Here is a 113,211-nt window from a genome sequence, read left to right as displayed (position 1 = left end):
GCACTCAGTCGGTGCCCCGGTCCAGCTCCCACAGGTGCAGGTCGGCGCTGGAGCCGACCGCCCATTCGACGCCGCCGAGGCCGTCCAGGGAGGCGACGTACTGCTTGCCCTGCCAGATCGGGAGGACGGGCACGTCCCGGGCGACGATGTCCTGGAGCCGCTCGAAGGCGGGCGCGACGGCGGTGCGGTCGGCCTGGCGGCGTGATTGCGCGATCAGCGTGCGGGCCTCGGCGGAGGTGTAGGACGAGCCGAGGAAGTTGTCCCGGCCGAGGAAGGGCGCCGTGTAGTTGTCGGGATCCGGGAAGTCGGGGAACCAGCCCATGCCGTAGACGGCGTAGTCGCCGCGGAGTTCGGCGGGGCGGTACCGGGCCCAGGGGGTGCCCTCGGTGGTGACGTCGAAGAGGCCGGTGTCGTTGAGCTGCTTCTTCAGTGCTTCGAACTCGGTGGCGGTGTCCCGGCCGTAGTGGTCGTTCGTGTAGTGCAGGGTGAAGCGTACGGGCGTGCGTATCCCGGCCTTCCTGAGGAGGGCGGCGGCCTTGCCGGCGCTGGGTTCGCCGTAGGTGCTGTAGAACGCGTTGACGTGGGCGGTGACCCCGGTCGGGATGAGGGAGTACAGCGGCTCGACGGTGGTGCCGTAGACCTGGCTCGCGATCCGGCCGCGGTCGACGATCTGGGCGATGGCCTGCCGGACGGCCTTCTTCCCCACGGCGGGGTCCTCGGTGTCGAAGCCGAGGTAGCTGATGGCGAGGCCGGGCATCTCGGTGAGCCGGACGCCGTCCTCGGGCTTCGCGAGCATCCGCTGGGCGCGGTCGGAGGACATGGTGCGGGCCATCATGTCGATCTTCTTCTCGTCGAACGCCCTGCCCAGGGCCGCGGCGTCGGGGAAGAGATCGAGTTCGACGGATTCGTTCCGCACCTCGTAGCTCCCCCGGTAACGGGGGTTCCTGGTGAAGGCGATTTTCACGACCCGGCCGGATTTCGCTTCCGCTTTCATGGTGTACGGACCCGAACCGTCCACCTGGAACCCGCTGCGGGCGGAATTCGCGGGGTAGTGGTCGCGCGGGACGATTCCGGCGGCCGGGGTGGCGAGCTTGTACGGGAAGGTGGCGTCGGGGGTCCGGAGGTGGAAGACGACCTCGCGGGCGCCGGTGGTCTCGACGGTGTCGAGGTTGCCGAGGAGGGCGGCGGGCCCGTTGGCGGACTTGATGCGCAGGACGCGGTCGATGGAGTACTTGACGTCGTCGGCGGTGACGGGGCTGCCGTCGGAGAAGGTGAGGCCGGCGCGCAGCCGGCAGCGGTAGCTCTCGCTCTCGCGGTCCGTGAAGGTGCAGCTCTCGGCCGCTTCGGGGACGGGCCGGCCGCCGCCGCGCGGGGTGGCCATCAGGGTCTGCACGGTCTGCCGCAGGACGTTCCAGACGCCCGCCTCGTAGCCGACGGCGGGGTCGAGCGGGGCGGGGGCGCTCGCGGAGGCGACGATCCGGTCCGTGGTGCCGACGACGACCGCGCCGGTTCCGGTGCCGGGGCCGACAGCTTCCGTCGCGCCGCAGCCGGCGAGCACGGGAGCCAGGAGGCCCGCGACGGCCGGCAGCACCAGGGTCTTGCGTTTCATGGTTGGCCGTTCTCCCTCATCGGTTCAAGGAGAAAGACATTAGCGGGCGCGTTACCGAATGCCGGACGGGGGTCGTGCGCGGAATTCTTCCGCACGGCCACCGTGAGAGCTTTTCCGTTCATTCACAGAAATACTCTCGGTGCGCGACCGGGAGCATTCAGTTGACGAGTTTCCGGAGGAATGCGAGGTCCACTTCCTCCAGCGAACCCACGACGACCCGGCCGGCGGCGGGGGCGATCGGGGAGACCGAGGGCACGGCGACCACCCGGCATCCGGCGGCCTCGGCCGCGGCCACCCCGGTCGCGGTGTCCTCGACGACGGCGCAGAGCCGCGGGTCGGCGCCGAAACCACGTGCGGCGGTGAGATAGGGCTCGGGGTGCGGCTTGGTGCGGGTGACCTCGTCCCCGGCGACGGTGAGCGCGAAGTGGTGGCGGCCCACGGAGTCGAGCACCCGGTCGATGATCCGGCGGTGCGAGGCCGAGACGAGGGCGGTGGGGATCTCGTGCCGGCGCAGTTCGGCGAGGAGGCGGGCGGCGCCGGGCATCAGCGGGACGCCCCGGCCGATGCGCTTCTCGAACCGGTCGTTGAGCAGCACGGTGAGTTCGTCGAGCGTGACGTCGGCACCGGTCACCTCCATGAGGTAGCCGGCGCTGCGGGTCATCGGCCCCCCGACGACCACCTCGCGCCACGCCTCGTCCAGCCGGTGCCCGAGGTCGGCGAAGACCTCCACCTCGACGTCCCACCAGAAGCCCTCGGTGTCGACCAGGGTGCCGTCCATGTCGAGGAAGACGGCCTGGAGGGCAGCGCCCTCCGCCGTGCGGGTCAGGGACGCGGGAACCGTACTGGTCATCCGGCACACCTTCCATGAGGGACGAGAAGGCCGGCCGCCCGTCCCGGAGGATGGGCGACCGGCCTGCGCTGGACCGACCAGTGTACGACGTGATCCGCTACGACGCGTCGAACGGAGTCCTACCGCGCGTTGAAGTACTTCGCCTCGGGGTGGTGGATGACGATCGCGTCGGTGGACTGCTCGGGGTGGAGCTGGAACTCCTCGGAGAGGTGGACGCCGATCCGCTCCGGCTGGAGCAGGTCCGCGATCTTGGCGCGGTCCTCCAGGTCCGGGCAGGCGCCGTAACCCAGCGAGAAGCGCGCGCCCCGGTACTTCAGGGCGAACATGTCCTCGACCTCCGCCGGGTCCTCCCCCGCGAAGCCCAGCTCCGAACGGACCCGGGCGTGCCAGTACTCGGCCAGGGCCTCGGCCAGCTGGACGGAGAGCCCGTGCAGCTCCAGGTAGTCGCGGTAGGAGTTGGCCTCGAAGAGCTTGGCGGTCTCGGCGCCGATCCTCGAGCCGACGGTGACGACCTGGAGGCCGACGACGTCCGTCTCGCCGGACTCCTCGGGGCGGAAGAAGTCCGCCAGGCACAGCCGGCGGCCGCGGCGCTGGCGCGGGAAGGTGAAGCGGGTGCGCTCGGAGCCGTCCTCGTGCAGCAGGATCAGGTCGTCGCCCTTGGAGACGCAGGGGTAGTAGCCGTAGACGACGGCCGCTTCCAGCAGGTTCTCCGTCTGGAGCTTGTCGAGCAGGCCGCGCAGGCGCGGGCGGCCCTCGCTCTCGGCGAGCTGTTCGTACGTGGGTCCGTCGCCGGCCCTGGTCTGCTTGAGGCCCCACTGGCCCTTGAACAGGGCGCCCTCGTCGAGCCAGGAGGCGTACTCCTTGAGCTGGATGCCCTTGACGACCCGGCTGCCCCAGAACGGCGGGGCGGGCACCGGGTTGGTGACGGAGACGTCGGAGCGGACGCCCTCCTCCGGCTCGTTCACCTCCAGGACGGCGGTGTCGCGCTTGGGGACGCGGCGCTGCTTCAGCTCGGGCAGGGTGGCGCCGGGGACGCCGCGTTTGACGGCGACGAGGGCGTCCATCAGGCGCAGCCCCTCGAAGGCGTCGCGGGCGTAGCGGACCTCGCCCTCGTAGATCTCGTGGAGGTCCTGCTCGACGTAGGCGCGGGTCAGGGCGGCGCCGCCGAGGATCACCGGGTAGTCGGCGGCCAGCTTGCGCTGGTTCAGCTCCTCCAGGTTCTCCTTCATGATCACGGTGGACTTGACGAGGAGGCCGGACATCCCGATGACGTCCGCCTTGTGCTCCTCGGCGGCCTCCAGGATCGCGGAGACGGGCTGCTTGATGCCGATGTTGACGACGTTGAACCCGTTGTTGGACAGGATGATGTCGACGAGGTTCTTGCCGATGTCGTGGACGTCGCCGCGGACGGTGGCCAGGACGATGGTGCCCTTGCCCTCGGCGTCCGACTTCTCCATGTGCGGTTCCAGGTAGGCCACCGCGGTCTTCATGACCTCGGCGGACTGGAGCACGAACGGCAGCTGCATCTGGCCGGAACCGAAGAGCTCGCCGACGACCTTCATGCCCTCCAGGAGGGTGTTGTTGACGATGTCGAGCGCCGGCGTGTCCTTCAGCGCCTCGGCGAGGTCGTCCTCCAGACCGTTCTTCTCGCCGTCGATGATGCGGCGCTGGAGGCGCTCGTCGAGCGGCAGGGCGAGCAGTTCCTCGGCCTTGCCCTCCTTCATCGACTTCATGTTGACGCCCTCGAAGAGCTCCATGAGCTTCTGCAGGGGGTCGTAGCCCTCGGCCCGCCGGTCGTAGATCAGGTCGAGCGCGACCTCGACCTGCTCCTCCTCCAGCCGGGCGATGGGCAGGATCTTCGAGGCGTGCACGATCGCGGAGTCGAGGCCGGCCTTGACGCACTCGTCGAGGAAGACGGAGTTGAGGACGACGCGGGCGGCCGGGTTGAGGCCGAAGGAGATGTTGGACAGGCCGAGCGTGGTCTGCACGGCGGGGTGGCGCTTCTTCAGCTCGCGGATCGCCTCGATGGTGGCGACGCCGTCCTTGCGGGACTCCTCCTGGCCGGTGCAGATGGTGAAGGTCAGGGTGTCGATCAGGATGTCCGACTCCTGGATGCCCCAGTTGCCGGTCAGATCGGCGATGAGCCGCTCGGCGACGGCGACCTTGTGCTCGGCGGTACGGGCCTGCCCCTCCTCGTCGATGGTCAGCGCGATCAGCGCGGCGCCGTGCTCGGCGGCGAGCCGGGTGACCTGGACGAAACGGGACTCGGGGCCGTCGCCGTCCTCGTAGTTGACGGAGTTGAGGACCGCGCGGCCGCCCAGCTTCTCCAGGCCGGCCCGCAGCACGGGCAGCTCCGTGGAGTCCAGGACGATCGGCAGGGTCGAGGCGGTGGCGAACCGGCCGGCCAGCTCCTCCATGTCGGCCACGCCGTCGCGGCCCACGTAGTCGACGCACAGGTCGAGCATGTGCGCGCCCTCGCGGATCTGGTCGCGGGCCATCTCCACGCAGTCGTCCCAGCGGCCCTCCAGCATGGCCTCGCGGAACTTCTTGGAACCGTTGGCGTTCGTCCGCTCGCCGATCGCCAGGTACGAGGTGTCCTGGCGGAAGGGGATGCTCTGGTAGAGGGAGGCGGCGCCGGGCTCGGGGCGCGGGTCGCGGGCGGCCGGGACCGTTCCGCGTACGCGCTCGACGACCTGGCGCAGGTGCTCCGGGGTCGTGCCGCAGCAGCCGCCGACCAGCGAGAGGCCGTACTCCCGGACGAACGTCTCCTGGGCGTCGGCCAGTCCCTCGGCGTCGAGCGGGAAGTGCGCGCCGTCCTTGGTGAGCACCGGCAGTCCGGCGTTCGGCATGCAGAGCAGCGGGATACGGGAGTGACGGGTGAGGTAGCGCAGGTGCTCGCTCATCTCGGCCGGACCGGTCGAGCAGTTCAGGCCGATCATGTCGATGCCGAGGGGTTCCAGGGCGGTCAGGGCCGCGCCGATCTCGGAGCCCAGGAGCATGGTGCCGGTCGTCTCGAAGGCCAGCGAGCACAGCAGCGGCAGATCGCTGCCCAGGGCGTCCAGGGCGCGGCGGGCGCCGAGGATCGCGGCCTTGGTCTGCAGGAGGTCCTGGGTCGTCTCGACGATCAGGGCGTCGGCGCCGCCGGCGACCAGTCCCTCGGCGTTCGCCTGGAAGCCGTCGCGGATGGTGGCGTAGGAGACGTGGCCGAGGGTCGGCAGCTTGGTGCCGGGGCCCATGGAGCCGAGCACCCAGCGCTGCTCCCCCGTGGAGGCGGTGAACTCGTCGGCGACCTCGCGGGCGATGCGCGCGCCGGCCTCGGACAGCTCCTGGACGCGCTCGGGGATGTCGTACTCGCCGAGGGCCGCCGTGTTGGCGCCGAAGGTGTTGGTCTCGACGCAGTCGACGCCCACGGCGAAGTACGCCTCGTGCACGGAGCGCACGATGTCCGGCCGGGTGACGTTGAGGATCTCGTTGCAGCCTTCGAGGTTCTCGAAGTCCGCGAGCGTGGGGTCCTGGGCCTGGAGCATGGTGCCCATGGCACCGTCGGCCACCACCACACGGGTGGCGAGCGCCTCGCGGAGGGCTGCGGCTCGGTTCCGGCTGTCGGCGGAAGGGGTCGGCGACGAGGCCATGGATGTACTCCCTGGGATGCGACGGCTGTCGGCTTTGCGTCTTCGGCGGAAGGCGCACCCGGCCAGGGTAGCCGGGCCGCGACCTGGGCCGTCACTCCGTCCCACGAGCCGGACGGCATCCTGTTCCCGGGGGTTCCGGCGTCGCGGGGTGCTGCGGACTTCTCCTGCGGTCGAGCACGGGTCGGCATCGACCGATAGTGTTCAGCATTGTCGAACAAAGTGGAGGAGTACGGCGCGATGGCCAAGAACATCCAGTCGCTGGAACGGGCGGCCGCGATGCTGCGCCTGCTGGCAGGCGGCGAGCGGCGGCTGGGGCTGTCCGACATCGCCTCCTCACTGGGCCTGGCCAAGGGCACCGCGCACGGCATCCTGCGCACGCTCCAGCACGAGGGCTTCGTCGAGCAGGACGCCGCCTCCGGCCGCTATCAGCTGGGCGCGGAGCTGCTGCGCCTGGGCAACAGCTATCTCGACGTCCACGAGCTGCGGGCCCGGGCCCTGGTCTGGACGGACGACCTGGCCCGCTCCAGCGGCGAGAGCGTCCACCTGGGCGTACTGCACCAGCAGGGCGTCCTCATCGTCCACCACGTCTTCCGGCCCGACGACAGTCGGCAGGTGCTGGAGGTGGGGGCCATGCAGCCGCTGCACTCCACGGCCCTGGGCAAGGTCCTGGCGGCGTACGACCCGGTGGCGCACACGGAGGCCGTGGAGGTCGAGCGGCAGGCGTTCACCCCCCGGACGGTCACCGGCCCGGAGGAGTTCGAGGCGGTGCTCGACACGGTCCGGGCCCGGGGCTGGGGGGCCGACGTGGAGGAGACCTGGGAGGGGGTGGCCGCGGTGGCCGCCCCGATCCACGACCGGCGCCGGATGCCGGTGGGGGCCATCGCCGTCACCGGTGCGGTGGAGCGGGTCTGCAAGGACGGGGAGCTGCGCCCGGAGCTGATCGCGGCGGTCCGCGACTGCGCCCGCGCGGTCTCGCGGGACCTGGGCGCCAGGCGCTTCTGAGCCGCCCGCCCGCGGGTGCGGCGCGCGACCGCGCACCCGGCCGGCTCCCCTCGTAACGATCGATTCACCGGCCCCACCCCTCTTGACGCTGCCTTCACCCGGGAGAAACACTGCCGTTCATCGGTCGGCATTGTCGAACACTTAACGGAAATTCGCGTTAGGTTGTGACCGCGCCAAGGGCCGGCCGAGCTCTCACCCGAGGGCGCGGACCACCGGAGGGACCCGGGGTTCGGCTTCCCTGGACGAAGGACAAAGGAGTCGCGGGTGTCCAGCTCCGACATCTTCATCGGCGAGACCATCGGTACCGCCGTACTCATCCTGCTCGGCGGCGGTGTCTGTGCCGCCGTCACGCTCAAGCACTCGAAGGCGCGGAACGCCGGCTGGCTCGCCATCACCTTCGGGTGGGGCTTCGCGGTGCTGACCGGCGCGTATCTGGCCGGCGGTGTGTCGGGGGCGCATCTCAACCCGGCCGTCACCATCGGCCTGGCGATCGAGGGCGGGACGGAGTGGAGCGACGTACCGCTCTACCTCGCCTCCGAACTCCTCGGCGCGATGATCGGCGCGGTGCTGGTCTGGCTGACGTACTACGGGCAGTTCCGGGCGCACCTCACCGATCCGGAGGTCCTGCGCGCCCATTCGGGTGAGGAGGGGATGGTCGACCAGGCCGCGGCCCCCGCGGCGGGACCGGTGCTCGGTGTCTTCTCGACGGGCCCCGAGATCCGCGACGCCGTGCAGAACGTCCTCACCGAGGTCATTGCCACGGTCGTGCTGGTGCTCGCCATCCTCACCCAGGGCCTCAACGCCGACGGCGACGGCCTCGGCACCCTGGGCGCGCTGATCACCGCCCTGGTCGTCGTCGGCATCGGCCTGTCGCTCGGCGGGCCGACGGGCTACGCGATCAACCCGGTCCGCGACCTCGGCCCGCGTATCGTGCACGCGCTGCTTCCGCTGCCGAACAAGGGCGGCTCCGACTGGGGCTACGCGTGGGTCCCCGTCGTCGGCCCGCTGATCGGCGGCGCGCTCGCGGGCGGGCTCTACAACCTCGCCTTCGCCTAGGCCGTCCCCACCCCACCCCACACAGACCTCCGGGAGCACACCGTGACCGACGCACACACCACCGGCAGCCACGGCACCGGGCCGTTCATCGCGGCCATCGACCAAGGCACGACCTCCAGCCGCTGCATCGTCTTCGACAAGGACGGACGGATCGTCTCCGTCGACCAGAAGGAGCACGAGCAGATCTTCCCCAAGCCGGGCTGGGTCGAACATGACGCGGCCGAGATCTGGGAGAACGTCCGGGAAGTCGTCGCCGGAGCGATCGGGAAGGCGGGCATCACCTCCGCCGACGTCAAGGCGATCGGCATCACCAACCAGCGCGAGACCACCCTCCTGTGGGACCGGCACACCGGTGAGCCCGTCCACAACGCCCTCGTCTGGCAGGACACCCGTACGGACGCCCTCTGCAAGGAGCTCGGCCGCAACGTCGGCCAGGACCGCTTCCGCCGCGAGACCGGGCTGCCGCTCGCCTCGTACTTCGCCGGGCCCAAGGTGCGCTGGCTGCTCGACAACGTGGAGGGGCTGCGCGAGCGGGCCGAGCGCGGCGACATCCTCTTCGGCACCATGGACTCCTGGGTCATCTGGAACCTGACCGGCGGCACCGACGGAGGCGTCCACGTCACCGACGTCACCAACGCCTCGCGCACGCTCCTGATGAACCTGCACACCATGCAGTGGGACGAGAAGATCTGCTCCTCCATCGGTGTGCCGACGGCCGTGCTGCCCGAGATCCGCTCCTCCGCCGAGGTGTACGGCACCACCAGGGGCGGTGTGCTCGACGGCGTGCCGGTGGCCTCCGCGCTGGGCGACCAGCAGGCGGCGCTGTTCGGCCAGACGTGTTTCGCCGAGGGCGAGGCCAAGTCCACGTACGGCACCGGCACCTTCATGCTGCTGAACACCGGCGAGACGCCCGTCAACTCCTACAACGGGCTGCTGACGACGGTCGGCTACCGGATCGGCGACCAGAAGGCGGTGTACGCCCTGGAGGGGTCGATCGCCGTCACCGGTTCGCTGGTGCAGTGGATGCGCGACCAGATGGGGCTGATCCAGTCCGCGGCCGAGATCGAGACCCTGGCCTCCTCGGTGGAGGACAACGGCGGCGCCTACTTCGTGCCGGCGTTCTCCGGGCTCTTCGCCCCGTACTGGCGCCCCGACGCCCGCGGCGTCATCGCCGGTCTCACCCGCTACGTCACCAAGGCGCACATCGCCCGTGCCGTGCTGGAGGCCACCGCCTGGCAGACGCGTGAGATCAGCGACGCCATGACCAAGGACTCCGGCGTCGAGCTGACCGCGCTCAAGGTCGACGGCGGCATGACCTCCAACAACCTGCTGATGCAGACGCTCGCCGACTTCCTGGACGCGCCCGTGGTGCGGCCGATGGTCGCCGAGACCACCTGCCTCGGCGCCGCCTACGCCGCCGGCCTGGCCGTCGGCTTCTGGCCGGACACCGAGGCGCTGCGCGCCAACTGGCGCCGCGCCGCCGAGTGGACCCCCCGCATGGACGCGGACACCCGCGCCCGCGAGTACAAGAGCTGGCTCAAGGCCGTGGAACGCACCATGGGCTGGCTCGAGGACGAGGAGTAACAGACATGACCACCCTGCAGAGCGTCCCGGCCCTCGGGACGCATCCGGCCTCCGGCTCCCTCCCGAGCCGTGCCGAGACCCGGGAGCAGCTCTCCAGGGCGACGTACGACCTCCTGGTGATCGGCGGCGGCATTCTGGGCATCTCCACCGCCTGGCATGCCGCGCAGTCCGGGCTGCGGGTGGCCCTGGTGGACGCCGGCGACTTCGCCGGCGCCACCTCCTCCGCCTCCTCCAAGCTGCTCCACGGCGGTCTGCGCTACCTGCAGACCGGTGCGGTGAGGCTGGTGGCGGAGAACCACTTCGAGCGCCGTGCGGTCTCCCGCCAGGTGGCCCCGCACCTGGCCAGTCCGCTCACCTTCTACCTCCCCGTGTACAAGGGCGGGCCGCACGGCGCGGCGAAGCTCGGGGCGGGCGTGTTCGCGTACTCGGCGCTGTCCGCCTTCGGTGACGGCGTCGGCCATGTGATCAGCCCGGCGCGGGCGGCACGCGACGTTCCGGAGCTGCGTACGGAGAACCTGCGGGCGGTCGCGGTCTACGGCGACGACCAGATGAACGACGCGCGGATGGCGCTGATGACGGTCCGCGCGGCCGTCGAGGCGGGCGCGGTGGTCCTGAACCACGCGGCGGTGACCGGGCTGCGGTTCACCCGGGGCCGGGTGACGGGCGCGGAGCTGCGGGACTCCCTGGACGGTACGGAGTTCGGGGTGACCGCCCGGCTGGTGCTCAACGCGACCGGGCCGTGGGTGGACCATCTGCGGAGGATGGAGGACCCGAACGCGGCGCCCTCCATACGGCTGTCCAAGGGCGCGCACCTGGTGCTCAGGCGGACCCGGCCGTGGAAGGCGGCGCTGGCCACGCCGATCGACAAGTACCGCATCACGTTCGCCCTGCCGTGGGAGGACATGCTGCTGCTCGGCACGACGGACGAGGAGTACGAGGGTGATCCCGCGGACGTCTCGGTGACCGGGAAGGACACCGCGCAGATCCTGGACGAGGCGGCGTTCTCGGTACGCGACCAGCAGCTGTCGCGCGATCTGATCACGTACTCCTTCGCGGGGCTGCGGGTGCTGCCGGGCGGGCCGGGCGACACCTCGAAGGCCAGGCGCGAGACGGTCGTGACGGAGGGCCGGGGCGGGATGCTGTCGGTGGCCGGCGGCAAGTGGACGACGTTCCGGCACATCGGCCGTACGGTGATGAACAAGCTGGCCGCGCTGCCCGGGCACTCGTTGGCAAAGGACATGGAGCCGATGGCCCGGCTGCCGAGGAAGCTGCCGCTGCCCGGGATCGCCAGCCCGAACGCGGTGGCGCACCGGCTGCTGGTGGACGGCGGGACTTCCGGCCCCCGGATGGCCCCCGACACCGCGCGGCACCTGGCCACGCACTACGGTTCGCTGTCCTTCGGCATCGCCCGGCTGGCCGGCGAGGACCCGGCGCTGGCCGAGCGCGTCCACCCGGACGCCCCGGAGATCTGGGCCCAGGTCGCCTATGCGCGGGACCACGAGTGGGCCGAGACGGCGGACGACGTGCTGCGGCGGCGGACGACGCTGACGGTCCGGGGCCTGGCGACCGACGAGATCCGGGCCGGGGTGGAGAAGATGCTCGGCGAGCGGCGCGGCTGAGGCGGGACGGCCGGGCGGCCGGGCGGTCCGTGAGGGGGGCCGACGGTCGTACCGGCCCTCGTCGGGACGCATAATGAGGCGATACATCGGATGTCTGGAGGTCGCCCATGGCTGTCACCGACGAGGCCATCGAGAAGATCAAGGGAATGATCGTCTCGGGTGCGCTACGGCCCGGCGATCGGCTCCCCAAGGAGAGCGAACTCGCCTCCGGGCTGGGGCTTTCCCGCAACTCGCTGCGGGAGGCGGTGCGCGCCCTGTCGCTGATCCGCATTCTCGACGTCCGCCAGGGCGACGGCACCTACGTGACGAGCCTCGCCCCGCAGCTGCTGCTCGAGGCGCTGAGCTTCGTCGTGGACTTCCACCGCGACGACACCGTGCTGGAGTTCCTGGCGGTGCGCCGGATTCTGGAGCCGGCCGCGACGGCGATGGCGGCGAGCCGGATCAGCGAGGAGCAGCTGGACGCGCTCGGCGCCCAGCTCGACGCGCTGGGCGAGCGCCCTTCGGTGGAGGAGCTGGTCGCCTGTGATCTGGACTTCCACCGGGACATCGTCCAGTCGTCCGGCAATTCGGTGCTCTGCTCGCTGCTCGACGGCCTCTCGGGGCCGACGACCCGGGCGCGGGTGTGGCGCGGGCTGACCCAGGAGGACGCGGTGAGCCGGACGCTGCACGAGCACCGGGCGATTCTCGCGGCGCTGCGGGACCGGGACGCGGAGGCCGCGCGGGCCTGGGCGACCGCGCATGTGGCGAGTGTGGAGCAGTGGTTGCGGTCCACGCTGTAGCCGTCCCGGGCCGCGGCCCGGAGCCCGGCCGGCAGGGGGCGGTGCGGGTTCAGCCGCCGGCGGGGCGCAGCCGCAGGCCCTGCATCCCGCCGTCGACGGCCAGGGCGGTGCCCGTCACGGAGGCCGCGGCGGGGCTCGCGAGGTAGACGATCGCGGCGGCCACCTCGTCGGCGGAGACCAGCCGGCCCAGCGGCTGCCGGGCGTCGAGGGCGGCGCGTTCGGCGGCCGGGTCGTCGGCCCGGTCGAGCAGGCGGCCGATCCACGGGGTGTCGGCGGTGCCGGGGTTGACGCAGTTGACGCGGACGCCCTCGCGGACGTGGTCGGCGGCCATGGCGAGGGTGAGCGAGAGGACCGCGCCCTTGCTCGCGCTGTACAGGGCGCGCTGGGGCAGCCCGGCGGTCGCGGCGATGGAGCAGGTGTGGGTGATGGATACGGCGCCGGGGCGCTCGGCGGCGGCCCGGCGCAGGTGGGGCAGGGCGTGCCGGGCGGCGCGGACCATGCCGAGGACGTTGATGTCGAGGACCCGGGCCCACTCGGTGTCGTCGTTGTCCTCGACGGTGCCGATGGCGCCGATGCCCGCGTTGGAGACGAGGGTGTGCAGGGAGCCCATGGCGGCGGCGGCCCGGTCCACCGCTTCGCGCACGGCCGCGTCGTCGGTGACGTCGGCCTCGACGGCGAGGGCTCCGCGGGGCGTGCCCGAGGTGTCCCGGTCGAGGACGGCGACCCGCGCCCCGCGCTCCAGGAGCAGGGTGGTGACGGCGGCCCCTATGCCGGAGGCGCCACCTGTCACCAGGGCGTTCATCCCCTCGAAGTCGCGTGTGCCGGTCATCGGCTCTCCTCCTTCTCCGTGCGGCGGGCCTGCCAGACGGGGCCCTGCGGGTAGCGGTGCGCGGCGATCGACTCGGGGCGCATCCTGGCCGAGAAGCCGGGGGACGCCGGGGCGGTGTAGCGGCCGCCCACGAGGACGGCGGGGTCGGTGAAGTGTTCGTGGAGGTGGTCGACGTACTCGATCACCCGGCCCTCCCAGGTGCCGGAGACGGCCACGTAGTCGAACATCGAGAGGTGCTGGACGAGTTCGCACAGTCCGACCCCGCCGGCGTGCGGGCAGACCGGGACGCCGTACTTGGCGGCCAGCAGCAGGACCGCCAGGTTCTCGTTGACGCCGGCGACGCGTGCGGCGTCGATCTGGACGAAGTCGACGGCCCCGGCCTGGAGCAGCTGCTTGAACACCACCCGGTTGGCGATGTGCTCCCCGGTGGCGACCTTGACCGGCTGCCCGGCGCGCACGGCGGCATGGCCGAGCACGTCGTCGGGGCTGGTCGGCTCCTCGATCCAGTGGGGGTCGTACGGAGCGAGCGCGGTCATCCACGCGACGGCTTCGGCGACGTCCCATCGCTGGTTGGCGTCGAGGGCGATGCGGACGCCGGGGCCGACGGCCTCGCGGGCGAGCGCCATCCGGCGGATGTCGTCGTCGAGCCGGCCGCCGACCTTGAGCTTGATCTGGGTGAAGCCGTCGGCGACGGCCTGCTTCGCGAGCCGGACGAGCTTGTCGTCGGAGTAGCCGAGCCAGCCGGGCGAGGTGGTGTACGCGGGGTAGCCCTCGGCGCGCAGCCGTGCGGCGCGTTCGGCGCGGCCCGGTTCGGCGGCGCGCAGGATGGCGAGCGCATCCTCGGGGGTGAGGGCGTCGGTGAGGTAGCGGAAGTCGACGAGGGAGACCAGCTCCTCGGGCGTCATCTCGGCCAGGAACTGCCAGACGGGTCGGCCCGCAAGCTTGGCCGCCAGGTCCCAGGCGGCGTTGATCACCGCGCCGGCCGCCATGTGCATCACGCCCTTCTCGGGCCCCAGCCAGCGCAGTTGGGAGTCGTGCGTGAGGTCCTGGTACAGGGTGGCGAGGTCGGCGGCCGTACGCGGCACGGAACGCCCGGTCAGCCAGGGGCGCAGTGCCTCGATGGCGGCGGCCATGACCTCGTTGCCCCGGCCGATGGTGAAGCAGAAGCCGTGCCCCTCGACCGGGCCGCCGTCCGGACCGGCGGCGTCGGTCCGCAGGACGACGTAGGCGGCCGAGTAGTCGGGGTCGGGATTCATGGCGTCCGAGCCGTCCAGTTGTTCCGAGGTCGGAAAACGGATGTCGTGGACCTCGAAATCCGTGACGGTCTGACTCATGCGCACCCCCAGGGAAATAACATCGGACCTCTGTTCTGATCATCCGATGTATATCCGCTCCGGATCCCGTAAGTCCAGAGCGGAATGCGAATTTTCCGCCCACAGCTCGGATGTATCGGCAAGGTGATGCCCGGCCGGGCGGGTTCCCGCACCTCGATGCGCCGGGTTCACCCGGCCGTGCACGGGGGCTGCGGTCCGGGAGGCCGCAAGCCGTAAGGTTGTTCCGTACGCAAGGGAACTTCGGAAGGAGGCCTGGGTGATCGAGCTCGAGGGGGTTCCCGAGCTGATCGACCCGGTCATGGTGGCCGCGTTCGAGGGGTGGAACGACGCAGGTGACGCCGCCTCCACGGCGGTCGCGCATCTGGACCGGGAGTGGAAGGGCGAGGTGTTCGCGGCGCTGGACGCCGAGGACTACTACGACTTCCAGGTCAACCGCCCGACGGTGTGGCTGGACGGCGGGGTGCGCAAGATCACCTGGCCGACGACCCGGCTCTCCGTGGTCCGCGTGGGCGGGGACAAGCCCCGCGATCTCGTCCTGGTCCGGGGCATCGAACCGTCCATGCGCTGGCGCTCGTTCTGCAACGAGATCCTGGGCTTCGCGCACGAACTGGGCGTCGAGATGGTCGTGGTGCTCGGTGCGTTGCTCGGCGACACCCCGCACACCCGCCCGGTCCCGGTCAGCGGAGTGACGTCCGACCCCGATCTGGCCCGCACCATGGACCTGGAGGAGACCAGGTACGAGGGCCCGACCGGCATCGTCGGCATCCTCCAGGAGGCGTGCACGCACGCGGGGGTACCGGCGGTGAGCCTGTGGGCGGCGGTGCCGCACTACGTGTCGCAACCGCCCAACCCCAAGGCGACGCTGGCCCTGCTGAACCGGCTCGAGGACCTGCTCGGGCTGCGCATCCCGCTCGGCGAACTGCCGGAGGACGCGCGCGCCTGGCAGGTCGGGGTCGACCAACTGGCCGCCGAGGACAGCGAGGTGGCCGAGTACGTGCAGACGCTCGAGGAGGCCCGGGACACCGCGGAGCTGCCCGAGGCCAGCGGCGAGGCGATCGCCCGGGAGTTCGAGCGCTATCTGCGGCGCCGCGACCCGGGTCCCGCGCAGCCACCGGGCGGGCACGCCACGGAGAGCGGGGACGCGACGTACCTCCGCGACACGTCGAGCGGCCGGACCAGACCGCCGAAGCCGGTCCGGCCGGAGGCCGGTCCCGGTCAGCCCGGTGGTCCGGCGACCGGCCGGCCCCCCGCCGACGGGCCCGGCGACCGCTCCCCGGACGCGGACGGCGGCCCGGCCGAGCCCTACGCCGACGGGACGGACAGTGACGGGACGGGCAACGGCCCGGCGGACGACGACGGGCCGGACGGCTCCCCGTCGCAGGGCTGAGAACGGCACGGAGCCGGGCGGGTGCGAACCCGCCCGGCTCCCGCGCTGTGCGACCGGCGTTCAGGAACAGCTGAAGCGCGCCGCGGCCCAGTCGCCGTGGTCACCGGTCTTGGACCCGTTGGCGTCCGTGACCTTCAGGCGCACATGGCGCGCGCCGCCGAGCGCCACGTCGACCGGCACGGTCTTCGACGCCCCCGTCACCTTCGGCGAGGTCCACAGCACCTTGCCGTCCGCCTCGACGGATAAGGCGACCTCGCCGTACCCGTTGATCTCGTCGTCGATGCCGGCGGCCGAGGTGAGCCGGGAGCACCGGCCACCGAGGTGGACCTCGATGTCGGAGTCGGCGTGGGTGCCGATCCCCTTCTCGTATGTCTTCCCGGCCGGCGTGAGCGGGTGTCCGTCGGTCGCGCCCGACTCGCCGTTGCTGCGGTCGCGCTCGGCGGGGCCGTATCCGTTGGTCGAGTTCAGCCACTCCAGGTCGCTCGCCCAGGCCTCGCCGGTGGGCGGCGCCGGCATGACGGAGACCGCCGGCCGCCCCGTGGCGGTGCGGGGCTCGCCCGCCGACCGGTAGCGCGTGAGGGCGGTCAGCCGCACCTCGCCGGCCTTCGCGTCCTTCGCCGGGGTGACCTGGACCTCGATGCGACGGGTGGTGCCCGCCGGTATCCACTGCACGGGTGCGGCGGGGGCGGCCCGCCAGCCCTCGGGGACGTCGAGCGTGAGGGACGCGTCCGTCACGTCCGCCTTGCCGGCGGTGATGTCGACGGCGACGGTGCCCGGGGCGCCCGCGGCGGTCTCCTGGCCGCGCGGGGCGGCTGCTCTGCTTGCCGTCGGACTCCCCCTTGAACGGCACCGGCCCCGAACTTCATGAAGAAGTCCGGGGCCGGTGAAGTCGACTGCTGGGAAGGAGAGTTACGGGAAAAGCTCTACAGCGCGACGCCGAGCAGGGCGTCCACGGTACGGGAGACGAGGCCGGGCGCCCCCTCGTCCGTACCGCCCTCGGCGCTCTGCCGTTCGGCCCAGCGGTCGACGGCGGCCAGGGCGGCCGGGGCGTCCAGGTCGTCGGCCAGGGCCGCGCGGACCTCCTCGACCAGGGCGTCGGCGGACAGCCCGTCGGGGCGGGAGACGGCGGCGCGCCAGCGGGTGAGCCGGGCCACGGCGTCGGCGAGCACCTGGTCGGTCCACTCCCAGTCGGACCGGTAGTGGTGGGCGAGCAGGGCCAGGCGGATCGCGGCCGGGTCCACCCCGTCGCGGCGCAGCGCCGAGACGAAGACGAGGTTGCCCTTGGACTTGGACATCTTCTCGCCGTCCAGGGCGACCATGCCGGCGTGCACGTACGCCTGGGCGAAGGGGTGCTCGCCGGTGAGCACCTGGGCGTGCGAGGCGCCCATCTCATGGTGCGGGAAGGCGAGGTCGGAGCCGCCTCCCTGGACGTCGAAGCCCATGCCGAGGTGGTCCAGGGCGATGGCCACGCACTCGATGTGCCAGCCGGGCCGGCCGGCGCCGAGCGAGCCGCCGTCCCAGCTCGGCTCGCCCTCGCGGGCGGCCATCCAGAGCATCGGGTCGAGCGGGTTCTTCTTGCCGGGGCGCTCGGGGTCTCCGCCGCGTTCGGCGGAGAGCAGCCGCATCGCCTCGGCGTCGAGGTTGGACACCTCGCCGAAGTGCGGGTCGGTGTCGACGGAGAAATACACGTCGCCGTCGAGTTCGTAGGCGGCACCCGCGTCGCGGAGCCGCTCGACGAGCGGCACGATGCCGGGTATCGCCTCGACGGCTCCGATGTAGTGGCGCGGCGGGAGCATGCGCAGCGCGGTCATGTCCTCCCGGAACAGGGCCGTCTCGCGCTCGGCGAGCTCGGTCCAGTCCTGTCCGTCGCGCACGGCCCGCTCCAGCAGCGGGTCGTCCACGTCCGTCACGTTCTGGACGTAGTGAACCTGCCGCTTGGTGTCGAGCCACACGCGCTGCACGAGGTCGAACGCGTTGTAGGTCGCCGCATGACCCATGTGGGTCGCGTCGTACGGCGTGATGCCGCAGACGTAGATGCGGGCGACGGGACCGGGGTCAAGGGTGATCCGTCCGCCGGTCGCGGTGTCGTGGATCCGAAGGTCGCGGCCCTTGCCGGGCAGGGCGGGGACCTCAGAAGCGGGCCAGGCATGCATGCCACGAGCGTAACCGGATGCGGCTTCCGGATACGAACCGGAGGGGTGATCCTGACCGAAGAGGCACTCTTGCGCCGTCGCGCCGGACGTGCGTCGGGGCGGCGCGGGCGTCAGACCGGCGGCCAGGGGATGGCCGGCCACTCGCCGCTCGGCTCCCGGTGCAGCCCGGTCGCCCGCAGGCCGCCCACGCGGGCCCGCAGGGCCTCGATCTCGGCCGCCGTGATGAGTTCGGCCAGCCGGGTGACCAGCGCGGTCCCGGGCTCCAGGTCCGCGGCCAGCCGGTCCAGGACCTCGACGGCCTCCGCGGTCAGGGGTTCGCCCGCCCAGCCCCACAGCAGGGTGCGCAGCTTGTCGTCCGCGTGGAAGGTCACACCGTGGTCGATGCCGTAGAGCCGGCCGCCGGGCGCGGGCAGCAGGTGCCCGCCCTTGCGGTCTCCGTTGTTGATCACCGCGTCCAGGACCGCGAGCCGCCGCAGCCGGGGGTCGTCCGCGTGCACCAGCAGGGCGGTCCGCCCCTCCCCCACCTCGGCGAACGCCACGGCCTTCCAGCCCTCGCCGGGCTCCTCCTCCTCGACGAGCGCGAGCAGCCCCGGCTCGTCCTCGCCCGGTTCCTCGGCCTCGATCCACAGCTGGCACATGCCCTGGCCGTACGGCCCCTCCCGCAGCACGGTCGGCGGCACCAGGCCCCACCCCATGGCCTCGGAGATCTCGTAGGCGGCCACCTCGCGCTGGGCGAGGGTGCCGTCGGGGAAGTCCCACAGCGGCTGCTCGCCGGCCACCGGCTTGTACACGCAGTACGCCTCCTCGCCCTCGTGGGCGACGGAGCAGTACAGCACCGCGTTGGACGCGCCGCGGACCTGCCCGAGGACGGTGAGCCGGCCCTCGGCCAGCAGGGTGGCCTGGCCGGTGCCGGTCAGGCGCCCCGGCGGTATCCGTTCTGGCGCGGGCATACGTGTCCTTCCGGGTCGAGCGGCAGGCTGCACAGGGGGCACGGGGGGCGGCCCGCGTTCACCACGTCCAGGGCGCGCTTGGCGAAGGCGCGGGCCTGGGCGCCGGTGAGCCGGACGCGGAGCATCGGCGGGCCGTTCTCCTCGTCCTGGAGCAGCCGCTCCTCGGCCTCGGCGAGGTCCTCGACGGAGTCCGCGTCCAGCTCGACCAGGGCCTGGGCCTCGACGATCATGCGCTGTTCCTCGCCGTCCCAGGCGAGCGCCATGGTGCCGACGCGGAACTCCTCCTCGACGGGGACGTCGAGGGGGGCGGTGTCGGTGACGTCCGTCGGGGCGACGGCGGGCACCGGGGAGTTCCCGCCGGTGCGCCGCACCACCTCGTCGAGCAGTTCGTCGACGCGCTCGGCGAGAGCGGCGACCTGGGTCTTCTCCAGGGCCACGCTGGTGACACGTCCGCCTGAGGATGCCTGCAGGAAGAACGTACGGCGTCCAGGCAGCCCGACCGTGCCGGCCACGAAACGGTCCGGGGGGTCGTAGAGGAACACCTGACGGGACACGTCCTGTCTCCCTTGAGAGTCGACGGCAGAAGAGGGTGGGCCGGAGGCTGGGAAAGCGTTCTACGGCGCGTCCACCCTACTGCGCGCGGCGATCACGGCGCCCCAGCGCCGCCCCCTACCGCCGCGTCCTGCGCGGCACCGGCGTCCGGGCCCGGTTCGCGGGGCGCGAGTCCGGCGAGGTCGCCCGTGTCGCCGAGGCGCAGCAGATAGGGGCGCAGCCGGGTGTAACGGATCGCGGTGACCGAGCACGGATCGGCCTGGACGCGCTGGAAGAGGTCCAGGTGCATGCCGAGCGCGTCGGCGACGAGGGACTTGATGATGTCACCGTGCGAGCACATGACGTAGACGGCGTGCTCGCCGTGCTCCGCCTCGATCCGTGTGTTCCACTCCCGTACCGCGTCGACGGCGCGGGCCTGCATGGCGCGCATCGACTCGCCGCCCGGGAACGCGGCGGCGGAGGGGTGCTGCTGGACCACGGTCATCAGCGGTTCGTCGGTGAGTTCGGCGAGTTTGCGGCCCGACCAGTCGCCGTAGTCGCACTCGCTGATCCGCTCCTCGATGTGCAGCGGCAGGTCCGGGCGGGCGTCCAGCAGGGGCGCCAGGGTCTCCCGGCAGCGTTGCAGGGGGCTGCTGACGGCGGCGGTCAGCGGCAGGGCGGCCAGCCGTCCGGGGAGCGCGGCGGCCTGTGCGGCGCCGCGCTCGTCGAGGGCGACACCGGGGGTCCGGCCCGCGAGGACCCCGGCCGTGTTGGCGGTGGAGCGTCCGTGGCGTACGAGGATCAGGGTGGGCATGCCGTCCAGCGTACGGGCGCGGCCCGGTTGCCCGGCCGGGCCGAAGGTGCGTACCGGGCCGGAAGCAGGGAAGAATGCGCGCCGTGATTGTCGACTGCGCCATCTACCGCGACGGACGCCGCACCGAGGGCCCCGCCGACTTCTCCGACGCCCTCGCCGAGGCGCGGGCGTCCGGCGACGCCTTCCTCTGGATCGGCCTGCACGAGCCGACGGAGAAGGAGTTCGACCTCGTCAGCAACGAGTTCGGGCTGCACCCGCTGGCCGTGGAGGACGCCCTGTCCGCCCACCAGCGGCCGAAGCTGGAGGTGTACGACGACTCGCTGTTCGCGGTGATCAAGCCGGTCCTGTACGACCACGACAGCGACACGGTCACCACGCACGAGCTGATGGCGTTCATGGGCGACTCGTTCGTCGTGACGGTGCGGCACGGCGAGGGCGCACCCCTGGCCGCTGTACGCCGCCGGCTGGAGGCGGAGCCCGAGGTGCTCAGGCACGGGCCGACGGCGGTCCTGTACGCGGTGAGCGACGCCATCGTGGACCACTACATAGACGTGGCGAGCGAGCTCCAGGTGGACCTGGAGGAGCTGGAGACGCAGGTCTTCGCGCCGAGCGGCACGGACGACTCCAAGAACACCGCGGCCCGCATCTACACCTTCAAGCGCCAGGTGCTGGAGTTCCGCCGGGCGACGGTGCCGCTGGCCGCGCCGATGGCCCGGCTGGCGAGCGCCGGCGTGCCGTTCGTCCAGGAACACGCGCAGCCGTTCTTCCGGGACGTGCAGGACCATCTGACCCGCGCCAACGAGCAGGTGGAGGGGCTGGACCGGCTGCTGTCCGACATCCTGTCCGCGCATCTCGCGCAGATGGGCGTGCGGCAGAACGACGACATGCGCAAGATCTCCGCCTGGGCGGCGATGGCCGCGGTGCCGACGATGGTCGCGGGGATCTACGGCATGAACTTCGACCACATGCCGGAGCTGCGGTGGGTCGGCTCGTACCCGATGGTGCTGCTGCTGATGGCGGGGGCGGTCGTGGGCCTGTACCGCCTGTTCAAACGGCGCGGCTGGCTCTGAGGGGCGGAGCTCAGGCGTACTCGGGCTCGGGCGTCGCGGGTCCGCCCAGGGCGTCGCGCCGGGTGGGGGGTGCCAGGCTGACCATGCGCCGCCAGCCGCCCAGGCGCTCGTACGCGTACATGGCGTGGATGCCCGCGGCGAGCACCCCGGCCTTCGGCCGGGACCAGCCGAGCACCCGGCCCATGTGGTCCATGACGGCGAGGCTGACGTCGCGGTAGACGCGGATCTCGGCGAGCGCGCACTCGCGCAGGATGCGCTGGATCGTCCGGCCGTGCCCGGCCCGGGCCAGGCGCAGCAGCTCCTCGTGGCAGTACGCCAGGTGGTTGTCCTCGTCGTTCGAGATCATCCGGACCGCGCGGCCGAGCTCGGGGTGGTCGGCGAAGTGCTTGTTCAGCAGCCGCATCTGCTCGGACGCGCGCTGTTCGGTCACCCGGCTGTGGGCCAGGTAGGTGATGACGTCGCGTTCGGTCAGGGGCGCGTCGCGGCCGAGCCGCTCGTGCGCGAGGCCGATGCCGCGCCGTTCGAGGAGCATCGTGTAGTCGGTGTCCGGCGGGACGGGGGCGGGGGTCAGGCCGCGCTTCCTGAGCAGGGCGTTGAAGATCCTGCCGTGCTTGTCCTCGTCGGCTCCGTGCCGGGCGATCTTGGGTGCCAGCGGGCGCTGGCTCGCGGGGACGAGGGCCGCGATCCGGCCGTTCTCCCAGCCGCCCTGGGACTCCCCGCTGGCCGCGATGGAGCAGAACAGCCGGAACGAATCGTCGTTGTCGAGGATCTCCTGGAACAGGTTCTTTGCCGAGAGCATCACTGCCACCTCCGTGCCGGCGTAGCCGAGCGCCAGTCAAATGCGCCCCGCCGCAGCGGGCAACAGGAGCGCTCGGCCACTGGGCCGAACGGGGCCGCCCACACGGGCGGCCATGGCGGGCGAACCGTTTTTGCGCGGACCCGTAACCAGGCCGCCCCGTCCGCGTTGTTCCGCGTGACGGCCGTGGCGGGGAGGACCCCCGAGCCCCCACCACGGCCGCGGACCCTCCCCGCGCTACGCGAGCCCGGCGCGCTCCAGCGCGCCCGTGCCGGTCCTGAGCGCGGCGATCCGCTCGTCGAGGGTGAAGCCGGCCGGCGCCAGGGTCAGCGTCGTGACCCCCACCTCCGCGTACGCCTGCATGCGCTCGGCGATGCGGTCCACGGAACCGAGCAGCGTGGTCTGGTCGATCAGCTGGTGCGGGACGGCGGCCGCGGCACCGCTCTTGTCGCCGGAGAGGTACTTCTCCTGGATCTCGGCGGCCGCCTTCTCGTACCCCATGCGCTGGGCGAGCCGGTTGTAGAAGTTCTGCCGCGCGCTGCCCATGCCGCCGACGTACAGCGCGGTGTACGGGCGGAACATGTCCGCGAGGCCCGGGATGTCGTCCCCGACGGCGAGGGGGACGGTCGGGCAGACGTCGAAGCCCTCCATCGTCTTCCCGGCCTTCTCCCGGCCGGCCCGCAGATGGCTGACCGCGGTCTCCTCCAGGTGCTCGGCGGACGGGAAGATCAGCAGCGCGCCGTCCGCGATCTCGCCGGTCTGCTCCAGGTTCTTCGGGCCGATCGCGGCGATGTAGAGCGGGATGTGCTCGCGCTGCGGGTGCACGGTCAGCTTGAGCGGCTTGCCGGGGCCGTCCGGCAGCGGGAGCGTCCAGTGCTCCCCCTCGTACGAGAGCCGCTCGCGGGTCATCGCCTTGCGGACGATGTCGACGTACTCCCGGGTGCGGGCCAGCGGCTTGTCGAACTTGACGCCGTACCAGCCCTCCGAGACCTGCGGCCCCGACACGCCGAGGCCGAGACGGAAGCGGCCGCCGGAGAGGGAGTCGAGGGTGGCCGCGGTCATGGCCGTCATGGCGGGCTGACGGGCCGGGATCTGCAGGATCGCGGAACCGACGTCGATGGATTCCGTCTGCGCGGCGACCCAGGCCAGCACGGTCGGCGCGTCGGAGCCGTACGCCTCGGCCGCCCAGCAGACGTCGTAGCCGAGCCGGTCGGCCTCCTGCGCGACGGCGAGGTTGTCGCCGTCCATCCCCGCGCCCCAGTAACCGAGATTGATGCCGAGCCGCATAACCGAACCCCTTACTGATCAGTAACGTCCCTGGGTTCCGGACTCTAGCGCGCGGGAGGGCGATCCGGCAGGGGGCCGCCCACACGCCGGTTGTCCACAGCCCTGCGACGCGTGGGGTCCCGGCCAGTAATCTCAGCGCCCATGGAGCAGAGGCATCTGGGCCGCACCGGCCTTCGAGTGTCCCGGATCGGGCTCGGCACCCTCACCTGGGGCCGGGACACCGACGAGCACGACGCTGCGGAGCAGCTGAAGGCGTTCTGGGAGGCGGGCGGAACCCTGGTCGACACGGCCGACGTGTACGGCGGCGGCGAGGCCGAGTACCTGCTCGGGCAGCTCGTGGACGGCCTGGTGCCCAGGCGCGACCTGGTCATCGCGACCAAGGCGGGCAGCGTCGCCGACCCGTACCGCAGGGTCGACGGCTCGCGCGGGCATCTGCTGGCGGCCCTCGACGCCTCGCTCGGCCGGCTCGGCACGGATTACGTGGACCTGTGGCAGCTCCACGCCTTCGATCCGGCGACCCCGCTGGAGGAGACGCTCCAGGCCCTGGATCTCGCCGTGTCCTCCGGGCGCGCCCGCTACGCCGGCGTGTCCGGCTTCTGCGGCTGGCAGCTGGCGAAGGCCGCGACCTGGCAGCTGGCGGCTCCGGGGGCGCGGACCCGGCTGGCCGCCACGCAGATGGAGTACTCGCTGCTCCAGCGCGGCGTGGAGCGCGAGGTGCTGCCCGCCGCGCTCGACCTCGGCGTGGGGCTGCTTCCCTCCTCGCCGCTGGGCCGGGGCGTGCTGACCGGCAAGTACCGCACCGGGACGCCGGCCGACTCGCGCGGCGCCTCCGAGCTGCTGGCCCGCTTCGTCGAGCCGTACCTCGACGAAGCGGCGGGCCGCATCGTCGACGCCGTGTCGACCGCCGCCGAGGGACTGGGCACCACCGCCGTCCAGGTCGCGCTGGCCTGGGTCAGGGACCGGCCGGGGGTGGTGGCGCCGATCGTCGGCGCGCGCAACGCGCAGCAGCTGACGGAGGCGTTGTCAGTGGAGACGCTTAGTCTTCCTGACGAGATCTGCCAGGCGCTCGACGATGTGTCGGCGCCCGTGCACCGCTATCCCGATCAGGACTGGAGCACGCTGTGACCGCGCTTCCCCGGGGGGAATCCCCCGGACCCCCGGCCACCGGTGACGACACCGCCACCACCCCGGACGAGCCCGCCACCGAGCCCGCGCCCGCCCCCACGGCGGGGACCGGGGCCGGAGTGCCGGAGGCGGACGGCACGGAGGCCGGCGACAGCGCGGCGGCCGACGCTACGGGCGGCGACCGGAGCGACGCGCAGGACGGCTCCGGCGCGGCGGGGGAGGCCGGCGGCCCCGAGGCGGACGGCCAGGGCGACGCCCCCGTGGTTTCCGAGGCCGAGGCCGAGCTCGCCGCCCAGCGCGAGTTGCGTGAGCAGATCGAGAGGCGCAAGGCCGAGAAGGACGGGCCGATCGACGCCGGGGCCAAGCTGAGCGGCACGGCGGCCGATCTGCTGGCGGCCGTCCGGGCGGTGGAGAGCGGCCAGAAGCCCGCCACGGCCTTCTTCGACTCCCCCGCCCCGCCGCCCGCCCGCCGGGCGGCTCCCGCCCCCGCGCCGGTACGGGAGCGGGCCCCCGAGCCCGCACCGGCGCCCCGGGCCGCCTCGCCCGGGGCCGTCACCTCGGTGGCGGCCGTGCTCTCGGCCGGCGGGGCCCCCGAGGCGCTGGCCCGGCCCGCCGCCGGTCTGCTCGGTGACCGGGCCGCCGAGATCCTGCGCGAGGACCCCTGGCAACTGCTGGCCCTGCCCGGCGTCGGACCCGATCAGGCGGACGGCTTCGCCCGGGCGCTGCTCGGCACGGCCTGCGGCCCGGACGACGAGCGGCGCACCGCCGCCCTGACCGGCTGGATCCTGGAGCAGGCCGCGCTCCGGGGCCACACCGCGCTGGACGCCGGCCAGGTGCGTACGGCCCTGGGCGGCCGGGGGGTCGGCGACCCCGACGCGGCCGTGCAGCACGCCGTCGCGGAGGGCGTCGTGCTGGTCTTCCAGGACGGGGCGGAGGACGCGGGCGACGACGAGGCGGAGGAGCCCGCCGAACCGGTCCAGGTCCTCCTCGGCCTCGACCGGTACGCACTGGCCGAGGAGAGCCTCGCCGACGGGCTGGCCCGCCTGGCCAACGGCGGCGACAAGGACGCGGACTGGTCGCAGGCGGCCGCCGACGCGCCCTCCCCGTCGGCGGCCGAGCTGATCCGCGCGGCCGGCGCCCACGGCCTCGTCGCGCACACGGGCGGCGAGGCGTCCCGCGCCGAGCCCGCCGCGCTGATCACCGCCGCCCGCGGGCTCGGCCTGCGGGCCCTGGGCGCCGCGCACAGCGTGGACGGCCGACGGCGGCTCGCCCGGGACACGGGCGATCCCGCGGCGGCCGTCACGCTCGCCGGCCTGCTGTCGGGCGCCGAGGGACCCGGCCGGGACGAGGAGGGGGCGCTCGCCCTCGACCTGCTCGTCGTGCTGGACGCGCCCCAACTGGACGTCGAGACCGGCGCGATGCTGGTGGAGTCCCTGGCCGACGGCGCCCGGCTGGTGCTCAGCGGCGACCCGGGCGTGCTGGGCTCGGCGGGTGCCGGGCAGGTGTTCGCCGATGTGCTGGCCGCCCGTGCCTGCCCCCGCGTCGTCTCCCGCACCCCGGACGCCGGCCCGATCGGCGAGCTGGTGTCGGGCATCGGCATCGGTGAGCTGAACCAGGTGGAGGCGCCGGGCAAGGAGGTCGTCATCGTCCCCGTGCGGGACGCCGGCGAGGCGGTGCACCGCACGGTGCAGCTCGTCGCCGACTCGGTGCCGCGTGCCCTCGGGGTGCCGTCCGGCGAGACCCAGGTCCTCACCGTCGGCCACGGCGGGGCGGCGGGCACCCGCGCGTTGAACGAGGCGCTGAAGCAGCGGCTCAACCCGGGCCCCGGCCGCTTCGGCGGCTTCGACCCGGGCGACCGGGTCGCCCATGTCCCGGCGCCGGGGCGGACGGTGCCCGGTGTCGTCGTGTCGGCGGACGCGGAGGGCCTGCACCTGGACTGTGCGGGGACCCCGGTCGTCGTACCGCAGGAGCGGGTGGCCGCGTCCGTGCGCCACGCGTGGGCGCTCAGTGCCCATCAGGCGGCCGGGATGCGGTGGCCGGCCGCGGTGGTGGTGCTGCCGGGCGACGCGGCCCGGGGGCTGAGCCGGCCGTGGGTCTACACCGCGTTCGGCCGGGCCGAGCGGCATCTGTCCGTGGTGCACGGCGTCGACCAGGCCCTGCCGCGCGCGGTGGCCGAGGTGCCCGCACAGGAGCGCACCACGCGCCTGCGGGCGCTCCTGGAGGCCTCGCAGGAGCGGTGAAGCGGCCGGAAGGCCCCGAGGGCGGCGGAGGGGCCCCGCGGACGTCCGGCGCGTCCGCGGGGCCCCTCCGGCCGTTTCCGGTACGGGCGGTCAGCCGAGGCCGTGTGCCGGTCCCTCCGGGTCGTCGTCGAGATCGTCCTCGTCGAAGACCGCGCTGACGTCGAAGCGGCAGACCACCAGTTCCGGGTCCGCGTCGTCGAACGGGGCGGCCAGCCACTCCCCCGGTTCCGGGAGCTCGTCCGCCGCCGCGACCCAGAGCGTGGAGTCGCCCTCCTCCAGGCCGAACTCCGTGTGCCGGGAGGCGATCTCGTCCGCCTCGTACTCCCCGAAGAGCACCCCCAGCGCGGCGTGGACACTGCCGCCGACGACCGCGTCGCCCCCGCCGTCCCGGTCGTCCGGGTCCGCGTCGGCGAGGCGCTGGGCCTGCGCCAGCAGCCGCTGGGGCTCCACCACCGCGTAGTCGCGGCGGATCAGCACGCTGAGCGCGTGCGGCTCGTCGGGGCCGTTGTAGGGCGGCAGGGAGTCCTGCTCCCCCGGGATCTCGAAGGGGGTGACCTCGTCGTGGCGGTCGTAGAGGAGTTCGTCGTAGGCCTCGGCCGCGGCGGCCAATGCGTTGAACGCGTCGTAGACAGCGGGATCATCGTCCCCCGACCGGCGTTCGACCGCCGCGAGGTGGTGGTCGATCGCGGCTTTGACCGCATCGGCGGCGGCGCGTACCTCGGCAGCGGTGGGCTGCGCAGCATCAGACATGGGGCAGACGCTATCCGTACCGGGCCCTTGCCCGCACAATGGATTCGATGCCGGAATACGAATTTGTCGATGTGTACGTACCACGCGGGGTGTCCCGGAAGGACACGGCCCGCCTGTTGACCGACCATGCCGAGTACGGGCACTGGGAGCTGGACCGACTGACGCTGCGCCGGGACGGCAGCCGCCGCGTGCGGCTGCGCCGCCGGATCATCCGTCAGCTGCGGGCCACGTGGTGAGCCGGACGGACCGGCCGCAGCCCGTCTGAGCACGCGGAACGGGCCCCGCCGTCCCGCGCGGGGCCCGTTCTCCTCGTCTCGTCGTGCTCGCTGCCGTCAGGCGGCGGCCTTGGCGCGGCGGTAGAGCACCGTGCCCGCACCGGCCAGCAGCAGGCCCGCGCTCGCCGGGATGAGCAGGTCGAGCCCGCCCGCTCCGGTGTGGGCGAGCTGCGGCGTCTCCGGCACGGTCTCCGGCACGGTCTGCGGCTCGGGCGCGTTCGGGACGTGCGGCTCGGGAGCCGGCGGGGTGATGTGGCGGACCGGGGGTTCCGGAACGTCGACCGGCGGCGTGCTCTCGTTCTCGCACGTGTTGCCGATCGCGGGGTTCAGCAGGCCGACGACGTCGATGCTGTTGCCGCAGACGTTCACGGGAATGTCGATGGGCGCCTGGATCTGGTTGCCCGAGAGCAGACCGGGTGACCCCTGCGTGTACCCCTCCGCGGTGGCCCCGCCCCCGCTGGTGCCGCGGACGGCCCGGTGCTTGCCGGTGCCCGCCTTCGCCCCCTGGCCGTGCTTGTCGGCGGCCCGGTTGCCGGCGTGGCTGCCGGAGTCCGAAGCGGAGCCGTGCCGGCCGGCGGACGCGCCGTCCGAACCGTTTCCGCAGGCGTTGCCCGCGGCCGGGTTGAGCAGTCCGACGACGCTCACGGAGTTTCCGCAGACATTGACCGGCACGTCGACCGGAATCTGCACCGAATTCCCTGAAAGCACCCCCGGGGAATTCGAAGCGCCGCCGGACGCTCCCGCGTCGGCGTGCGCGTAACCGCCGCCGAGGGCGAGAACGCCGCCCGCGGCCGCCATGGTGATCAGGCCTTTTCGCGTGACCTGTCGCATAGGTGTTTCCTGCCTTCTACCTTCCGGAGTACCCCCGGACTACCGTGCGGAGGCAAAGGACCCGACGGCCCCGGGGCACATGGCGTGCGCTCCGGGGCCGAGCGGGCTCAAACCCTTACGGGTTGACGCGCAACGTCAGTCGTTGATGCAGACGTTGCCGAAGGCCGGGTTCAGCAGCCCGATCACGTTGATCGTGTTGCCGCACACGTTCACGGGAACGTGGACGGGAACCTGGATGACGTTGCCCGAGACCACGCCGGGGCTGCCGATGGCGGCACCCTGGGCACCCGAGTCGGCGACGGCCATACCGGCACCCGCGAGCACCAGGCCGCCGGTGGCAGCCGCAGCAGCGACGATCTTCTTGATCATGATTCCTCCTAGTTGGCAAACACGGTCCCAGCCGCGGACCGCATCACCTGTAACGAGGAGGGGGTGACGGGGCTACGAGCCAAACGCTCCATTCACTCGTTCTGGTTATAGGCGTACATCCTGGCGAATTACGTCGCCGGGATCAGCTGTGGTCGATGAAACGGTCCAGGACGCGGGCCCCGAATTTCAGGCCTTCGACCGGAACCCGCTCGTCCACGCCGTGGAACATTCCCGCGAAGTCGAGCTCCGGCGGCAGCTTCAGCGGGGCGAATCCGAAGCAGCGGATGCCGAGATCGTCGAAGGACTTGGCGTCCGTGCCGCCCGAGAGCATGTACGGCACGGCGCGGGCGATCGGGTCCTCGGCCTTGAGGGCCGTCTGCATCGCGTCCACGAGCGCGCCGTCGAAGTCGGTCTCCAGAGCCTTGTCCCCGTGCACGTCCTCACGCCGGACGCGCGGGCCGAGGATGCGGTCGAGGTCGGCCAGGAACTCCTCCTCGTAACCCGGCAGGAAGCGCCCGTCGACGTGGGCGGTGGCCTGCCCGGGGATCACGTTGACCTTGTAGCCGGCGCCCAGCATGGTCGGGGCCGCGGAGTTGCGCAGGGTGGCGCCGACCATCTTGGCGATGCCGCCCAGCTTGGCGAGCGTGCCGTCCATGTCCTCCGGGTCCAGCGGGGTGCCGAGCGCGTCCGACAGTTCGTCCAGGAAGGAGCGGACCGTCTTGGTCACCCGGACCGGCCAGGTGTGCCGGCCGAGCCGCCCGACCGCCTCGCACAGCTCGGTGATCGCGTTGTCGTCGTTGGTCATGGAGCCGTGGCCCGCCGTGCCCTCCACGGTCAGGCGCATCCAGTGCATGCCCTTCTGGGCCGTCTCGACGAGGTAGAGCCGCAGGTTCTCGTTGACGGTGAACGAGAAGCCGCCGACCTCGCCGATCGCCTCGCTGACGCCGTCGAACAGGCCGGGGTGCTTGTCCACGAGATAGCGGGCCCCGTACGTGCCGCCCGCCTCCTCGTCCGCGAGGAAGGCCAGCACGATGTCGCGCGGGGGCTTGCGGCCGCTGCGCATGCGCTCGCGCACCACCGCGAGCGTCATCGCGTCCATGTCCTTCATGTCGACCGCGCCCCGGCCCCACACGCAGCCGTCCGCGATCTCGCCGGAGAACGGGTGGTGGGTCCAGTCGTGGGCGTTGGCCGGGACGACGTCGGTGTGGCCGTGGATCAGCAGGGCCGGCCGGGACGGGTCCTCGCCCTCGATCCGCGCCACGGTGGAGGCCCGGCCCTTGTGGGACTCGAAGATCTTCGGTTCGAGGCCGACCTCGGCGAGCTTCTCGGCCACGTACTCGGCGGCCGCCCGCTCACCGGGGCCGGAGTGGTCGCCGTAGTTGCTGGTGTCGATCCGGATCAGGTCACGACAGAGGTCCACCACCTCGTTCTCGGCGGTCTCGCCCGAGCCGCTCCGGGCCGCATTGCTCTCGCTCACGCTGGTTCCTTCCCTGTCGCCGTGGTGCTCCCCCTCATCCTCCCGCGTGCCGCCCGCGCGCCCAAGGGGCCCCGCGGCTCGTCATGCGGCCTTCACACGGGACCGGGCGTGATCGAGCACCCTCGAATGTTTGCTATGGTTTTCCACGTCGGAACGGGCGAGGCCCGCGAGACAGACACCTTGTCCGGGTGGCGGAATGGCAGACGCGCTAGCTTGAGGTGCTAGTGCCCTTTATCGGGCGTGGGGGTTCAAGTCCCCCCTCGGACACCAGCCACAGGCCCACGATTCCTCGGGAATCGTGGGCCTGTGTCATTGTGCGGCGGGTCGGCCCGTGCCGGAAGGCGGCCGCCCGGGGCGTCATGTGACCCAAGGGCGGACGTGAAGGTCGGGGTTCGGACGGATGGGCCGGACCATCTCACCGAACACCCCGTGGTGAACCGGTTTCTCCGCTCGTCAGCATGATCACAGTGCGTCGCCGCCGACCGAGGAGAGACATGAGCCGCACCGGCACCGACCCGCTGCGCCGGGGCGCGAATCCGCGCCCCGGGGCCCTGCGGACAACCAGCGTTCCGGTGTCCGGCCGGAGCCCCCGGTGAGGGGCCGGGCGAAGCCGCCGCCGTCGCCACTGCCCCAGCGCGACGGCGTGGACCCGGTCCGGGTGCGGCTCCCGGCCGACCCGGAAGGGCGGTGGGCGACGGTCCGGGATCACCTTCTGGACCGGTTCGCCGGGGCGATCGGCGCGGACCGGGTCGAGGCGCTGCTCGCCGGTGGCCGGTTCGTGTCGACGGAGGGCCCGGTCTCCGGCGGCGAACCGTACGCGGCGGGGCGCTACCTGTGGTTCCACCGGGACTTCGCCCCGGAGGAGCCGGTGCCGTTCCCGGTGGGCGTGGTCCACCGCGACGAGCATCTGGTCGTCGCGGACAAGCCGCACTTCCTGGCGACGATGCCGCGCGGCCGGCACATCACCGAGACGGCGGTGGCCCGGCTCCGCCGCGACCTGGACCTGCCGCGACTGCAGCCCGCGCACCGGCTGGACCGGCTGACCGCGGGGCTGGTGCTGTTCGTGGTGCGGCCCGGGGAGCGCGGGGCGTACCAGACACTGTTCCGGGACCGGCTGGTGCGCAAGGAGTACGAGGCGGTGGCCCCGTACGATCCCGGGCTCGTCCTGCCGCGTACGGTGCGCAGCCGCATCGTGAAGGAGCGCGGGGTGCTCGCCGCGCGCGAGGAGCCAGGAGAGCCGAACAGCGAGAGCCGGATCGAGTTGCTGGAGCACCGGCGGGGGCTCGGCCGCTACCGGCTGCTGCCCGCCACGGGGCGCACGCACCAGCTGCGGGTCCATATGAGCTCTCTGGGCCTGCCGCTGGTCAACGACCCGGTCTATCCGGTGGCGGAGCCGGACGCTCCGCCCGGTGACTTCTCGCGTCCGCTGCAACTCCTGGCCAGGGTGCTGGAGTTCACCGATCCGGTCACGGGAGAGCCGCGCCGCTTCGAGAGCGGGCTGCGGCTCTCCGCGTGGCCGGAGGGCTGAGAGACCGTCGGGCCGTCAGTGGCCGCGGGCGATCCACTCGTCCAGGTACGGGGCCTCCGCGCCGATGGTGGTGGAGTCGCCGTGCCCGGTGCGCACCGAGGTCTCCGGGTCCAGGGTGAGCAGCCGGTCCCTGATGGAGTCGACGATCACCGGGAAGGACGAGAAGGACCGGCCGGTGGCTCCGGGCCCGCCCTGGAAGAGGGTGTCGCCGGTGAAGACGGCGGCCAGTTCGGGGGCGTACAGGCAGACCGCGCCGGGGGCGTGCCCCGGGGTGTGCAGCACGGTCAGCGTGGTGCCCGCGACGGTGATCTCCTGGCCGTCGGCCAGTTCGCCGTCGGGCGCCCGGTCGGGGTGGGTCTGCTTCCACAGCGGCAGGTCGTCCGGGTGGAGCAGGACCGGTGCGCCGGTGGCGTCGGCGAGGGCCGGGGCGGCGTCGATGTGGTCGTTGTGCGCGTGGGTGCAGATGATGGCGCGCAGCGTGCGGTCGCCGAGAGCGGCCTCGATGGCGGCGGCGTCGTGGGCGGCGTCGATGACGACGGCCTCGGTGTCGTCGCCGACGATCCAGACGTTGTTGTCGACGTCCCACTCGCCGCCGTCGAGGGCGAAGGTGCCGGAGGTGACGAGGTGGTCGATGCGGGCGGCCATCAGAGGACCACCACCGAGCGCAGGACGTCGCCGTCGTGCATCCGGCCGAAGGCCTGCTCGATGTCGCCGAGGCCGATGGTCTCCGTGACGAACGCGGCGAGGTCGAGGCGGCCCTGCTGGTGCAGGTCGATCAGCATCGGGAAGTCGCGGGAGGGCAGGCAGTCGCCGTACCAGGAGGACTTGAGCGAGCCGCCGCGGCCGAAGACGTCGAGCAGCGGGAGTTCGAGCTGCATCTCGGGGGTGGGGACACCGACGAGGACGACGGTGCCGGCGAGGTCGCGGGCGTAGAACGCCTGCTTGTACGTCTCCGGGCGGCCGACGGCCTCGATGACGACGTCGGCGCCGTTGCCGCCGGTGAGTTCGCGGATGGCCTCGACGGGGTCGGTGGAGCGGGAGTTGACGGTGTGGGTGGCGCCCATCGACTTCGCCGTCTCCAGCTTGCGGTCGTCGATGTCGACCGCGATGATCCGGGCCGCGCCGGCCAGCCGGGCGCCCGCGATCGCCGCGTCGCCGACGCCACCGCAGCCGATGACGGCCACCGAGTCGCCGCGCCCGACCTGGCCGGTGTTGATGGCGGCGCCGATGCCCGCCATGACGCCGCAGCCGAGGAGTCCGGCGACGGCCGGGGAGACCTCGGGGTCGACCTTGGTGCACTGGCCGGCGGCGACGAGGGTCTTCTCGGCGAAGGCGCCGATGCCCAGGGCCGGGGAGAGCTCGGTGCCGTCGAGCAGGGTCATCCTCTGCTTCGCGTTGTGCGTGTCGAAGCAGTACCAGGGGCGTCCGCGCAGGCAGGCGCGGCACTGGCCGCACACGGCACGCCAGTTGAGGACCACGAAGTCGCCCGGGGCCACGTCGGTGACGCCCTCGCCGACGGACTCGACGACGCCCGCGGCCTCGTGGCCGAGGAGGAAGGGGAACTCGTCGTTGATGCCGCCCTGCTTGTAGTGCAGGTCGGTGTGGCAGACGCCGCACGCCTGGACCTTGACCACGGCCTCACCGGGGCCGGGGTCCGGGATGACGATCGTCTCGACGCGCACCGGTTCGTTCCTGCCCGGTGCGATGACCCCTTGTACGTGCTGCGGCATTCCCGTGGACTCCCTTTTTCCCGACTCTTCACCGAGACCGGTGCTCCCGGCTTCCCGGGATCGATCACGGGCAACGGTACGCCGTGCGGGAGGGCGGCCGGTCTCAGGGCGCGAGAACGTCCAGCTCGTGCAGGGCGCCGACGGCGATCTCCTTCGTCAGGCGCTCCGCCTCGGCCGGGTCGCCCGCGCGCACGGCCTCGGCGAGCCGGACGTGGAGGGTGACGGCCGCCGGGTCGGGGTCCTCGAACATCACCTGGTGGTGGGTGCGGCCCGCCAGGACCTCGGCGACCACGTCGCCCAGGCGCGCGAACATCTCGTTGCCGGAGGCGTTGAGGACGATGCGGTGGAAGGCGATGTCGTGTTCGAGGTAGCCCTCCAGTTGCCGGCCGCGTGAGGTGGCGACCATGCCGAGGGCGCGCTCGGTCAGCTCGGCGCACTGCTCGGGGGTGGCGTTGCGGGCGGCGAGCGAGGCGGCGACCGGTTCGACCGCGGAGCGCAGGACGGTCAGGGAGCGGAGCTGGCGGGGGCGGTCGGCGCCTGCCAGCCGCCACCGGATGACCTGGGGGTCGTACACGTTCCACGCCTCGGCCGGCCGTACGGTCACACCGACCCGGCGGCGGGACTCGACCAGGTGCATGGACTCCAGGACCCGGACCACCTCGCGGACGACGGTGCGCGAGACGTCGAAGCGCCGCGCCAGTTCGTCCGTGCGCAGCACCTGGCCGGGCGGGTGCTCCCCGGCGGCGATCTCCAGGCCCAGGGCGTCCAGGACATGCGTGTGGAGTCCCTGGGCAGGTGTGGTCATGGCCTCAGAGTACGGGGCGGCCCGCACGGCCATTAAGTACGACGTTTATGTCACACCCCCTTGAATAAGTCGTACGTATGAGTTTCAGTGGCGCGACGGACCGATGTCGAGGAAGACATCGAAGAGACAGCGAGGCACCGCAATGAGCACCCCCCACGTCGTCGTGGTGATGGGCGTGGCAGGGACCGGCAAGACCACGATCGGTCCCCTGCTCGCCGCCGCACTGGGCGTTCCGTACGCCGAGGGCGACGACTTCCATCCCCCCGCGAACATCGCCAAGATGTCGGCCGGCACCCCGCTGGACGACGCGGACCGGTGGCCCTGGCTCGACGCGATCGGGCAGTGGGCGCACGGCCGGGCGGGGCTCGGCGGGGTGGTCAGCAGCTCGGCCCTCAAGCGCGCCTACCGCGACCGGCTGCGCCGCGAGGCCCCCGACGCCGTCTTCCTGCACCTGGCCGGTGACCGGTCCCTGATCGAGAAGCGGATGGCGGGCCGCAAGGGCCACTTCATGCCGACCGCGCTCCTCGACTCGCAGTTCGCCACCCTCCAGCCCCTGGAGGACGACGAGGCCGGCGTCGCCGTGGACGTCTCCGGCACCCCCGAAGAAATCACCCAGCGAGCCGTCGCCGCGTTGCGCCGGCTCGACAGCTAAGGACCCCCCACGTGACCAGTCTCAGCGTCGAGATGCTGGCAGCGGACGCCGTCGAACCGATCACCTCGGCAGGCAACGCGCAGTTGGGCATCGCCGTACTGGCGGGCATCGCCGTCATCGTCCTGCTCATCACCAAACTCAAGATGCACGCGTTCCTCGCGTTGACCATCGGCTCGCTGGCGCTCGGCTCGTTCGCCGGCGCCGCGCCGGCGAAGACGATAGCGAGCTTCACCGCGGGCCTCGGCTCGACCGTCGCGGGCGTCGGTGTCCTCATCGCGCTCGGCGCGATCCTGGGCAAGCTGCTCGCGGACTCCGGCGGTGCCGACCAGATCGTCGACACGATCCTGGCGCGGACGAGCAAGCGGGCCATGCCGTGGGCGATGGTCCTCATCGCCTCGATCATCGGCCTGCCGCTGTTCTTCGAGGTCGGGATCGTCCTGCTGATCCCGGTCGTGCTGCTCGTCGCCAAGCGCGGCGACTTCTCCCTGATGCGCATCGGCATCCCGGCCCTGGCCGGCCTGTCCGTGATGCACGGCCTCATCCCGCCGCACCCCGGCCCGCTCGTCGCGATCGACGCGCTGGACGCCAACCTCGGCGTCACGCTGGCCCTCGGCGTGGTCGTGGCCATCCCGACGGTGATCCTGGCCGGCCCGGTCTTCTCCCGCTACGCCGCCCGCTGGGTGGACATCCAGGCGCCGGAGAAGATGATCCCGCAGCGCCCCTCCGAGGAGCTGGAGCGCCGCCCCGGCTTCGGCGCCACCCTCGCGACGATCCTGCTCCCCGTCGTGCTGATGCTGGTCAAGGCGCTCGTGGACATCGTGGTGGACGACCCGGAGCAGGGTCTCCAGAAGGTCACCGACGTGATCGGCTCCCCGCTGATCGCGCTGCTCGCGGCCGTGATCGTCGGCATGTTCACGCTGGGCCGGGCCGCCGGGTTCACGAAGGCGCGGCTCTCCACCACGGTGGAGAAGTCCCTCGCCCCGATCGCCGGTGTGCTGCTCATCGTGGGCGCGGGCGGCGGCTTCAAGCAGACGCTGATCGACGCCGGCGTGGGCCGGATGATCCTGGACCTCTCCGAGGACTGGTCCATTCCCGCCCTGCTGCTGGGCTGGCTGATCGCCGTCGCGATCCGGCTCGCGACCGGCTCGGCGACCGTGGCGACGATCTCGGCGGCCGGTCTGGTCGCCCCGCTCGCGGCCGACATGTCGACCTCGCACGCGGCCCTGCTGGTCCTCGCCGTGGGCGCGGGCTCGCTCTTCTTCAGCCATGTCAACGACGCCGGGTTCTGGCTGGTGAAGGAGTACTTCGGCATGGACGTGGGCCAGACGGTGAAGACCTGGTCGGTGATGGAGACCATCATCTCCGTGGCCTCGCTGGTCTTCATCCTGCTGCTGTCACTGGTCCTCTAGCCGGTCCGCCGCCCGCTCGGCGGGTGCCCACAGCGGGTGCTCGCGGCGGGCCCATTCCCGGCCCACCGACCCGGAGCGCATGCCGCGGCGTGCCTCCGGGTCGGCGTACGCCATGGCGATGTGGCCGGCCAGCACGAGGCCGGCCGCGAGGGCCAGCCAGTCGTGGACGAAGGTCGCGGCGGTGCGCCACACCAGCGGGGCGAAGCCGGGGAACCACATCAGCAGCCCGGTGCCCGCCATGACGAGCACCGCCCCGGCGATCCACGCCGCGTACAGCTTCTGCCCGGCGTTGAACTTCCCGGCCGGCCGGGAACCGGCCCGCCGGTCGCGCCGGAGCGCCGCCCGCAGCCACTGCCGGTCGTGCGGCCCGAAGCGGTTGAGCCGCCGCAGATCGGCCCGCAGCGACCGCGCCGCCAGCCCCGCGAGCAGCGGTACGGGGATCAGCAGCCCGGACCACTCGTGCACGGTGACCACGAGGTGGCGGCGCCCGACGAGTTCGGCGAGCTGCGGCACGTACAGGCAGGCGGCCGAGGCCACGCACAGCAGTGTCAGCGCGGCCGTGGCCCGGTGCACCAGGCGCACCGGGCGGCCGAACCGGTGCACCCGGCCGGCCTGTTCAGACGGTGGGGGCGTCGTCACGGCCGTTGGACCGGCCGACCCAGGCGTCGACGTCATAACCGAGCTTCTCCCAGTAACCGGGGCGTACGGAGTCCGTGACGGTGATCCCGGAGAGCCATTTCGCCGACTTGTAGAAGTACATCGGGGCCACGTACAGCCGTACCGGCCCGCCGTGGGCGTGGGACACGGGCCCGTCGTCCATCCGCAGCGCCACGAGCACATCGGCCCGGCGGGCCTGGGCGAGGGTCAGGCTCTCGCTGTAGGTCCCGTCGAAGCAGGTGAAGCGGACGGCCTTCGCCCCGGGCCGCACCCCGGCCGCGTCCAGCAGGGCGGAGAGCCGTACGCCCTCGAAGGCGGTTTCCGGCACCCGCCACCCGGTGACGCACTGGACGTCCCGGACGATCCGGGTCTGCTCCATGCGCCGCAGGGCGTCCAGGGTGTACGTGGCCGGGCGGTCGACGAGCCCGTCGACCTTCAGCCGGTAGTCGGCGGCGCCCCTGGCCGGTACGGAGGAGGCGACGGAGTAGTAGCGGAAGCCGCCGCCGTTGGGCAGCAGGCCGGTGAGCCCGGTGGGGTCCTTGCCCGCGACGGCGCCCAGGCCCGATTCGAGCGTCCGCTGCAGGACGGGCGCGGCGACGAGGCCCGCGGCGCCGAGGCCCAGCATGGCCAGGACCACGCGACGGCCGACGGGGGCGCCGACGCCGTCCTGGCCGCCGGTTTCCTGGCCGTCGGTTTCCTGGCCGTCGGTTTCCTGGCCGGAGCCGTCCGGGCCGTCCTCGGGAGGGGAACTGTTCACTCCCCGATTCGAGCACCCGGGGCGCCCGGACGCCAGGGGCTGTGCCCGGCCGTCACCGTCCCGTCAGATTTACCGCGCACCGGGCCGGAGCCGGGTGCCAGACTGGCGCCATGCCGAACCGTGAAGCGCTCAAGCCCTTCCTGCTCGCCTTCCCCGGCCCGCTGCGCGACCAGCTGGTCGCGGCGGTCCTGGACGGGCGGAAGGTGTCCACCTCCGGCCTCCTCCTGGAGTACGAGATCGAGAAGGAGGAGCTGCCCCCGGTCGGCGAGCGGTCCGCGCTCATCGACTCGGACGGCCGGGAGATCGCGGTCCTCGAAGTGACCGGGGTGCGGGTGCTCCGCCTCGCGGAGGTCGATCTCCGGCACGCGCTGGACGAGGGCGAGGGCTACACGTCGGTCGCCGAGTGGCGGGCGGGCCACGAGCGCTTCTGGCACAGCGAGGAGATGCGCGACGCGCTCGGCGACCCGGAGTTCACGGTCGACGACGACACGATGATCGTCGCCGAGCGGTTCCGGGTGGTCGAGCGCATCGGGGCGGTCGCGGAGGGCTGAGCGAGCACGGGCCCGAACGCGCTCACCCCACCTCCGCGTCGGTCCGCTGCCGGCCCCCGCCCTTCACCAGACCCAGGCGGCGCCGGAGCGCGAGCAGCCGGGGGTGGCGTTCGTGCAGCTCGGCGGAGCGGCGGTCGAGTTCCTGCCCCAGGCGCTCGGCGCGCTTCTCGATGTCGAGCTCGTCCAGGATGCGGTCCACCTCGGCGAGCAGCGCGCCGTGCAGCTGCCACTTCCTGGGGTGTTCCTGGACCGCGGCCAGCAGCATGTCCGCCACCAGGTCGCGGGTCGCCCGGCTGGTGGTGAGCGCGTCGGCGAGCCGGTCCTCGGCCTCCTCGGCGTTGGCGGCCACCGGGGTGGTGATGAGCAGCGAGAAGCTCTCGATGGCCCCCGCCATCTGTTCGAACAGTTCCGTGAGGTGCCCGGCGACCTCGGCCGGGAAGAGGGGTTCGTCGCCCCGGTCCTTGGCGAGGTCGGTCAGCGTTCTGGACAGCACCCGCACGACGACCGCGCAGATCTCCAGCGTGTCCAGACCGGTGCGCAGCACCACGCGGTGAAGCAGCCCCTGCCGCACCCTCGGGTTGTACATGAGGCTTTCCTCGGCCTGCCGCAGGGAGGCGTCCACCTCGACGATGTCGTGGTCGAGGCGGCGGGCGCGGTGCAGCCGGTCGGCCGCCTCCGGGACGGTGACCGGACGGGCGAGGTCGCTGCCCAGGTCGTGGAACATCCGTCCCATCTCGCGGGCCAGTCCGTCGATGGACGCCCCCGCGGTCTGCACCCAGACGGGCGGGGCGAACAGCAGGTTGAACAGCAGGCCCACACCGGCGCCGATCAGTGTCTCGTACACGCGCTCCCACGCCATGCTGGATCGCGCGGTTCCCGAGGTGACGCCGAGGACCAGCATGGCGCTGATCGCCACCTCGGGGACGAACTCGTCGACGCGGACCAGTCTGCCGATGATCAGCGCCGTGAAGATGGTCAGCCCCAGGCTCCACCAGGAAATGCCGACCAGGGCGCTGAAGCCGCTCGCGATGAGCACGCCGACGACGACGGCCACCACACGCTTGACCGACATGTTGACGGTGGCGTAAAGGGTGACCTGGACGACGAGCAGCGCGGTCAGCGGTGCGGTCAGGGGCACGGGCTCGGTCAGCGTCACGGTCGCCACGGCATAGGCGATCACCGCCGCGCCCGTGGAGCGCAGGATCTGCGCCGCCACGGGCTCCGTGGTGCGCCGGACGAGATTGATGACGGGTTCGGCTACTCCTGGCATCTTCTTCCCATGCCCGGACAGAGGCGTCTCCCCACGGTTCCGGCCCCGGAACCCCACCGGACGGACGCGCCCGGAGCGGGAAGCCCTCAGCCGACCGCCTTCGCCGCCGCACGGCCCGCCGCCCGGCCGGAGAAGATGCAGCCGCCGAGGAAGGTGCCCTCCAGCGAGCGGTAGCCGTGCACCCCGCCGCCGCCGAAACCGGCCGCCTCGCCGGCCGCGTACACGCCGGGAAGCGGGGTGCCGGCCCCGGTCAGGACGCGCGAGGACAGGTCCGTCTCCAGGCCGCCGAGCGACTTGCGGGTCAGGATGTTCAGCCGTACGGCGATCAGCGGCCCGGCCTTGGGGTCGAGGATGCGGTGGGGCGCCGCCGTGCGGATCAGCTTGTCGCCGAGGTAGGCGCGGGCGCCCCGGATCGCGGTGATCTGGAGGTCCTTGGTGAAGGGGTTCGCGATCTCCCGGTCCCGGGCGGTGATCTCGCGACGCAGCTCGTCCTCGTCGATGAGGCCCTCCCCGGTGAGGGCGTTCATACCGCGTACGAGGGCGCCGAGGTCCTTCTCGACGACGAAGTCCACGCCGTGGTCCATGAACGCCTTGACGGGGCCGGGCACGTCGGCGCGGGCCCGGCCGATCACGTCGCGGACCGACTTGCCGGTCAGGTCCGGGTTCTGCTCGGAGCCGGAGAGCGCGAACTCCTTGCCGATGATCTTCCGGTCCAGGACGAACCAGGTGTGGTCGTGGCCGGTGCGCATGATGTGTTCGAGGGTGCCCAGCGTGTCGAAGCCGGGGAAGAGCGGGACGGGCAGCCGCTTGCCGGTCGCGTCCAGCCAGAGGGAGGAGGGACCGGGCAGGATGCGGATGGCGTGCTTGTCCCAGATGGGGTTCCAGTTCTCGATGCCCTCGGTGTAGTGCCACATCCGGTCGCGGTTGATGTGGTGGGCGCCCGCCTCCTCGGCGATGCCGAGCATCAGCCCGTCGACGTGCGCGGGGACCCCGGAGAGCAGCTTGGCCGGCGGGGTGCCGAGCCGTTCGGGCCACTGCTCGCGTACGAGGTCGTGGTTGCCGCCGATGCCGCCGGAGGTGACGATCACCGCCTGGGCCCTGAGCTCGAAGGTGCCGGCGGCCTCGCGGCTGCTCGCGGTGCCGCGCGGGGCGGCGCTCGGCTCCAGGATCTCGCCGGTCACCGTGTCGACGGCGCCTCCGGTGCGGGCGAGACCGGTGACCCGGTGGCGGAAGCGGAAGGTGACCAGGCCGCTGGCGACGCCCTCGCGGACCCGGCGCTCGAAGGGGGCGACGACGCCGGGTCCGGTGCCCCAGGTGATGTGGAAGCGGGGGACGGAGTTGCCGTGGCCGTTCGCGTCGTAGCCGCCGCGCTCCGCCCAGCCGACGACGGGGAAGAACCGCACGCCCCGGGCATGCAGCCAGGAGCGCTTCTCACCGGCGGCGAAGTCGACGTACGCCTCGGCCCACTTGCGCGGCCAGTGGTCCTCCTCGCGGTCGAAACCGGCCGTGCCCAGCCAGTCCTGGAGGGCCAGTTCGTGGCTGTCCTTGACGCGCATCCGGCGCTGTTCGGGCGAGTCGACGAGGAAGAGGCCGCCGAAGGACCAGTGCGCCTGGCCGCCGAGCGACTGCTCGGGCTCCTGGTCGAGCAGGATGACCGAGCGGCCCGCGTCCACGAGTTCGGCGGTGGCGACGAGCCCCGCGAGTCCCGCCCCGATCACGATCACATCAGCGTCGTACGCCATGGCTTCCATCCTTGTCGGGGCCGGGGGCTGTCCTCGAAGGCCCCACCGCCGCGCGACGCCCGGCACGCACGGCCGCCCGCCGGGTGACGAGGGGAGGTCGAGGACAGGCCCTCACGGAGTTACTGGTGCGTCAGATCTTCGGCACCGCTTGTGCCCGCGTCAACCGCCCGGTCGGACGCGCTGTCCCCGCGCCGGCCGGGGCCCGGCGTTATCGTCGAACCACATCACCCTCTTCCGGCCTGACGTGGAGTGGACAAGCGTGTCGGTGCTGGTCGTCGTGCTCGCCGTGACTGCCGCCTGCTGCCTGGGCTTCGGCTTCGTGCTCCAGCAGGCCGCCGCCGCCCATGCGCCCAAGCGCGACTACCTGACGTTCCGGCTGCTGCTCGACCTGATGAAGGTGCGCAGCTGGCTGGCCGGCATCGGCTTCATGGTGTGCGGCATGGTGCTGGGCGCGCTGGCGCTCGGCAAGGGCGAGGTCTCCGTCGTCGAGCCGCTGCTGGCGACCAATCTGCTCTTCGCGATGGCCCTGTCCCGGCACCGCACCGGCCAGCGGCTGGGCCGGCAGGGCTGGGCGGGGCTCTGGCTGCTGGCCGGCGGGGTCGCCGCGTTCCTGCTGGCGGGCGAGCCGGAGGGCGGCGAGGCGGTGTCGAGCCCGCTGCGGCACTGGCTGGTGGTGGGTGTGGTCGTCGGGCTCGCCCTGCTGCTCACCGCGATCGCCAAGCGCCGGCGGTCGGGAGCGTCCCCGGCGCTGCTCGCGGTGGCGGCCGGGCTGCTGTACGGACTGCAGGACGCGCTGACCCGGGTCAGCGGACAGCGCTTCTCGGCCGCGGGACTGGCGGGCCTGATGACGTCCTGGCAGCCGTACGCGGTGGTCGCGCTCGGGGTGACGGGTCTGCTGCTGGTGCAGAGCGCCTTCGAGACGGGCCCGCTGCGGATGTCGCTGCCCGCCCTGACGGCGGCCCAGCCGCTGGCCGGGATCGCCTGCGGGATCGGGTTCCTGGGCGACCAGGTGCGGACCGACACGGGTGCGCTGGCCTGGCAGGCCGCCGGGCTCGCGGCGATCGTGACCGGGATCGTGCTGCTGGGACTGCACCCGGCGATGCCGGAGGGACCGGTGCGCCGTGGCACGCACAGCCTCCGGCGGCGTTGACCGCAGGGCGGCGCCCTCCTGGCGGAAGGCTGCTGTTGGATGGCGGGCATGACACCTTCTGACGAGATCCTGGACATCGTCGACGAGAACGACGTGGTCGTGGGGCAGGCCCCGCGCGGCGAGGCGACGGCCCGGGGCCTGCGCCACCGGTGCGTCTTCATCGAGGCGCGGGACGCCGACGGCCGGGTCTTCGTGCACCGCAGGACCGCGACCAAGCTGGTGTTCCCCTCGCACTACGACATGTTCGTCGGCGGGGTGGTGGGCGCGGGCGAGGGCTACGACGAGGCGGCGCTGCGGGAGGCCGAGGAGGAGCTGGGCGTCTCGGGGCTCCCGCGTCCCGAACCACTGTTCAAGTTCCTGTACGAGGACGGCCGGCACACCTGGTGGTCGTCCGTCTACCAGGTGAGGTGCGAGCTGCCGGTGCGGCCGCAGGCGGAGGAGGTCGCCTGGCACACCTTCCTCGACGACGGGGAGCTGGAGCGGCGGCTCGGTGACTGGCTGTGGGTGCCGGACGGGCTCGACTGCTACCGGCGGCTGAGGGCGTTCCGGGAAGCGGGCCGAGCCGGTCGGGAATGAACGTAAAAGCGGCGGATAAGGTCCACGCGTGAACGAATTCGTACAGAGTCTGCGGCTGTGGTTCGCGCCGCAGCGCATCCGCGCCGAGGGCGAGACCCCGGACTACCGTTTCTCACTCGCCAACGAGCGGACCTTCCTCGCCTGGATCCGGACGGCCCTGGCGTTGATCGGCGGTGGCTTCGCGGTCGACCAGTTCCTGCCGGAGCTTCCGTGGGGGGTGCGCGCGGGTCTGGCGCTCGCGCTGCTGGCGGCGGGTGTGCTGTGCGCGTTGCGGGCGGTCAACCACTGGGTGCGGTGCGAGCGGGCGATGCGGCGCGGCGAGGACCTGCCGGTCTCGCGTTTCCCGACGCTGCTGAGCATCGCGGTCGCCGTGGTGGCGGTGGCGATGGTGGTGGTGGTCCTCTTCGGCTGGGAGGGCCGGTGACCGCCGAGGAGCGCGACCCGGGCCTCCAGCCCGAGCGGACCCGGCTGGCGTGGCGGCGTACGACGCTGTCCTACACGGTGGCGGCGGTGCTGGCCGTGAAGCAGACGCTGCACGGCGGGGCGACGAAGGCGGGGGTCATCGCGCTGGCGCTGAGCACCCTGGCCTGGCTGGGGTTCCTTCTGATCGCCCACCGCCGGGTGCAGAGCATGGGCAGCGCCCGCCCGCATCCGCTGGAGGCGGGGGGCGCGATCACGGCCGCCGCGTGCACGATGGCGCTGGCGGTGTTCGCGGCGGCCATGCTGTTCTGACGGCTGTTCCGATGCCGTGGGGGCCGGTGCCCGCAGCCGGTCCGTGAGCCCGCCCCGTCACCAGCGCGGGATCGCCGGGGTGCGCCACTCCGGCTCGGCCTTGCGCATCGCGGCGGCGTCGTCGCGCTCGCGCATGGTGCCGTCGTCGTCGAGCCAGCGGCGGTGCAGCGCGGCGAGCCGGTCCCGGTCGAGTTCGACGCCGAGGCCGGGGGCGTCGGAGACGGTGAGGCGGCCGTCCTCGAAGACGTGGCGGGTGGTGATGACGTCCTCGGCCTGCCAGGGGTAGTGGCTGTCGCAGGCGTAGTCCAGGTTGGGGACGGTGGCCGCGACGTGCGTCATGGCGGCGAGGCTGATCCCGAGGTGGGTGTTGGAGTGCATCGAGAGCCCGACGCCGTGCAGGCGGCAGATCGCGGCGAGTTCGCGGGTGCGGTGCAGCCCGCCCCAGTAGTGGTGGTCGGACAGGACGACCTGGACGGCGTCCCGGGCGAACGCCTCGGGCACCTCGGCGAGCGTCGTGACGCACATGTTCGTGGCCAGTGGCACGTCGGTGCCCGCCGCGACGGCGGCCATCGCGTCCGTGCCGCTCGCCGGGTCCTCCAGGTACTCGAGTACGCCCTTCAACTGCTCGGCGACGTACAGCGAGGTCTCCACCGACCAGGCGCCGTTGGGGTCCAGGCGCAGCGGCTGCCCGGGGAACGCCTCGGCGAGCGCGCGGACGGCGGCGATCTCCTCGTCGGGCGGCAGGACACCGCCCTTGAGCTTGAAGGAGGAGAAGCCGTGGTCGCGGGCGAAGCGCCGGGCCTGGGCGACGACACCGGCCGGGTCGAGGGCCGCACCCCAGTCGTCGCGCTCGCCGCCCTCCGGGTGGGCGGCCCAGCGGTAGAAGAGGTACGCGCTGTACTCGACCCGGTCGCGGACCTTGCCGCCGAGCAGCGCGTGCACCGGAAGACCGACCGTCTTGCCGAGCGCGTCCAGGCAGGCCACCTCGAAGCCGGAGACCACGGAGAGCCGCAGCTTGTCGGCGGTCTGGACGCCGCGCAGGCCGCCCGCGTCGACCCGCTCGTCGGCCGCCCCTGAATCGCCACACACCTCGTCGGCCAGGGCGAACAGCCCGTTCACGTCGCTGACCGGGCGGCCGGGCAGGGCGGCTGCGAGGGGCCTCGCGAGGTCGAGGTACTTGCCGTCGCCGTAGGTCTCCCCGATCCCGGTGACCCCGCCCCGGGTGACGACCTCCACGACGAGCCTGGGCGTGTACGGCTGGTGGACGCCCTGGGTGTTCAGGAGGGGCGGGTCGGCTATGAGGATCGGGGTCAGCCGGACTTCGTCGATCAGCAACGCGGTATCCATACGTGAACCCTATTCAGGGATGCGATCGAGCACCAGAGGCCGGACGGTACCGGGACCGGAGCCTCCGCCTCCGGTTGCGGGAGCGCACTGGACGACATACCGACTGGTCGGCATCATGAGACCGACCGTTCGCCCACCCCGGAGGTACGCACGATGAGCCACGTCCACCCGCCAGGTCTCGACCTCGACCGGCTGCGCGGACACCTGGACCGTGAGCGCCCGGGGCTGGTGAACGGACCGCTCGACGCCCGCGTCGTGGAGGGCGGCCGGTCGAACCTGACGTACGTGGTCACCGACGGGACCGGCCGCTGGGTCGTCCGCCGGCCACCGCTGGGGCACGTCCTGGCCACCGCGCACGACATGAAGCGCGAACACCGGGTGATCAGCGCCCTCCACCCGACGGCCGTCCCGGTCCCCGAACCGGTGCTGCTCTGCGAGGACGACACCGTCGTCGGCGCGCCGTTCTACGTCATGGAGTACGTCGAGGGCACCCCGTACCGCACGGCCGAGCAGCTGACCCCGCTCGGCCCGGAGCGCACCCGGGCGGCGGTGCTCGCCCTGGTCGACACCCTCGTCGAGCTGCACGCCGTGGACCCCGCGTCCGTCGGACTCGGCGACTTCGGACGGCCCGAGGGCTTCCTCGACCGGCAGCTGCGCCGCTGGGGCAAGCAGCTGGACGCCTCCCGCAACCGCGAGCTGCCCGGCATCGACGAACTGCACGCCGCGCTCGGCCGGGACCTGCCCGTCTCCCCCGCGCCCACCGTGGTGCACGGCGACTACCGCCTGGACAACGCGCTGATCGGCGCCGACGACGAGATCAAGGCCGTCCTGGACTGGGAGATGTCCACGCTCGGCGACCCGCTGACCGACCTCGGGCTGCTCGTCATGTACAGCTCCGACCTGGGCCTGCCGGAGTCGCCGGTCTCCACCACCAGCGGCGCGCCCGGCCACCCCTCCCCCGCCGAGCTGATCGAGCGCTACGCCGCCCGCTCCGGCCGCGACACCTCCGCCCTCTCCTGGTACACGGCCTTCGCCTGGTTCAAGCTCGCCGTGATCCTGGAGGGCATCCACTACCGCTACACCCTCGGCCGGACGGTCGGCGGCGGCTTCGACCGCATCGGCGACCTCGTCCCCGTCTTCATCGAGCACGGCCTCACCACCCTCCAGGAAGGCTGAACCACCCCATGGACTTCGCATTCGACGCCCGTACCGAGGAGCTGCGCGCCCGGCTGCTCGCCTTCATGGACGAGCACGTCCACCCGGCCGAGCGGATCGCGGACGAGCAGCGCGCCGCGCTGGACTCGCCGTGGCGGACCCCGCAGATCGTGGAGGACCTGAAGGCGGAGGCCCGCCGGCAGGGCCTGTGGAACCTCTTCCTGCCGGGCACCGGGCACGGGGCCGGGCTGACCAACCTCCAGTACGCGCCGCTGGCGGAGATCCTGGGCCGCTCGCCGCGCCTGGCACCCACCGCGACGAACTGCGCCGCGCCGGACACCGGGAACATGGAGGTGCTGGCCGAGTTCGGCACGGACGAGCAGAAGAAGCGGTGGCTGGAGCCGCTGCTGGCCGGGGAGATCCGCTCGGCGTTCGCAATGACGGAGCCGGAGGCCGCCTCGTCGGACGCGACCAACATCGAGACCCGGATCACCCGCGACGGCGGTGACTACGTCATCAACGGGCGCAAGTGGTACATCTCCGGGGCGATGAACCCGGACTGCGAGATCTTCATCGTGATGGGCAAGACCGACCCGGACGGCACGGACATCCGCCGTCAGCAGTCGCAGATCCTCGTCCCCCGGGACACCCCCGGTCTGACGGTGAAGCGTGCCATGCAGGTGTACGGCTACGAGGACCACTGGCACGGCGGCCACGCGGAGGTCGTCCTCGACGACGTGCGGGTGCCGGCGTCGAACCTGATCGGCGAGGAGGGCGGCGGCTTCGCCATCGCCCAGGCCCGCCTGGGTCCGGGCCGCATCCACCACTGCATGCGGCTCATCGGCATGGCGGAGCGGGCCATCGAGCTGATGTGCCGGCGCGCGGTCTCGCGTACCGCCTTCGGTAAGCCGCTCGCCCAGCAGGGCGTCGTGCAGAACTGGATCGCGGACGCCCGGGTCACCGTGGAGCAGCTGCGGCTGCTGGTGCTGAAGACGGCCTGGCTGATGGACACGGTCGGCAACCGGGGCGCGCACACCGAGATCCAGTCCATCAAGATCGCCACCCCGCGCGCGGTGGTCGCCATCCTCGACCAAGCGGTGCAGCTGCACGGCGCGGGCGGGGTGAGCCAGGACTTCCCGCTGGCCGAGCTGTGGGCCTCGGCCCGGACGCTGCGGCTGGCGGACGGCCCGGACGAGGTGCACCAGCGCTCGCTGGCCCGGCGGGAGATCAAGAAGTACCTCTAGTGCCGTCCGGCGGGCCCGCGCCGGGCGGACCCGCCGGCCGTCAATAGCCTCCGGACGGTACGTGATCGGCCAGCGCCAGATCATGGGCGAAGGCCCGCACCCTCAGCAGGGAGCGGGCCAGCAGCCGGACCGTACGGGGGCGGTGCGGGCCGTACGCCGCGGCCCACAGGACGGGGATGCGGGTGGAGCTCTGGAGGTGCGCCATGAATCCAGCTTCACCCCGACCCGGGATGCGGACCAACCGGGCGAAGGCCCCGCCGGCGAAGCTCCCGTTACGGTCTGAGCGCCCGGAGCAGCAGGTCGGCCAGGTGGTCGGCGACCTCCTGCGGGGTGAGGGGGCCGTCCGGGCGGTACCAGGTCGACAGGTGGTGGACCGAGCCGAAGTGGTAGTCGACGATCAGGTCCGCCGGGGTGGCCGTGGAGAACACCCCGCTGCGCTGGCCCTCCTCCACCAGGGCGCGGAACCGCTCGTGGTAGCGCCGCCGCTCGCCCCGTACCTGCTTGTTCTTCTCCGGGCTCAGGTGGTGCATGGAGCGGAAGAAGATCGAGGCGTCGTCGAGGTTCTCGATGGTGGTGACGACCACGTCGGCCGCCGCGTCGCGCAGCCGCCGCTCGATGGGCGCCTCGGCGTTCGCGAAGGCGTCGAGCCGCTCCTGCTGAAGGCGCAGCACCCGGGCGTACACCTCCTGGAGCAGGTCCTCCTTGGAGCCGAAGTAGTGGTACAGCGCCCCCTTGGTGACGCCGGCCGCCTCGACGATCTCCTGCACCGAGGTGCGGTCGTAGCCCTGCTCGGCGAAGAGCCGGGTGGCGGCGGCCAGCAACCGCTGGGGGACGGGGGTGCCGCTCCCGTCCGTGTCCTTGGCCATAGCCGCCGCCTTCCTTCCGTGCGTGTGCGTATGTCTGTGCTAGCGGGGTGAACGCAGTTCCCGCCTGAGGATCTTCCCACTCGCCGTCTTGGGCAGCTCGGCCAGGATCTCGACTTCGCGCGGGTACTTGTACGCGGCGAGCCGTTCCTTGCAGTACGCGCCCAGCTCCTCCGGCTCCACGGTCGCGCCGGGGCGCAGGCTGACGTAGGCCCGGACCGTCTCGCCCCGGTAGGCGTCGGGCACGCCCACGACGGCGGCCTCGCGCACCGCCGGGTGCGTGTAGAGGACGTCCTCCACCTCGCGGGGCCACACCTTGAAGCCGGAGGCGTTGATCATGTCCTTCTTGCGGTCGACCACGTAGAGCCAGCCCTCGCGGTCCATGAAGCCGATGTCGCCGGTGCGCAGTTCGCCGTCGGGGAAGGCGGCGGCGGTGGCCTCGGGCAGTCCCCAGTAGCCGGAGACGACCTGCGGGCCGCGCACCGCGATCTCGCCCAGCTCCCCGAAGGGCACCTCCGCGCCGGTCTCGTCCAGGATCCGGACGACGGTGTCCGGGCCGGGCACGCCGACCGAGAGGGTGCCGGAGACCGGGTCGACGGGCGCCTCGCGCTCCGGGGGGACGGCGGCGCAGGGGGCGGTGCACTCGGTGAGGCCGTAGCCGTTGCGTAGGTACGGGCCGAAGTCCGCCCGGAACTTCTCGACGAGCGCGGGCGGCAGCGGCGCGCCCCCGGAGGAGATCACCTCGAAGGAGGCGAAGTGCTCGGGCGTCACGCCGGGGGTCGCGGCCAGCGCCATGAAGGCGGTCGAGGGGCCGACGGTGTACGCGGGGCGGTGCTCGGCGAAGGCGTCGAGGACGACCCCGGGGTGGAAGCGGTAGGCGAGGACCAGGGTGCCCGCGTTGGTGAGGCAGGCGGCCAGCTGGCAGACCATGCCGGTGATGTGGAAGAGCGGGGCGAGCGCGAAGTAGGCGGCGCCCTCGGCGACGGGGTGGCCGGTGCGCTGGCGCTCCGCGTTGACCATGATGTTGCCGTGGGAGTTCATGGCGCCCTTGGGGGTGCCGCTGGTCCCTGAGGTGTAGCTGATCAGCGCCGTGTCGGCGGCGGCGGGTTCCCGGCCGGCGGGGGCCGCGAGGCCCTTCCGCGCGACGGCCACCAGATCGTCGGCGTCCTCGGCGGCGGGCAGCCGCTCGAAGCCCAGCACCCGCTCGTCGTTCTCCGCCTGGAGGTCCAGCTCGCAGGCGGTGAGCGCGATCCGGACGGACGGGGCTCCGGCCGCGGTCTCCCGCAGATACGCCTCCCAGGCCCGGTCGGAGCAGATCAGCGCCGTGACCTCGGCGTCCTTGAGCACGTGGCCGACCTCGGCGGACTTGTACATCGGGTTGAGCGGGACGACGGTCGCGCCGGCCTTCCAGGCGCCGAGGAGGGCGAGGACGAACTGCGGGGAGTTCTGGAGCATGATCGCGACACGGTCGCCGCGTTCCAGGCCCCGGGCGGCGAGGTGGCCGGCCACGGAGTCGGAGAGCCGATCCGTCTCGCGGTAGGTGAGGCGTCCGTCGAAGTAGGCGAGCGCCGGGTGGTCCGGGGTGCGGCCCACCGACGCGCGGAAGGCGTGCACCAGGGTCTCGGCGGGGTGGACGGGGGCCCGCTGGGCCTCGCTGAGCAGCGGGAGCCAGGGCTTCGCCGCGTAGATCGAGTCGGTCATGCTCCGGCCTCCTCCCAGGTGCGCTGGAGGCGGTTCATGCCGCGGAGCCAGCGGTCGGTGTCGGAGGCCCTGGCTTCGTAGTAGCCGGCGACCTCGGGGTGGGGCAGGACCAGGAAGCGGTCCTCGGCCATGGCGTCGAACAGGGCGTCGGCGACGGCCTCGGGCTCGATGGCGCCGGGGGCGAGGACGAGGTCGCCGGCCGATCCGGAGGCCGTGAGCATGTCGGTGCGCACGCCCTGCGGGCAGATCGCGTGGACCTTGACGCCCCGGTGCCGGTAGGTCAGCGAGAGCCATTCCGCGAAGGCGACCGCGCCGTGCTTGGTGACGCTGTACGGGGCCGCGCCGATCATCGTCAGCAGCCCGGCGGCGGACGCGGTGGAGACGAACCGGCCGCTGCCGCGCTCCAGCCAGTCCGGGAGCAGCGCCCGGGCCGCCCGGACGTGGGCCATCACGTTGACGTCCCAGGCCGCGGCCCAGACCTCCTCGTCGGCCATCGGGTCGCCGGGCGAGGCGAGGCCCGCGTTGGCGCAGTAGACGTCGATGGTGCCGTCCAGCGCGTCCCGCGCCTCGTCCACGATCCGCGAGGCGTCCCCGGCGACCGCGATCGCGCCGGTCTCCTCGGCGAGCGCCCCGATCCGGGACCCGTCGAGGTCGTTGACGACGACCCGTGCGCCTTCGGCGGCGAATCTGCGGGCGAGCGCGGCGCCGATGCCGCCTCCGGCCCCGGTGACCACCACGCCCGCGCCCTGCACCGTACTCATCGCTCTCGCACCTCTCAGCCGACTGCACCGGCAGACTAACCAGTCGGTATGTCGCGAGGGAAGGGGTGCGGGCCGCCCATCGGCCACTCCTGGCGCGGCAACCCCGTCCGACACGTTCCCCCGGGCCTGTCCGCACGCTAGCGTGCGTGACCATGACACTCTTCGCGATCTTGGAGGTAGCCGAATGAGCCTGTCCAGGCGTGGTTTGCTGACCGCCGGCGGTGCGATGGGGGCCCTCGCGGCAACGGCCGCTTCGGCCGGGCCCGCGGCGGCCGGCACGTCGCACGGCAAGGGCCCCGGGCACGGCGGCAGGAGCGGGCAGCCGGTCCGCACCGGGTTCGACCGGCTGGCGGCGGACGGCTACGCCCTGCTGAAGGGGCAGCGGGTCGGCGTCGTCACCAACCCGACCGGGATCACCTCGGACGTCCGGCACATCGTGGACGTGATGCACCCGGACGGCCGGGTGGATCTGACCGCCGTCTTCGGTCCCGAGCACGGCTTCCGGGGCACCGCGCAGGCGGGCGGCTCGGAGGGCCGCTACGACGACCCGGCGACCGGGCTGCCGGTCTACGACACGTACCTGAAGAGCGGTCAGGCGCTCGCCGACGTCTTCACGGCCTCGGGCGTGGACACGATCGTCTTCGACATCCAGGACGCCGGCGCCCGCTTCTACACGTACATCTGGACGCTGTACGACTGCATGGAGGCGGCGGCGCTCGCGGGCAAGAGGTTCGTCGTGCTGGACCGGCCGAACCCGGTGTCGGGGCGGGCGGCGCTCGGGCCCGTGCTCGATCCGGCGTTCGGCACGTTCGTGGGCCGCCGGGAGATCTCCCAGGCGCACGGCATGACGGTCACCGAGCTGGCGCTGCTGTTCAACGGGGAGTTCCTGAAGGACCGGCCGGCCGAGCTGGAGATCGTGAAGATGTCGGGGTGGTCGCGCTCCGACTTCTTCGACGGGACGGGCCTGCCGTGGGTGCCGCCGAGCCCCAACATGCCGACGCCCGACACGGCGCTCGTCTACTCCGGCACCTGCCTGTTCGAGGGGACGAACCTGTCCGAGGGGCGCGGCACGACCCGGCCGTTCGAGCTGCTGGGCGCGGAGGGCGTCGACCACCGGTGGGCGGAGGCGGCCAACGCGCTGGAACTGCCCGGGGTGGCGTTCCGCGAGGCGTACTTCGCGCCGACGTTCTCCAAGTTCCAGGGGAAGACCGTGGGCGGGGTGCAGGTGCACGTCCAGGACCGCGAGCTCTTCGACCCGGTGCGTACGGGGATCGCGCTGCTGATCACGGCGAAGCGGACGTGGAGCGGGTTCGCGTGGCGGTCGGACAACTGGATCGACAAGCTCACGGGCAACACGCGGGTGCGCACGATGATCGACGCGGGGGCGGATGTGGACGAGGTGGTGGGCGCGTGGGCGGCCGACCTCGCCGCGTTCCGGGCGATCCGGAAGCGGTATCTGCAGTACCGGTGACGGATGCCGGGGCGGGTCCGCCGGACGCGGCCCCCGCCCCGGCCGGCCCGTTCCGTCCCCGGTCTCCGGACGGGCCGGGACGGCCGGCCGGGTCCGCGCACCTCTGAATCACCGGCCTTGGATGGAGCCGATCCGGGCAGTCGTACGTCCATACCCTGACGCCGAAATACGGGCGACGGAGTACGAGCGACGGAGGTGGCGACTCAATGGCCGGTTTCCGGAGTCTGGCGAGACAGGTCCGCGACCCGAGGAGTGACCTGGCGCTGCGGCGGTACTCGCTGCGCAAGTGCCTGGAGCGCTTCGCCCCTTACGGGCACCGGGCGACCTGGGACCATCTGTGCGCACGGCACGGCATGGACCCCGAGGACCGGGCCCCCGACCCGGTGCGCCTGGTGCGGGCCCTGGACGAGCTGGAGCGGGCCCGCGCGGTCTGGCTCGGCTACGAGGCGGGGTTCGCGGAGCGCCGCAAGCGGGAGAAGCACCGGGGGCTGCGCCGGCCGGGCGCCTTCGACGACTGGCACCGGCGCACCTGGGGCGGCAACGGGGTGGCGCGGTGCGACGACCCGGCGGTCCACCCGTCGGCGCCGCTCGCCGAGGTGCTGGGCCGGCTGATCTCGGCCCTGGAGGCGGAGCCGGGCACCGGCTGCCCGGTGTGTGCCAGGACCCGGATCACCTGGCGGCACGACCTGCACAGCGAGCCGTGGTCGGGGCCGGTGTGCACGGGGTGCGGGATCGTGGTGCCGCAGCCCGTGCTCACCCCGGCGGCGCTGGCGAGGGCCCGTCGGGACCGGGCCGGTGATCTGGCCTCGGTGGCCTGAGACACGAGCGGCCCGCCGCGCGCGGGTCGCTCGGCGCGGCCGGACCGCCGGCGCGCGCTGCCCGCCGTGCGCGTCTCCCGCCGCCGCCGGCCGCCCGTCGGCGCGGACCGTTCAGCAGCAGCCGCCGGCGCTCTCCGCCGTCGCGCGGCCGGCCGGTTCACGGCCCGCCGTCTTGTGTTCCGGCATCAGGCGCGAGCCGCTGATCCGCTCGCCGTTGATGTCGTCCGGGTTGGACAGGACACAGGTCTCCAGCGAGAGGCAGCCGCAGCCGATGCAGTCGGTGAGGTGGTCGCGCAGCCGGCTCAGCTGCTTGATCCGGTCGTCCAGCTCGGAGCGCCAGGTACGGGAGAGCCGCGCCCAGTCGTCGCGGTTCGGGGTGCGCTCCTCGGGGAGTTCGGCCAGCGCCTCGCGGATGGTGGCCAGCGGAATGCCCACCCGCTGGGCCGCTCGGACGAAGGCGACCCGGCGCAGGGCGTCCCGGTGGTAGCGGCGCTGGTTGCCGCTGGTGCGACGGCTGCTGATCAGGCCCTTGGCCTCGTAGAAGTGCAGGGCCGACACGGCGGCGCCGCTGCGTGCGGAGAGCTGGCCGACCGTGAGTTCATGAAGTGTCTGCGGGATCTGGGGCACCCGTCGAAGCCTACGTGGCCCGTCCCCCGCCGGTCCGTCGTTGACAGGAACGCACCCGCCAACCATGCTGAGCAAGCGCTTAGACAGCGTGGACGAGCGACGGCAGAGCGGGAAGGCAGGGACCAGGGACATGGCAGAGCCGAGGATCTTCAACTCCGCGCAGGAGCTGCGGGACGGCGTGGGTGAGCAGCTGGGGTACAGCGACTGGCTCGAGGTCGACCAGAAGCGGATCGACCTGTTCGCCGATGCCACCGGCGACCACCAGTGGATCCACGTGGACCCGGAGAAGGCGGCGGCCGGCCCGTTCGGGAGGACGATCGCGCACGGCTATCTGACGCTCTCGCTGCTGCCGGCGCTGGTCCCGCAGGTGATGGGGGTCGAGGGCGCCAGGATGGGCATCAACTACGGCACCAACAAGGTCCGTTTCCCCTCCCCCGTGCCCGTGGGCTCGCGGCTGCGGGCGACGGCCGTCCTGAAGAGCGTCGAGGAGGCGGGCGGCGGCGTGCAGGTCACCGCCGTCGTCACGGTCGAGCGCGAGGGCGGCGACAAGCCGGCGTGCGTGGCCGAGTCGGTGTCGCGCTACTACTTCTGAACCCGCCGCCCGTACGCGGACGCCCCCGGCCCCACGAAGGGACCGGGGGCGCGCTCGCACTCGGCGCTCGTACTCAGCGCTCGGCGGCGACCATCCGCAGCACCAGACCGGCGTACAGCTCGCCGACCTCGTCGGGCGTCCGGCTGCCCTGGGCGTTGAACCACCGCGCCACATCGATGCAGAGCGACAGCACCGCGAGCGTGGTCCCGGGCACGTCCGGTACGTCGAACTCGCCGGAAGCGACGCCCTCACCGATGATCCGGCGCACCACCGCGTCGGTCCTGCGGCGCAGCGCGATGATCTCGGTGCGGTGTTCCTCGCCGAGCGCGTCGAGTTCGTACTGGACCACGCGGGCGGTGGTGTGCCGTTCGGCGTGCCAGCGGACGAAGGACCGTACGGCGGAGGCGAGCCGCTCGGCGGCCGTGCCACCGCCGTCGGCGGCCGACTCCAGCAGAGCCAGGGCCCGATCGTGGCCGATCCGGCTGATCCGGTGGAGCAGCTCTTCCTTCGTCTTGTAGTGGATGTAGAGCGCGGCGGGGCTCATGCCGGCGCGGCCCGCGATGTCCCGGGTGGTGGTCGCGTGGTACCCGCGCTCGGCGAAGGCGTCGACGGCCGCGACGAGGAGCCGCCGGGCGGCCTCGGGCGTCACCTCGGCCCACGGCGGGTCCTCGGCGTCGGTCTCCTGCGCCGTGCTCATCGTCGCTCGCCCCTCTCAGTCACCAGGACGAACACCATACCCCGATCCTGAGCAAGCGCTTAGGGGAACGTCCGCGGGGCGGGTCTCAGAGCTTCTGGAACGGGTCGTGCTCGGCGAGGATCTTCTCCAGCCGGGCCTGGTCGACCCGGCTGACCAGCTGGCCCGCCTCCTGCCGGTCCCGGATGACCTTGGCCAGGGTGAAGCAGGACGTGACCAGGTAGAGGACGCCGATGGCGAGGAAACCGCGCACCCAGGCGTCCGCGTCGAGGAAGTAGATTCCGAGGGCCACCGAGCCCATCGCCACCCCGAAGGACGCGACGGCCTGCCCGTAGAAGGCGGCGGTGTTCTGCTGTTTGACCGGTGTCGTCTCACTCATGGCGCCCAGCATCGGGCGGTATGACGCGCGCCACATCCGTTCGGATACTCAGAAGATACTCAGAACGCCGAGACCCCCGTCAGGGCGCGGCCGATGATCAGCTTCTGGATCTGGCTGGTGCCCTCGTAGAGCGTCATCACGCGGGCGTCCCGGAGCAGCTTGCCGACCGGGTACTCGTCGATGTAGCCGTAGCCGCCGAAGACCTGGAGCGCGTTGCTCGCGGCGCGGACGGCGGCCTCGGAGGCGAAGAGCTTGGCGCGTGACGCGGCGGTGGCGAAGTCCCGGCCCCGGTCGACGAGGTCGGCGACGCGCCAGGTCAGCAGGCGCGCGGCCTCCACGTCCACGGAGATGTCGCTGAGGAGTTCCTGGACGAGCTGGTAGCCCGCGATGGGCCTGCCGAACTGCTCGCGCTCGCCCGCGTATCCCACGGCGGCGTCCAGGGCGGCCTGGGCGATCCCGACGCAGCCGGCCGCCACCGACATCCGCCCCTTGGCCAGGGCGGACATGGCGATGGAGAAGCCCTTGCCCTCGGGGCCCATCAGGGCGCTCGCGGGCACCCGGACGTCCTCCAGGACCAGCTCCGCCGTCGCCTGGCCGCGCAGGCCGAGCTTGCCGTGGATGGTGCGGCGGGTGAGGCCGGGGGTGTCGGCGGGGACCAGGAAGGCGGAGACGCCCTTGTGGCCGGGGGTGTCGTTGGTACGGGCGAAGAGCAGCACCACGTCGGCCCAGGTGCCGTTGGTGATGAACATCTTGCCGCCGTTGATGACGTAGTCCCCGCCGTCCCGCACGGCCCTGGTCGTCAGCCCGCCCGCGTCCGATCCGGTGCCGGGCTCGGTCAGCCCGAAGCAGCCGACCGCGTCGCCCGAGGTCAGCCGGGGCAGCCACCGCCGCTTCTGCTCCTCGTCGCCCCACGCCGCGACGGTCTTGGCGACCAGGCCGAGGGAGACCGAGACGATGCCGCGCACCGAGGAGTCGCCCCGGCCCAGCTCCTCGGTCACCAGGCAGTACGCGAGGTGGTCGCCGCCCGAGCCGCCGTACTCCTCGGGGACGGTCAGGCCGAGGAAGCCGAGGGCGCCCAGCTTCTTCACGATCGACTTGTCGACGTTCTCGGACCGGTCCCACTCGGCCGCGTACGGGGTGACGTCGCGGGCGACGAAGTCCCTGGCGAGCTGCCGGACCGCTTCCTGCTCCTCGCTGAGCTCCAGGTTCATCGGCCGCACCCTCCCTTTAATTAGCACTGCTAGTTTTATGTGGCAGGCCTACTATGTGCCGCATGGCCCGCCCGCGCAAGCCCCTCCTGAGCAGAGAACGCATCGTCGACACGGCGAGCGCCCTCGTGGACGCCGAAGGGCTCGACGCCGTGTCGACCCGCCGTCTGGCGGCCGAGCTGGGGGTCAGCGGGCCCTCGCTGTACAACCACTTCCGCAACAAGGACGAGATCCTGGACGCGGTCGCCGACGCCGTCTCCGCGCAGGTCGACCTGTCGATGTTCGAGGAGTCCGATCCCCGTGACTGGCGGGCCGCCCTGCACGACTGGGCGATCTCCTACCGGGCGGCGCTCGCCGCGCACCCGCACATCGTCCCGGTGCTCGCCCAGGGCCCCGGCCGCCGCCCGGCCGGCCTGCGGGTCGCGGACGCGGTGTTCGGGGCCATGGTCCGCGCGGGGTGGCCGCCGGCCCAGGCCACGTACATCGGCGCACTGATGCGCTACTTCATCACCGGCTCGGCGCTCGGCTCCTTCGCCCGGGGGTTCGTGGACGACGAGACCGCGTACGACCCCGCCGACTACCCGCACCTGGGCCAGGCGCACCTGCTGGCCGAGCGGCGTCAGCGGGTGGACGAGGGGGCCTTCGAGACCGGGCTGCGGGCGCTGGTGGACGGGCTCGAACTGCAGTACGCGCAGCTGGAGCCCGCCCACACGCCCTAGAACACCACCAGCGCCCGGCCGCCCCTGCCCGCGATCATGTGGTCGAAGGCCGCCGGGATGCCGTCCAGGCCGATCCGTTCGGTGACCATCATGGAGAGGTCGAAGCGGCCCGCCCGGATGTGGTCGGCCAGCACCGGCAGGTCGCGGGCCGGGTCGCTGTTGCCGTAGACGCAGCCCGTCAGGGTCCGGCCCCAGTGGAAGATCTCCAGGGCGTTGAAGGTGACCTGCTGGTCCTTGCCGCCGATGCCGACGACCGTGGTGCGGCCGCCCCGGCGGGTGGACTCCCAGGCGCCGCGGATGGTGGCGGCCCGGCCCACGCACTCGACGGCCGCGTCCGCGCCCTGACCCCCGGTGAGCTTCCGGATGTCGCGGGGCGTGGTGTCCGAGGCGACGACGTAGTCGGTGGCGCCCGCGCGGCGGGCCAGTTCCTCCTTCTCCGGGGACACGTCCACCGCGATGATCTTCGAGGCGCCGGCGATCCGGGCGGACTGGAGCACGGCGAGCCCGACGCCGCCGATGCCGAACACCACGACGGACTCCCCCGCCCGCACCCGGGCGCTGTGGTGGACGGCGCCGTAGCCGGTGAGCACCGCGCAGCCGAGGAGCGCCGCGTCGGTGAGCGGGATGCCGTCCGGGGCGGGCAGCACGCAGTTCCCGGCGACGACGGTCTCCTCGGCGAAGGCGGCGACGTTCAGCCCGGGGTGCAGCTCGGTGCCGCCGGCCGTGCGGGCGTGCAGGTCCGCCGCGCCGGCCAGGGCGCCCGCGCAGAGCCAGACCTCGCCGATCCCGCAGTGGTGGCAGCTGCCGCAGGAGGGGGCCCAGTTGAGGACGACGCCGTCGCCCGGGGCGACATGGGTGACGCCCTCGCCGACCGAGACGACGGTGCCGGCGCCCTCGTGGCCGAGGACGGCGGGGACGGGCACCCGCATCGTGCCGTTGGACAGCGAGAGGTCGGAGTGGCAGACCCCGGCGGCGGCCAGGCGGACGCGCACCCGGCCGGGGCCGGGCTCCGGCAGGACGATGTCGGTGATCTCCAGGGGAGCTCCGACGGCGGACAGTACGGCGGCACGGACCACGGACTGGCTCCTTGCTGATCGGTGGGCGGTACGGGGGTTCAGAACTGGAGGGACTTGGTCTGGAGGTACTCGGCCAGACCGTGGGAGCCGAGTTCGCGGCCGACGCCGGACTGCTTGTAGCCGCCGAAGGGCGCGAGCGGGTTGAAGCGGCCGCCGTTGATGTCGACCTGGCCGGTGTCCATCCGGCGGGCGAAGGCCACGGCCGCCTCGTCGTCGGCGGCCCAGACGGCGCCCGCGAGCCCGTACACCGTGCCGTTGGCGATGCGCAGCGCGTCCGCCTCGTCCTCGTACTTCAGGATCGAGACGACCGGGCCGAAGATCTCCTCCTGGGCGATGGTCATCTCCGGCGTGACGTCGGCGAAGACGGTGGGGCTGACGTAGTAGCCGGTGGGCAGCGGGGCCTCGGGGCCGCCGGCGACGAGGCGGGCGCCCTCCTCGACGCCCTTCTCGATGTAACCGCGCACCCGGGCCCGCTGCTCGGCGTTGACGAGCGGGCCGACCCGCTCGCCGGGCACGTACTTGGCGGCGGCCGCAGCCGCGAGCGCCACGGCCTCCTCGTACCGTTCCGCGTCCACCAGCATCCGGGTCCAGGCGCTGCACGTCTGGCCGGAGTTGGACATCACGTTGGCCACGCCGACGTTGACCGCCTTGGCGAGGTCGGCGCCGGGGAGGATGACGTTGGCGGACTTGCCGCCCAGTTCCAGCGCGACGCGCTTGACCGCGCCGCCGGCGAGGGCGCCGATGCGGCGGCCGACCGCGGTGGAGCCGGTGAAGGAGACCAGGTCGACGTCCTCGTGCTCGGCGAGGGCCTGCCCGGCGACCGGGCCGAGGCCGGTGACCAGGTTGAACACGCCCGCGGGCAGCCCGGCCTCGGCGACCGCCTCGGCGAAGAGCTGCGCGGTCAGCGGGGTGTCCTCGGCGGGCTTGAGGACGACCGCGCAGCCGGCGGCCAGCGCGGGGGCCACCTTGGCGACGATCTGGTGCAGCGGGTAGTTCCACGGGGTGATCGCGCCGACGACGCCGACCGGCTCCAGGTACACCGTCGAACTGCCGTGCTGCTCCACGAAGGCGTACGTGGCGGCGAGGTCGGCGTAGGTCCCCGCGACCAGGACCGGGAGGCTCGCGTGCACGGCCAGGGCCAGCGCGGGCGGGGCGCCCAGCTCGGCGGTGACCGTCTCGGCGATCTCCTCCGCGCGGACGCCCAGCACGTCGCGGAGCGCGGCGATGCGGGCGGCGCGCTCGGCGGGCGGGGTGGCGGCCCAGCCGGGGAAGGCGGCGCGCGCGGCACGTACCGCGGCGTCGACGTCCTCGGCGGTGCCGGCCGGCACGTGGCCGATGACCTGCTCGTCCGCCGGATTCACGACCGCGATCGTGTCCGTTCCCGCGGCGGGCCGCCATGCGCCGCCGATGTACATACCGTCGTGGGCCTTCATCGCTGTTCCTCCCGGGCACGGTGACGGACGGGATCGTCCGGAGCCCAAACTAGCGCTGTTAGTTTTCAGGCGCCAGAGAGCTCCCGGAGACCGCCGTCACGTGTCTCGCCCGGCAGTGCCCTACATGTCCAGCCCCGGGACGTCCTTCGGCAGCGGGCAGATGCGGCGGCCCTGGTGGTCGAAGACGTACAGGTGCGCGAGGTCGACCAGCAGCGGCACCTGCCCGCCGGTGCGCAGCATCATGTCGGGCCCGGTCCGGACGACGAGGTCGCTGGAGGTGACGGCCGGGCGGTCCGGGCTGCGCACGCCCGGCGGCAGGTCGTCCGCCTCCGGCGCGTCCAGGACGGCGACGGAGCCGCCGCCGACGTAGGAGGTGGCGCGCCCCTTGATCCGCTCCAGCACCCCGCTGCCGCCCTGGCCCGTGCGCCGCCTGCGCACCGGGCCCCGGTCGGTGCGGGCCGATTCCAGCTCCGGCACCACGGCGGGCCGCGAGCCGGTGTTGAGGTGGACCAGCGCCTCGTGGCCCTGGTACTCGACGTGCTCGACGATGCCGCTGAGCGCGACCTCGCCCGGGCGGGCCTGGCTGGGCGGGGCGATCCGGACCGCCTCCGAGCGCAGCCCGACGATGATCGGGCGGCCCTGCTGGATGCGCAGCAGCTGGTGGTCGGGGCTGAGCGGTTCGGACAGCGGAAGGCGCTGGCGGCCCAGGTCGATCGACATCCGGCCCTCCAGCGGCGCGTGCACGACGGCCTGGATGAGGTTGATCCTCGGGGTCCCGATGAACGCGGCGACGAACACGTTCTCCGGCAGTCCGTAGACCTCGCGCGGCGGGCTGACCTGCTGGAGGATCCCGCCGCGCATGACGGCGACCCGGTGGCCCAGTGACATGGCCTCGGCCTGGTCGTGGGTCACGTAGACCGTGGTGACGCCGAGTTCCTTGGTGAGCTGGGCTATCTCGGCGCGCAGGTGGTTGCGGAGCTTGGCGTCGAGGTTGGAGAGCGGCTCGTCCATGAGGAAGGCGGACGGCTGGCGCGAAATCGCCCGCCCCATGGCGACCCGCTGGCGCTCGCCGCCCGAGAGCTGGCCGGGGAGCCGGTCCAGGATGCGCTCGATGCCGAGCATCCTGGCCGTGTTCTCGATGCGCTCGTTGTGGTCCGCGCGCGGGTTCTCCAGCTTCAGCGGGAAGCCGATGTTGGCCCGGTTGGTCATGGTCGGGTAGAGCGCGAAGTTCTGGAAGACCATGGACATCCCGCGTTCGCGCGGGGTGAGGTGGCCGGCCGGTTCGCCGTCGAGGAGTATCTCGCCCTCGGTGGTGTCCTCCAGGCCGGCGATCATGCGGAGCACGGTCGACTTGCCGCACCCGGAGGGGCCCAGCAGAACGACGAACTCCCCCGGGTCGATGGAGAGCGAGAGGCGGTCGACGGCGCGCGGGGACCGCCCGTAGGCCTTGCTTACGTTGTTCAGAGTGATGGCGCGAGTCATGTGGTTCCGCCCGGAAGGATGGTGATGGAGCGGTGGGGAGCGGCAGCAGTGGCCTGAAATTAACCCACTACGCCCCGTGAGGGAATGTCTCGCGCAAACTTGGCCGTCTCCCGGGGCGGTTCACGGCTTCGACCTGGCCTTTCCGTGCTCGGTCCGGCCTGCGCGCGAGGCAGGCGCGGATCGGTTCGCGGGTCTCCGCGACGAGCGCGCCGGCCCCGGAGGGACCGGTGCGGAAGGCGGGTCCGAGCAGCGTCGGGGGGTGCCGCCGGGAGCACCGGAAGCCTCTGTGACCACGACCTGCGGAGGGAAGCGGGGCACTGTTCGGCTTTTTGCACCCCTTCCGCACGACGAATGCCGTTGACTCGCCCCGTTTCCATTCCTACGGTTATGCATAGGATTTCTTCTCACCGGGAGCGCACATGAGCGGCATCGAGCAGGCGAGGAAGACGGCGGAGGGCCTTGAGTACTCCGCCGGTTTCGGCAATCAGCACAGCTCGGAGGCGGTGCCGGGGGCGCTCCCGCACGGGCGCAACTCCCCGCAGCGCGCCCCGCTGGGGCTCTACGCGGAGCAGCTGAGCGGTTCGGCGTTCACCGAGCCCCGCGCCCACAACCAGCGCACCTGGCTGTACCGCATCCGCCCCTCGGCCGCCCACCCCCCGTTCGTCCGGACGGACAACGGCTCGCTTCGCACCGCCCCGTTCACCGAGACCGTGCCCGACCCGAACCGGCTGCGCTGGGACCCGCTCCCGGAGCCCGCGCCCGGCACGGACTTCGTGTCCGGCCTGTGGACCCTGGGCGGCAACGGCGACGCGGCGCAGCGCAGCGGCATGGCCGTGCACCTCTACCACGCGAACGCGGCCATGACGGACCGGGTGTTCAGCGACAGCGACGGCGAGCTGCTGATCGTCCCCCAGCACGGCGGCCTGCTCCTGCGCACCGAACTGGGCCTGCTGCGTGCCGAGCCCGGCCATGTCGCCCTGATCCCGCGCGGCGTCCGCTTCCGGGTGGAGCTGCTCGACGCCACCGCGCGCGGGTACGTCTGCGAGAACTACGGCCGCCCCTTCGTCCTCCCGGACCTCGGCCCGATCGGCGCCAACGGCCTGGCCAACGCGCGGGACTTCCTCGCCCCGGTCGCCGCGTACGAGGACGTGGAGCGTCCGGTCGAGGTGGTCAACAAGTACTGCGGCAACCTCTGGACGGCCACGTACGACCACTCCCCGCTCGATGTGGTCGCCTGGCACGGCAACCACACCCCGTACGTCTACGACCTGCACCGCTTCAACGTCATCGGCTCGATCAGCTACGACCACCCGGACCCGTCGATCTTCACGGTGCTGACCTCGCCGTCGGACACGCCGGGCCTGGCCGGAGTCGACTTCGTGGTGTTCGCGCCGCGCTGGCTGGTCGGCGAGGACACCTTCCGTCCGCCGTACTTTCACCGCAACGTGATGAGCGAGTACATGGGCCTGATCGAGGGCGCGTACGACGCGAAGACGGCCGGCAAGGGCGGTTTCGTCCCGGGCGGCGGCTCGCTGCACAACATGATGTCGGCGCACGGGCCGGACCGGGAGACCTTCGACCGGGCGAGCGCCGCCGAGCTGAAGCCGCAGAAGATCGACGACGGTCTGGCCTTCATGTTCGAGACCCGCTGGCCGGTCACCGCGACCGCGCAGGCGGCGACGGCGGACCATCTGCAGCACGGCTACGACGACGTGTGGCAGGGTCTGAGCCGCAACTTCAGGCCGTGACGGAGCCCGCCGGGGCCGGCCACGACACACGCAGGAGAACCAGGTGCCGCAGCCCGCTCAGAACACCCCCGCGTCCCGGGGCAGCGCCTTCGCTCCCGACTCGCTGGTCCTGAACCGCAAGCTGCCGCTGTGGTACCAGGTCTCGCAGTCGCTGCGGGCGTCGATACTGGGCCGCGCCCCGGACGCCACGCTGCGGCTGCCCACCGAGGAGCAGCTCGCGGCGCACTACGGGGTCAGCGTCCTGACCATGCGCCAGGCGCTGAAGGAGCTGGAGGCGGAGGGCCTGATCAGCCGGCACCGGCGGCGCGGCACGTTCATCGAGCCGCGCGCCCGCCGGAGCTCGCCGGTCCGGCTGCTCGGCTCGATCGACGCGATCGTGGCCCAGCAGTCGGGCGAGCGCTCCACGCTGCTCGACCACGGCCCGGTCCCGGTGCCGGGCGAGGTGGCCGAGCACTTCCCGGGCTGCGCCGAGGTCGTCGGCTACCGCCGGCTGCGGTGCGACGAGGCGAGCGGCGAGCCGACCAACTGGGCGCAGAACTGGGTGCACCCCGAGGTCGCGGCCGGTCTCGACGCGGCGGACCTCGACCGGTGGCCGATGACCAAGGTGCTGCGCGACCGGGTCGGTGTCCCGATCTCCCGGATCACCGACACGGTCGAGGCCCGGCTCGCCGACCCGGCCACCGCCGGACTGCTGGGCGTTCCGCTGCTGAGCCCGATCCTGTACTACACGGGTATCACGTACGACGAGGGCGGCCGGGTGGTGGACGTGGCGCAGATCCGCTACCGGGGGGACCGCTTCTCGTTCTCGGTGACGGTGGAGGCGCACTGAGGCGTTCCACGGGGGCGCTCCGGACCGGTCGGACGCCCTGCCGCCGGGCCCGCCGACGCCGTTACGATGCCGGGGAAGGCGGCGGGCGCGGCAGGCGGGGGGGGGCGGGACGGTGGCAGCACCGGCAGCGGCCGGGTCCGACGGGGGTCCGCGCGGCCTCCTCCTCGACGACCTCATGCCCTGGTCCGTACGGCCGCTGCGCACCGGGCGCCCCTGGGTGACCGCCCCCGACGCGGCGTCCCTTCGGGCCCGTTGGGACCGTCTCGTGCGGGCGTCCGGCGAGGAGCGCGAGCGGCTGTTCGCCCCGACCCGCGCCCGTACGCAGCACACCGCCGTGACCGCCCTGCCCGGCCGGTCCGGCGCCACCGGCCGCTTCGCCCGCGAGTCGGGCCCCTGCCCGGAGCCGGTGCGGGTGCTGCACGGGCCGTTCGACGAGCAGTGGCTGCTGCCCGATCACCGCCTGATCGACGTGGCCCGGCCGGAACTGTGGCGGGTCGCCGACGACCACCAGCTCTTCCTCGTCGAACACGGCCGGGTGCCCCAGGATCCGGGCCCCGCCGTCTCGGTGACGACGCTGCTGCCCGACGGCCACTCCCCCGCCGGCCGCCCCGGCCGCGTCCGCCCGCTGTACCGCCGCCCCGGGGGCCTCGAACCCAATCTCGCTCCCGGGCTGCTCGCCGTGCTGCGGGCCCGGTACGGGGACGCGGTCACCGCCGAGTCGGTGCTCGCCTGGATTCTGGCGGCGGCCCGTCCCTCGCCGGCCGGCTGCGTGGTCGCGCTCCCGGCGGACACCGCGCGCTGGTCGGCGGGGGTCGCGCTGGGGCGCGAGCTGCTGCGGCTCCAGCTGCGCGGGGCGCGCGGGGCGGAGCGCCCCCGGCTGCCGGGCGGGCAGCGCCCCTATGTGCGGGCCGCCGTCCCGCCGGACCCGGCGCTCCTGTCGTACGACGCCGGGGAGCGGGTGCTCCACCTCGGTTCGGGCCGCATCTCGCCGGTGCCCGCCGGTGCGTGGGAGTTCCGGGTGAGCGGTGTCCGGGTGCTGGAGCTGTGGTTCGGGCGTCGGACGGCGGTGTCCGGGGCGGCGGGTCTTGAGGCGGTGCGCCCCCGGGCCTGGCCGCAGGAGTGGACCTCCGAGCTGCTGGAGCTGATCACGCTGCTCGCGCTCCTCGCCGGACTGCGGCCCCGTCAGGAGGAGCTGGCCCACGCGCTCGCGGCGGGACCGGGGCCCGGCGCCGAGGAGCTGCGCGCGGCGGGGGTGCTGCCGGTCGCGGAGGCGGCACGGCGGCCCGCGTCCGTGCTGGACCACCAGGAGGAGGGCCCTGACGGGCAGTTCGCACTGCTGTGAGCGGGGCGGCCGGGGCCCCGGGCCGGCCGGACCCTCGGTGGGGCGGCGACCGGGGCTCCGCGCTCGGGCCCGCGGCGCCGCCCCGGACTCAGTCCGGCAGGGAGGCCGGCCGGTCCAGGGAACCCAGCAGGCGGACGAAGCCGGACTCCAGGAAGGCGGCCAGCTCTTCGGAGGCGTCCGGCTCCTCCAGCGGCCAGCTGGTGACGGCCTCCTCGGCGAAGGCGAGCCAGGCCCGGGCGGCCAGGGTCAGCCGGGGCGACTGCGGCATTCCCAGCCGCCGCTGACCCTCCGCCACCCGGTGGGCCAGGGTGGCGCGGGTGGCCTCGACGATGTCCTCGACGGCGGGGTGGCTGCCGGATCCGCCCCGGACGAGGGCGCCGTAGACCTTGCGGCGCCCGGTGACGTACGCGACGAAGCCGGTGATGAACGCGCGCAGCCAGGGGGCGGGGTCCAGCGAGGCGTCCGGTTCGGTGGCGGCGGCGAAGTCGTCGCACTCCTGGCGCACCACGGACCGGTAGAAGTCGCGCTTGGAGTCGAAGTAGTGGAAGAGCAGACCCCGCGATATACCGGCGCGGCGGGCCACGGCATCGGTGGAGAGCTCGTCCAGGGAGCAGCCGGAGAGCATGTCCACGCCAATCGCCACCAATTGCGCCCTTCGTTCGTCGGGGCGCAGGCGCGCGGCTCGCTTCTCGGGCATGCGCACAGTGTAGAAGTACTTCGGCACCGAATTACCTCGGCACCCAGGTGGACCCCTCGGACAGAGGACGCGGCCGGGCGCGGACACGGCGACGCGCCACTGCCGGCTCCGGGGATGACGGAAGAGCGGGCAGCAGCGCGATGCGTGAACCAGGAACGCCCTTCGCGTCAGCGGCGGCTGCCGAAGAGCGAGCGCCGCAGCCGGCGCAGCGGCGCGAAGAGCGAGACCCGTGCGCTCCTGCTGCGCCGGGTGTGCCCGGCGTCGCGCGAAGTCAGCTCGCGCATCAACAGCGTCGCCTCCGCGGACTCGCGCTGCGGGACGACGGGGCCGCCCAGCACCGCGAGATGGCGGTCGAGGCGCGAACTCGTCGCACCGCTCCCGCATGTAATGGCAGGCACGCGCGCCCTGCTGCGCACCGTTATCTGTTCCATGTCACTCCCCACCCGTACGAGGGCACTCGGCCCGGGCAGGTTAACCCTATCGTCTGCCACCGACACTCGTGTATCCCGGACGCGGGATTGCGTACACATGTGCGGAGGTTGACGCGCCGTCGAGGAATCCACCCGATTCCGGGGCGAGTTAGCCGGCCGGCGGATGGCGCGCCCACGGCGGGGCGCGCCTCCGGTCAGTCGAGCGCGTTGAGGACGGGCAGATAGCCACCGGACTGGCCGGCGGCGAAGGGGTGGTACGACTCGCCGATGTTCAGCCAGTTGAGGCTGTGCAGCCAGGCGCTTCCCGAGCAGATCTCATGACCGGTGAACGTGCCGGCGACGTCGCCGAAGCTGAAGCCGTGGTCGGCGGCACGCTTGGCGGTGGCCGCGTTGAGGTAGTCGGCGGCGCTGTTGATGGCGGTGCGCACCTTGTCGCTCAACCCGACGACGCAGCTGCCGCCGATCTTGTAGAAGCGCGGGTAGCCGAGGACGACCACATGGGCGGCGGGCGCCTTGGCCTTGATCGCGTCGTACACCGAGTTCAGCTTGCCGGGCAGCGTGGTGTCCACGTAACTGCGGGCGGTCGCGATGCGGGTGAGGCAGGTGGCCTCCGACTGGAGGACGCAGGTCGTCATGACGTCGGAGAAGCCGGCGTCGTTGCCGCCGATGGAGATCGAGACGAGGTCGGTGGAGGAGTTGAGCGGCCCGAGCTGATTGGCGATCACATCGCCGGTGCGCGCGCCCGAGCAGGCGGTGAAGGAGAAGGAGGCGGGCGCGTGGGCGGAGGCCCAGAGGGAGGGATAGGCGAGGGTGCTGCGCTTGCAGTCGCCGCTGGAGCCGATGTAGCTCCCGGAGCCGACGCCCGAGGAGTACGAGTCGCCGAGGGCGACGTAGTCGACGGACGAGGCGGCGTTCGCGGTGGCCGCCCCGGTCAGGGCGATGACGGCGCCGAGCAGAAGTGAGGACGAGAAGGCCACGAGTCTGGACAGTTTCACGGAATCTCCCTTGGGCCGGCCGGCAGGATCTCTGCCTACTCAGTGGTAGCAGCGCGGACGGCACTTTCGGAAGTGCTCATGCCAAGTCGAACGGATGAGCTTTTCTCAACGGCTCCATGACCACCGGTCACCCCAACTACCCGTTTCCGCATCGGGGTTGCAGCTGACCGGACGGGATGGTCTACTCCATTGGTCTACGCCAATGCCCCGCGGACAGGAGTCACCTCCTGCGGCTCCCGGCGCATCGCGGCGGCACCGCGCGCCCTCGCGGGCGTGCCGGGCCGCCGCGGCCCGCACCGCCGTGCCGGGCCGCCGCGCTCCGACCGAGGCGCACCGACGAGAAGAGGCGAATCCCGTGAAGTTCCTGACCGGACTCGGTGACACCCTGCTCCGCGCACTGGTGCCCGAAGCCGACGCGCAGGCCGCCTGTGTCACCTGCGGCACCGGCTGTTCCTCGTACAAGCAGTACAAGTGCGAGATGGGCATCCGGCAGTTCGCGCGGTGCTGCTACCTGGCGGGCGGCAGCGGCTGCTCCGCCCCGTACTGCGGCAGCTGGAAGTTCTGCGGCAACTACTGCTGACCCCGCCCGCGCCCTGACCGGCGCGGCCTGCGGCTGACCGCCCGTCCCACCGAACGGATCCCGACGAGGAGGCCTCGTGCTGCGTCTGATGCGCCACCAGCTGCTGAGCCACTGGGCGCGCTCATTGGCCCTGCTCGTCGGGATCCTGGTCGCGGTCTCCTCGTTCGCCGTCCTGTCGGCCACCACCGAGTCCGCCCGGCTCACCGTCACCGGCACGGTCGGCGAGAGCCGCGGCGCGTACGACCTGCTGATACGTCCCCGGGGCGCGGCGCAGGAGCTGGAGACCGAGCAGGGACTGATCCGCCCCAACTCGCTCTCCGACGTCTACGGCGGTCTCACCCGCTCCCAGCTCGCCGCCGTACGCCGGGTGCCGGGCGTCGAGGTCGCGGCCCCGCTGGAGGTGCTCGGGTACGCCACCGAACCGGGCTCGGTGAGCATCGACCTCGCCAAGCTGCTTCCCCGCGGCACCCGGGGCACGTACGAACTCGGCCGGACCTGGCACTACGACCGCGGCCTGTCCACCATCGCGCAGCAGCCGCACACCGTCTTCCTCACCCCGTACCCGCTGGAGACGCGCCCCGGAGAACGGGTGGTCCGTCAGGAGGCCGACGGCAGGGCCGAGTACCTGACCAACCGCTACTTCGAGGTGCTGCCCTCCGGCGAACGCCGCGAGGTGTGCGAGGGCGGGCTCCGGGCGGAGGAGCAGTCCACCGGACTCAGCCACGCCGTCACCTGCCTGTCCTGGTCGGGGATCACGGCCCGCGGCGAACAGCCCGCGGCGCGCCGCTCCGGACCGTGGACCCGCGTCGTCTTCGCCTTCCCGGTGTCCTACGTGATCGCGGGCATCGACCCCGAGGCGGAGGCCGAACTCTTCGGCCTCCGAGCCGCCGTGACGGAGGGCCGCTACCTCACGTCCGCCCCGCCCCGGCAGGTGCCCGGCCAAGGCGACGAGGCCCCGGGGGCGGTCCTGCCGATGCTGCGGTCCGCCGACGCCCCCGGCGATCTGGAGGTCGCCGTCACCCTCACCCGGAAGGGCGACGACCACACCCTCCTGAGCAAGCGGTTCGACGCCGGGTCCCGGCAGCTGGAACACGAGGTCGGTGAACGGAGCGAGGCCGTGCTGGGCTCGCTCCGGGCCACCGGTCCCGTCACCTACGAGACGGACGGGGACGGCACCGTACGGCCCCGGACCGTGCGCCGCCCCGACGGGGAGGCCGCCGCGCTGCCGCTCGACGGCCAGGACGTCTGGTTCCGCTCGCTCGTACCGCAGGGGGAACAGGGCGAGCGGCCGTCCGCGCTGCCCGAGGTCGTCGGCTCGTTCGACCCGGGGCGGCTGCCGGAGTTCGACGCGGCGAGCAGAGTGCCGCTCGGCACGTACGCGCAGCCGGCGCTCACCGGCGCCGACGCGCGGTCCCAGAAGCTCCTCGGCGGCGAGGCCCTGCGCCCCGCCTCGTCGCCGACCTCCTACATCCAGCAACCGCCCCTGCTGCTGACCTCGATGGCGGCCGCCGACTGGCTCGGCGACCACGGCTATCTGACGTCCGGACAGGCCACCGCGCCCATCTCGGCGATCCGGGTCCGGGTGGCCGGGGTGACCGGCGCCGACGCCGTCTCCCGGGAGCGGGTCCGGCTGGCCGCCGAGGCCGTCGGCCGCATCCCCGGGCTGCGGGTGGACATCACGCTCGGCTCGTCACCCGCCCCGCTCACCGTCGAACTGCCCGCCGGCGACAACGGCCGGCCCGCACTCGCGCTCACCGAGTGGTGGAGCAGAAAAAACGTGGCCGCGCGGATCATCCGGGCCTCCGACACCAAGTCGCTGGTCCTCCTCGGTCTGGTCCTGGTGGTGTGCGTGCTGTTCGTCGCGAACGCCGCGGCGTCCTCCGTACGGACGCGCCGGGCCGAGTGGGGGCTGCTCACCGCGGTGGGATGGCGGCGCAGGCACCTGTTCGGCGTCGTCCTGGGCGAACTGCTGCTGCTCGGCGCGGTGGCCGGGGTGCTCGGCGCCGCCGTGGCATGGGGGGCCGGGCGGGCGCTCGGGGTGGACGCCCCGGCCGGTCACGTACTCGCCGCCGTCCCCGTGGCGCTGGCCGTCGCGGCGGCGAGCGGTGCGGTGCCGGCCTGGCTCGCGTCCCGGGTGCAGCCCGTCACCGCGCTGCGCCCGGCCGTCGCCACCGGCGGCCGGGCCCGGATGTTCGCCGGAGTGACCGGCCTGGCCGTCGCCAACGCGGTACGCGCCAGGGGGCGCAGTCTGCTGGGCGCCGCGGCCGTGGCGACGGCGACCGCCGCGACCCTGCTGCTCCTGGCGGCGGCCTACGCCTTCCGCGGGACGCTCGCCGGATCGCTCCTGGGCGAGACGATCTCCGTACAGGTGCGCTCGGCCGACGTGGCGGCGGTGGTGACCATGGCGGTGCTGTCCGTCGTGGCCGTGGGCGATGTGCTGTACCTCGGCGTCCAGGAGCGGGCCGCCGAGTTCGCCCTGCTGCGGGCGGTCGGCTGGGGCGACCGGATGGTGACCCGGCTGGTCCTCCTGGAGGGCACGCTCATCGGGCTGCTGGGGTCGCTGGGCGGGGTGCTGCTCGGCGGGGCGGCCGCCCTCCGGCTGTCGCCGGGCGGCTGGACGGCCCTGGCGCTGCCCGCGTGCGGGGTGGTGGCCGCGGGCACGGCGCTGTCCGCGGCGGCGGGCTTCGTCCCCGTACTGATCCAGCGGCGGCACCCCACCGCCCGGCTGCTGGCGGAGGAGTGAGCGCCATGGCGTACGCCGTACCGACCGTGCGGCGGGCGCCCTCCGGCGTCCTGCCGGGTCTTCCCGGGGCCCGGCGGACTCCGCCCTCGCGATCTGTGCGACGGCGGCGGTGGCCGTCACCGCCGTGACCGCTCTGTACGACGACATCTCCGGTCTTCCGAAGTTCTCATGAAAATCCGAAGTTCTCATGAAAGAGGAATGGGCATGATCTCTCTGACCGTCGGGCTCGTGCTCGTGGGAGCCGTCACCGTACTCAACCTGATGCTGACCCTCGCGGTGATCAGGCGGCTGCGCCGGCACGAGTCCGAGCGGCGGCAGCCCTTCGGCGCGATCGACTCGGGGCCGGAGACCGGTTCGGTGATCCCGGGCTTCACGGCCGTCACGGTGGCCGGCGAGCCGGTCTCCGAGGGGCTGCTGAAGGGCCGGCAGGCCGCGCTCACCTTCCTGTCCACGGACTGCTCCGCCTGCACCACGGCGGTGGGCGACCTTCCCGAGTTCGCCCGGCGGACGGGCATGGACGCCGCCCAGATGCTGGTGGTCATCGCCGGTGACGCGGAGGACGCCCGGAGGATGGCGGCACCACTCGCGGACCTCGCGACCGTCGTCGTGGAGGAGACCGGGGGCCCGCTCTCCACGCTGTACTCGATCCGGGCGACGCCGACCACCGTGATGACGGACCCCGACGGCACGGTCACCTACGCCCAGGCCGGGACCCATCCCGTCCTGGAAGGCCTCCCGGCGTGACCGCGGGCCGGGAGCCGGCCGTCCACCGGCTGGGCGGTCCGCGCGGACTGGTCACCGGCGCGGGCGCGGCCCTGGCCCTGACCTGGCGGGCGGGGCCGGGAGCCTTCGTCTGCCAGATCCTGCTGACCCTGGTCCAGGGACTGCTGCCCGCCGGGGTCACGCTGCTCACCAAGCGGCTGTTCGACTCCGTGCAGTACGGCACCCCGCCCGGCGGGCTGCCGCCGATGGCCCTGGTGGTGGGGCTCGGCCTGTGCGGGACCCTGCTGGCGGTGCTTCCGTACGCCTCCGACTACGCCGGGGCCCGGCTGCGGCGCGGGATCTCCTACCGGGCGCAGCAGGAGCTGTACGGCAAGGTGGAGGGGTTCGTCGGGCTGTCCCGTTTCGAGGACCCGGAGTTCCTGGACCGGCTGCGACTGGCGCAGGACTCGGCGACCGGGGCGCCCGACCGGATCACCACGGCGCTGTTCGGTCTGGTGCAGCAGGCCACCGCCGTGACGGGGCTCGCCGTGGTCCTGTCGGCCGTCTCGCCCTGGCTGACGGCGGTCACCGTCGCCGCGGCGGTGCCCGCCCTCTTCGTGCAGGTGTCGCTCAGCCGCAGGCGGGCCCGGCTGATGTGGACGATCAGTCCGCGCAACCGCCGCCAGCTGTTCTACCAGAGCATGATGCTGGACCTCGCCGCCGTGAAGGAGGTCCGGCTGTTCGGCGCCGGCGGCTTCCTCCTCGGCCGGATGAACACCGAGACGCGGGACATCAACGCCGCGGAGGAGCGGCTGGACCGCCGGGTGCTGGCCTTCCAGGCCCCGACCTCCGCACTGAGCGGCGTCATCGCGGCGTGCGGGCTCGCCTGGATGATCCACGGCGCGCAGACCGAACGGTTCGGCGTGGGCGACGTGTCGGCGTTCATCGGCGCGTCCGCCGGGGTGCAGGGGGTCCTGGCCTCCGCCGTCCTCCATGTCACCAGCGGCTACCAGGCATTGCTGACCTTCCGTCACTACGTCGACATCGGGCGGCTGCCCACCGACCTTCCGGTGCCGGCCGAGCCGCTTCCCGTACCGCCGCTGCGCGAGGGCATCGAACTGGAAGACGTCTGGTTCCGGTACGGGGAGGACGGCCCGTGGGTGCTGCGCGGGGTGAGCCTGACCCTCGCGCGCGGCGAGTCGGTCGCCCTGGTGGGCCTCAACGGGGCGGGCAAGAGCACCCTGGTCAAGCTCCTGTGCCGGCTGTACGACCCCACGCGCGGCACCGTCAGGTGGGACGGCACGGACATCCGTGCCATGGACCCGGTGCAACTGCGGGAGCGGATCAGCGCGGTGTTCCAGGACCGCGTCGCCTACGACCTGTCGGTGACGGACAACATCGCGATGGGCGACCTGCGCCACCTCGGCGACCCGGAGCGGATCTCCGGGGCCGCGCGCCGGGCGGACGCGCACGACTTCGTCTCCCGGCTGCCGCGCGGCTACGACACGATGCTGTCCCGCATCTTCCCGGAGGCGGACGAGAAGGACCCGGACGCGGTGGGCGTCACCCTGTCCGGTGGGCAGTGGCAGCGCCTCGCCCTGGCCCGCGCCATGCTCCGCGAGGGCCGCGACCTGCTGGTCCTGGACGAGCCGAGCGCCGGTCTCGACGCCGCGGCCGAGCAGCACCTGCACGAGCGGCTGCGCGCCCATCGGGAGGGGACGACCAGTCTGCTGATCTCCCACCGGCTGGGCACGGTACGCCGGGCGGACCGCATCGTGGTCCTGGAGGACGGCCGGACACGGGAGTGCGGCAGCCATGACGAACTGATGGACCTGCAGGGCGAGTACGCGAGGCTCTTCACCCTTCAGGCGTCCGGATACACGGAGAACAGGGAGGTGGAGGTGTGAGCGCCGCGATGATCGAGGTGAGCTCCCTCTGCAAGACGTACGGGGCCGGTTCCGGTTCGCCGGTCCGCGCCTGCGACGGGGTGGACCTGGAGATCGCCCGGGGCGAGCTCGTGGCGCTCACCGGGCCCTCGGGTTCGGGCAAGTCCACCCTGCTGTACCTGCTGGGGGCGCTCGACCGGCCCGATGCGGGGACCATCGACGTCGGCGGGGAGCGCGTCACCTCGATGAACCGCGCACAGCTGGCGGCCTACCGGCGCCGGGTGGGATTCGTGTTCCAGCGGTTCCATCTGCTGCCCGCGCTGACCGCGCTGGACAACGTCATCGCGCCGGTGCTGCCGCACCGGGTGGACTTCGACCGGCGGGCCCGGGCCCGTGAACTGCTGGCCTCGGTCGGTCTTGAGGGCCGGGAGCAGTCGCTGCCCTCGAAGCTGTCGGGCGGTCAGCAGCAGCGGGTGGCCATCGCCCGCGCCCTGATCGGCGGTCCGCGGCTGATCCTCGCGGACGAGCCGACGGGGAACCTGGACTCGCGGGCGGGTGAGGACGTCCTCGACCTGCTGACCGGGCTGCGCGAACGCCACGGCGCCACGGTGGTGCTGGCCACCCATGACGCCCATGTGGTGGAGCGCTGCGACCGGGTGGTCCAGGTGCGGGACGGACGGATCTCGTGACGGGCGTGACGCCGGTGTGCGCCGTGGCCGTCTGCGTGGCGGCCGCGCTCGCCGCGTGGTGGGTGCGGCACACGTACGTCGCCGTGACGGTGCGCGGGCACAGCATGATGCCGGCCCTGCGCCCCGGCACCCGGGTGCTGATCCGGCGCGGCACGCGGGGCGTGCGGAGGGACGGCATCGTCGTGGTCGCCTGCCCCGACCCGGACACGGCCTGGCGGGGGAAGGCTCCGGTCACCCGGGACCTGGGGGCGACCGAGTGGTACATCAAGCGGGCGGTGGCCCTGGAGGGCGAGCGGTTCGCTGGCGCACCGGTGCCGGCCGGCTGCCTGGCGGTGGTCGGCGACAGCCCGCACAGCGAGGACTCACGGCGGTACGGGCCCTGCCCGATGGACCAGGTGCTGGGGTCGGTGGTACGGACGCTGGGGTGACCCGGGCGGCCCGGAGCGCCGCCCCTCAGTCCTCGAACACCGCCCGGACCGCGTCCTCGGCGAGCTCCAGGGCGCGGGCGTCGGAGAGGCCGAGGCGGCGGGCCTGTTCCGCGTAGCCGCGGGCCGCCGCGGCGGCATGGCGGTCGGCGGTGCCGCCCGCGGCGGCGACGAACGTGCCGTTGCGGCCGCGGGTCTCGATGACGCCGTCCGCCTCCAGCGCCCGGTACGCCTTGGCGACCGTGTTGGCGGCCAGGCCCAGCTCCTCGGCGAAGCCGCGTACCGTCGGGAGCCGGTAGCCGACCGGCAGCGCGCCGGAGCGGGCCTGTTCGGAGATCTGCGTGCGCAACTGCTCGTACGGGGCGGTGCCGGAGTCCGGGTCCACGGCGATCTTCAGAGTCACGGGCCGATTGTCCCCCACCGGCCGAAAATGGGAGGCGGGCGGGGCGGGGGCATCGGTACGGTCCGGCCCATGACTGTCCTCGTGCGCGACTTCCGGCCCGCCGACGCCGAGGGGTGGGTGCGGGTGCGGCGGGCCGCTCTCCCGTACATGATCACCACACCGGAGCAGGCGGTCTCCGAGCTGACCGGTGCCCCGGCCGGACGGCGGTACCGGATGCTGGTCGCCGAGGAGGACGGCGAGGTCATCGCGACGGCGCAGGTGGGTCTGGCCCATGAGAGCCCCGAGCCCGGGCAGGCGTTCTGCCATCCGTACACCCACCCGGAGCGGACCGGCCGGGGCGCGGGGACGCTGCTGCCGCGGACCGCCGAGGAGTACCTGGCCCTGGCCGGCGCGGTCTCGGTCCACACCTGGGTCCTCGACACGCCGGACAGCCGGGCGTTCGCCGCGAAGCACGGCTACACGCCGAGCCGGTCCGCCCACTTCCTCCATCTGGACCTGGCGAACGGTTCGCTGCCGCCCCGTCAGGAGCTGTCGGCCGGGGTAGAGCTGCGTACGGCCGCCGACTTCGCCGACGACCCGCGCCCGCTCTTCGATGCGGACGCCGAGACCACGGCGGACGAGCCCAGCGACACGCCCGCCCGGCTCGACGACTACGAGGAGTGGCTCACCGAGACCTGGCGCGCCCCCGGTCTCGACCACCGCCTCACCTCGGTCGTGGTGGCCGGTGGCGAGGTGGCGGCCTTCAGCGCCGCGCGGACCGACGGGGTGGACCGCTACTGGTCGGGGATGACGGGCACCCGGCGGGCCCACCGGGGGCGCGGCCTCGCCAAGCTCGCGAAGAACGACTCGCTGCACCGGGCGCGCGCCGCCGGGTACACCGACGCCTGCACCGGCAACGACGCCGACAACGGGCCGATGCCGGCCATCAACCGCTGGTTCGGCTACGAGATCTGCGCAACGGAGGTACGTCATGTCCGCCGCCTCGGCTGACACCGCTCTGACCGTCGTCCTGGTCAAGGCCGGAAAGACCAAGATCAGGTATCCGGCGGCCCTGGTCGCCGACGACGGCACCCGGGTGACCGTGCGGGCGCCCTGGGCCGCCCCGGGCGTGCGCGACTTCGGCTTCGTCCGCTTCGAGCCGGGCGACGTCTTCACCGAGCACTACTGGCGCGACGCGTGGTTCGCGGTGAAGGAGGTCCGCACGGGTTCGGGCGAACTCAAGGGCTGGTACTGCGATGTGACCCGGCCGGCCGTGGTCCGGGAGGGCGAGCTGACCGTCGAGGACCTGGACCTCGACCTGTGGGTGTCGGCCGACCGTTCCGCCGTCCTGCGCCTGGACGAGGACGAGTTCGCCGCGAGCGGTCTGGTCGGCCGCGACCCGGAGGCGGCGCGGGCCGCGGTGGCGGCGCTCGACGAGCTGGAACGGCTCGCGCGCACGGAGGAGGGCCTGGCCGCACTGCTGGGCTGAGCCCGCCGCGCACGGAGAAGGGCGTGGCCGGGCTGCCGTGCCGAGCCCGGCCGGCGCTCCCTCAGCGCACCACCAGCTCCACCTCGTACCCCGCCGCGTCCTCCAGGTAGGCGGCCACGCGGTCCTCGCCGCCCGCGTGCGGATGGCGGTCCGCGAAGAGCAGCCGCCAGCCGTGGTCCGGGGCCCGGGCCACCAGCGCGTCCAGGGCCGCCCGGTGCTCGACGTGGAACGCCAGGTGATTGAGTCCGGGGCGTCGCCGCTCGTGTGCCCCGGCGGCCAGGTCGGGCGACTGCTCGATCACCACGTAGCTGTCCCCGCGCCGCCAGCTGCGCCCGTGCGCCCACTGCTGGTACGGGGCATGACCCAGCTCGCCCAGGAGCCAGTCCCAGCCGGGCGCGGCCGCCGCCAGGTCGGGCACCCACAGCTCGATGTGGTGGACCCGCCCGGTGCGGGTCCCGCCGGCCGGCAGCGCCACCGCCCGGCGCTCGCCCTCCGGTTCGTACGCGACCGGGTCGCCGTCCTGGTGCCAGTGGATCAGGAAGCGCTCCCCCGCCCGGTAGCCGTCGAGGCCCGCGCGGCAGTACGCGACCATGTCGTCGGGGAGGCCGTCCAGCGGGTACCAGGCCAGCTCGGAGCACTTGTCGGGTTCGCGGTTGTACGGGGGCCTCGTCCGGTCGTACTCCGCTTCGAAGAACCAGCCCGTCCGGGGGTCGCCGCCCGGGCCCCGGTGCTGCATGACCAGGGCCACGCGCAGCTCCGCCGGGTCCAGGGCGAGTCCGATCTCCTCGGCCGCCTCCCTGATCACCGCCTCCCGCACGTCCTCGCCGTCCTCCACATGGCCGGACGGGGCGTGCAGCAGGCCGTCCGCGTATCCCGTGCCGGCCCGGCGGGCGAGCAGGACGTCGGAGCCGCGGCGGAGGATCAGGTGCACGTCGACGACCTCGGTGTGACGGCGCGGCCGGCGGGTGCGGGCCACCAGGGCGTAGCGCACGTCGTCGACCTCCTTGCCCCACAGGTCGCGGTCGTCGGACAACCGCTCGTGGTGGACGCGTTCGGTGAGCGGGGCGAGCAGCGTGGTGAGGTGTTCGGCGGACAGACCGTCGCCGTTCCACACGCCTTCCACCAGCACCAGTCGGCCGCCCGGGCGCAGCAGTCCGGCCCAGTGGCGCAGGACGGTCCCCGGGTCGGGCAGCAGCCACACCACGTGCCGGGCGAGGATCACGTCGAACTTCCGGTCCCCGACGGGCGGCCGGGCGGCGTCCCCCACCAGCACCCCGGCCCCCGTGCCGGCCAGCTTGGCGCGGGCCCGCTCCACCATGCGCGGCGAGCTGTCCACGGCGGTGAGCCGGTGGCCCAGGCCGGCCGCGAGCAGGGCCAGGCTCCCCGTACCGCAGCCGAGGTCGAGCACATCGGAGGCCTCGGCGGGCAGCCAGCTCTCCAGCCGGCGCGCCCAGGCGCGGCGGACCACGGGGTCGAGCAGCCCGTGGTCGGCCTCCTCGTCGAAGGTGGCGGCGGCGGAGTCCCAGTCGGTCGTCGTCATGATCCGATCGTGCCAGCCGCCACTGACAACACCCCCCGTCCCGGCGGGGAGGGACCTCGCCGGGACGGGGAGCGGTGGTGCGGTCTCAGCCGATGACCGAGGCGCAGGTGGTCGGGGTGGCGTGCGCCGGGTCCAGGGCGTTCGCCACCTCGTGGTAAGCGACCCGGTCGATGGTCCCGATGGCCACGTGCTCGGACAGGTCGACCGGGCACAGGTCCTGCAGCAGGACGTTGCGCACGTCGGGTCCGTCCAGGAACTGCGTGCGGTACGGGGTCACGACCTCGTCGTAGCGGGTGGCGATGACGGTGTAGCGCACTCCGGGCACGGTGTCCGGCCGGGAGTTGAGCTTGGTGATGAAGGGCGATCCGGCCACCTGGTCGGCGAGTGAGGGCGTACCGGCCTCGAGCAGGTACGCGGCGCCGGGGAAGTACGGCAGGAGCTCGGTCAGGCCGAGCAGCGTGGTGCCGTGGTTGTCGGGCGCGAGCCCGATCAGGGCGTTCACCTTGGCCGCTCCGCCGAGGAACTTCAGGTAGTAGTTCGGCATCATGCCGCCCTGGGAGTGGCCGACGATGTCCGCCTTGGCGGCGCCGGTGGAGGCGAGCACCCGGTCGACGAAGGAGGCGAGCTGCCCGGCCGACTCGTCGATCGGGCCGAGGCCGTTGAAGACCGGCACGCCGGGCAGTTGGCCGTAGTCGAGGGAGTAGACGCAGTAGCCCCGGTTCACCAGGTAGGGGGCGAGGACGAGCCAGTTGTCGACCGAGTTCCCGAAGGTGCCGTGGACCAGGACGACGGGGCGGGGGTGGGCGGCGGAGGGCTTGCAGGAGTAGTCGTTCCAGCCGCGCGAAGTGGTGGCTGTCGCGGCGGCGGGGGCGGCCGCCGCGGTGGCCGTGGGGGTGGCGACCGCGGCGACGGCGAGAAGCAGTGCGGCGAGCGTCCGGCGGGCGCGTGGGGAGCGCGGGGCGCGGGTCCGGGGCAGCATCGTGGGGGTCTCCTTGCGGCTCAAGGGAATTGCGACGTCTGTGCACCCTGCGGCCCGGACCACAAGTTCCTGCTGCTGTTCTGCGTGCTCATGCCAAATTACGCACGAGTAGGGATTCCTGGGAAGTTACGCGTCGGTAAAAAGTGCGGGGCCGCGCGCGGGGCGTCCGGCGCCTCCGCCCCTTCCACCCCTTCCGCCGTTCGGCCGCGCCCCGACTGCGCGGGCGGCGGGCACCCCGGAGCGTGGGGGCATGACTTTCGCCGACGAGGTGAAGAACGCCGTCACCCCCCGGGCCGCCCTGCTCGTCCTCGGGGTACTGGCGCTCCAGCTGCTGTTCATCACGTCCTACATCGGGGCGCTGCACAACCCGAAGCCCACGGACGTCCCCTTCGGCGTCGTCGCGCCCCGGCAGGTGTCCGCCCGCCTCGTCACCGAACTGAACGGCCTCCCCGGCGGTCCGCTCGACGCCCGCGCGGTCACCGACGAGGCCACCGCCCGCCGCCAGATCCTCGACCGCGAGCTCGACGGGGCCCTGATCGTCGACCCCCGGGGCACGCGGGACACCGTGCTCGTCGCCTCCGGCGGAGGCACCGTCCTGGCCGACTCCCTGACGAAGATCGTCAAGAAGGTCGAGGCGGAGCAGCGGCGCACCGCGCGCGCCGTCGACGTGGCCCCGGCCTCACGCCAGGACTTCGACGGGCTGTCCGCGTTCTACCTGGCCGTGGGCTGGTGCGTCGGCGGCTACCTCTGCGCCTCGATCCTGGCGATCAGCGCGGGCAGCCGCCCGGCCAACCGGGAGCGCGCGCTGATCCGGACCGGGGTCATGGCGCTGTACTCGATCGCGGGCGGCCTCGGCGGCGCGCTCATCACCGGCCCCATCCTCGACGCCCTGCCCGGAAGCTTCTGGGGCCTGTCGGGTCTGGGCGCGCTGACCGTCTTCGCGGTCGGCATGATCACCCTCGCCCTGGAGGCCCTCACCGGCGTCGTCGGCATCGGCCTGGCCGTCCTGATCGTGGTCGTCGCGGGCAACCCGAGCGCGGGCGGCGCCTTCCCGCTCCCGATGCTCCCGGACTTCTGGCGCGCGATCGGCCCCGCCCTGCCGCCGGGCGCCTCGACCTGGACGGCGCGCTCGATCGCGTACTTCCGGGGCAACGCCGTGACCGGCCCCCTGCTGGTGCTGTCCGCGTGGGCGGTGGCGGGCACGGCGGGCACGTTGCTGACGGCCCTGCGGAGGAGGGAGCCGGACACTCAGGGATGAAGGCGCCGGAGCACTCCCAGGCGCTGAAGTTCCACGATGTGCTCGGCTGCCCGCTGCGGCGCGTCCCCACCTCTGACCAGGACCCCCGCCTCGATGTTGCGCCGCGCCGCCGACTCCGCGAGATTCGCACTTCCCAAGAAGAGGACGCGCCGGTCGGCGACGGCCAGTTCTGCGTGCTGACGGCCGAAGGAATCGGTGCCCCGGTCCCGTACCCAGTGTCACAGGCACAGCCCGGGTATGGAGGCGAAGGCCCTGGCCGGCTCGCGGCCCGAGAGGAGCCCCCTCGCACCGGCCAGGGTCTCCACCACCACATGGACACGCACCCCGCGTGCCGTGGTCGCCGGCGTCAGCACCAGGTCCTTGTCCCCGGTGAGCGGGACGAGGAAGCGGCGGTCGAGGAAACGGTTGCCACGCTCGCAGGTTGTCTCGGAGACGAACAGACAGAGGTGGCAGGCGGCTCCGTGCAGGAAGTCGGCCGGGGCGTGCGGCAGCCGTTCCGAGCAGAGCGGGTCGGCCGAGCAGCGGGAGGCGTCGGCCAGGGCACGGCGCACGATCCGGTCGAGGCCCCGTTCCTCCGCCAGCGAGACCAGTCCGCCGAGCGCGCCTTCGGAGTCCGGCACGGCGGTGTGGACGAGGATGCCCGCCCGCGGGTTCTGTTCGTCGCCGGCGAGGAAGTCCTGCGGCACGTCGTCCAGTGGATGTGGAACAGGGCCGGGGCATTCTGGGCCGGCATGCGGGATCCTCTCGGACGGAACCGGGGGCACGAGAAGACCGGCCAAGCATACAACAGAGTGATACACATGACCGATTGACTGAGTTCACACTTAAGAAGGTGGTGCTGCCGTACAACTGCGGGCAGGAAGTCTCTAGGCTGTTTCCCGACCACCGGCCACCGACTGACATGAGGACGCCCATGCCTCGACTCGCCCTCTCCGACGACTTCGTCGCGGATCTCGTCTCCCTGCAACGTCCGGTGCAGAAAGAGGTGAAGGACGCGATACAGATGTTCCGCGGCATGACCGTCCCCCAGCTCCACGCGAGCAAGGGGTTGCACCTGGAGAAGCTGGAGCAGGCGCGCGACCGCAGGATCCGCACGATCCGCATCACGAAGTCCTACCGCGGCGTCCTCCTCGCACCCGACGACGACAGCGAGTTGTTCACCCTGCTGAAGGTGGCCCCGCACGACGAGGCGATCAACTGGGCCTGCCGACGCGCCTACTCCGTCAACGGCGCGACCGGCGGCCTCGAAGTACGCAACGTCGAGGCCCTGGAGCAAATGGAGACGTACTTCGAGACCAAGGCGGAGACGACCCCCGCCCGGCTCTTCGAACAGCACTCGGACACCGTGCTGCGGGATCTCGGCGTCGATGACCAGGTCCTGCGTCTGGCCAGAGTCTGCGTCACCGCCGAGGACCTGTCGGTGATGGCGCCGCCGATGATGCCGGCGGACCAGTACGAGGTGCTGGAGTTCCTGGCGGCCGGCTACTCGCCCGAGGACGTCTGGGAGCAGCTGATCGCGCCCCGGGGCCAGACGGTCCGCACCGCCGGTGACCGGCCCGCCGTGACGCTCAGCGAGGCCATCCTCAACACCTCCGACCGCATCGTGGAAGTGACCGGCCCCGGCGAACTCGAACGCATCCTCACCGAGGACCTGACACGCTGGCGGATCTTCCTCCACCCCGCACAGCGCCGCTTCGCCCACCACCCGGGCTTCAACGGGCCCGCCCAGGTCACTGGTGGGCCGGGCACCGGCAAGACGGTGGTCGCGCTGCACCGCGTACGCCATCTCCTGCGCACCGGTTGCGACGAGGACCGGATCCTGCTGACCACCTTCACCAACGCGATGGCCGCCAACCTGAGGGACAGCCTGGCGCTCCTGCTCGGTGAGGCCGACGCCCATCTGCTCAAGCGGGTCGATGTGACCACGGTGGACTCGCTGGCGGCCCGGGTCCTTCGTGAGGCGCGCGGCTCGGCCGCCCCGCGACCGCTCTCCGCGACCGCCGAGAGGAGCGCCTGGACCAGAGCCTCGGCGCGAGAAAACCTCCCGTGGAACGAGCAGTTCCTGTCCCAGGAGTTCCGCAACGTCGTACTCGCCCAGGGACTCCGCACTCCCGAGGACTACCTCCGCTGCGTGCGCAGGGGACGCGGTACGCAGGTGGGGAGGGTGCAGCGGGCCAGGCTGTGGCGGGTGATGAACCGCTTCACCGAGGACGTGTCCTCCCGCCACTCGGCGACGTACACACAGCTCAGCGACCAGGCTGCGCGTGTCCTGGCCGACAGCGGACCGCGCTACCGGCACGTCGTGGTCGACGAGGCCCAGGACCTCCACCCGGCCCAGTGGCGGGTGCTCCGCGCCTGCGTAGCACCCCAACCGGACGACATGTTCCTCGTGGGTGATCCCCACCAGCGCATCTACGACTCCCGGGTCTCCTTGCGCTCGCTGAACATCCATGTGCGGGGCCGCACCTCCCGCCTGCGCCTGAACTACCGCAGCACGGAGGAGATCCTCCGCTGGTCCGCCTCGCTCCTCGACGGTCAGCCGGTGGGCCGCCTCGGTGAGGACGACGACACCGAAGGCGGACCCGACTCGCTGCGGGGCTACCGCTCCCAGCTGCACGGCAGGATCCCGGCCGCGAACGGGTACGGAAACCAGGACGAGGAGATCTCCGCACTGGTGAAGCAGATCAGGGACTGGACCGACCGGGACGGGGTGAAGCACTCGGAGGTCGCGGTGTGCGCCCGTTTCAACACCCTGGTCGACGCTGTCATCGCCCGCCTGCGCCGGGAGGGCGTCCCCGCCGTCGCCGTGAAGGACGACCCGGGCCCGGGCACGCCGGGGGTACGGGTCGCCACGATGCACGCCATGAAGGGCCTGGAGTTCCGCTGCGTGGCCGTGGTCGGCGTGACGGCCAAGGTGCTCCCGTTCGCCCAGCAGGTGACTCCGGCCGAAGTGGACCCGGTCCAGCACCAGTCCGACCTGCTGGCCGAGCACTGCCTCCTGTTCGTCGCGTGCACCCGAGCACGGGACGCGCTGGCGGTCACCTGGAACGGGGTGCGCAGCCCGATGCTGGATCCCGTGGCGGGCTGAACAACCACCGGCCGCCTCCTCGGGGCGGCGGCCGGCATGGCGACTCAGGCCCTGATCCCCCGGATCAGGACCGTGTGTGCCTTGCCCGAGGACGCGTTGTACGACACCTCTCGCCCCGCCCGCTGCCACATCAGAGCGTGCCCCAGCGGCGAGGAGGGCGAGACGACCTCCACCCCCGGCTCTCCTGCGGGCAGTTCGGCGACCGTGTGGAGCGACTCCTCGGCCACCCCGCCGTCGAACTCCAGGGTGAACAGCGCTCCCGGCACCACAACGGATGGAACTTCGGTGCCGTCTGCGACGGTGACCGCGTCGAGGAAGGCGCGCAGGAACGCCAGCCGCTTCGTCCGGCGCTCGCGCTGGTCCGCCTGTGTCTTGCGCAGGAACACGAGGTTGGCCGGGTCGATACCTGCGGGGGTCTCATCGGGGAAGTCAACGGCCGCCTGCAGACCACCCATCTCCCCCATCACCCGCTGGAACGCCCCCACCGGGATCGACCGCACGGGGAAGACCCCCGGAGCACCGCGCCGCTCTTCGCGCCGCTCCGCCGCGACCGCCCCGGAGGTCCGTTCGGAGGGAACGACGACGGCCGTGGACGTGCCGGGCTCCTCCGCGGCCGGTTCCGCGTCGGCGGCCCCGGGCTCCTCATCCGGTACATCCGGGATCTCCTCGGCCACCGGTTCGATGCCCAGCCGCTCCAGCTCCGCCCACAGCGGCGCCAGCGCCTGCTCGCGGTTCAGGTGGAAACGGCTGCCCCGGATACGGACGAACGCCCAGTCGACCCGCTCCAGGTCACGCTGGCGGGCCGCCCCCGTCGAGGCGTCCTCGCCCTCGGCGAAGGTGTCGCCGTCGCAGGCCACCGCAAGCCGCCTCGTTCCGCCCTCGACAACCAGGTCGATCGCGTGCCGTCCGACCCGGTAGCCCGGACGGACCCGGTAGTCGCGCGCGGTGAGTTCCAGATACACCTGCTGCTGGAAAAGGCTGTCGAACGCCTTGTGCCGCACATCGGGCAGCACCTCGCCCGTCACCCCGGCGGTCTCCTCCTCGGCCGGCCGGGTCAGCTGATCGAGCCAGCGGCGGCGCAGGTCGTTCTGATGGAACTGCGCCGGGCGGGCGCTGTGGAAGACCCACAGCTGGTCCTGGGCACGGGAGGCCGCGACGTTGAGGCGCTGCTCGTACGACTTGCCGGTGAAGCCTCCGGGCACCGTTCCCCCGACGGTGGTCGGGGAGTTGACGCACGAGACGAACATGACGCTGCGCTCGTCGCCCTGGAAGTCCTCCGCGTCACCGACCCTGATCCGGCGGCGTTCCCGCTCCGCGTAGTCGAGCCGCTCGGCAAGCAGGTTCTCCAGCCCCTCCAGATGCGCCTTGCTGCCCCGCAGGCTGATGACACCCATGCTCCGGCCCTCGTACGCGGGATCGGCGCAGCAGCGCACCAGTTCGGCGACGAGCGCCTCCGCCTCGGCGGCGTTCGCGAGCCGGGCGGCCGTGCCCACCGCCTCGCCGTTCTCGACGTGGACCGTACGCACAGGAGGGAGCCGGTCCGCTCCGTACTGGCGAAGGGGCTGGAGCCGACGGTCGTAGCAGAGCTCGTTGGAGAAGGCGATGATCTCCGGCATGCACCGGAAGTGCTCCTTGAGCATGAGCGTGCCCCGGCCGGCCGATAGCGCCTCCGCGAGATCGAAGAAGCTGGACTCGGGACCGAACAGGCTCCGCACCTCCGCGTCCAGACCGGTGAGCAGGCGGTCCCTGAGATGGAAGTACTGGTCCTGTTTGAGTCCGACGTTGGACGGGCTCACCTGCTTGCTGTCCCCGACGACGACCATGCGGTCCGCCAGCCAGCTCAGCAGCATGGCCTCGAGACCGGACTGGCTGGCCTCGTCGACGATCACGACGTCGAAGATGCCCGGCCGGTCCATCGGCACGGTCTCGGCGACCTGGTGCAACGGCATGATCCAAGCGGGCACGGCGGTCTGCGCCTTGCGCAGTGCGGCCTGGGCATCACGCCGGTAGCGGTGCTGGTACTTGCCCTTGATCCGCCGGGCGGCCTGCTGGTAGGCGCTGAGGGCCCGGGACTGGTCACCGGTGAGCAGTCCGAGGCAGCGGTGCCAGGCCCGTGCCGCCGCGACTCTCGCCAGCATGATGCGGGCCTCGTCGTCGGCCTCGGTGAGGCGACGGCGCAGCTCCCGTTCGGCCTCCGGATCGGTGAGCCGCTCCATACGGTCCTGCCAGGCCGACCAGGCCCACGCCTCGACGAGGGCGGGGAGCCTCTCGTCCCAGCTCCGGTCGTCGGCGTGGCCGGCCACCCGTTCGGCCAGGGACGGGAACCTCTCCTCGACGGCCGCGCGCGCGGCCAGGTACGCGGCACGGAGCCCGGCCGCCTCACGGACCTGGGCGATCTCCTCGCTGAACTCGCGGTAGCCCTCCGGGTCCCGGGCCCGTACGGCGTCCAGCCCCCGCCGTACCGCCGGGGAGGCACCGGGCCGGTCGCTCCAGACGCGCAGCAGTTCCTCGGCCTCGGCGATGATCCGGCGCGGCTGCTCGGCCGCGTGGAGGGTGCTCGCCGCGCGCAGCAGCGCCCGTACGGCGTTCTCCACGGCCTGGTCCTGCCAGGCCGCGACGCTCAGTTCCGCGGAGGTCGCGGCGGCCGTGAGCACCTCGGTGCGGGCCGTCGCGACAGCGAGGAGAGCGTCGAGCGCCTCGGCGTCCCGGCGCAGGCGGGCCAGTCGCGGACCGGCCCCCTGCCAGGCCGCAGTGGCCGTCCCCCACTCCGACTCGGCCTGGGAGAGCCGGAGCTCGAGCTGCACCCGGGCCAGCACGACGGCCGCGGTGTCGGCGTCCTCCGGGGCCCGCCCGTCGACGCGCACGGACTCCACGAAGAAGCCGACGGCCTTGGCGAGCTTCGAGCGGGTCCCGAGCGGTCCACGCAGCTTCTGCCCCTTGCGCAGCCCGTCGTAGAGGGTTGTGGCATGGCCGAGCGCCACCGCCGGGTCGTACTGCTCCAGCCCACTGACCATGACATTGCCCAGTACGCCGAGTGAGGCGTCGGCAGCGGCCAGGACCTCGGTGACGGCCGTGTGCCGGCTGCGGGTCAGCCAGTCCTGGCCCGCCGCGACCTCGCCCAGCAGGTCACCCGCCCAGGCGCCGGCGGCGGCCGCCAGGGCCCCCGCCCGTACCCGTGCGGTGGCGAACGCGCCGAGCGCGGTCGCGACCCGGCGCTGTTCGGCCGCGTCCAGTCCCTGCACAGCGGCGTCGTAGCGCCGGCTCAGCTCGTCGTCCCGGACCGCCTCGTGCGTCTGTTCGGCGGACAGCACGACACGTACCGCGTCCTCGAAGTCAGCCGGTCCCGGAAGCTCCGCGGGGCCGGGCACGTCCGCTGCGAGTTCCTGGTGCCGCGGCGTGTAGCCCCGCGTGGCGTACAGGAGCCGCAACGCGCTCTCCGCGGTCAGCGACGGCTGTTCCTGGGGCACCGGACCGATCCAGGCGTAGCTGTCCTTCTCGGCGGCCAGCCTCTCGGCGATCGCCTGGAGACTGCCGCTGTAATCCCCGATCTCCGCCTCGAAGCGCACGGTCTCCTGCTGCCGCAGCGTGCTCAGGTCCCGGAGCATGGCGTGCTGCACCGACCTGGCGTCGGCCAGCCGGGCCTGCAGCCTGCGGATCTCGCGCTCCGAGAACTTCGGGTCGTAGCCGGCGTACTCGCTGAGAATCCTGGAGACCGCTCCTTCCAGCTCGCGCTGCGCGGCGGCGCCGTCCTCGGTGCGGCTCACGCACAGGTCGCGCACGGACTCGGGCAGCTTGTCCCGAAGCACCCGCAGCGCCCGCGGGGTGTGGCTGGTGATCAGGACCCGCTTGCCCTGGGCCAGCAGGTCGGTCACGAGATTGGCGATGGTGTGCGTCTTGCCGGTACCGGGCGGCCCCTGGACGACGACGAGCCGGTTGGCGCGCAGCCGTTCGGCGATGGTGCGCTGTTCCTCGTTGGCCGGAAGCGCGAAGTACACCTCGCCCGCGTCGTCCTGGGTGCCGCCCTCCCGTGCCGCCACGAGGTCGGCGGCGGTGAGGGCACCGTCGCGTCCCGCGACATGACTCAGCAGCTCGGTGGGCGGGGTGCCGGCGTCGATCTGGCGGGCGATGGACTTGAGCGCGTCGAGCGTGGAACGGCGATTGCGCTCGCGCAGAACGAGTGCCGGGGTGAACCCCACATGGGGCACGTCCAGTGAGGGCGGGGTCGCACGCCGCATCGACGGCTGGTAGTCGCCCGCGCTGTGCGCCGCATGGGTCCAGCTGCGCAGAGCGGTGTGCAGGGCGTCGAGCTGCTCCGGTTCGGTGGCGTCCGCAGCGCCCGCCAGCACCTCGACGATCTCTTCGCGTACGGGACCGGGCACGTGCTGCGCACCGTCGAGCATCCCCTCCTCCAGCTCCACCCCCACCCCGTCCGGGTCGGGGGCCGCGGTGAGGGTGCCGGTGGACGGGTCGAGCCGGAGTGTGGCCCGGCGGGTCACCAGGTGTCGCTCCACCCGCTGGCCCTCCGGCGTCTGCCACGTCAGCCGGCCGAATCCCAGAACGAGTTCATACGCCTCGCCGAGATCGGCGGCGTCCTCGTGCATCCGGTGGAGCCGGTCGTACAGTCTGACCAGTGGATCGATCGCGCGTCGCCGCTGGGCCCACGCGGACCATTCCTGTTCCCAGGCCGCGTACAGCTTCTCGATCTTCTCCCGCTTCGGGTGGTGCTCCAGCTCGTGGTAGGTCTTCTCCAGCGGAATGCCCTCGGACCAGTCCGGGAACTCCGGCTCGATGCGCCGCATCAGGTGCGGGGCGCGGGACTGCTTGAAGTCCCTGATCCGTGTGTCGTCGACCCACGGTTCGAGCAACGCCGCCGGCCGCGGCGCATCCTCGCGACGGGGCCGTACGACGGTCAGCCAGGCGGGATCGTCGGTCGCGAGAGCACCGTCCGTCATGACGGACACTCCGGGGTCGTCCGGCAGATCCTCGAACCACACGGCAGCGGCCGCGCCGTCGAGCGTCCGGACAGGACGCGTCCGGGACTCCTCCGCCTCGGCCAGGAACCGAAAGATCTGCCGCACGCGAGCGGCGTCGTCCGCTTCGGTCTGGACGTTCTCACTCTGGCCCACACGCCACCCCACTACCTCGCCCCGTGTGTGAACTCAGCACACGAGCGAAGCGTAGCAGTGCCTAGCCCTCGCCGTTTGATTATGCGCTTAGTTCACAGAGGAAATGGAAATCTTTGATCGAAGGGCTGCTCCTCCTTCGATCTTCACCTAAGCTCCCGGAAGCGCCCGGCACGTCTTCGACCAGGTGAACGCACCGGTCGCAGCAGGGGAAGGGAACCGCATGCGCGCCCAGGAGATCACTTTCCTCAACCTCGTCCAGGGGGAGAAGCAATTCCAGGTCCCGCTCTACCAGCGAACGTACAGCTGGGGCCGGGATCAGCTTCTGCGGCTCTGGGAGGACGTGGGCGAACTGGTCGAGCAGCATCTGGCGGGTGAGGCGACCGCACCCCATTTCCTCGGATCCGTCGTTCTGGCACCGGGGCAGATCCAGGCGGGGGGCGTGGCGAAGTGGCTGGTCGTGGACGGCCAACAGCGCCTCACCACACTGATGCTGGCGTTCACCGCACTGCGTGACCAGCTCAAGGACTCGGGCGATCCTCGTGGGGCCGAGCGGATCCACCGCCAGATCCTCGTGAACGAGTACCAGGAAGCGCTGGACCACTACCGCCTTCTGCCCACGCAGGCCGACCGGCAGGCATTCACCGAGTGCATCGGCTCCGCCCCCCAGGCCGGCGGCGGCGGCAACATCGGCGGCGCGTACCGGTTCTTCCGGGGAACACTCGCCGAGGGGCAGGAGGGCGCGGCAGACCCGCAGGACTGGCTGAAGGCCGTGGAGAACGCCCTGAAGGGCCTGCTGTCCATCGTCGAGATCACCGCCGAGCCCGGCGACAACGTCTACCGGATCTTCGAGTCCATCAACAACACCGGCGTCGGCCTCAGCCAGAGCGACCTGCTGCGCAACTACATCTTCATGCTGCTGCCCCAGCGGGGTGAGCGGGTGTACCAGGAACTGTGGCTTCCGATGCAGCAGAGACTGGGACCGAAGAATCTGGAGCTGCTGGTCTGGCTCGACCTGGTCGTCCGCGGCCACAACAAGACCAAACAGAGCGAAATCTATCGCGAGCAGCAGAAGCGACTGCAGCCCCTCGCGGGTAACGAGGAGGCGCTGCAGCTGGAGATCGCCCGGCTGTCGGAGCGGGCCCAGCGGTTCATGCGCATCATCGAACCTTCCCTGGAACCTTCGGCCCCCTTGCGCGCGGCCCTGGAGCGTCTGGCCGCCTGGGGCGGCCAGACGCACTACCCGCTGGCCCTGCACCTGCTGGACCTGGTCGACGCGGGCACAACGAGCGCGCAGGACGCCGCCGAGGCGTTGCTCTACGTCGAGTCGTACCTGACCAGACGTCTCATCTGCCAGACACCGACCGCGGGGATCAACCGCATCTTCATGGAGGCCCCCAAGGACCTGGAGACCGACCGTCCGGCCGCCGAGGCCGTCCGGCGCTTCCTCTCGGGGAAGCGACGCCGGTGGCCGAGCGACGAAGAGTTGCGTGCGGCGATTCGCAGCAAGCCGTTCTACTGGAGCGGACGCCCTCCGCAGCGCGGCTACATCCTGCGCCGGCTGGAGGAGAGCTACTCCCCCAGCGAGCCGGTCGACTTCGCCAAGGCGTCCCTCAGCGTGGAGCACGTCCTGCCCCAGCGGCCGGCGCAGGCCTGGTTCGACCTCCTCGCCGAGGAGACGGAGGAAGGCCAGGCACCCCAGGAGTTGCACGACCTGCTGGTGCACACTCTGGGCAATCTGACCCTCACCGGAGACAACTCCAAGCTGTCCAACCATCCCTTCCAGCGCAAGCAGCAGATCCTCGATTCCAGTGCACTGCGGATGAATTTGGAGATCGCCTCGTCAAAGCGTTGGGGCAAGGCGGAGATCCTGGCCCGCGCCGACAATCTCTGGCAGCGTGCGGTGGAGCTGTGGCCCGGCCCGCTCGGCGGTTTCCGTCCGGCCGCCGAGGAGTCGTCGAACTGGACCGAGCTGCGGGCGGCGCTCGTCGCCATGCCCAGCGGCTCCTGGACGGCGTACGGCGACGTGGCCGAGCTCATCGGCAGCCATCCGGTACCGGTCGGCGCCTACCTGGCGGCCAATCCGACGGTGATCGGCGCCCACAGGGTGCTGAACTCCGAGGGAAAGGTATCCGCCGGGTTCCGCTGGCCCGACGGCGACGACCGGCCGCCGCCCCAGGATGTGCTCCGGAACGAGGGCGTACGGTTCGACCGCTACGGCCGCGCCCACAAGTCCCAGCGCCTGACGGCCGCCGAACTGGCCACTCTGCTGGGCAGGGACGTGACCCCGCAGGCCGCCCACGATCCGCTTCCGGACAACGAGAACGCGGAGGCGGCCGCACGCTTCCGCAGCCAGCTGCAGGCGCATTGGCCGGCGGCGGAGGCCGGGGTCCTCTCAGCGCTCGACTTCTGGCGCCGCCAGGGCGGACATCTCGATTACGGCCGGCACGAGGAGACGAGCTGCTTCCCCACCCTCGACGCCGGCACGAGCACCCGCCCGCACCTGTTGTGGCCCCTCGGCCTCTACCCGGTCAGTGGGACGGTCGAGGTCGTCTTCCAGTACCTGAAGGACCGCACCCCCTTCGACGATTCCGAGAACCGCCGCGAGTTGCTGCAACGCCTCAACCAGGTCGACGGCATCGATCTTCCGGAGGCCAAACTGGAACTGCGCCCCTCGTTCCCACTCTCGGTCTTCGACGAGCACGGCGAAGCGATCTGCGAGGCGCTGGACTGGTTCATCCACACGGCAGCGCTGGATCTGGCGCGCAGGGACTGATCCATGCGGTCGGTGTCGGCCGGCAGGGACCACTCCGCGTTACAGGCCGGGCTCCCCCGTACGCGCGAGCACGCCCTCGGCAAGCCCGTGGAACTCTCGATAGCAGGTCTGCACGTACTTCTGTGTGCTGCCGAGGGCACCGTCAGCGGCCTTGAGGTCGAACATGGGCTTGCGCGCGTCATGGGCGAGCGGCATGAGGCTGCGGTAGTTGCGAAGAGTGGCGATGCGATGCCGGTCGTCGCCGTGCTCAGGGGCTTCCTCGTCAAGTACGGCCGCCGCGTACACCCATGGGATGCGCTGCAACCACCGCACGTAGGCCTTCACCGGCCGGTCCAGCCTCATCTCGGGCTGCATGATCACGTACCCGAGCGGTCGCATGTCCGCACGCGGGGCGGAGAAACCCGGCGGCACCTGGGGCAGCACGAGCTGCTGCCAGTTCCTGCGCCAGTCACGCAGTGTGGGACCGAGGTTACTGAGCCCCTTCAGTGAGAACAGATCGGCCGCGAGAGGCATCAGCACCGTGTCCGCCGCAATAAGGGCGGACCGGTTGATCGCCCCGAGGTTGGGGCCGACGTCGATCAGCACGATGTCCGCATCGACTGCCGCGGCGGCCCGCTCCACCACACGGTGGAAGGCAGTGGTGGTACGAATCGCCGCGATGTCACCCGCGAACGTCTTGAACCACTCGTTGGACAGCTTGTCCTCGAAGCGGCTGAGGTCCAGGCTGCCGGCCAGCAGCCAGAGGCCCGGCTGCAGTTCCGCAGGCTCGACGGTGGCGATGTCACCCGTCCCCTCCAGAATCGGCCGTACGGCGTCCGCGATCGTCTGCCCGCTGCGTACGCGACCCGTACCCGGCAGCGCGGACCAAACGGCGCCTTGGGCGATGAGTTCCGACTTGTTGTCCCAGAGTTCTTCGATCTCGGTCTCGTCCAGGCACATCGAGGTGAGGTTGGCCTGCGGGTCCAGATCCACGGCCAGCACGGTAAGACCCATCCTGCAGAACATATGGGCCAGGTGATAGGTGAGGGTCGTCTTGCCCACGCCGCCCTTGTTGTTGAAAAGCGCGATCGACGTCCGGGTCACGAAGCCCTCCGAAGGGTGACGGCCCACGACGAGTCGTCGACCTGGAATTCCGCTGGCGGATTCCCGTTGCGTTCGAGCGAAGCCTTGACCCGACCAATGCCCCGGCCGAACCGGTTCACGTAGCCCATGCCCTTCATGGCGGCGGCGAGGGACGGGTTGCGGTAGTCGGTCACACGGTCGAAATTGTCGTCCCGCACCTGACCGTACGGTCCACCAGGATTGGTCAGCTCGATCCGGTCGTCGAACCAGGCGATACGGACCGGCGCGTACGAGGTTTCGTAATTCCGGTGCATGAGCGCGTTCATGGACAACTCCCGCAAGGCCTCCAGCGGGTAGTCGGGCTGCGGGGTCTCCCGGAAGCCCTCCTCGACCAGGCGGGTGCGCAGATTGCTCCGCAGCAACGGTTCGAGCCGGGCGGCCACGCCTACGAGGTTCTGGCGCAGTTCCTGATCGTCGGCGACCGGCGCGTCCAAGTCAGTGCCCTGGTACCGCACGAACTGCACGTATGCCCCGGGAATCCAACTGCTCGGGTCAAGGCCGACCGCGAGCAGCCCGAGCGCCGTCGGCCGACCGTCCGGGATCGCGAGGTGCAGCGAGGCCAGCTGCAAGTCGACCGGGCGGCCGTTCTCCTCGATGACCTCGGGGCCCACCAAGGAGGGCAGGTACGCCTGGCGGAACAGATCGAGATCAAGATCGTCAAGCGTGGTACCGGCGACAGGACGCGCGTCGAATGGAAGGTCACCTGCACGCCGGCGCTCGGCGAGAACCCGTTCGTCCTCCCGGGTCGCCTTCCGCGTGGTGGGGCCGGGGCGCACCCACACCACTCCCTCGAAACGTACCGGCAACGCGGCGGAGGCCTCCACATGAATATGCACCACCGGTTGCCCCCGGTAGACAGCCGCCTGCACGGTGAACGACGGCCGGTCCAGGATGCGTCCGTCGTCCCGAAGATCGGTCAGCGCGAGCAGTGCCCGGTCGCTGACGTCCACATCACCGACCGGAGTCCCGTCGTCCGCGACACCGATGAGGATGTCCCCGCCGCCTTTGCCGGGCAGATCGTTGGCCATGGCGCAGACGGCATTGCCGATCGCGTCCCCTCGCCTGCCTTCCCGTTTGGCCACGCGCTTGAACTCCAGGACGGGGCTCTCACTGGTCCCGAGGGTGTCTGCCAGGTCCACTGGGTTTGCGTTCACATCAGCATTCTGCCGGGTTTCCGTGAACGAGCCCGGCGTGCCTCCCGCGGATCACCACGAAACCGCCGGCCCGGCGGCGCGATCACCCTCGAACCGGCCCCAGCGCCACCTCGACGCCCTCCCCGTCCCAGCCGTCCCGGGTGCGCCACAGGACGTGGACGCCGAAGACGTCGCGAACGGCGGCGGCCGACCAGTCCTCGGCCGGCGGGCAGGCCAGGACGAGGCAGAGGACGCCGGCGGGTTCGGACAGGGTGTGGTTGATCTCCAGGAGGCGGACCGCACCCGCCCGGAGGTCGGTGTAGGCAGCGAGACCGGCGCCGAGCACCTCGTACAGCACGTGCCCGTCCTCGGTCCCGCAGGCCACGTCCACGACCGGGGAGCCGGGCTCGGGCTGGCGGTCGGCCCGCAGGAGGGCACCCATCAGTTCGAAGCGCACCGCCTCATGGGTCCTGCACGCGCGGTCGGCCGCGGCAGCGTCCTCCAGGACCTGACGGAGTCCGGCACTCGCAGCCGGCTCCGAGGGGGCGAGGGCGGCGGAGGGTGAGGTCATGGAGTCGGTTTCCTTCGGGTCGGACGGCACGGGGGACTCGGTCGCGCGGGACTGCTCGGAGGCGGCGGGCGGCACGGCCGGCTCGGCAGATCCGGGGCCCGGGACTTCCTCGCCCGCCGGCGGACCGGCGGCCGCGATGCGACGCTCGATGTCCTGCCGCGCTGCCGACAGGGCCCCGGCCCAGCCACTGGCTTCCAGCTCCGTACGGAACCGGTCCAGGTCCGGCCCCCCGGAAGGCGTGGCCCGAGTGACGCCGGCCGCCAGGTCGCGCAGCCGGTTCAGTCCGGCCCTGTCCGGCGAACCGAGCACGCGCCATACGTCCAGCCAGTCGTGCTGGTCCAGCCGCAGGCACCGGTTGGCCATGCCCTTGAGTTCCGAGAGGCCTGCCCGGAAGTCGTCCGGGACGGTGCCGGCGGCCAGTTCCTCGACGACGCCGAGAGCTCGCGCGTACCGCCGGGCCATCGTCACCGAGATGGGCCGTCGCCCTCGTTCGTCGACGGTGACGAAGCTGACGCTCGACGCGTGGCGCAGCACCCAGGCGTCCAGTTCGGCGCCTTTTGCCGGGGGTGCGGAGCCGTGGCGCACGGCCATCAGCAGCGGACGGCCCGTGGTGGGTTCGACGGCCTCGACCTTGTAGTTGCCTCCGGTGGTGTGGCCGATCACCCGGACACGGATGTCGGTGCCGATCTCCGGAAGCTCTTCGGCCCCCTCGGGTCCGGGGGCGGTACGGGGAAGCGGAAGCGGCTCGGGGGCCTTCGTCAGGGCGTCGGGAAGCGGGGCCGTGTGCAGGACAGTCAGGCTCTGAGTGCTGCGGGTGAGTGCGATGTAGAGCTGTCGAAGCCCTGCCGGGCCGCGCGAGGCGATGGTGGCGGGCTCGACGACGAGCACGTGGTCGTACTCCATGCCCTTGGCCTGGCCTGCGGCCAGGACGGTCACCGCTTCGCGTTCCCGCTCCGTGAGGTCTTCGGACGCGTCCAGGTTGCGCCCGATCTCGTCGAGCCAGCCGGAGTCGTCGGGGACGATGACCGCCACGGAGCGCAGCGTGCGCCCGCGCTCCACGTCATGGCCGCCGGAAGCGGCCCCATGACCGGGGGTCAGGGATGCGCTCCGCCTGGGCGCTTGTGGTCGCACGAGCACACACCGAGCTAGCGGCCAGCATGGCACGCATTGACAGAGTTCACAAGCAACACCCGGGCCGACGCGAAGGCTCCATGGATGCACTCCGGCCGCCACCCGCCTCATGCGAGACCCCGTCCGAAAATCGGTGAAAGCCGCGCGGTCGCACATCTAGGAATGACAGGTACATGGCGGCATCCTGAGGCGAGTTCGCGTTACCCGCGAGCTGAGAGCCTTATCAACACCCCGCCACCACACGGAGGTTGCTCATGCGCCGTCGCGTCGCCACCCTGCTCGCCACCCTCGGACTGTCGCTCCCGCTCGCCCTGCTGCCCACCGCCTCCGCCTCGGCGGCCCCCGCGGACAAGCCCCAGGTGCTCAGCTCCTGGACGCAGACGAGCGCCGCCAGCTACAACGCGTGGAACGCCGCCCGCAACAACAAGGGCGCGTGGTCCGCGTACGGCTTCGACTGGTCGACCGACTACTGCAGCACCTCGCCCGACAACCCCTTCGGCTTCCCGTTCCAGACGGCCTGCGCCCGCCACGACTTCGGCTACCGGAACTACAAGGCCGCCGGCACGTTCTCCGCCAACAAGGCCCGCCTGGACAACGCCCTCTACGCGGACCTCAAGCGCGTGTGCGCCGCGTACTCCGGCGCCAAGCTGACCTCGTGCAACGCCACGGCCTGGACGTACTACCACGCGGTGGACGTCTTCGGTGTCACACCGGCCGGGGCGGGCGCGGCCAGAGACTGATCAGCGGTCCTCCCCCGAGGCCGGGCCCGCTCCCCCGGGTCCGGCCGGCCCCGCCGCCCCTCCTCGCCACAGGTCCCGTCGCCGCCGGGTCCACCGGGCGCCCCGGTGGCCGGGCCCCAGTACCCGTTCCATGTCGGCCAGCAGCAGTTCGTACGCCTCCAGGGCACCGGCCGCGTCACCGGCCCACCCCCGCATCTCGGCCAGGGTCAGCCGGGTCAGCAGCACGACGTGGTGATCGGCGCCGCGTCGCAGCGTCCGCTCCCGGAGCAGCCGTTCGTACGCCTCCGCAGCGCCGGCCTCGTCCCCCAGGTTCCATCGCACCTGGGCCAGGCGGCACAGGGTGGCCACGGCGTGCGACTCCTTGCGCAGGACCACCGCCTCCCTGATCCGCCCCTCCAGCTCGCCCCTCCGCAGGACCGGCGGCATCCACTCCGGCCGCTCCCGCCAGTACGCCTGGTTGCGCCGCGCCAGTGCGACGCGGGGGTGCCCTGCCCCCAGCGCCCGTACCAGATCCGGCACCAACTGCCCGTACGCCCGGGCCGCACCGGCCCCGTCGCCGGCCTCCGCCCGCACATGGGCCAGGGTGATCCGGGTGTCCAGGACGAGCGGGTGGTCGGCGCCCCAGGCCCCGGTCCGCAGTGCGACCAGCTGTTCGTACGACTCCGCGGCGGCCGGGTGGCCGTTCTCCCTGCGCCACATGGCGGTGTAGCGGAGGTTGCGCGCGTCGTGCACTTCCTCACCCAGCAGCCGATCCCGGGCGGTCATCAGCCGGTACGGATTGCGCTTCAGATCCCTCTTGATGGCACGGCTGTCCCCGAGGATGCCCCACCCGATACGGATCCATCGCCGCCACGTCCTCATTCGGTGGTCCTCTCTTCTCAATGGCCGCCGCGGGGGCGGTCGCAGGAGGCGTGATCGGGGTAACCGCCGAAGGCGTCCGCCTCGGTGTCCGCGCGGTTCATCGAGCCCTTCACGCACAACAGCGGGGAAACGCCCGCGTAGACGAGGAAGCCGACCTCGGTCGCGCCACCCTGGTGAGTCTCCACCGCCCCGGGGCCGTAGCCGAGAGCCATGAGCGCCTTACGAGCGTGCGCCGGCGAGAAGTCCCCTCGCTTGCGCAGCGGTTCCAGCGCCTGCTCGACGCGGGTGACGAGCGCGAGCCCGTCGCAGCGGCTCTGGCCGTGCAGCGGGAACGGCACCTGGAACCCGTGGTTCTCGGCGTAGTGGTCGGTGGGCACCCCGGCCGGGGCCGAGGACGACACGGGGGACTCCGGCTCCGGTGCGGGGTCCTCGCCGGGACACCGGAAGTCCACCGGCTCGCTGGGCGTGGCCGTCACGGCAGATGTGGAGCCCCCGCCCGCCTCGTCCGCCCGCTCGCTCCCGCACCCCGCCACGAGCACGGCGACCGCCACCGCCGTCAGCGTTCCGAACCCCGTCCTGGTTCTCTTCATGCGCCGATCCTGCCGTACACCCGTACAGGGGTTCGTTCAGGTGGCAGGAGACCAGCCGGGCCGGCTGGTCGGTGGCGAAGGGGGCGCGCCGCTGAGCATGTGGTGCAGCAGGCAGCCCACCGCGTAGAGGTCGCTGCGGCCGTCGACACCTCCTCGCCCGGCCAGCAGTCCGGCGGCGATCGTCTTCACCGCCACCGGGCGCCCCAGCCGCAGATCGACCCCCCGCCATACGTGGCCCATCACGCCACGCCCGAGTACGGAATCGAGCCGGTACCGGTCGAGCAGCACCCTTCCCGGTGCGACCGCCTGCATATCTCCCCACCTCCACACGATTCACACAAGGGCACTCCCCGGTGCACCTGTGAACAAAGTCAATATGCGTAGTAGCCTGCCAGAACAGCGGCTGCTGAAACGCGGGCCCCAAGGGCCGGTCAGGCCGGATCCCGCCCATGACCCCGGAGAGAAGTCGATGAGCACGAGCGCCGTACCCGTCAGTCTGGCCGAGATCGCCCGGATCGCCGGTGTCGGGCGGGCCGCGGTGAGCAACTGGCGTCGCCGCCACGACACGTTCCCCTCCCGGATCGGCGGCACGGACGTCAGCCCGTTGTTCTCGCTGTCCGAGGTCGAACAGTGGCTCAGGGACATGGGGAAGCTGTCGGACGCCGGAGCCCGCGAATTCCTGTGGCCCCGCTTCGAGGCACTCGGCAGCCGGGACGAATCGGGCCTCGCCATCGCCGAGGCCGCACGGCGGATGCGCTCGCCGCGGGCCCGCACCGCCGCCTCCGCCCTCTCCGCCGAAGCCAGGTCCCTCGTCGGCGACGCCGCACGGCTGGGGCGCGGTGAAGGCCCCCGCGGCACGTTCGAGTTCCTGTTGCAGCGCTGGCTGGACACTCACGTACGCCAGCTCAGCACCACGCCTCCCCCGCTGGCCGCCCTGATGGCGCGACTCGCGCTCGACAGCATGCTCCCCGGGGGAGACGAGGGACTCACGTTCTTCGACCCGGCCTGCGGCACCGGCCATCTTCTGGCGGCGGCCGTCGAGGAGTACGAGGGTCCGGCACCGGCCCTGTTCGGCTGCGAGCGCGACCCCGCTCCGGCCGCTCTGGCGGCCGCCCGCCTGGACTTCGCCGGCGAGGACCGGGAGATCCGGGCCCGCATCGAGACCGTGGACGCGCTGCGCGCCGATCCCGTTCCCGGTCTCCGCGCCGACGTCGCCCTGTGCAACCCACCGTTCAACGAACGCGACTGGGGTTACGAGGACCTGGCCACCGACCAGCGCTGGACGCACGGGCTCCCTCCGCGCACCGAACCGGAACTGGCCTGGGTGCAGCATCTGCTCGCCCACCTCAGGCCTGGCGGAACAGCCGTGGTCGTGCTTCCGCCGGCGGTCGCCTCCCGCAAGGCGGGCCGCCGCATCCGGGGGTCCCTGCTGCGCACGGGGACGCTGCGGGCGGTCGTGGCACTCCCGCCGGGCTGCGCCCAGCCGCACAGCGTCTCGCTCCAGCTCTGGATCCTGCGGGCCGCCCCCGACGGGGCCGTCGCCGCGCAGGACGCGCTGCTGGTGGACGCCACCCGTGCGGCACGGCCGCCGACGCGCGAGCAGGGCCCCGACTGGGCGGCCCTGACGGAGTTCGTACGATCCGCGGTCTCCCACCTCGACAGCCCGCAGGACGTCCTCCCCGACGGTGCCGTGCGGGTGTCCCTCCTCGATCTGCTGGACGACGAGGTGGACGTCACCCCGGGGCGCTACGCCGGCCCGGGTCCCGAGTCGTCGCAGGCGGATCTCGCCTCCTCGTGGGCCGAGGTGGCCGGCTCCCTCGACGAACTGGGCAGCCTGGCGGACCGCTTGTCGAAGGTCGGGCTGACAAGCGCGGAGGCGAGAACCACCGCCACCGTGGGAGACCTGGCCAAGGCGGGCGCCCTCACGCTGCGCGCCGGGCAGCAGCCCGCGGAGGCGGTGGAGCCGGGGCACCGCCTGCCCCTGCTGACCGTGGCCGATCTGCTCATGGACGGCGAGCCCGGCATCCAGGTCGCGCCGGCTGCCACGCACACCGTCGCGCACGAAGGCGATGTGGTCGTCGCCGGAGTCGTACGGGCGTTCAGGGCCTGGGTGCACCAGGGCGACCCCGTGGCGCTCGGCCCGCAGCTGTACGCGTTGCGCGTCGCCCCCGACAAGCTGGACGCCCACTTCCTCGCCGGCTGTCTGCGCGCGCCCATGAACGGGCGGCAGGCGGGCACCCATGCCTCCAGCTCGTCCCGCGTCGACGTCCGCCGCCTTCTCGTGCTTCAGCTCCCCCTCGACGAGCAGGCCGTCTACGCGGAGACCTTCCGCCGTCTCACCACGTTCGAGTCGCTGCTGTCCCGGACGGCGGAGCTCGCCGGCGGGCTGGTGGGCGAGGTACGGGACAGGCTCGCGACGGGCGGGCTGACGGAACACTGACCGGGACGCGCACCGGCCCCCGGGCGGAACCACGCCCGGGGGCCGGCGGGTGCGCGGCAGGCCGTCAGTACACGCTGACGCCGTACGCGCTGAGTGCCTCGGTGACCGGCTGGAAGAACGTCGTACCGCCCGAGCTGCAGTTGCCGCTGCCGCCGGAGGTCAGGCCGATCGCCCTGGAACCGGAGTAGAGCGCACCGCCCGAGTCGCCGCCTTCGGCACACACGTTGGTCCTGATCATGCCGTAGACGACATCACCGTTGCCGTAGTTGACCGTGGCGTTGAGCCCGGTGACAGTGCCGCTGTGGATGCCGGTCGTGGAGCCCCGGCGGGTCACCGACATGCCGACCGTGGCATTGGCCGCACTGGTGATGTCGACGCTGCCGACCGTGCCGGGGTGGGCGAGCGAGGTGTTGTCGTAGCGCACCAGCCCGTAGTCGTTGCCCGGGAAGCTGGAGCCGACCGTCGGGCCTATGTAGGTGGTGTTCGAGGAGTTGGTGTACCAGGGCGGGTTGCCGTCGGTGCAGTGACCGGCGGTCAGGAAGTAGTACGTGCTGCCGCTGCGGACGTTGAACCCGGCGGAGCAGCGCCAGCCGGGGGCGTAGATGGCGTCGCCGCCGGAGAGCAGCTTGCTGAACTTCCCGGGGGTGTGCTCGATGCGCAGGGCACCCGCGTTGCCGCCCGCGGAGTCCTTGATCTGCTGGATCTCCGCCGCGGAGACCGTACTGTCGACCGTGACCACGAGCTTGCCGGTCTTCGGGTCGACGTTCCAGGCGGTGCCGGCGATGTCGGCGCCGAGGACGGCGTCACCGGCGGCGGCGAGCTGGTTGGCGCTGTACGTTCCGGTGGAGCTCGCCTGGGCGGTGGGGGCGGCCAGGGCGGCGACGGCCACCAGGCCCGCGGCGATGGCGACGGCCCTGCTGCGTCTGGCGGTGGTGCTGCGGGGGGTGGTGCGCTTGATCCTCACTGTCATTCCTCCCGAGGGGAATCGGGGGCCCGCCTGTGGGGTGGTCGGACCCGTGAGGCGCAGTCGGGCGCACGGCCACGCATCCGCATTCCGGACATGCCGTGCTCCTGACAAGCGCTGCTCGGGAGTATTCAAGGCGTCAACTTCCCGCGCAAGGGCACCTTTTGGCCTGAGCCCGGAAACCGCGCGCCGGAACCCGGACGCGGCGCGCGCCCTCAGGGCGAAGGCGCGCGCCGTGTCTCAGCCGTCGATCCGGTGCCGCTCCCCCGCCTCCACGGCGACCGGAAGGGTGTTGCCCGGCGGCGGGAAGGGGCAGATGAAGTGGTCCGCGAAGGCGCACGGCGGCAGCAGGGAACGGTTGAAGTCGACGGTCACCGTGGAGTCGGCGGCCGGGGCGGCGGGGCGCAGGAACCGGAAGCGGTAACTGCTGTTCCCGCTGGTGGCGTCGGCGAAGACCGCCCAGAGCGAACCGTCGGGCTCGACGGCGACCTGGAGCGTGTGCCCGGCCCCGTCCAGCTCGAAGGCGATCTCCCCGGCGAGCCCGAGTCCGCGTTCGACCCCGTCGGCGTTCTCGACCCGGACGGTGCGGGAGTCCGCGTACGGACGGAAGGTGCCCTGCACCGCCCAGCGCGGGTCGTACGGGGTCGTCCCGATCGCCCGGAACGCCTGCCGCGCAGGCGATGCGGGGTCGAAGACCCGGACCGCCCACAGGCCCTCGCGGCTGAGCACGACGAGCCTGCGCCCCTCGTGCGCGACCCGGGAGGCGTCGATCGGCCCCCGGTCGGCGCCGAGCCGGACCTCGCCGGTGAAGGGCTTCCCGTCGACGGTCAGGCCGTCCTCCGGGGCGGCTTCGAGCACCGGCGCGCCGTCCTCCTCGCGCCACCGGCCCGGGACGGCCGGAATTCGCCCCTCCGGGTAGTCCGCGAGCCAGTGGGTGCCGGTGAGGGAGAGCGGACCGTACGGTGCGGAGACCGTGGCGGTGCGCTCCTCGTGCCAGCGCTCCCAGTCCCGCGCTGCCTGCTGCTGTGCGTGTGTGCTCATGCGGTCAACCGTTCCATACCGGTTCGTCGAGACCAAGGTGCGACCGCAGTGTGGAACCGGTGTACGACTCGCGGAAGACTCCCCGTTCCTGGAGGAGCGGGACGACCCGGTCGACGAACTCGTCGAGACCGCCGGGGGTGAGGTGCGGGACGAGGACGAAGCCGTCGGCGGCGCCCGCGGCCACGTACTCGGTCAGCAGCGCGGCGACGGTGGCCGGGCTGCCGACGAACGACTGGCGCCCGGTCGCCTCGATGACGGTCTGCCGGACGGAGAGCCCCTTCTGACGGGACAGCTCGCGCCAGCGGGCCGCCACCGCGAGCGGGTCGCCCTGCCGGACCCGGCCACGGGCCGGCTCCGCGCCGGGGTCCGGGTCGATCGCGGGCAGCGGCCCGTCCGGGTCGTACGCCGACAGGTCACGGCCCCAGACCTGTTCCAGGGCGGCGATCGCGTTCTGCGGTGAGATCTGCTGGAGGCGGATGGCGGCCGCGCGCTCCTGCGCCTCGGCGTCGGTGTCACCGAGCACGAAGGTGGCGCCGGGCATGATCTTCAGCTCGTCCGGCCGCCGCCCGTGGGCCGCGAGGCGCCCCTTCACATCCGCGTAGAAGGCGCGGCCCTCGTCGAGGGTGCCGTGCCGGGTGAACACGATGTCGGCGGCGGCCGCGGCGAACTCCCGGCCCTCCGGCGAGTCGCCGGCCTGGATGACGACGGGATGGCCCTGCGGGGAACGCGGGACGGTGAACTCGCCCTCGACGGTGAAGTGCCGGCCGTGGTGGGCGACGGGGCGCGGGGTCCCGTCGGGGGTCCAGGAGTCCCACAGTTCGCGTGCGGTGGCGACGAACTCGGCGGCGCGGGTGTACCTCTCCGCCCGGTCCAGGTAGCCGCCGCGCCGGAAGTTCTCGCCGGTGAAGGCGTCGGAGGAGGTGACCGCGTTCCACGCCGCCCGGCCGGCGCTGAGGTGGTCGAGGGTGGCGAGGCGGCGGGCCAGTTCGTAGGGCTCGTTGAAGGTGGTGTTGACGGTGGCGGCGAGGCCGAGCCGGTCGGTGACGGCCGCCAGGGCGGACAGCACGGTCAGCGACTCGGGTCTGCCGACCACGTCCAGGTCGTGGATCAGCCCCTTGTGCTCGCGCAGTCGCAGCCCCTCGGCGAGGAAGAAGAAGTCGAACAGGCCCCGTTCGGCCGTGCGCGCGAGGTGCTCGAACGAGGAGAACTCGATCTGGCTGCGGGAGCGGGGGTCGGACCAGACCGTGGTGCTGTTCACGCCGGGGAAGTGCGCGGCGAGGTGCATCCGCTTCGGGGCGGCGGCCGTCATGCCCGCCCTCCCGCGAGGGCGTACCGGTTGGCGGGGCGGGCCAGGCCGAGGTGCTCGCGCAGGGTGCCGCCGGGATAGAAGGTCCGGAAGAGGCTGCGGTGCTGGAGCAGGGCCACGGTGCCGTTGACGATCCGCTCGAGGTCGCGCGCGGGGGTGATCGGCGTGAGGTGGAAGCCGTCGACGGCGCCGGCCCGGTGCCACTGGGTGATCAGGTCGGCCAGGTCGACCGGGCCGCCCCGGTAGTACGTGCCCCGCCCGGCCAGGGGCGGCCCGCTCGCCAGCCCGGGTTCGGGTGCCGTCTCGGCGTCGCCGAGGTCGACGGTGAGCGCGGCGAGCACCCGCAGCGCCTCGGGGTCCCGGCCGTGGGCCGCGGCGCGGCGGCGCACGTCGTCGCGCATCTCGGCGGTCCGTTCGGGGGTGGTGGCCCGTACGAGGACGACATCGGCGTGGCGGGCGGCGGCGTCCCTGGCCGGCTCGGCCGTGCCGTCGACGACCACGACGGGGTGGCCCTGGGGCGGTCTGGGCACGATGGCCGGTCCCCGGACGCGGAACGCGGTGCCCTCGAAGTCGACGTGGTGCAGCTTGTCGCGGTCGATGAATCGTCCGGTGGCGGTGTCCCGGATCTCGGCGTCGTCCTCCCAGCTGTCCCAGAGCCGGGCGCAGACGTCGGCGCACTCGCCGGCCTCGCCCCACAGCGCGGCGGCGGGTGCGGCGGGGCGGCGGCCGAACAGCCGCGCCTCGGCCTCGGTCGTGGACACGCCGACGTGCCAGCCCGCCCGGCCGCGGCTGACCCAGTCCAGGGTGGCCACGGCCGACGACACGTGGAAGGGCTCGGTGTGGGTGGTGGTGACCGTCGGTACGAGCCCGATGCGGCGGGTGGCGGGGGCTACCCGGGACAGGACGGCGAGCGCGTCGGGCCCCGGCCGGGCGAATGAGTCGCCGAGGGTGACGAAGTCGAGCGCGCCGCCCTCCGCGAGCCGGGCGAGGCCGGTGTGGTGCGCGGCGTCGTAGCGGGGCGGGCCGCCGATCTCGGCGGCCAGGTGGAGGGGCCGGAGGGCTGGCATGGGTTTCCTTTCGGCGGGGCGCGGTGCCGGTCTTCGGGCGGCACCGTGAGGGTGTGCGGGGCGCGGTGCCGGTCCTCAGTCCCCCGGGTCCGGGTGGAGGTCGCGCAGGAGGGCGAGGGCGGTGCGCGCGGTCGCGTCGTTCTGGCTGAACGCCGGGCCGCCGGTGCGCGGCCGGGTGAAGGTGCCGCTCGTGCGCGCGGCGGTGTGCGGGCCGAGCGCGAAGCGGCGCGGGTGCGGGCGGCCTTCGCGGTCCAGGATCCGGCCGTCGCCGGGGTCGACCGCGAGCAGCCCGGTGGCGGTGGCGGCCGCCCCGTCCTCGTACAGGCCGCGCAGCACGGTGGAGCGGGTACGGCCGGGCGCGGGGTCCGGGAGGCGGGCCTCGACCAGGGCCCGGGCCTCGACGCGCTCCCCCGGTACGGTGACGCTCGTCGCCCGGAACACGCCCCGTTCCTCGTCGGCCTCGACCCTCGTGCCGGCGCCGAGGAAGCGGACGACGCCGGCCCGGGACAGCGCGAGCAGCTGGCGCAGCCGGGGGCCGGGCGGCCCGGAGGCGAGGTAGTTGAAGAAGCCGTGCCACTCGGCCCCGATGTCGCCGAGCCGGACGAGCGGGCCGTAGACCGAGAGCAGGCCGAGGAACACGGCGAGGTCCTCGCTGTGCCCCGGGTCGTGGCGGCGTTCGAGGTCGGCGGCGATATGGGCGCGGACTGCGTGCTGGAGGGCGTCGGACGAGGGGTGGCGCACGCCGTCCAGGGGGCGGTCGAGCGCCGCCAGGTCGAGCCGGTCGGCGGGATCGGGCACCCCCTCGGCGATCAGCTCCCGCAGCTCGGCGCTCCCCGGCTCGGCCGCCGCGTACCTCTCCTCGAAGACGGCCCGGTCGACGGCGGTGCGCTCGGGGTGGGCGGTGAACAGCCGGTGGTAGTGGGCATGGCCGAGCTCCTTGTCGACATGGGGCCATACGTCGCGGCGGAAGTCGAGCGGATGCGGCCGGTCCAGGAGTTCCCGGGCCTGCTCCGGCCCGAGGAAGCGGGGCAGCGAGGGCCGTTCGCCCTGCCATCCGTAGCCGATCTTCGCGCGGTACGGGACGCCGCGCCGCGATCCGACGTGCAGGACGGGCTCCCGGCCCGAGGGCACGTACGCCCCGTTCTCGTACCGTCCGCCCCGTCCCTCCGTGAGCAGCACCATGAGATCGATGAAGGCGAGTCCGAGGCCCCGGACGATGACGGGTTCGCCCGCGGGCAGCACGCTCAGGTCGCTGTCGGCGGTGAACTCGGGCGGCAGGTGGACCAGCCCGTGCCGGTCCGCGAAGGCGGCCAGTCCGCGCTGTTCGGCGTCCGGCCCGGCGTCCAGGTGGCCGAGGGTGAGGACGACGAGGTCGACGGCGAGCGGTTCGGCGCGGCCCGCCAGCTGGACGAGCTGGCGGCCGTGGCGCGGGCCGGTGACGCGCAGCGCCCGGTCGCGGTGTTCGTGGACGGTGACCGAGGGCGGCAGGGCGGCCACCGAACGCGCGTGGAACCAGCGCAGATAGGCGCCCTGGAGCCGCCGGCTGGGGAAGTCCCGCCCCCGCAGCGTCTCGATCTCGGCGCGCAGCCGGGGGTCGGCGGCCTCGTCGCACCGCGTGCGGCACTCCCGTACGTCCTGCGCCCAGGCGTCCAGCGCGGGCCCCGGCCGTACGGGGCCCTCCTGGCGGACGGTGTCGTCGGTGAACATGGTGACGTCCTCGGCCCTGGAGTTCATCCACAGCAGCGGGGACTGGTCCCGGCGCCAGATCCGGCCGCTGCCGGGCGGGTGGGGGTCGACGAGGTGGAGGTCCAGCGGCCGGTTCCCGTACAGGGCGGGGGCGTTGGCGGCGAGGCGTTCGACGAGGCCGGTGCCGCGCGGCCCCACGCCGATGACGGCGAGCGCGGGCCGGGCGTTCACCGGCGGTCCGGGGCGCCTGGTGCGGACGGGACGGCATCGCTGCCTTCGGGGGGCACGGCGGGAGCCGGCGGGAGGGCGGCGGTCTGCGTGGGCATGCGGGAGCTCCGTGGATGCGGCGGTCGGTCACGGGGCGCACCCTCGGCACGGAGGACAGCAGCGGTGGAACTCGGGGCGGGCCCCTCAGCCCGCTCCTCCTCCGAGAGAAGCGCTGTTCACGGTGGGCTGTCAAGCCCGTCCACACTGTGAGCATTACGTCTCAGAGCAGTTGACGGGTCGTCGGATGCCTGTTCCACTGGGGCCATGCATGCGCAGCAATGGCTGGTCAAGCGCTCCCACATCGACTTCGGTCGCGTGTGGTCCTGTTCCTGTTGAGCCGACGCCCTGCTCCCCGCGCCCGCCCGCTCGCGCCGTGACCGGCGTCCGAGCCCCTGCCCAGGCGCGCCCTCGCACCGCCGGAACAGCAGCAGACCCTCCCCTCACCGCGTCCCGCTCCGCACCTCGCGGAGCGGGACACACGGCTGACGCCGCCTCAGCAGTCGCACCCGCAGTCACAGCCGTCACAGCAATTGCAGCAGTCGCAGCAATTGCTGCACGCGTCGCAGCCGTCGCAGCAGTCCCCGCAGTCGCACTTGCTGCACAGCCCCTCGCGCTCCTGGCGCGACCACGGGTCCTCGAAGGTGCCGCAGCACATCTGGCAGGTGCAGGCGAGACCGGCCCACACCAGGCAGCCCATGATGAGCCCGCGCCGGTCGCGCGGCGGCTCGGGCGGCCGGGGCCCGGCGGGCCCGCCCGGTCCGGTGGGGGCGTACGGATGGCCCGGAGGCGGCCCGAACGAACCCGTGGGCGCTGTTCCTGACGGCGCGTCGGCCCCGGTCAGGAGGCCGCCGGACCGGTGCGAGCAGACGTCCGTGGCGAAGGCGCGGTCCACCGAGCGCCGCAGTTCATGGGTCAGCAGCACATGCGCGAGCCGGCCGTCGGTGAACTCCGCGTCGCGCAGCGCCAGCCGTACGCCCCGCAGCGCGTCGTCGCACAGCCGCCGGGCCTCGGCGCGCGAGGTGCCGGTCGCGGTGAGCGGGTTCCAGGCACCCGCCGCCGCGTCGGCCTCCTGGTCCTCCACGGCGTCCAGCAGGTGCGCGAGGCGCCCGAAGAGGCGCCCGGCCTCGGCGAGCGGCTCGGCGTTCCGCGGCTTGCCCGCGAGGACGGCGGTGTGCGCGAAGGCCGCCGCGGTGGCCGTCTCGGTGGGCTCGGTGACCGTCAGCAGCGGGGTGCCGGGGCCGGCGAGCAGTTCGATGCCGGTCTGCCGGTCGACGGCGTCGACGAGGACCGCGGTGTCGAAGCCGAGCTGCGCGCCGGTGCGCGCCCCTGCCCGGTCCCAGCTCGCCGCCACCCGGCGTGCCGCCGCGGCGACCGGACGGCGGGCCAACAGGCCGTCCCGGTCGGCGACGTGGTCCCGCACCTTCGCCGAGGCCAGCACCAGCGAGACGGCGGCCGCCAGCCGGGCACCCTCGCCGCGCGCGACCGGAGCGGTGCGCATGGACCGCAGGGGGCAGGGTCCGGCCGTGCGGCGCCGGCCGGACCCGTCTTCGAGCTGAGCCTCCGTCAGGACCGAGACGATCAGGCCGTCGTAGTTGGTGACGACCCGGGCGAACTGCCCGTGGTCGGAGCGGAGCGCCAGGCAGAGCCCGCAGAGGTGGGCCATCCACTCGGTCTTGAGCCTCTCGGAGAGGCGGTGCGTACAGGGCCTGACTATTCCGAACACGGCCGTCCCCCCGGGATTCGTTCGCGCGTGCGCCGCGTTCGGTCGCGGACGCGACATGCATCGTATCGAGTGCCCCGTTCACCCGTACGTCCTCCATGTCACCCGTACGGGCCGGTGCGTCATATTTTCTTTCTTCAGACCCCTTTACCGGGAGGAACCTTGACGAATCGCCACATCCTCTGCACCAGTACCGTCACGAATGTCCTGCGCGCCGCCTATCCCCTTGGCGCGCGATCCGCATCATGGACGACCATAGGGATACGAAAGAGATGCGGAACACCAGGGAACCGCGGTGAGAGGAGGCGTCCATGGGATCGGTGCGCAAGGCGAGCGCCTGGCTGGGCCTCGTAGAGGACAACGACGAGCGGTACTACGACGACGACGAGTACGCCGAAGGTGCACGGACCGGCACCGGTCAGGCCTGGGTCACCGATCCGCGGGTGCGGGTGGTCTCCGAGGCGGCCGAGGAGACGGGCCGCCGGATCGCCACCGTGACCCCGGACAGCTTCCGGGACGCCCGCAGCATCGGCGAGCTCTTCCGGGACGGGGTCCCGGTGATCATGAACCTCACGGCCATGGACTCCGCCGACGCCAAGCGCGTGGTGGACTTCGCCGCCGGACTGATCTTCGGACTGCGCGGGTCGATCGACCGCGTGGCCACCCGGGTCTTCCTGCTGACCCCCGCCCACACCCAGGTGCTGAACGGCGAAGCCGCCGGCCGGCCGGCCGACGGCTTCTTCAACCAGAGCTGACCGCCCTCCGGGCGCTCATCGGAACGCGTCCAGGCCGGTGAGCGCCTTCCCCAGCACCAGCTGGTGCATCTCCACGGTGCCCTCGTAGGTGAGCACCGACTCCAGATTGGTCGCGTGCCGCATCACCGGGTACTCCAGCGAGATCCCGTTGGCACCGAGGATCGTGCGCGAGGTCCGGCAGATCTCGATGGCCTCCCGCACATTGTTCAGCTTCCCGAAACTGACCTGCTCCGGGCGCAGCCGCCCCGCGTCCATCCGCCGGCCCAGGTGGTGGGCGAGCAGGATGCCCTTGTGCAGTTCGACGGCCATGTCGGCGAGCTTGGCCTGGGTGAGCTGGAAGCCGCCGATCGGCTTCCCGAACTGCTCCCGGGTCCGCGCGTAGTCGACGGCCGCCTCGAAGCTGGACCGGGCCGCGCCCATGGCGCCCCAGACGATGCCGTAGCGGGCATGGCTCAGACAGCTGAGCGGCCCGCGCAGACCGGTGACGCCGGGCAGGACGGCGTCGGCGGGCAGCCGCACCCCGTCCAGGATCAGCTCGCTGGTGACCGAGGCGCGCAGGGACCACTTGTGCCGGATCTCGGGCGCGGAGAAGCCCGGCGTGTCCGTCGGCACCACGAAGCCCCGGATGCCGGTGCCGGCCGGGCCCTCGTCGGTCTGCGCCCAGACGACCGCGACGCCGGCGACCGAGCCGTTGGTGATCCACATCTTGCGGCCGCTGAGCACCCAGTCTCCCCCACTCTCGGCTCCGCTCGAGCGGGAGGTGCCCCCTCCGTCGCGCTTGGCGTACGTGCGCATGGCCGCCGGATCCGATCCGTGATCCGGCTCGGTGAGGCCGAAGCAGCCGATGGTCTCGCCCGCCGCCATGCCGGGCAGCCACCGCTGCTTCTGCTCCTCGGAGCCGTAGCGGTGGATCGCGTACATGGCGAGGGAGCCCTGTACGGAGACGAGCGAGCGGATGCCCGAGTCGGCCGCCTCCAGCTCCAGGCAGGCCAGCCCGTACTGGACGGCGGTGGCGCCGGCGCACCCGTACCCCTGGAGCGACATGCCGAGCGCGCCGAGCGCGCCCAGTTCACGGGCCAGCTCGCGGATGCCGGGCAGCTCGCCGTTCTCGTACCACTCGGCGATGTGCGGCAGGACGCGGTCGGCGGCCCAGGTGCGGACGGTGTCGCGGATCGCGAGGTCCTCGGGGCTCAGCAGGTCGTCGACGCCGATCGGGTCGCGGGGGTCGAAGGGCGGGGGCTTCGGGGTGGGGGCGGTGGACATGAGGGGGCGCCTCCGGCGGCTCGCACGGTACCGATGGTCGGTGGGGTTGCTGGAAAGCGGTCGGAAACCAGGGCCGCGGCACCAGCAGCGTTGATCACGACGTCGTGCCGACGTTACGACTCAGTGTGCCGCTCGTCCAGAGCCCGCCGCCCCGGCCGTCCGGCGCCCGGCGGGCACCCGCAGCGGCGCGTCGACGCGCTCCTCGGACTCCCGGGGCTCGCAGAGCTTCGGTGCGCACTCCATCACCCGGGGCAGCCGCAGCGCGGCGAGCGCCCCGAGCAGCAGCAGCCCCGCGCTGACCAGCAGCGTGAGGTGCAGCCCGTCGACGAAGGCGTCCCGGGCCGTGGCGCGCAGGAGGGCGCCCAGGGGCCCGCCCAGGCGGGCGGCCTCCTGGTACGCCTCGCCGAGCGAGTGGGCGGCACCGGCGGCCGCCGGTGCGGGGACACCCTCGGCGCGCAGGCCCGCGAGGCCGGGGGTGTACGCGGCGTTCATCACGCTTCCGAGCAGGGCTATCCCCATGCCGGCGCCCAGCTGGTAGGAGGTCTCCCCGATCGCGGCCGCCCCGCCGGCCCGGTCCGCCGGGGCCTCGCTGAGCATCGACTCGTACGCGCCGAACAGCGTGGACTGCAGGCCGAAGCCCAGCGCGACGAAGGCGGCGGCCAGCAGGGCAGGCCGGTCCTGGCCGCCCATCACGGTCAGCGTCAGCACCGAGGCGGCCGTCAGGACGAACCCCCAGCCGACCATCCGGCGCGGCCCGATCCGGCGCAGGGTGTGGGAGCCGGTGGCGCCGGCGGCCATCGCGGCGAAGGTGAGCGGGAGCAGCCTGAGGCCGGTCTCCAGGGGGCTGAGGCCCAGGACGAGCTGGAGGTACTGGACGGCGATGAGCTCCAGGCCGACCAGGGCGAGCATGGCGAGGACGATGCAGCCCACGGCGGTCGAGAAGGCGGGCCGGGCGAACATGCCGATGTCGATCAGCGGGTGGGTGCGCCGCCGCTGGCGGCGCACGAAGGCGACGAGCAGCACGGTCCCCAGCAGCAGCGGTGCCAGGGTCGCGAGGCCGGTCAACCCCTCGCCGGTGCCGGCCCGCTTCACGCCCAGGACCACGCCGAGCACGCCGGCGGCGGCCATCAGCGCGCCGAGTACGTCCCAGGGGCCGTCGTCGTTGCCCCGGGACTCGGGGAGCAGCAGCCGGCCGACCGGGAGGACCAGGGCCATCAGCGGGATGTTGATCAGGAAGACCGAGCCCCACCAGAAGTGCTCGACGAGGAAGCCTCCGACGACGGGCCCGGTGGCGGCGCCGACCGCCGCGACCGCGGACCAGACGCCGATCGCCACGGCCCGCTCACGCCGGTCGGGGAAGACCTGGCGCAGGATCGACAGGGTCGCGGGCATGATCATCGCTCCGCCGACGCCGAGCACGGCCCGCGCCGCGATGAGCACGCCGGCGCTGTCGGCCAGGGCTGCGACGGCGGAGGCGACGCCGAACAGGGCGTAGCCGAGCAGCAGGACGCGCCGGCGTCCGACCCGGTCCCCGAGGGTGCCGAAGAGGATCAGCAGGGAGGCGCAGACGAGCGGGTAGGCGTCCACGATCCACAGCAGGCCGGCGGCGCTGGGCCGCAGGTCCTCGGTGACGGCGGGGACGGCGACGTGCAGCACCGTCGCGTCGAGCGCCACGAGCAGCAGGCTGAGGCAGAGGACGACCAGGACGACCCAGCGGTTGGCACCGTCGGCGGCTGCGCGCAGGCGGATTCGGGCTGTGGGCGTCCCGGACATGCATCTACCTCCCAAATGGTCCCTCGCCCTCGGCGGGCCCACCGGACGCGGCGTCCGCTGTCCCTCGGGGCCCGGCATCGACGGGCGAGTGATCCGTCAGCGTACGCGAGTTCGACAGGGCCACACATGGCCCATCTCATACCGTCCGGCTCCGGGGAGTGTGGCGTACGCCACTGCGAGCCCGCCGGCCCGGGGCACCCGCGGGACCTGCGAGGACCCGTTCGGGGTCCCGCCCGCGGCACCGCACGGCCCCCCGCCCGAAGCCGTACCGTAACCGGACTGGCACCCTCCGTTCCATTCCGCCGCACCGCGGATAAACACACTCGGGCACCACTGGAATTCTTCGGCGACATCCGTGAATTATCTTTTCGAACAGGCATCGCACCAAGACGGAAAAGAATACGAGGGTTACTGGGACGCCCCGGAAGAACTCATCGCCTGAGACATACTCCACATCACATCGTCATCACAAAGCGGCCGGATGGACCGGCGCGCCCACTCACTCGCTGTAACGTCGATTGGGTGCGTACCGACATCTTCGCCCGGCTGGACCGGGAGCCGGAACCGCCGAAGATAGAGACACCGCGGATGAGCCGTCACCGCATCGCTCTCTTCGGCGGGACGTTGGCGTTCTATCTGGCCATCGTCATTGCCGTGCTCATGTCGTCCTGGCTGGTGGCCCTGGACTGGAAGGTCATGCTCTTCCGGCCCTACCAGCAGTGGCCCGAAATCCACGCCGCCCTCGACTACTACGTGGTCCTCGGACAGCGCGGGCCCACCGCGGTCATGGTCGCCTGCTGGCTCGGCTGGCGCTCCTGGCGGCAGCACACCCTGCGTCCGCTGCTGACGCTGGGCGCCTCGCTGCTGCTGCTCAACCTGACGGTGGGCGCGGTCAAGATCGGCCTCGGCCGGCTCGGCCCGCACTACGCGACCAGGATCGGATCGGCCGAACTCTTCGCCGGCGGCGATATATTTCCGTCCGGCCACACCGCCAACGCCGTGGTGACCTGGGGCATCCTCGCCTACCTGGCCGCCACCCCGCGGGCCAGACGCTATCTGTCGGCCATGTCCGCGATCGTCTCGCTCGGCGTCGGCCTGACGACGGTCTACCTCGGCACGCACTGGCTGAGCGATGTGCTCCTCGGCTGGGCGGCGGGCCTGCTGATCCTGCTGGGCCTGCCCTGGGTGGAGCCGCTGATCACCCGCGCCGAGAACTGGATCTTCGCCGCCCGTGCCCGCCTGGGCGCGCCCGGCGGCAGGCCCGTCCACCCGGCGCCCGCCCCCGGCGCCCCGCCGCCCGTTCCGGCCGCACAGCAGGCCGGGGGCGAGACCGCGGCGCAGAGCCCGGCGCGCGGCCCGGCCGGTCGCCCTCCGGCCGCGAGCGGCCGTCCGCGCCCCCATTCCGCGCCCCCGGGCCACGCGGTGCGCTCGGAGCGGTCCCCGGCGACACCGGCCGGCAGCCGCCGCCCGCCGCACGCGGACCGCGCGCCGCGCGGGGGCACGGCTCCGGTCCGGCCGGTCGCCGGCGGCTGACTCCTGTCGTACGTGTGAGGGGCCCCGCCCCCCCCGGGGGGGGGGGCCCCCCCCCGACGCGCGGCGGG

At 72.6% G+C, this 113,211-nt stretch carries 97 protein-coding genes, 1 tRNA gene and 3 pseudogenes; 43 read left to right on the top strand and 58 right to left on the bottom strand.

What is annotated here, in order from left to right:
- Window positions 1–4 precede the first annotated feature (4 nt).
- The 3 genes from ABZ564_RS05175 to metH all read right to left on the bottom strand — a co-directional run bounded on the left by ABZ564_RS05175 (window position 5) and on the right by metH (window position 6,091).
- A complete protein-coding gene (locus ABZ564_RS05175; RefSeq protein ID WP_360849662.1) occupies window positions 5–1,609 on the bottom strand; it encodes an ABC transporter substrate-binding protein in 1,605 nt (534 codons plus the stop codon).
- A gap of 157 nt (window positions 1,610–1,766) precedes the next feature.
- A complete protein-coding gene (locus tag ABZ564_RS05170; RefSeq protein WP_360849660.1) occupies window positions 1,767–2,459 on the bottom strand; it encodes an HAD family phosphatase in 693 nt (230 codons plus the stop codon).
- Between the two features lie 119 nt (window positions 2,460–2,578).
- Window positions 2,579–6,091: a methionine synthase gene (gene metH, locus ABZ564_RS05165; protein WP_360849657.1), complete on the bottom strand. Its 3,513-nt coding sequence runs from the start codon at window positions 6,089–6,091 to the stop codon at window positions 2,579–2,581.
- A gap of 237 nt (window positions 6,092–6,328) precedes the next feature.
- Between metH and ABZ564_RS05160 the strand changes: the two genes are divergently transcribed.
- From ABZ564_RS05160 to ABZ564_RS05140, 5 genes are all read left to right on the top strand, one after another.
- Complete coding sequence (locus tag ABZ564_RS05160; protein WP_360849934.1) at window positions 6,329–7,093, top strand: IclR family transcriptional regulator; 765 nt, start codon at window positions 6,329–6,331, stop codon at window positions 7,091–7,093.
- Between the two features lie 264 nt (window positions 7,094–7,357).
- Window positions 7,358–8,149, top strand: a complete 792-nt coding sequence (locus ABZ564_RS05155) for an MIP/aquaporin family protein (protein ID WP_360849654.1) — start codon at window positions 7,358–7,360, stop codon at window positions 8,147–8,149.
- Between the two features lie 42 nt (window positions 8,150–8,191).
- On the top strand, window positions 8,192–9,733 hold the full coding sequence (gene glpK, locus ABZ564_RS05150) for a glycerol kinase GlpK (RefSeq protein ID WP_360849651.1): 1,542 nt from the start codon (window positions 8,192–8,194) through the stop codon (window positions 9,731–9,733).
- Window positions 9,734–9,738: 5 nt separating this feature from the next.
- The gene (locus ABZ564_RS05145) at window positions 9,739–11,352 is read left to right on the top strand and encodes a glycerol-3-phosphate dehydrogenase/oxidase (protein ID WP_360849648.1); all 1,614 of its coding nucleotides are present in this window, start codon (window positions 9,739–9,741) and stop codon (window positions 11,350–11,352) included.
- Window positions 11,353–11,459: 107 nt separating this feature from the next.
- On the top strand, window positions 11,460–12,131 hold the full coding sequence (locus ABZ564_RS05140; RefSeq protein ID WP_360849645.1) for a FadR/GntR family transcriptional regulator: 672 nt from the start codon (window positions 11,460–11,462) through the stop codon (window positions 12,129–12,131).
- Between the two features lie 49 nt (window positions 12,132–12,180).
- On the opposite strand, the gene ABZ564_RS05135 is transcribed toward ABZ564_RS05140, so the two are convergent.
- On the bottom strand, window positions 12,181–12,960 hold the full coding sequence (locus ABZ564_RS05135) for an SDR family oxidoreductase (RefSeq protein ID WP_360849642.1): 780 nt from the start codon (window positions 12,958–12,960) through the stop codon (window positions 12,181–12,183).
- On the bottom strand, window positions 12,957–14,294 hold the full coding sequence (locus ABZ564_RS05130) for an enolase C-terminal domain-like protein (protein WP_360849639.1): 1,338 nt from the start codon (window positions 14,292–14,294) through the stop codon (window positions 12,957–12,959). The genes ABZ564_RS05135 and ABZ564_RS05130 overlap by 4 nt, the downstream gene beginning before the upstream one ends.
- 256 nt (window positions 14,295–14,550) lie before the next feature.
- On the opposite strand from ABZ564_RS05130, the gene ABZ564_RS05125 reads away from it, so the two are divergent.
- The gene (locus ABZ564_RS05125; protein ID WP_360849636.1) at window positions 14,551–15,681 is read left to right on the top strand and encodes a PAC2 family protein; all 1,131 of its coding nucleotides are present in this window, start codon (window positions 14,551–14,553) and stop codon (window positions 15,679–15,681) included.
- A gap of 60 nt (window positions 15,682–15,741) precedes the next feature.
- Here the strand turns inward: ABZ564_RS05125 and ABZ564_RS05120 are convergent.
- From ABZ564_RS05120 to ABZ564_RS05100, 5 genes and pseudogenes are all read right to left on the bottom strand, one after another.
- A pseudogene (locus tag ABZ564_RS05120) lies at window positions 15,742–16,494 on the bottom strand (NPCBM/NEW2 domain-containing protein); the annotation flags it as partial.
- Window positions 16,495–16,604: 110 nt separating this feature from the next.
- A complete protein-coding gene (mshC, locus tag ABZ564_RS05115; protein WP_360849633.1) occupies window positions 16,605–17,834 on the bottom strand; it encodes a cysteine--1-D-myo-inosityl 2-amino-2-deoxy-alpha-D-glucopyranoside ligase in 1,230 nt (409 codons plus the stop codon).
- Between the two features lie 110 nt (window positions 17,835–17,944).
- Entirely contained in the window at window positions 17,945–18,784 is an 840-nt protein-coding gene (locus tag ABZ564_RS05110) for an SCO1664 family protein (protein ID WP_360849630.1), read from the bottom strand.
- On the bottom strand, window positions 18,748–19,338 hold the full coding sequence (locus ABZ564_RS05105) for a DUF3090 domain-containing protein (RefSeq protein ID WP_073967969.1): 591 nt from the start codon (window positions 19,336–19,338) through the stop codon (window positions 18,748–18,750). Before ABZ564_RS05105 ends, ABZ564_RS05110 begins: the two co-directional genes overlap by 37 nt.
- 92 nt (window positions 19,339–19,430) lie before the next feature.
- The gene (locus tag ABZ564_RS05100; protein ID WP_360849626.1) at window positions 19,431–20,129 is read right to left on the bottom strand and encodes a histidine phosphatase family protein; all 699 of its coding nucleotides are present in this window, start codon (window positions 20,127–20,129) and stop codon (window positions 19,431–19,433) included.
- Window positions 20,130–20,203: 74 nt separating this feature from the next.
- Here ABZ564_RS05100 and corA point away from each other — a divergent pair, with 74 nt between their 5' ends.
- Window positions 20,204–21,199, top strand: a complete 996-nt coding sequence (corA, locus tag ABZ564_RS05095) for a magnesium/cobalt transporter CorA (RefSeq protein ID WP_360849623.1) — start codon at window positions 20,204–20,206, stop codon at window positions 21,197–21,199.
- Window positions 21,200–21,209: 10 nt separating this feature from the next.
- Here corA and ABZ564_RS05090 read toward each other — a convergent pair whose 3' ends face one another.
- Window positions 21,210–21,998 carry a ferritin-like domain-containing protein gene (locus ABZ564_RS05090; protein WP_360849620.1) on the bottom strand — a complete coding sequence of 263 codons (789 nt, stop codon included), beginning with the start codon at window positions 21,996–21,998 and terminating at the stop codon, window positions 21,210–21,212.
- A 234-nt stretch (window positions 21,999–22,232) separates the two neighbouring features.
- Entirely contained in the window at window positions 22,233–23,282 is a 1,050-nt protein-coding gene (locus tag ABZ564_RS05085; RefSeq protein WP_360849617.1) for an LLM class F420-dependent oxidoreductase, read from the bottom strand.
- A gap of 141 nt (window positions 23,283–23,423) precedes the next feature.
- Between ABZ564_RS05085 and ABZ564_RS05080 the strand changes: the two genes are divergently transcribed.
- Entirely contained in the window at window positions 23,424–24,407 is a 984-nt protein-coding gene (locus ABZ564_RS05080; protein ID WP_360849612.1) for an aldo/keto reductase, read from the top strand.
- Entirely contained in the window at window positions 24,404–26,647 is a 2,244-nt protein-coding gene (locus tag ABZ564_RS05075; RefSeq protein ID WP_360849609.1) for a helix-hairpin-helix domain-containing protein, read from the top strand. Before ABZ564_RS05080 ends, ABZ564_RS05075 begins: the two co-directional genes overlap by 4 nt.
- Window positions 26,648–26,737: 90 nt before the next feature.
- Here ABZ564_RS05075 and ABZ564_RS05070 read toward each other — a convergent pair whose 3' ends face one another.
- On the bottom strand, window positions 26,738–27,397 hold the full coding sequence (locus tag ABZ564_RS05070; protein ID WP_360849606.1) for a hypothetical protein: 660 nt from the start codon (window positions 27,395–27,397) through the stop codon (window positions 26,738–26,740).
- 47 nt (window positions 27,398–27,444) lie between these two features.
- On the opposite strand from ABZ564_RS05070, the gene ABZ564_RS05065 reads away from it, so the two are divergent.
- A complete protein-coding gene (locus ABZ564_RS05065) occupies window positions 27,445–27,633 on the top strand; it encodes a DUF5703 family protein (protein WP_018103708.1) in 189 nt (62 codons plus the stop codon).
- A gap of 96 nt (window positions 27,634–27,729) precedes the next feature.
- On the opposite strand, the gene ABZ564_RS05060 is transcribed toward ABZ564_RS05065, so the two are convergent.
- The 3 genes from ABZ564_RS05060 to ABZ564_RS05050 all read right to left on the bottom strand — a co-directional run bounded on the left by ABZ564_RS05060 (window position 27,730) and on the right by ABZ564_RS05050 (window position 30,349).
- Window positions 27,730–28,503: a chaplin gene (locus ABZ564_RS05060; protein WP_360849603.1), complete on the bottom strand. Its 774-nt coding sequence runs from the start codon at window positions 28,501–28,503 to the stop codon at window positions 27,730–27,732.
- A 135-nt stretch (window positions 28,504–28,638) separates the two neighbouring features.
- On the bottom strand, window positions 28,639–28,872 hold the full coding sequence (gene chpH, locus ABZ564_RS05055; RefSeq protein WP_111333523.1) for a chaplin ChpH: 234 nt from the start codon (window positions 28,870–28,872) through the stop codon (window positions 28,639–28,641).
- 142 nt (window positions 28,873–29,014) lie between these two features.
- Window positions 29,015–30,349 carry a M20/M25/M40 family metallo-hydrolase gene (locus ABZ564_RS05050; RefSeq protein ID WP_360849599.1) on the bottom strand — a complete coding sequence of 445 codons (1,335 nt, stop codon included), beginning with the start codon at window positions 30,347–30,349 and terminating at the stop codon, window positions 29,015–29,017.
- Window positions 30,350–30,531: 182 nt separating this feature from the next.
- On the opposite strand from ABZ564_RS05050, the gene ABZ564_RS05045 reads away from it, so the two are divergent.
- Window positions 30,532–30,619, top strand: a tRNA-Leu gene (locus ABZ564_RS05045).
- 322 nt (window positions 30,620–30,941) lie between these two features.
- On the top strand, window positions 30,942–31,877 hold the full coding sequence (locus ABZ564_RS05040; protein WP_360849596.1) for a pseudouridine synthase: 936 nt from the start codon (window positions 30,942–30,944) through the stop codon (window positions 31,875–31,877).
- A 15-nt stretch (window positions 31,878–31,892) separates the two neighbouring features.
- Here the strand turns inward: ABZ564_RS05040 and ABZ564_RS05035 are convergent, their stop codons facing one another.
- The 3 genes from ABZ564_RS05035 to ABZ564_RS05025 all read right to left on the bottom strand — a co-directional run bounded on the left by ABZ564_RS05035 (window position 31,893) and on the right by ABZ564_RS05025 (window position 34,412).
- On the bottom strand, window positions 31,893–32,522 hold the full coding sequence (locus tag ABZ564_RS05035; RefSeq protein WP_360849592.1) for an MBL fold metallo-hydrolase: 630 nt from the start codon (window positions 32,520–32,522) through the stop codon (window positions 31,893–31,895).
- The gene (locus ABZ564_RS05030) at window positions 32,522–33,607 is read right to left on the bottom strand and encodes an S-(hydroxymethyl)mycothiol dehydrogenase (protein WP_360849588.1); all 1,086 of its coding nucleotides are present in this window, start codon (window positions 33,605–33,607) and stop codon (window positions 32,522–32,524) included. Before ABZ564_RS05030 ends, ABZ564_RS05035 begins: the two co-directional genes overlap by 1 nt.
- 103 nt (window positions 33,608–33,710) lie before the next feature.
- Complete coding sequence (locus ABZ564_RS05025) at window positions 33,711–34,412, bottom strand: FCD domain-containing protein (RefSeq protein ID WP_360849584.1); 702 nt, start codon at window positions 34,410–34,412, stop codon at window positions 33,711–33,713.
- A gap of 142 nt (window positions 34,413–34,554) precedes the next feature.
- On the opposite strand from ABZ564_RS05025, the gene ABZ564_RS05020 reads away from it, so the two are divergent.
- Together ABZ564_RS05020 and ABZ564_RS05015 are read left to right on the top strand one after the other, a co-directional pair.
- Complete coding sequence (locus ABZ564_RS05020; RefSeq protein WP_360849581.1) at window positions 34,555–35,064, top strand: gluconokinase; 510 nt, start codon at window positions 34,555–34,557, stop codon at window positions 35,062–35,064.
- A gap of 11 nt (window positions 35,065–35,075) precedes the next feature.
- Entirely contained in the window at window positions 35,076–36,473 is a 1,398-nt protein-coding gene (locus tag ABZ564_RS05015; protein WP_360849578.1) for a gluconate:H+ symporter, read from the top strand.
- Here ABZ564_RS05015 and ABZ564_RS05010 read toward each other — a convergent pair.
- On the bottom strand, window positions 36,459–37,148 hold the full coding sequence (locus tag ABZ564_RS05010) for a cytochrome b/b6 domain-containing protein (protein ID WP_360849575.1): 690 nt from the start codon (window positions 37,146–37,148) through the stop codon (window positions 36,459–36,461). The genes ABZ564_RS05015 and ABZ564_RS05010 overlap by 15 nt on opposite strands.
- Window positions 37,090–37,755: a molybdopterin-dependent oxidoreductase gene (locus ABZ564_RS05005; RefSeq protein WP_360849931.1), complete on the bottom strand. Its 666-nt coding sequence runs from the start codon at window positions 37,753–37,755 to the stop codon at window positions 37,090–37,092. Before ABZ564_RS05005 ends, ABZ564_RS05010 begins: the two co-directional genes overlap by 59 nt.
- Before the next feature lie 242 nt (window positions 37,756–37,997).
- Here ABZ564_RS05005 and ABZ564_RS05000 point away from each other — a divergent pair, with 242 nt between their 5' ends.
- Entirely contained in the window at window positions 37,998–38,438 is a 441-nt protein-coding gene (locus tag ABZ564_RS05000) for an ASCH domain-containing protein (protein WP_360849572.1), read from the top strand.
- Window positions 38,439–38,460: 22 nt separating this feature from the next.
- On the opposite strand, the gene ABZ564_RS04995 is transcribed toward ABZ564_RS05000, so the two are convergent.
- The gene (locus tag ABZ564_RS04995; RefSeq protein ID WP_360849569.1) at window positions 38,461–39,708 is read right to left on the bottom strand and encodes an aromatic acid exporter family protein; all 1,248 of its coding nucleotides are present in this window, start codon (window positions 39,706–39,708) and stop codon (window positions 38,461–38,463) included.
- 86 nt (window positions 39,709–39,794) lie between these two features.
- A complete protein-coding gene (locus ABZ564_RS04990) occupies window positions 39,795–41,450 on the bottom strand; it encodes an FAD-binding dehydrogenase (protein WP_360849566.1) in 1,656 nt (551 codons plus the stop codon).
- 259 nt (window positions 41,451–41,709) lie between these two features.
- Between ABZ564_RS04990 and ABZ564_RS04985 the strand changes: the two genes are divergently transcribed.
- Genes ABZ564_RS04985 through ABZ564_RS04970 form a run of 4 tightly spaced genes read left to right on the top strand, consistent with a single transcriptional unit; the run spans window position 41,710 to window position 43,908 of the window.
- Window positions 41,710–42,600, top strand: coding sequence for a DMT family transporter (locus tag ABZ564_RS04985; RefSeq protein WP_360849928.1), 891 nt, complete (start codon window positions 41,710–41,712; stop codon window positions 42,598–42,600).
- Between the two features lie 48 nt (window positions 42,601–42,648).
- Complete coding sequence (locus tag ABZ564_RS04980; RefSeq protein ID WP_360849563.1) at window positions 42,649–43,176, top strand: NUDIX domain-containing protein; 528 nt, start codon at window positions 42,649–42,651, stop codon at window positions 43,174–43,176.
- A 28-nt stretch (window positions 43,177–43,204) separates the two neighbouring features.
- Window positions 43,205–43,600 carry a DUF202 domain-containing protein gene (locus tag ABZ564_RS04975; RefSeq protein ID WP_360849560.1) on the top strand — a complete coding sequence of 132 codons (396 nt, stop codon included), beginning with the start codon at window positions 43,205–43,207 and terminating at the stop codon, window positions 43,598–43,600.
- Complete coding sequence (locus tag ABZ564_RS04970; RefSeq protein ID WP_360849557.1) at window positions 43,597–43,908, top strand: DUF202 domain-containing protein; 312 nt, start codon at window positions 43,597–43,599, stop codon at window positions 43,906–43,908. The genes ABZ564_RS04975 and ABZ564_RS04970 overlap by 4 nt, the downstream gene beginning before the upstream one ends.
- Window positions 43,909–43,965: 57 nt before the next feature.
- Here ABZ564_RS04970 and ABZ564_RS04965 read toward each other — a convergent pair whose 3' ends face one another.
- On the bottom strand, window positions 43,966–45,255 hold the full coding sequence (locus ABZ564_RS04965) for a glucarate dehydratase family protein (protein WP_360849554.1): 1,290 nt from the start codon (window positions 45,253–45,255) through the stop codon (window positions 43,966–43,968).
- A 153-nt stretch (window positions 45,256–45,408) separates the two neighbouring features.
- On the opposite strand from ABZ564_RS04965, the gene ABZ564_RS04960 reads away from it, so the two are divergent.
- Together ABZ564_RS04960 and ABZ564_RS04955 are read left to right on the top strand one after the other, a co-directional pair.
- Complete coding sequence (locus tag ABZ564_RS04960; RefSeq protein ID WP_360849551.1) at window positions 45,409–46,431, top strand: phosphotransferase family protein; 1,023 nt, start codon at window positions 45,409–45,411, stop codon at window positions 46,429–46,431.
- An 8-nt stretch (window positions 46,432–46,439) separates the two neighbouring features.
- Complete coding sequence (locus ABZ564_RS04955) at window positions 46,440–47,654, top strand: acyl-CoA dehydrogenase family protein (protein ID WP_360849548.1); 1,215 nt, start codon at window positions 46,440–46,442, stop codon at window positions 47,652–47,654.
- Window positions 47,655–47,694: 40 nt separating this feature from the next.
- Here ABZ564_RS04955 and ABZ564_RS04950 read toward each other — a convergent pair whose 3' ends face one another.
- The 4 genes from ABZ564_RS04950 to ABZ564_RS04935 form a co-directional block, all read right to left on the bottom strand.
- Complete coding sequence (locus ABZ564_RS04950) at window positions 47,695–47,859, bottom strand: hypothetical protein (protein ID WP_360849545.1); 165 nt, start codon at window positions 47,857–47,859, stop codon at window positions 47,695–47,697.
- A gap of 67 nt (window positions 47,860–47,926) precedes the next feature.
- Complete coding sequence (locus ABZ564_RS04945) at window positions 47,927–48,520, bottom strand: TetR/AcrR family transcriptional regulator (RefSeq protein ID WP_360849543.1); 594 nt, start codon at window positions 48,518–48,520, stop codon at window positions 47,927–47,929.
- Between the two features lie 39 nt (window positions 48,521–48,559).
- Window positions 48,560–50,218: an AMP-binding protein gene (locus ABZ564_RS04940; RefSeq protein WP_360849540.1), complete on the bottom strand. Its 1,659-nt coding sequence runs from the start codon at window positions 50,216–50,218 to the stop codon at window positions 48,560–48,562.
- Window positions 50,215–50,979, bottom strand: a complete 765-nt coding sequence (locus ABZ564_RS04935; RefSeq protein WP_360849537.1) for an SDR family oxidoreductase — start codon at window positions 50,977–50,979, stop codon at window positions 50,215–50,217. The genes ABZ564_RS04940 and ABZ564_RS04935 overlap by 4 nt, the downstream gene beginning before the upstream one ends.
- Before the next feature lie 184 nt (window positions 50,980–51,163).
- Between ABZ564_RS04935 and ABZ564_RS04930 the strand changes: the two genes are divergently transcribed.
- The gene (locus ABZ564_RS04930; RefSeq protein ID WP_360849533.1) at window positions 51,164–52,450 is read left to right on the top strand and encodes a DUF1343 domain-containing protein; all 1,287 of its coding nucleotides are present in this window, start codon (window positions 51,164–51,166) and stop codon (window positions 52,448–52,450) included.
- Window positions 52,451–52,656: 206 nt separating this feature from the next.
- Window positions 52,657–53,268 carry a hypothetical protein gene (locus ABZ564_RS04925; RefSeq protein WP_360849530.1) on the top strand — a complete coding sequence of 204 codons (612 nt, stop codon included), beginning with the start codon at window positions 52,657–52,659 and terminating at the stop codon, window positions 53,266–53,268.
- Between the two features lie 111 nt (window positions 53,269–53,379).
- Here the strand turns inward: ABZ564_RS04925 and soxR are convergent, their stop codons facing one another.
- Window positions 53,380–53,895, bottom strand: coding sequence for a redox-sensitive transcriptional activator SoxR (soxR, locus tag ABZ564_RS04920; RefSeq protein ID WP_360849527.1), 516 nt, complete (start codon window positions 53,893–53,895; stop codon window positions 53,380–53,382).
- A gap of 130 nt (window positions 53,896–54,025) precedes the next feature.
- On the opposite strand from soxR, the gene ABZ564_RS04915 reads away from it, so the two are divergent.
- Window positions 54,026–54,487, top strand: a complete 462-nt coding sequence (locus tag ABZ564_RS04915; protein ID WP_360849524.1) for a MaoC family dehydratase — start codon at window positions 54,026–54,028, stop codon at window positions 54,485–54,487.
- A gap of 73 nt (window positions 54,488–54,560) precedes the next feature.
- Here the strand turns inward: ABZ564_RS04915 and ABZ564_RS04910 are convergent, their stop codons facing one another.
- The 3 genes from ABZ564_RS04910 to ABZ564_RS04900 form a co-directional block, all read right to left on the bottom strand.
- Window positions 54,561–55,184: a TetR/AcrR family transcriptional regulator gene (locus ABZ564_RS04910; RefSeq protein ID WP_136204106.1), complete on the bottom strand. Its 624-nt coding sequence runs from the start codon at window positions 55,182–55,184 to the stop codon at window positions 54,561–54,563.
- Window positions 55,185–55,269: 85 nt separating this feature from the next.
- Entirely contained in the window at window positions 55,270–55,560 is a 291-nt protein-coding gene (locus ABZ564_RS04905; RefSeq protein WP_360849520.1) for a YiaA/YiaB family inner membrane protein, read from the bottom strand.
- Between the two features lie 59 nt (window positions 55,561–55,619).
- Window positions 55,620–56,771, bottom strand: coding sequence for an acyl-CoA dehydrogenase family protein (locus ABZ564_RS04900; RefSeq protein ID WP_360849518.1), 1,152 nt, complete (start codon window positions 56,769–56,771; stop codon window positions 55,620–55,622).
- A gap of 62 nt (window positions 56,772–56,833) precedes the next feature.
- Here ABZ564_RS04900 and ABZ564_RS04895 point away from each other — a divergent pair, with 62 nt between their 5' ends.
- Window positions 56,834–57,487, top strand: a complete 654-nt coding sequence (locus ABZ564_RS04895) for a TetR/AcrR family transcriptional regulator C-terminal domain-containing protein (RefSeq protein WP_360849515.1) — start codon at window positions 56,834–56,836, stop codon at window positions 57,485–57,487.
- On the opposite strand, the gene ABZ564_RS04890 is transcribed toward ABZ564_RS04895, so the two are convergent.
- The 3 genes from ABZ564_RS04890 to ABZ564_RS04880 all read right to left on the bottom strand — a co-directional run bounded on the left by ABZ564_RS04890 (window position 57,484) and on the right by ABZ564_RS04880 (window position 61,478).
- Entirely contained in the window at window positions 57,484–58,563 is a 1,080-nt protein-coding gene (locus ABZ564_RS04890) for a Zn-dependent alcohol dehydrogenase (protein ID WP_360849512.1), read from the bottom strand. The two genes, ABZ564_RS04895 and ABZ564_RS04890, sit on opposite strands and share 4 nt — an antisense overlap.
- 38 nt (window positions 58,564–58,601) lie before the next feature.
- Window positions 58,602–59,996, bottom strand: a complete 1,395-nt coding sequence (locus tag ABZ564_RS04885; RefSeq protein WP_360849509.1) for an aldehyde dehydrogenase family protein — start codon at window positions 59,994–59,996, stop codon at window positions 58,602–58,604.
- A 120-nt stretch (window positions 59,997–60,116) separates the two neighbouring features.
- The gene (locus tag ABZ564_RS04880) at window positions 60,117–61,478 is read right to left on the bottom strand and encodes an ABC transporter ATP-binding protein (protein WP_360849506.1); all 1,362 of its coding nucleotides are present in this window, start codon (window positions 61,476–61,478) and stop codon (window positions 60,117–60,119) included.
- Window positions 61,479–61,897: 419 nt separating this feature from the next.
- On the opposite strand from ABZ564_RS04880, the gene hmgA reads away from it, so the two are divergent.
- The 3 genes from hmgA to ABZ564_RS04865 all read left to right on the top strand — a co-directional run bounded on the left by hmgA (window position 61,898) and on the right by ABZ564_RS04865 (window position 65,397).
- On the top strand, window positions 61,898–63,226 hold the full coding sequence (hmgA, locus tag ABZ564_RS04875; protein ID WP_360849503.1) for a homogentisate 1,2-dioxygenase: 1,329 nt from the start codon (window positions 61,898–61,900) through the stop codon (window positions 63,224–63,226).
- Window positions 63,227–63,269: 43 nt separating this feature from the next.
- The gene (locus ABZ564_RS04870) at window positions 63,270–64,055 is read left to right on the top strand and encodes a GntR family transcriptional regulator (RefSeq protein ID WP_360849500.1); all 786 of its coding nucleotides are present in this window, start codon (window positions 63,270–63,272) and stop codon (window positions 64,053–64,055) included.
- A 112-nt stretch (window positions 64,056–64,167) separates the two neighbouring features.
- The gene (locus ABZ564_RS04865; RefSeq protein WP_360849497.1) at window positions 64,168–65,397 is read left to right on the top strand and encodes a type ISP restriction/modification enzyme; all 1,230 of its coding nucleotides are present in this window, start codon (window positions 64,168–64,170) and stop codon (window positions 65,395–65,397) included.
- A gap of 88 nt (window positions 65,398–65,485) precedes the next feature.
- Here the strand turns inward: ABZ564_RS04865 and ABZ564_RS04860 are convergent, their stop codons facing one another.
- The 3 genes from ABZ564_RS04860 to ABZ564_RS04850 form a co-directional block, all read right to left on the bottom strand.
- Window positions 65,486–66,094: a TetR/AcrR family transcriptional regulator gene (locus ABZ564_RS04860; protein ID WP_360849494.1), complete on the bottom strand. Its 609-nt coding sequence runs from the start codon at window positions 66,092–66,094 to the stop codon at window positions 65,486–65,488.
- A 167-nt stretch (window positions 66,095–66,261) separates the two neighbouring features.
- On the bottom strand, window positions 66,262–66,525 hold the full coding sequence (locus tag ABZ564_RS04855; RefSeq protein WP_164640855.1) for a hypothetical protein: 264 nt from the start codon (window positions 66,523–66,525) through the stop codon (window positions 66,262–66,264).
- Window positions 66,526–66,719: 194 nt separating this feature from the next.
- A complete protein-coding gene (locus ABZ564_RS04850) occupies window positions 66,720–67,502 on the bottom strand; it encodes an SGNH/GDSL hydrolase family protein (RefSeq protein WP_360849925.1) in 783 nt (260 codons plus the stop codon).
- Between the two features lie 373 nt (window positions 67,503–67,875).
- Between ABZ564_RS04850 and ABZ564_RS04845 the strand changes: the two genes are divergently transcribed.
- From ABZ564_RS04845 to ABZ564_RS04820, 6 genes are all read left to right on the top strand, one after another.
- A complete protein-coding gene (locus tag ABZ564_RS04845; RefSeq protein WP_360849490.1) occupies window positions 67,876–68,100 on the top strand; it encodes a hypothetical protein in 225 nt (74 codons plus the stop codon).
- A gap of 76 nt (window positions 68,101–68,176) precedes the next feature.
- Window positions 68,177–70,843, top strand: coding sequence for an FtsX-like permease family protein (locus tag ABZ564_RS04840; protein ID WP_360849487.1), 2,667 nt, complete (start codon window positions 68,177–68,179; stop codon window positions 70,841–70,843).
- 204 nt (window positions 70,844–71,047) lie between these two features.
- Window positions 71,048–71,587, top strand: a complete 540-nt coding sequence (locus ABZ564_RS04835) for a redoxin domain-containing protein (RefSeq protein ID WP_360849484.1) — start codon at window positions 71,048–71,050, stop codon at window positions 71,585–71,587.
- A complete protein-coding gene (locus ABZ564_RS04830; RefSeq protein WP_360849481.1) occupies window positions 71,584–73,452 on the top strand; it encodes an ABC transporter ATP-binding protein in 1,869 nt (622 codons plus the stop codon). Before ABZ564_RS04835 ends, ABZ564_RS04830 begins: the two co-directional genes overlap by 4 nt.
- Complete coding sequence (locus ABZ564_RS04825) at window positions 73,449–74,120, top strand: ABC transporter ATP-binding protein (protein ID WP_360849478.1); 672 nt, start codon at window positions 73,449–73,451, stop codon at window positions 74,118–74,120. The genes ABZ564_RS04830 and ABZ564_RS04825 overlap by 4 nt, the downstream gene beginning before the upstream one ends.
- Window positions 74,117–74,548: a S24/S26 family peptidase gene (locus ABZ564_RS04820; protein WP_360849475.1), complete on the top strand. Its 432-nt coding sequence runs from the start codon at window positions 74,117–74,119 to the stop codon at window positions 74,546–74,548. Before ABZ564_RS04825 ends, ABZ564_RS04820 begins: the two co-directional genes overlap by 4 nt.
- A 25-nt stretch (window positions 74,549–74,573) precedes the next feature.
- Here the strand turns inward: ABZ564_RS04820 and ABZ564_RS04815 are convergent, their stop codons facing one another.
- Window positions 74,574–74,948, bottom strand: coding sequence for a GntR family transcriptional regulator (locus tag ABZ564_RS04815; RefSeq protein ID WP_360849472.1), 375 nt, complete (start codon window positions 74,946–74,948; stop codon window positions 74,574–74,576).
- Between the two features lie 69 nt (window positions 74,949–75,017).
- Here ABZ564_RS04815 and ABZ564_RS04810 point away from each other — a divergent pair, with 69 nt between their 5' ends.
- Window positions 75,018–75,938 carry a GNAT family N-acetyltransferase gene (locus ABZ564_RS04810; protein WP_360849469.1) on the top strand — a complete coding sequence of 307 codons (921 nt, stop codon included), beginning with the start codon at window positions 75,018–75,020 and terminating at the stop codon, window positions 75,936–75,938.
- Window positions 75,919–76,416, top strand: coding sequence for a DUF402 domain-containing protein (locus ABZ564_RS04805; RefSeq protein WP_360849466.1), 498 nt, complete (start codon window positions 75,919–75,921; stop codon window positions 76,414–76,416). Before ABZ564_RS04810 ends, ABZ564_RS04805 begins: the two co-directional genes overlap by 20 nt.
- A gap of 61 nt (window positions 76,417–76,477) precedes the next feature.
- On the opposite strand, the gene ABZ564_RS04800 is transcribed toward ABZ564_RS04805, so the two are convergent.
- Complete coding sequence (locus ABZ564_RS04800; protein ID WP_360849463.1) at window positions 76,478–77,956, bottom strand: trifunctional class I SAM-dependent methyltransferase/NUDIX hydrolase/VOC family protein; 1,479 nt, start codon at window positions 77,954–77,956, stop codon at window positions 76,478–76,480.
- A gap of 85 nt (window positions 77,957–78,041) precedes the next feature.
- Window positions 78,042–78,935 (bottom strand): alpha/beta fold hydrolase, encoded by an 894-nt coding sequence (locus tag ABZ564_RS04795; protein WP_360849460.1) that lies wholly within the window; start codon window positions 78,933–78,935, stop codon window positions 78,042–78,044.
- 250 nt (window positions 78,936–79,185) lie between these two features.
- Between ABZ564_RS04795 and ABZ564_RS04790 the strand changes: the two genes are divergently transcribed.
- The gene (locus tag ABZ564_RS04790; protein WP_360849457.1) at window positions 79,186–80,193 is read left to right on the top strand and encodes a DUF3533 domain-containing protein; all 1,008 of its coding nucleotides are present in this window, start codon (window positions 79,186–79,188) and stop codon (window positions 80,191–80,193) included.
- Here ABZ564_RS04790 and ABZ564_RS04785 read toward each other — a convergent pair.
- Both ABZ564_RS04785 and ABZ564_RS04780 read right to left on the bottom strand, forming a co-directional pair.
- Window positions 80,184–80,366, bottom strand: a pseudogene (locus tag ABZ564_RS04785) (phosphatidylserine synthase); the annotation flags it as partial. The gene ABZ564_RS04790 and the pseudogene ABZ564_RS04785 sit on opposite strands and share 10 nt — an antisense overlap.
- 45 nt (window positions 80,367–80,411) lie before the next feature.
- The gene (locus ABZ564_RS04780) at window positions 80,412–80,879 is read right to left on the bottom strand and encodes a Zn-binding domain-containing protein (RefSeq protein WP_360849454.1); all 468 of its coding nucleotides are present in this window, start codon (window positions 80,877–80,879) and stop codon (window positions 80,412–80,414) included.
- 227 nt (window positions 80,880–81,106) lie between these two features.
- Between ABZ564_RS04780 and ABZ564_RS04775 the strand changes: the two genes are divergently transcribed.
- On the top strand, window positions 81,107–83,281 hold the full coding sequence (locus ABZ564_RS04775; protein WP_360849452.1) for a UvrD-helicase domain-containing protein: 2,175 nt from the start codon (window positions 81,107–81,109) through the stop codon (window positions 83,279–83,281).
- A 44-nt stretch (window positions 83,282–83,325) separates the two neighbouring features.
- Here the strand turns inward: ABZ564_RS04775 and ABZ564_RS04770 are convergent, their stop codons facing one another.
- The gene (locus ABZ564_RS04770; RefSeq protein ID WP_360849449.1) at window positions 83,326–88,359 is read right to left on the bottom strand and encodes an AAA domain-containing protein; all 5,034 of its coding nucleotides are present in this window, start codon (window positions 88,357–88,359) and stop codon (window positions 83,326–83,328) included.
- A gap of 268 nt (window positions 88,360–88,627) precedes the next feature.
- Between ABZ564_RS04770 and ABZ564_RS04765 the strand changes: the two genes are divergently transcribed.
- Window positions 88,628–91,180, top strand: a complete 2,553-nt coding sequence (locus tag ABZ564_RS04765) for a DUF262 domain-containing protein (protein ID WP_360849446.1) — start codon at window positions 88,628–88,630, stop codon at window positions 91,178–91,180.
- A 39-nt stretch (window positions 91,181–91,219) separates the two neighbouring features.
- On the opposite strand, the gene ABZ564_RS04760 is transcribed toward ABZ564_RS04765, so the two are convergent.
- From ABZ564_RS04760 to ABZ564_RS04750, 3 genes and pseudogenes are all read right to left on the bottom strand, one after another.
- Window positions 91,220–92,263 carry an AAA family ATPase gene (locus tag ABZ564_RS04760; protein ID WP_360849443.1) on the bottom strand — a complete coding sequence of 348 codons (1,044 nt, stop codon included), beginning with the start codon at window positions 92,261–92,263 and terminating at the stop codon, window positions 91,220–91,222.
- A complete protein-coding gene (locus ABZ564_RS04755; protein WP_360849440.1) occupies window positions 92,260–93,441 on the bottom strand; it encodes an ATP-binding protein in 1,182 nt (393 codons plus the stop codon). The genes ABZ564_RS04760 and ABZ564_RS04755 overlap by 4 nt, the downstream gene beginning before the upstream one ends.
- Window positions 93,442–93,538: 97 nt before the next feature.
- A pseudogene (locus tag ABZ564_RS04750) lies at window positions 93,539–94,933 on the bottom strand (ATP-binding domain-containing protein); the annotation flags it as partial.
- 458 nt (window positions 94,934–95,391) lie between these two features.
- Between ABZ564_RS04750 and ABZ564_RS04745 the strand changes: the two are divergent.
- Entirely contained in the window at window positions 95,392–95,877 is a 486-nt protein-coding gene (locus tag ABZ564_RS04745) for a phospholipase (protein WP_360849437.1), read from the top strand.
- Here ABZ564_RS04745 and ABZ564_RS04740 read toward each other — a convergent pair whose 3' ends face one another.
- Genes ABZ564_RS04740 through ABZ564_RS04730 form a run of 3 tightly spaced genes read right to left on the bottom strand, consistent with a single transcriptional unit; the run spans window position 95,878 to window position 97,640 of the window.
- Window positions 95,878–96,738 (bottom strand): hypothetical protein, encoded by an 861-nt coding sequence (locus ABZ564_RS04740; protein WP_360849434.1) that lies wholly within the window; start codon window positions 96,736–96,738, stop codon window positions 95,878–95,880.
- Between the two features lie 17 nt (window positions 96,739–96,755).
- On the bottom strand, window positions 96,756–97,328 hold the full coding sequence (locus ABZ564_RS04735) for a hypothetical protein (protein ID WP_360849431.1): 573 nt from the start codon (window positions 97,326–97,328) through the stop codon (window positions 96,756–96,758).
- A 36-nt stretch (window positions 97,329–97,364) separates the two neighbouring features.
- Window positions 97,365–97,640: a hypothetical protein gene (locus tag ABZ564_RS04730; protein WP_360849428.1), complete on the bottom strand. Its 276-nt coding sequence runs from the start codon at window positions 97,638–97,640 to the stop codon at window positions 97,365–97,367.
- Window positions 97,641–97,797: 157 nt separating this feature from the next.
- On the opposite strand from ABZ564_RS04730, the gene ABZ564_RS04725 reads away from it, so the two are divergent.
- Entirely contained in the window at window positions 97,798–99,768 is a 1,971-nt protein-coding gene (locus tag ABZ564_RS04725) for an N-6 DNA methylase (protein WP_360849425.1), read from the top strand.
- 64 nt (window positions 99,769–99,832) lie between these two features.
- Here ABZ564_RS04725 and ABZ564_RS04720 read toward each other — a convergent pair whose 3' ends face one another.
- From ABZ564_RS04720 to ABZ564_RS04695, 6 genes are all read right to left on the bottom strand, one after another.
- Window positions 99,833–100,732, bottom strand: coding sequence for a S1 family peptidase (locus ABZ564_RS04720; protein ID WP_360849422.1), 900 nt, complete (start codon window positions 100,730–100,732; stop codon window positions 99,833–99,835).
- Between the two features lie 240 nt (window positions 100,733–100,972).
- The gene (locus ABZ564_RS04715; RefSeq protein WP_360849419.1) at window positions 100,973–101,773 is read right to left on the bottom strand and encodes a DUF1684 domain-containing protein; all 801 of its coding nucleotides are present in this window, start codon (window positions 101,771–101,773) and stop codon (window positions 100,973–100,975) included.
- 4 nt (window positions 101,774–101,777) lie between these two features.
- The gene (locus ABZ564_RS04710) at window positions 101,778–103,082 is read right to left on the bottom strand and encodes an NtaA/DmoA family FMN-dependent monooxygenase (protein WP_360849416.1); all 1,305 of its coding nucleotides are present in this window, start codon (window positions 103,080–103,082) and stop codon (window positions 101,778–101,780) included.
- Entirely contained in the window at window positions 103,079–104,146 is a 1,068-nt protein-coding gene (locus ABZ564_RS04705; RefSeq protein ID WP_360849413.1) for an LLM class flavin-dependent oxidoreductase, read from the bottom strand. The genes ABZ564_RS04710 and ABZ564_RS04705 overlap by 4 nt, the downstream gene beginning before the upstream one ends.
- A gap of 75 nt (window positions 104,147–104,221) precedes the next feature.
- The gene (locus ABZ564_RS04700) at window positions 104,222–106,063 is read right to left on the bottom strand and encodes an FAD/NAD(P)-binding protein (RefSeq protein ID WP_360849409.1); all 1,842 of its coding nucleotides are present in this window, start codon (window positions 106,061–106,063) and stop codon (window positions 104,222–104,224) included.
- 529 nt (window positions 106,064–106,592) lie between these two features.
- Window positions 106,593–107,822, bottom strand: coding sequence for a DUF5685 family protein (locus tag ABZ564_RS04695; protein ID WP_360849406.1), 1,230 nt, complete (start codon window positions 107,820–107,822; stop codon window positions 106,593–106,595).
- 308 nt (window positions 107,823–108,130) lie between these two features.
- On the opposite strand from ABZ564_RS04695, the gene sepF reads away from it, so the two are divergent.
- Complete coding sequence (sepF, locus tag ABZ564_RS04690) at window positions 108,131–108,574, top strand: cell division protein SepF (protein WP_360849403.1); 444 nt, start codon at window positions 108,131–108,133, stop codon at window positions 108,572–108,574.
- Window positions 108,575–108,589: 15 nt separating this feature from the next.
- Here sepF and ABZ564_RS04685 read toward each other — a convergent pair whose 3' ends face one another.
- Together ABZ564_RS04685 and ABZ564_RS04680 are read right to left on the bottom strand one after the other, a co-directional pair.
- The gene (locus ABZ564_RS04685; protein ID WP_360849400.1) at window positions 108,590–109,837 is read right to left on the bottom strand and encodes an acyl-CoA dehydrogenase family protein; all 1,248 of its coding nucleotides are present in this window, start codon (window positions 109,835–109,837) and stop codon (window positions 108,590–108,592) included.
- A 120-nt stretch (window positions 109,838–109,957) separates the two neighbouring features.
- Window positions 109,958–111,610 carry an MFS transporter gene (locus tag ABZ564_RS04680; RefSeq protein ID WP_360849397.1) on the bottom strand — a complete coding sequence of 551 codons (1,653 nt, stop codon included), beginning with the start codon at window positions 111,608–111,610 and terminating at the stop codon, window positions 109,958–109,960.
- A gap of 522 nt (window positions 111,611–112,132) precedes the next feature.
- On the opposite strand from ABZ564_RS04680, the gene ABZ564_RS04675 reads away from it, so the two are divergent.
- Window positions 112,133–113,143: a phosphatase PAP2 family protein gene (locus ABZ564_RS04675; RefSeq protein WP_360849394.1), complete on the top strand. Its 1,011-nt coding sequence runs from the start codon at window positions 112,133–112,135 to the stop codon at window positions 113,141–113,143.
- Window positions 113,144–113,211 lie beyond the last annotated feature (68 nt).

The sequence above is a fragment of the Streptomyces sp. NPDC019224 genome, assembly GCF_040632605.1.
Lineage (GTDB): Bacteria > Actinomycetota > Actinomycetes > Streptomycetales > Streptomycetaceae > Streptomyces.
The sequence above is the reverse complement of the archived record's forward strand: the minus strand, read 5'-3'. Positions and strand labels throughout refer to the sequence as shown.

Excerpts from the sequence above, each read along its gene's own strand:
- ABZ564_RS05170 (WP_360849660.1), bottom strand. The coding sequence starts at position 2,459 with ATGACCAGTACGGTTCCCGCGTCCCTGACCCGCACGGCGGAGGGCGCT.
- ABZ564_RS05030 (WP_360849588.1), bottom strand. The coding sequence starts at position 33,607 with ATGCCGCAGCACGTACAAGGGGTCATCGCACCGGGCAGGAACGAACCG.
- ABZ564_RS05065 (WP_018103708.1), top strand. The coding sequence starts at position 27,445 with ATGCCGGAATACGAATTTGTCGATGTGTACGTACCACGCGGGGTGTCC.
- ABZ564_RS04900 (WP_360849518.1), bottom strand. The coding sequence starts at position 56,771 with ATGAACCTGGAGCTCAGCGAGGAGCAGGAAGCGGTCCGGCAGCTCGCC.
- ABZ564_RS05005 (WP_360849931.1), bottom strand. The coding sequence starts at position 37,755 with ATGCTGGGCCTCGGCGCCGCGGGCCTCGTCGCCGCGCCCGTCCTGCAG.
- hmgA (WP_360849503.1), top strand. The coding sequence starts at position 61,898 with ATGAGCGGCATCGAGCAGGCGAGGAAGACGGCGGAGGGCCTTGAGTAC.
- ABZ564_RS05140 (WP_360849645.1), top strand. The coding sequence starts at position 11,460 with ATGGCTGTCACCGACGAGGCCATCGAGAAGATCAAGGGAATGATCGTC.
- sepF (WP_360849403.1), top strand. The coding sequence starts at position 108,131 with ATGGGATCGGTGCGCAAGGCGAGCGCCTGGCTGGGCCTCGTAGAGGAC.
- ABZ564_RS05080 (WP_360849612.1), top strand. The coding sequence starts at position 23,424 with ATGGAGCAGAGGCATCTGGGCCGCACCGGCCTTCGAGTGTCCCGGATC.
- ABZ564_RS05110 (WP_360849630.1), bottom strand. The coding sequence starts at position 18,784 with ATGCCCGCGCCAGAACGGATACCGCCGGGGCGCCTGACCGGCACCGGC.
- ABZ564_RS04705 (WP_360849413.1), bottom strand. The coding sequence starts at position 104,146 with ATGCCAGCCCTCCGGCCCCTCCACCTGGCCGCCGAGATCGGCGGCCCG.
- ABZ564_RS04800 (WP_360849463.1), bottom strand. The coding sequence starts at position 77,956 with ATGACGACGACCGACTGGGACTCCGCCGCCGCCACCTTCGACGAGGAG.
- ABZ564_RS05010 (WP_360849575.1), bottom strand. The coding sequence starts at position 37,148 with ATGACGTCGACGCCTGGGTCGGCCGGTCCAACGGCCGTGACGACGCCC.
- ABZ564_RS04910 (WP_136204106.1), bottom strand. The coding sequence starts at position 55,184 with ATGAGCACGGCGCAGGAGACCGACGCCGAGGACCCGCCGTGGGCCGAG.
- ABZ564_RS04855 (WP_164640855.1), bottom strand. The coding sequence starts at position 66,525 with ATGGAACAGATAACGGTGCGCAGCAGGGCGCGCGTGCCTGCCATTACA.
- ABZ564_RS05035 (WP_360849592.1), bottom strand. The coding sequence starts at position 32,522 with ATGGCCGCCCGCATCGACCACCTCGTCACCTCCGGCACCTTCGCCCTC.
- ABZ564_RS05135 (WP_360849642.1), bottom strand. The coding sequence starts at position 12,960 with ATGACCGGCACACGCGACTTCGAGGGGATGAACGCCCTGGTGACAGGT.
- ABZ564_RS04960 (WP_360849551.1), top strand. The coding sequence starts at position 45,409 with ATGAGCCACGTCCACCCGCCAGGTCTCGACCTCGACCGGCTGCGCGGA.
- metH (WP_360849657.1), bottom strand. The coding sequence starts at position 6,091 with ATGGCCTCGTCGCCGACCCCTTCCGCCGACAGCCGGAACCGAGCCGCA.
- ABZ564_RS04710 (WP_360849416.1), bottom strand. The coding sequence starts at position 103,082 with ATGACGGCCGCCGCCCCGAAGCGGATGCACCTCGCCGCGCACTTCCCC.
- ABZ564_RS04765 (WP_360849446.1), top strand. The coding sequence starts at position 88,628 with ATGCGCGCCCAGGAGATCACTTTCCTCAACCTCGTCCAGGGGGAGAAG.
- ABZ564_RS04950 (WP_360849545.1), bottom strand. The coding sequence starts at position 47,859 with ATGGCGCACCTCCAGAGCTCCACCCGCATCCCCGTCCTGTGGGCCGCG.
- ABZ564_RS05085 (WP_360849617.1), bottom strand. The coding sequence starts at position 23,282 with ATGCGGCTCGGCATCAATCTCGGTTACTGGGGCGCGGGGATGGACGGC.
- ABZ564_RS04995 (WP_360849569.1), bottom strand. The coding sequence starts at position 39,708 with ATGCCAGGAGTAGCCGAACCCGTCATCAATCTCGTCCGGCGCACCACG.
- ABZ564_RS04725 (WP_360849425.1), top strand. The coding sequence starts at position 97,798 with ATGAGCACGAGCGCCGTACCCGTCAGTCTGGCCGAGATCGCCCGGATC.
- ABZ564_RS04940 (WP_360849540.1), bottom strand. The coding sequence starts at position 50,218 with ATGACCGACTCGATCTACGCGGCGAAGCCCTGGCTCCCGCTGCTCAGC.
- ABZ564_RS04880 (WP_360849506.1), bottom strand. The coding sequence starts at position 61,478 with ATGACTCGCGCCATCACTCTGAACAACGTAAGCAAGGCCTACGGGCGG.
- ABZ564_RS05070 (WP_360849606.1), bottom strand. The coding sequence starts at position 27,397 with ATGTCTGATGCTGCGCAGCCCACCGCTGCCGAGGTACGCGCCGCCGCC.
- ABZ564_RS04885 (WP_360849509.1), bottom strand. The coding sequence starts at position 59,996 with ATGAAGGCCCACGACGGTATGTACATCGGCGGCGCATGGCGGCCCGCC.
- ABZ564_RS04925 (WP_360849530.1), top strand. The coding sequence starts at position 52,657 with ATGGCCGGTTTCCGGAGTCTGGCGAGACAGGTCCGCGACCCGAGGAGT.
- ABZ564_RS04895 (WP_360849515.1), top strand. The coding sequence starts at position 56,834 with ATGGCCCGCCCGCGCAAGCCCCTCCTGAGCAGAGAACGCATCGTCGAC.
- ABZ564_RS04715 (WP_360849419.1), bottom strand. The coding sequence starts at position 101,773 with ATGAGCACACACGCACAGCAGCAGGCAGCGCGGGACTGGGAGCGCTGG.
- ABZ564_RS04745 (WP_360849437.1), top strand. The coding sequence starts at position 95,392 with ATGCGCCGTCGCGTCGCCACCCTGCTCGCCACCCTCGGACTGTCGCTC.
- ABZ564_RS04990 (WP_360849566.1), bottom strand. The coding sequence starts at position 41,450 with ATGGCGTACGACGCTGATGTGATCGTGATCGGGGCGGGACTCGCGGGG.
- ABZ564_RS04730 (WP_360849428.1), bottom strand. The coding sequence starts at position 97,640 with ATGCAGGCGGTCGCACCGGGAAGGGTGCTGCTCGACCGGTACCGGCTC.
- mshC (WP_360849633.1), bottom strand. The coding sequence starts at position 17,834 with ATGCATGCCTGGCCCGCTTCTGAGGTCCCCGCCCTGCCCGGCAAGGGC.
- ABZ564_RS05025 (WP_360849584.1), bottom strand. The coding sequence starts at position 34,412 with ATGACCACACCTGCCCAGGGACTCCACACGCATGTCCTGGACGCCCTG.
- ABZ564_RS04810 (WP_360849469.1), top strand. The coding sequence starts at position 75,018 with ATGACTGTCCTCGTGCGCGACTTCCGGCCCGCCGACGCCGAGGGGTGG.
- ABZ564_RS04735 (WP_360849431.1), bottom strand. The coding sequence starts at position 97,328 with ATGAAGAGAACCAGGACGGGGTTCGGAACGCTGACGGCGGTGGCGGTC.
- ABZ564_RS05160 (WP_360849934.1), top strand. The coding sequence starts at position 6,329 with ATGGCCAAGAACATCCAGTCGCTGGAACGGGCGGCCGCGATGCTGCGC.
- ABZ564_RS05130 (WP_360849639.1), bottom strand. The coding sequence starts at position 14,294 with ATGAGTCAGACCGTCACGGATTTCGAGGTCCACGACATCCGTTTTCCG.
- ABZ564_RS05090 (WP_360849620.1), bottom strand. The coding sequence starts at position 21,998 with ATGCTCTCGGCAAAGAACCTGTTCCAGGAGATCCTCGACAACGACGAT.
- ABZ564_RS04915 (WP_360849524.1), top strand. The coding sequence starts at position 54,026 with ATGGCAGAGCCGAGGATCTTCAACTCCGCGCAGGAGCTGCGGGACGGC.
- ABZ564_RS04930 (WP_360849533.1), top strand. The coding sequence starts at position 51,164 with ATGAGCCTGTCCAGGCGTGGTTTGCTGACCGCCGGCGGTGCGATGGGG.
- ABZ564_RS05145 (WP_360849648.1), top strand. The coding sequence starts at position 9,739 with ATGACCACCCTGCAGAGCGTCCCGGCCCTCGGGACGCATCCGGCCTCC.
- ABZ564_RS04980 (WP_360849563.1), top strand. The coding sequence starts at position 42,649 with ATGACACCTTCTGACGAGATCCTGGACATCGTCGACGAGAACGACGTG.
- ABZ564_RS04685 (WP_360849400.1), bottom strand. The coding sequence starts at position 109,837 with ATGTCCACCGCCCCCACCCCGAAGCCCCCGCCCTTCGACCCCCGCGAC.
- ABZ564_RS04795 (WP_360849460.1), bottom strand. The coding sequence starts at position 78,935 with ATGCTGCCCCGGACCCGCGCCCCGCGCTCCCCACGCGCCCGCCGGACG.
- ABZ564_RS04935 (WP_360849537.1), bottom strand. The coding sequence starts at position 50,979 with ATGAGTACGGTGCAGGGCGCGGGCGTGGTGGTCACCGGGGCCGGAGGC.
- ABZ564_RS04905 (WP_360849520.1), bottom strand. The coding sequence starts at position 55,560 with ATGAGTGAGACGACACCGGTCAAACAGCAGAACACCGCCGCCTTCTAC.
- ABZ564_RS04680 (WP_360849397.1), bottom strand. The coding sequence starts at position 111,610 with ATGTCCGGGACGCCCACAGCCCGAATCCGCCTGCGCGCAGCCGCCGAC.
- ABZ564_RS04860 (WP_360849494.1), bottom strand. The coding sequence starts at position 66,094 with ATGCCCGAGAAGCGAGCCGCGCGCCTGCGCCCCGACGAACGAAGGGCG.
- ABZ564_RS04790 (WP_360849457.1), top strand. The coding sequence starts at position 79,186 with ATGACTTTCGCCGACGAGGTGAAGAACGCCGTCACCCCCCGGGCCGCC.
- corA (WP_360849623.1), top strand. The coding sequence starts at position 20,204 with ATGCGCGCCGTGATTGTCGACTGCGCCATCTACCGCGACGGACGCCGC.
- ABZ564_RS04805 (WP_360849466.1), top strand. The coding sequence starts at position 75,919 with ATGTCCGCCGCCTCGGCTGACACCGCTCTGACCGTCGTCCTGGTCAAG.
- ABZ564_RS04955 (WP_360849548.1), top strand. The coding sequence starts at position 46,440 with ATGGACTTCGCATTCGACGCCCGTACCGAGGAGCTGCGCGCCCGGCTG.
- ABZ564_RS05060 (WP_360849603.1), bottom strand. The coding sequence starts at position 28,503 with ATGCGACAGGTCACGCGAAAAGGCCTGATCACCATGGCGGCCGCGGGC.
- chpH (WP_111333523.1), bottom strand. The coding sequence starts at position 28,872 with ATGATCAAGAAGATCGTCGCTGCTGCGGCTGCCACCGGCGGCCTGGTG.
- ABZ564_RS05020 (WP_360849581.1), top strand. The coding sequence starts at position 34,555 with ATGAGCACCCCCCACGTCGTCGTGGTGATGGGCGTGGCAGGGACCGGC.
- ABZ564_RS04775 (WP_360849452.1), top strand. The coding sequence starts at position 81,107 with ATGCCTCGACTCGCCCTCTCCGACGACTTCGTCGCGGATCTCGTCTCC.
- ABZ564_RS04965 (WP_360849554.1), bottom strand. The coding sequence starts at position 45,255 with ATGGATACCGCGTTGCTGATCGACGAAGTCCGGCTGACCCCGATCCTC.
- ABZ564_RS05175 (WP_360849662.1), bottom strand. The coding sequence starts at position 1,609 with ATGAAACGCAAGACCCTGGTGCTGCCGGCCGTCGCGGGCCTCCTGGCT.
- ABZ564_RS04945 (WP_360849543.1), bottom strand. The coding sequence starts at position 48,520 with ATGGCCAAGGACACGGACGGGAGCGGCACCCCCGTCCCCCAGCGGTTG.
- ABZ564_RS05100 (WP_360849626.1), bottom strand. The coding sequence starts at position 20,129 with ATGCCCACCCTGATCCTCGTACGCCACGGACGCTCCACCGCCAACACG.
- ABZ564_RS04835 (WP_360849484.1), top strand. The coding sequence starts at position 71,048 with ATGATCTCTCTGACCGTCGGGCTCGTGCTCGTGGGAGCCGTCACCGTA.
- ABZ564_RS04740 (WP_360849434.1), bottom strand. The coding sequence starts at position 96,738 with ATGAGGACGTGGCGGCGATGGATCCGTATCGGGTGGGGCATCCTCGGG.
- ABZ564_RS05000 (WP_360849572.1), top strand. The coding sequence starts at position 37,998 with ATGCCGAACCGTGAAGCGCTCAAGCCCTTCCTGCTCGCCTTCCCCGGC.